Here is a 111,996-nt window from a genome sequence, read left to right on the forward strand (position 1 = left end):
GCCGATCTGCTGGCGCGTCCCGGGCTTGGCTGCTGGACCCCCGACGAGCTGAGCGTCGCCCTGGCCCAGGGCGAGACCCTGCGCCGGCGTGGCCAGGTCTCCCCGGACAACCTGGCCTACCTGATCTATACCTCCGGCTCCACCGGCAAACCCAAAGGCATCGGCATCCGCCAGGACAGCATCTGCCACTTCTTGCGCAGTGAGAATTCGCTGCTCGGCATCGAGGCCGGCGATCGGGTCTACCAGGGCTTCTCGGTAGCCTTCGACATGTCCTTCGAGGAGATCTGGATCAGCTACCTGGTGGGCGCCACCCTCTGGCTGGCGCCGCGGGAGATCACCGCCGACCCCGAGGCCCTGGCCCGCGCCCTGACCGCCAATCGCATCAGCGTGTTGCACGTGGTGCCGACCCTGCTGGCGCTGTTGCCGGAAGACGTCCCCAGCCTGAGGCTGATCAACCTCGGCGGCGAGATGTGCCCCGAGCCCCTGGTGGCGCGCTGGAGTCGGCCGCAGCGGCAACTATTCAATACCTATGGTCCGAGTGAGGCCACCGTCTCGGCCAGTCTGGCGCAGCTGCACGCGGGCGAACCCGTGACCATCGGCCGCCCGCTGCCCAACTACAGCCTGCTGGTGGTGCCGGCCGATGCCAGCCAGCCGCTGACCTTGCTGCCGCGCGACCAGGTGGGCGAACTCTGCATCACCGGTCCGGGTGTCGCCGATGGCTATCTGGGGCGTCCCGAACTGACCGCCGAGAAATTCCTGCCCAATCCCTGGAGCACCGGCAGTCACGACCTCAAGCTCTATCGCACCGGCGACCTGGCGCGGGTCGACGAACACGGCCAGGTGCATTGCCTGGGGCGGGTCGACGACCAGGTGAAGATCCGCGGCTATCGGGTCGAGCTGGGCGAGATCGAAGCCACCCTGGCGAGGCAGCCCGGCGTCGGGACCGTGGCAGTGGTGCTGCGCGAAGAGGCCGGCGTCGAGCAACTGGTGGCCTTCCTGGTCGGTGATGGCGGCCCGGTGCCGCGCAGCGACCTGTTGCGGACCGAGTTGGCCGGCTGCCTGCCGCTGTACATGGTGCCCAGCCGTTTCGAGTGGCTCGGCGAGATGCCGCGACTGAATTCCGGCAAGATCGACCGCAAGCAGTTGCGCACCCGGCCGCTGGCCATTGCCGTGGTGGCGCCGGTCGCTCCGGCCAGCGGCGCCCTGGGCGCCGTTCTCGCGGCCACCGCCGAACTGTTTCCCGGCCAAGCGCTGCACGCCGAGATGGATTTCTTCGATGACCTGGGCGGTCACTCGCTGTTTGCCGCCCGACTGGTTTCGCGCCTGCGTCAGGACTCGCGCTATGCCAGCGCCACGGTCAAGGCGGTCTATTCCGGTCGCACCCTGGGCGCCATTGCCGACGCCCTGGAGGCGGATGCCGCCGAGGCTGGCCAGGCCACGGCCACCGAGGCCTGGGCCCCACCCAGCCGCTGGCGCCGCTGGCGTTGCGGGCTGGCCCAGGCGGCGGCTCTGCCGCCACTCCTGACCCTGCGCCTGGGACGCTGGTTGGCACCTTTCCTGGCCTTCCCGCTGCTGATCCATTCCGGCACCACGCTGCCCCTGGCCATGCTGACCGCCCTGAGTCTGTTCGTTCTGGCCATCGGCCTGGAATTCGCCGTGGCCCTGGTAGGCAAGCGCCTGACCGGGCGCCTGCAGCCCGGTCGTTATCCGCTGTGGGGCCTGACCTACTTCCGCTGGTGGCTGGGCGAACGCTTTCTCGCCCTGGCGCCGGCCTACCTGCTCAGCGGCTCGCCATTGGCTCGTGGCTGGCTCCGGCTGCTGGGCGCCCAGGTCGGTGCCGAGGCCTTCGTCGGCACCCTGACCTTGCGCGTCCCCGAGCTGCTGACCCTGGGGCAGGGCGCCAGCCTGGGCAATGGCGTCAACTTCGAGAACGCCCGGGTGCTGCGCGGCGAGTTGCTGCTTGGCCCCGTGACCCTCGGCCAAGAGGCCCAGGTCGGCTCCTATGCCATCCTCGAAGGTGATACCGCCCTTGGTGACGGCGCTCGCCTGCAGGCCCAGTCTGCCTTGCGCAGCGGTCAGCGCGTCCCGGCCGGACGCAACTGGGGCGGCGCGCCGGCCCACGACCAGGGTGCCGCCGGTGCCCGCGTCCTGCCGCCAACCCCGGTGTCCTGCATTCAACGTACCTTGCTCAAAGGCCTCTATGCCCTCAGCGGCCTGGTGGTCTCGGTGCTGTTCTTCATGCCGCTGTTTCCCTTGGCGCTGCTGATCGACGAACTGGAAAACCTGGGCGGGTTGCCCTGGTGGCACACCTCTTCGCTGCTCCTCGACGCCCTGCAGTATGGGGTGCTGGCGCTGCCACTGGGCGTGGTCAGCGTCGCCCTGACCCTGCTCGGCTGCGCCCTGGCGCGCCGGCTGATCCTGCCGCGCCTGGACGAAGGCCAGTGGTCGGTCGACAGCCTCTTCTACTGGCGCAAGTGGCTGGCCAACCTGATCCAGGAGTCGGCGCTGCAAAGCCTGCAGGGCCTCTATGCCACCGTGTACTCGGCCCTCTGGTATCGCCTGCTGGGTGCCCGGGTCGGCCGTGATGCGGAGATATCCACCGCCCAGGGCCCGGTGTCCTCGTTGCTGGAACTGGGCGCCGAGACCTTTATCGCCGATGCCGTGATGCTCGGCGACGAACAGGTGGCCCAAGGCTGGATGACCCTCAGGCGCACCTCCATCGCCCGCCGCAGTTTCGTCGGCAACGGCGCCTATGTCGCCGACGGCTGCCATATCCCCGAGGATGCCCTTATTGGTGTCCTCGGTCGGCTCGACGAAGGCGTGCCCCTGCGCCAGGGCGAGACCTGGCTCGGCTCGCCGGCGGTGCGGTTGCCGGCGCGGGAAACCCTCACCGGCTACCCGGAAAGCCTGACGTTCCGCCCGGCACCCTGGCGCCGGATGGCGCGTGGTCTGATCGAGGCCCTGCGCATCGTGCTGCCCACCGGTTTCACCGTCGCCGCCGGCTGCGCCATCGCCGAAGCCCTGGTACCGCTGTGGCAGGCCGGAGCCTGGCTGCAACTGCTGGGCGAGACCCTGCTGGCCGGCAGCGCTTTCGCCCTGGCCAGTTTCCTGGTGGTGCTGGGCCTCAAGTGGCTGGTGGTCGGTCGCTATCGACCGCGCTCGGCGCCCATGTGGACCTTTTTCGTCTGGCGCAGCGAAGCTATCACCAGCCTCTACGAGACCCTGGCCGTGCCCAATCTGCTCGGCACCCTGCGCGGTACGCCCTGGCTGCCCCTGGCACTGCGCCTGCTCGGCGCCCGACTGGGCCGGGGCACCTACCTGGATACCACCGACCTCACCGAGTTCGACTGCGTGCGGCTGGGCGATCACGGCGAACTCAACGCCCTGGCCGGTCCCCAGACCCACCTGTTCGAAGACCGAGTGATGAAGGTCGGCGAGGTGGAGCTGGGTGCCGGCATCAACCTGGGGCCGCGCAGCGTGGTGCTCTATGGCGCCCGGGTCGGCGACAACGTGGAACTGGGGCCCCTGTCGCTGGTGATGAAGGGCGAAACCCTGCCAGATCGCTCGCGTTGGGAAGGTAACCCCGTTCAGCCCCGTCGTTAGGACTGTCATACAACCATAAAGACAGCCCTGGATACTCCGCCCCGTACAACGATGACGGGGCAAGGCGATGACGGCGTGGGTACGACGGATCAGGGTTGGGCGGAATGGTTGGCGGCTGGGCCTGGCCCTGCTGCTGGCGCTGGGGCTCACCCAGGGCCTGCGCAGCAGCCACCTGGACAGCCAGCTGCTGTTCTGGCTCGGCCAGCAGTGGCAGAGCGAACCCCGGACTTCCCTGGAGCTGGGGCGTTATCGCGTCGCGGTGGAAGCCAAGCCGGTGGCCGGCGTCACCGAGAATCTCTCCGATCTCAGCTACGACCCGGTGCGCGATCGACTCTGGGCTGTGGTCAACAATCCGCCGGAGCTCCTGGCCCTGAGTCGGGACGGTGACCTGCTGCAGCGGCATCGCCTGGAAGGCTTCGACGATGTAGAGGGCGTGACCTACCTGGGCAACGATCGCCTGCTGTTGGCGGAAGAGGGCGCCAATGCCCTGACCCTGGTAGATATTCCCGAGGGAGATGACGTCCTGCGCCGTAGCGACTACCGCAGTCTGACCCTGGATCTCTTCCCCCGCGCCAACCAGGGCTTCGAAGGCCTGGACTACGACGCCGTCCGCGATCGGTTGTTCGTGGTCAAGGAGCACTCACCGCGCAAGCTCTATGAAATCCGCAGCCTGCTCAAGAGCTTCGACGGCGACTTCGCCCTGCGCATCATCGACCGCCAGGCCTGGCTGGACCAGGCGCCGAGCACCGGCGATCTGTCCGCGGTCCATGTCGATCGCCGTACCGGTCACCTGCTGTTGCTCAGCGACGAGTCGCGGATGCTGATCGAACTCGACGACCAGGGGCGCACCCTGGACACCCGCTCCTTGGTGGCTCCCTTCGGCGGCCTGTCACGGCGCATCCGCCAGCCGGAAGGGGTCACCCTGGATGGGGCCGGCAACCTCTATGTGGTCAGCGAGCCCAATCTGTTCTATCGCTACCAGAAGCGCTGATCAGACGCCGCCAAGGCGCTCCAGTACGGCGGGGGTATCCTGGGCACCCATGGCGCGGGCCACGCTCAGCGCCGTGTTGCCGGCGGCGTCGCGCGCCCTGGGGTCGGCGCCGCGGGCGATGAGCAGCTCCACCATCTGCACGTGATTGAACATCGCCGCCATCATCAGCGCGGTCTTGCCGTCGGGCATGGCGCCTTCCACAGCGGCGCCCTGGTCCAGCAGCAGTTCGGCCATGGGCAGGTTGTTCTTGAAGGCGGCGCCGGCCAGGGGTGACTGGCCCATGTCGTTGGCCAGATTCGGGTCGGCCTGGTGCTCCAGCAGCACGCGGCTGGCCTCCAGGTGGCCGTGGTAGCTGGCCAGCATCAGCAGGCTGTCGCCCTTGTGGTTGCGCAGGTTGGGCGTCAGCCCCTTTTCCAGCACCAGAGCCAGCACCTCGGCATTGCCGGTGCGGGCGAGGTTGAACACCTCGGTGGCGAATTCCTGGGCTTCTTCATCGGTCATGCGCTGGGGACCGTCTTCGGTCATGGTTCTCTCCTGGCTACGGCGGGCGGGACCCCGAGGGTCCCGGGCGATAGGAGGGCAGACCCGAACGGCAAGGGGGAGTTCTCTCGCGGCGGCGAAAGAAGGCCGCCGCGAGCCGGCTAACCGAAGGTCGCGTGGGTCTCGGCAAAGGCCTGCAGCTCCGCCACGCTGTAGTTGCCGACCATCAGCACCGGACCGTGCGCTGTGCCTATATGCGCTGGCAGGGTATCGAGAAAGCCGCCGGTAGGTGTCACGCCTAGGTTGGTGTACTCGGCGGCCGGCAGGTGGAATTCGGCGACCAGTCGCACTGCCTCGGCCAGTCCGGCAGTGACGCTGACCGGATGCAGGGCGGCATCCACCGGCGTGACCTGGCCGCCGTTGTCGCCGCTGAACAGGTGGCCCACCTTGGCCGCCGCCTCGGCCAGGTCCTGCTGATCCGCCTGGGCGCCGATCAGGAACAGCGAGCCATAGTGCGGCAGGCTGCCACCGCCCTCGGCCTGGCTGACGAAGCTGGGCGCGAAGGGTTGCTCGCCACGGATGTCGGAACTGTAGTTGGCCACTGGATCGCCGAGGGTGACCACGTTGACGAAGTTGCCTCCCTGGCCCACCGCGTGCAGGTCACGCGGAATCCCCGAGGCTTCGAAGCTGATGCCGCCCAGACCGGTCTGCTGGGCAACGTATTCCGCCGAGATGCCACCCAGGGAGTGACCGGTGACGAAGATGTCCTGGGTGCCATAACCCTGTTTGGCCGCCGCCTCGATCACCTGGTGGGCGAAGTCCAGTGATTGGCGCTGGGCACTGGACACCTGCTGGCCGAGGATCTGCAGATCGCTCAGAAGGCCACCGGCGGTGGAGAGGGGATCGATCAGCAGGTTCTCGCCGCGGGTGGTGCCGGCATAGGTGATGAGTACCTGGTTCTCGGCGGTGATCCAGGTGTGGGCCGTCGCGCCGTTGAGCGAGTTGTGCAATGTCAGCTGATGGCCATCGACCAGGAAGGGCCGCATGCCGTCGGGCGTGCCACCCAGCACGTACTCGCTGATGGCGCCGTTGAGAAATTCGCTGACGGTGGGGGTGCTGGACGAGGCGGTCTGCTGCAGCGGCGCGACCTCGGCACTCTTCAGCGTGTGCACATAGGTGAAGTTGCCGAGGCTGACGATGTCGCTGTGGTCGAACAGGCCATCGCTGGCCCAGAGGGAGGTTTTCTTGGACATGACGGCACCTTTGTTGTTGTCGAAGGCGGTGGACGTGGTGGCCAGGGCGCTGCCGTCGGCGTCGTGGGCGGACGGTCGGGCAAGCACTCGATTTCCATCCTAGGATGGGCTCTGGCACGCGGCAAACCGGGAACCCGGGGGTCATTTCCAGACGGCCGAGGTCTGGGCCCAGCCGCCTGCGGTCATGGCTGGCGGCGCCTGCGGCAGCTCCTTGGGTCTGCCAGCACCCTGGTCGACCCGTCTTGGGTTCGGGCTACACTGGGGGTCGACTCGACCCAAGAGGCTTTCATGACCGCCATCCGCCTGCCATCCATCGACCGCCTGCTGCGCCATCCCGCTTCGCGTCCGCTGGAGGAGCGGCACGGTCGCGAGCAGGTGCTTGGCGGCTACCGGTCCCTGCTGGACGATCTGCGCGAGGCCTTGAGAGCGGGCACCCTGGCCGCCGTGGAGGTGGAGGAGGGCGTCCTGGCCGGACGCCTGGGCGAGCGCCTGGCGCTGAGCAGTCAGCCGCGGGTGCGGCGGGTGTTCAACCTCACCGGCACGGTGTTGCACACCAACCTGGGGCGGGCCCTGCTGGCGGAAGAGGCCATCGCCGCGGTGACCGAGGCCGCGCGTCAGCCGATGAATCTGGAATTCGACCTGGCCACCGGCAAGCGCGGCGATCGCGACGACCTGGTGGCCGACCTGGTACGCGAACTGACCGGCGCCGAGGCGGTGACCGTGGTCAACAATAACGCCGCGGCGGTCCTGCTGGCCTTGCATGCCATAGGCGCACGCAAGGAAGGGGTGCTGTCCCGTGGCGAGCTGATCGAGATCGGTGGCGCCTTCCGCATTCCCGACATCATGGCCCGCGCCGGGGTCAAGCTGGTGGAAGTGGGCACCACCAATCGCACCCATGCCCGCGACTACGAGGCGGCCATCGGGCCGCGTACCGCGCTGCTGATGCGCGTGCACACCAGCAACTACAGCGTCCAGGGGTTCACCGCCAGCGTCGCCACCCCCGAGCTGGCCGCCATCGCCCGCGCCCATGAGGTTCCGCTGCTGGAAGACCTGGGTAGCGGCACCCTGGTGGACCTGACCCGCTGGGGCCTGCCCGCCGAACCCACGGTGCAGCAGGCCCTGCGCGATGGCGCGGACCTGGTGACCTTCAGTGGCGACAAGCTGCTTGGCGGACCCCAGTGTGGCCTCATCGTCGGCCGGCGCGACCTCATCGAGCGCATCAAGAAGAATCCGCTCAAACGCGCCCTGCGGGTAGACAAGCTGACCCTGGCCGCCCTGGAGGCGACCCTGGCGCTCTATCGCGATCCGGATCGCTTGGCCGAGCGGCTGCCCAGCCTGCGTCTGCTATCTCGCCCGGCAGCTGACATCACCGCCCAGGCCGAGTGCCTGCTGCCAGCCTTCGCCGCCGTCCTGGGCGCGACCTATGCGGTAAGCGTGGAACCGGCATTGGGCATGATCGGCAGCGGCGCCCAGCCAGTGGCACGGCTACCCGGTGCGGCGCTGTGCTGCCGCCCTCAGGTCAGCAAGCGCTTGCGCGGCCGCGCCCTGCGGCAGCTGGAAGAAGCCTTGCGTCAACTGCCCATCCCGGTGGTGGGACGCATCGACGCCGATGCCCTCTGGCTGGACCTGCGCCAGCTCGACGACGAGGCCGCCTTCCTGGCCCAGTTGCCGGAGTTGCTGCTACCGGAAATCCGCTAGGGCTTGGCTCAGCGCACCACCCAGCGCTGCCTTGCCCAGTTGCTCAGCAGATCCACGCCCAGCACCAGCACCAGCATGCCGAGGATCACGGTGGCGGCCTGGGCCTGCTGGAACAGGCTCAGGCTGAAGTACAGCTGCTGCCCCAGGCCGCCAGCGCCGACGAAGCCAAGGATGCTGGCCATGCGGATGTTGTTTTCCCAGCGATAGAGCAGATAGGCCAGCAACTGCGGCCAGACCGCCGGCAGGGTGCCGTAGAGAAAGGCCGTCAGCGCGCCGCCGCCGGCTAGGCGGATGGCCTCGGCCGGTGCCTTGGGGGTGTTTTCCAGGGCTTCGGCGAACAATCGGCCAAGTACCCCGGCGGTGTGCAGGGCCAGAGCCAGGGTGCCGGCGTTGGGGCCGAGTCCGGCGGCCAGCACCATCAGTGCCGCCCAGACCAGTTCAGGAACAGCACGCAGAGCGTTGAGCAGCAGTCGCGCCAGCGCCAGGGCGGCCAAGCCGAAGCGGCCGGCCGCCGGCAAGGCCAGCAGCAGCCCCAGCAGTCCGGCGAGCAGGGTACCCAGGGCCGACATCGCCAGGGTTTCCACAGCGCCCCGGACCACGGCCGACAGCTGGACGACGGAGAAATCCGGCTTGAGGAAATCGGCCAGGAAGCTACCCATCTGACCCAGGGCGCGGGCGCTCAGCAATTCGCCGAAGGCCGTGCCCAGGTAGCTGATGGAAGCCAGCAGGGCGGTGCCCATCGCCACCACCGTCAACAGCCCGCGGCCGCCGGCCCGGCCGCGTTCCACCTGGCGCAGCAGCCGGCTCAGCACATCGGCCAGCAGCACCAGTACCAGGAAGGTCAGCAGCAGGCTGGCCACCTCGCCACCGGCAAACATGCGCAGCGACAGGTCCACCTGCTGGCCGAGGCCGCCAGCGCCGACGAAGCCCATCACCACCGAAGCGCGGATGGCGCACTCCCAGCGGTAGACACTGTAGGAAATCATCTCGCCCGCGGCATTGGGCAGCACGCCATAGACGAAGGCCTGCAGGCGACCGGCGCCCTGCAGCAGCAAGGCCCGCGCTGGGCGTGGATCGACCGATTCGAAGATCTCCGCATAGACCTTGCCCAACATGCCGCCGTAGGTGATGGCGATGGCCAGTACCCCCGCCGTGGGGCCTAGGCCAACGGCGCGGACGAATAGCAGCGCCCAGACGATCTCCGGCACGCTGCGCAGGACGATCAGTACCCCGCGGACCAGCCCGCGGAGCAGGCGCGGCAACCGACCGGGGCGACCGGCGCGGGGCAGGGCGGAGATCGACAGCGCGCGGGTGGCCAGCAGGGCGGCGGGCAGGGCGATCAGTGCCGCCAGGGCCATGCCCAGGGTGGCGATGGCCAGGGTTTCCAGGGTGGCGCGCCCCAGCACGGCGAGAAAGTCGGCGTCATGGGCCGGTGGCCAGAAGCCGGCGAGAAAGTTGCCCATGGTGCGGGCGTTGTCGCCGGTGAAGAGTCCGAAGAGATCGAATTCCGCCAGGCGCAGCGTCGGCCAGGCCAGCACCAGGGCCAGCAGGGTGAGCAGCAGGCGGGGCCGGGCAGCGGGGTCCCGACGAGGCGGATTCAGCATCGTGGCAGATCGAGCGGCGTCTCGGCCGGAGTCGGCGCGGCGGGCGATAGGGTGGTGCTCAGGCCGTCATTGGCATAGAGCGCCGCGAGATCGGCCTCGCTCACCGCGCTGGCGGGCTTGTCCCACAGCAGCCTGCCGGCGCGCAGGCCGAGGATGCGCGGAAAGCGCTGCAGCGCCAGCTCCACATTGTGCAGGCTGGTGACCAGGGTGGTGCCCTGGCGCCCGGCGGTGTCGCGCAGTACCTCCAGGGTGTGACCGGCCAACACCGGGTCCATGGCCGACACGGGTTCGTCGGCAAGCAGCAGCTGCGGCCGCTGGTAGAGCGCCCGGGCGATACCGATGCGCTGCAACTGGCCACCGGACAGCTGATCGCAGGAGGCGTAGAGACGGTCGGCCAGGTCCAGCGGCGCCAGGGCGGCGGCGGCGCCGTCGCGATCCAGGGGATGCACCAGGCTGATCAGGCTGCGCGCCAGCGACCACTGGCCGAGACGTCCGGCCAGCACCGCGGTGATGACTCTCTGGCGTGCGGGCAGCGGCGGGGCCTGGTGAATGAGGCCGATGCGGGCGCGCAGCTGGCGCCGTGCGCGGTTGCCCAGCGTCCAGGGATCTTCCCCGAGTAGCTCCAGCTGACCCGCCACCGGCCGCAGACCGGTGGCCAGCAGCCGCAGCAGGCTGGTCTTGCCGGCACCGGACGGGCCGATCAGGGCGACCTGTTCACCCTGTTCCAGGTGCAGGTCGAGATCGGCCAGGGCAGGCGAGCCGTCGGCGTGTACCAGCGTCACGCCCCTGAGGGCGAGACTCACTTGAGCAGGCCGGCTGCCAGGGCGGAAGCCTCGATGCTCTTGTAGTTGTCCGGCGAAGTCGGCACGAAGCGGCTGGCCGCCTGCAGGTCGAGGATCGCCTTGTCCGCCGGCTTGGCCGGGTCCAGGTCGAGGAAGGCCTGCTTGATCTTGGCCGCCAGTTGCGGATCCAGATTGCCCCGCACCGTCCAGTTGTAGTCGTAATAGGTCGGGGTGGTGGCGATCACCCGCACCTTGCTGGTGTCGACCTTGCCGGCGTCGACCAGCTTCTTCCACACCGAGGCGTTGAGCACCCCGGCATCGGCCTTGCCGGCCGCGACCCAGGCAACGGTGGCATCATGGGCGCCGGAATAGGCTACCCGCGAGAAGAACTGTTCAGGGACGATGCCGTCCTTCTGCATGAAGTAGCGTGGCATCAGGCTGCCCGAGGTGGAGGAGACCGAACCAAAGGCGAAGGTCTTGCCCTTGAGGTCCTGCAGGCTCTTCACGGCTGGGTCGGCGGTGATGAATTTGCTGGTGAACTGCTGATCTTCTTCGCGCTGCACCAGGGGATTCATCGGCGCCTTGCGCTGCGCCTGGACGAAGGTGAAGCCACCGAACCAGGCCATGTCCAGCCGATCCGACGCCATGGCTTCCACCACGCCGGCATAGTCGGATACCGGCACGAACTTGACGGGCATGCCCAGACGCTGCTGCAGGTATTCACCCAGCGGCTTGAACTTGCGGATCAGCTCGGTGGGGGCCTCGTCGGGAATGGCCGAGACGCGCAATTCGTCGGCGGCGTGGGAGAGCAGGGACGTCAGGGACAGGGCCAGGCCTGCTGCCAGGGCCAGCGAACGCTTGAGCATGGGTTTCTCCGGTTCAATAGCGGAAAAAAAGGGGCTGCAGTATAGGGGGTGGCGCTCGTTTGCGCAGCCGTCGCCTACCCCTGAACGGTGCCGGAAGCCATGGCGGGACGGCAGAAGAGCTCTGGAGAGCGGTTGTGCAGCGGACTCGCCAGGCGTTCGAGTCCGCTATGTTGATGGCCGGACTAGCCGGCGGGCGCTCAGGTCTCGTCGAAGAAGCGCTCGTTCCAGTCCACCAGGGGTTGCGGCGAATTGAGCTTCTGCCCGTAGATCACCGCATAGGCCAGCACGTTCTGCACATATTGCCGCGTCTCGTCGAAGGGAATGGTCTCCACCCAGACATCGAAGGCCAGGTGGCGGGCGCCGCTCAGCCAGCGCTTCACCCGGCCCGGCCCGGCGTTGTAGGCGGCCGAGGCCAATACGCGGTTGCCGTTGAACTGGGCATGGACCATGGAGAGATAGGCGGTGCCCAGCTGGATGTTCTTTTCCGGGGTCAGCGCCTGCTGCGGCGAGGCCAGGGGAATGGCGAACTTGCTGGCGGTATGGCTGGCGGTGGCCGGCATCAACTGCATCAATCCTATGGCGCCCACGCCGGAGCGCGCATCGGCCATGAAGCCGCTCTCCTGGCGGGTGATGGCGAACACCCAGCTGCTGTGCAGGCCGCGGGTCTGGGCCTCGCGCACGAAGCTTTCCCGATAGGCGATGGGGAAGCGGATGTCCAGGTCGTCCCAGTACTTGGCGAGGCTGATAGTGCGGATTGCCGGGAAGTACCACTGCATGTCGTAGGCCATGCGGGCCTGGGCGACCAGTTCGTCACGGTTGAAGTGCCGGCTGACATAGAACCACTCGCGGCGGGCATTGATCGGCTCGCCGCGGGCGATGAACTCCAGGGCACGCTGCACGCCAGGCGTGTTGCGCACCTTGCGCTTGAGCGCGTCGCTGAGCATCAGTGGCTTGTTGTTGAGCTGATAGGGCGCCTTGCTGCGGTCGGCGGCGAGGAAGCCGTAGTAGTCACGCTCACGGCTGACCTCGGCGTATTCGCGCAGCACCTGCGGACTCTGCGGTTGCATCAGCTCCAGGGTGCGGGCGCGCCAGTATTCCCAGCGATTGGCCTTGGCCAGGCTCGGTGGGAAGCGCTCGATCAGGGCATGGGCATCGCTCCAGCGGCCCAGGCGCAGGAGCAGTCGGGCGCGCCATTCGCTGACGTCGTCGTCACGCAGCTCGGGATCGTAGCGCTCCATCAGCGGCAGGGCGCGCGGATCGAAGTTCTTGGCCAGGGTCAGGCCGATCTGGCGGGCGATGGCCACCTTCTCGTCGCGGGTGAAGGGCATGCGCTGGCTGTAGACCTCGAGCAGGCCCATGGCCTGTTCCGGGTCCTGGCGGGCCAGTTTGCGCAGTCCCAGGCCGACCACGTCGGCGAGGCTTTCGCTGGCCGGGGCGAAGGCCTGGACATTGGCGATCTGTTGGGGCTTCTGGGCTACGTCGATCAGCCGCTGGGCCTGGCCGGACAGGGTCGGCAACTGGGCGGAGAGGGTGCGCACCAGGCCGTACTCGCCTTTGTCGGCGGCCAGTTTGGCGCGTTCCCAGACCCGCTCCTCGGTGAGCTGGCCGCGCGCCGCCCAGGCCTGGAACAGGCCATCGCAGCTGGTCGGTTGAGCCTTGCCCACCAGCCAGTACTTTTCCGCCAGCTTGAAGCCCTCGCTGGCATTGCCCTGGGCGATCAGGTACTGGCCGTGCAGGCAGTCCAGCTCGGTGAAGTTGTAGTCGGGCGAATAGTATTTCTCGAAGCGATTCCAGTCGCCGCGATCGGCCAGGCTGCGCAGCCAGCGCAGCCGCAGCCAGTTGGATTGCGGCAGATCGCCATGCTCGGCGAGAAAGGTCTCGATCTCGGCATCGCTGGCGCCAGGAACGCGCTTGATCAGCTCGTCGTAAGCCAGGTAAGGCTCCAGCGGATAGGTGCGCAAGTCGCCGCGATTGGCCAGGTAGACACTGGCGTCGCCCCGGTCCAGCGCCGCCTTGGCCTGGTCGTAGAGTTGCCGCTGCTGCTCCAGGGGAGCGGCTTGCGAAGTGGTGGAGCCGATCAGGGGAGCGAGGAGCAGGGGCAGGATGACGAACAGGCGACCGCGCATGGGAATTCCGTAAAAGCTGGATGCGGAGGGGGTGGCGCGCGCTACGCAGGGCAGGCGGCCGACCGTCACGGGGCAGTCTAGCTTACGTGCCGGCGCCAGGCGGCGAAAGCGTTGGCCATGGCCTGCCGTCGGGCGGTCCGGACGTTTCGCCGGCTCGCGTCGACCGGCGCCGGGGTAGGCGTCTCTGCTAGACTGGTTGGCCTTTTTCGCGGAGAAACCCATGGCGCTGCTCAAGTTCACCAACGTATCCCTGGCCTTTGGCGTCACCCCCTTGCTGGACGGGGTGTCCTGGCAGATCGAACGGGGCGAGCGGGTATGCATCATCGGCCGCAACGGTACCGGCAAATCCAGCCTGCTGCGCATCGTCAAGGGTGAGCAGCAGGCCGACGATGGCGAGGTCTGGCGCGCCCCGGCGCTGAAGATCGGCGAGCTGCCGCAGGAGTTGCCGCGCGCCGACGACCGCTCGGTGTTCGACGTGGTGGCCGCCGGCCTCGCGGGCGTCGGCGAGCTGCTCGCCGAGTATCACCACCTGACCCAGGACACCAGCGGTGAACTGGATATGGAGCGCCTCATGCACGTCCAGCAGGAGCTGGAGGCCCGTGATGGCTGGCGCCTGCAGCAACTGGTGGAAAGCACCCTGAGCCGGCTGCAGCTGCCGGCGGAAAAGACCCTCGCCGAACTCTCCGGTGGCTGGCGGCGGCGCGTGCTGCTGGCCCAGGCCCTGGTGGCCGAGCCCGATCTGCTGCTGCTCGACGAACCCACCAACCACCTGGACATCGGCGCTATCGCCTGGCTGGAAGACGCCCTGCGCGGCTATCCCGGCGCCGTGCTGTTCATCACCCACGACCGTGCCTTCCTCCAGGCCCTGGCCACCCGCATCCTCGAACTGGATCGTGGCAACCTGATCGACTGGCAGGGCGACTACGCCAGCTTCCTGGTGCACAAGGAGCAGCAGCTGGCGGCGGAAGAGACCGCCAATGCGCTGTTCGACAAGCGCCTGGCCCAGGAAGAGGTCTGGATCCGCCAGGGCATCAAGGCCCGACGTACCCGCAACGAAGGCCGCGTCCGAGCCCTCAAGGCCATGCGCAACGAGCGTAGCGAGAGACGCGAACGCCAGGGCAAGGCCAATCTCCTGCTGGAAACGGCCGACAAGTCAGGCAAGCAGGTCATCCTCGCCGAGCACATGAGCTATGCCCATCCTGGCGGCGAGCCATTGATCCGCGACCTGACCCTGATGATCCAGCGCGGCGATCGTATCGGTCTGCTCGGCCCCAACGGCTCGGGCAAGACCACCCTGCTCAAGCTGCTGCTGGGTGACCTGCAGCCCACCGCCGGCAAGATCCAGTACGGCACCAAGCTGGAGATCGCCTACTTCGACCAGCTGCGCCTGCAACTGGAGCCGGAAAAGACGGTGATCGACAACCTCGCCGAGGGTCGCGAGTTCATCACCATCAATGGCCAGGATCGCCACGTACTGAGCTACCTGGGGGACTTCCTGTTCAGTCCGCAGCGTGCCCGTACGCCGGTCAAGGCGCTGTCCGGTGGTGAGCGGGCCCGGCTGTTGCTGGCCAAGCTGTTCAGCAAGCCTGCCAACCTGCTGGTGCTGGACGAACCGACCAATGATCTCGACGTCGAGACCCTGGAACTGCTCGAAGAGGTGTTGCTGAGTTTCGAGGGCACCGTGCTGATGGTCAGCCACGACCGGGCCTTCCTCGATAACGTGGTGACCAGCACCCTGGTGTTCGAAGGGGCAGGGCGGGTACAGGAATACGTCGGCGGCTATCACGACTGGCTGCGCCAGGGCGGTTCGCCACGTCTGCTGGGTGTGCAGACCCGTGAAGACGGCAAGTCGGCACAACCGGCTAGCAAGGGTGAACCTGCGCCGGTCGCCACTCCCGTGGCTGCTACAGCCGCGCCAGCCAAGCGCAAGCTCAGTTACAAGGAGCAGCGCGAGCTGGACGCTCTTCCAGCTGCCATCGAGACCGCGGAGATCGAGCTGGAGGCCTTGCAGACGGCCATCGCCGATCCGGGTTTCTATCAGCTACCTGCCGAGGTCAGCCGCGGCAAGCTTGCCCGCATGGAGGCGTTGCAAGCGGAACTGGATCGCCTCATCGAGCGCTGGGCCGAGTTGGAGTGATCCAACCCGGCCGCGGGCTTGGAGTCCGTTCAAAGTCTCGCGAGCTAGAGACAAACAAGGCCTAGGCGGCCCCACGAAAATGGCTGAGGAAGCGGACCGGGCTCGCGCTCGAGTTTACGAGTGGTAAATGAGCATTCCGACCGGGCTGGCGACTCAGGCCATTTTCAACGCAGTTTGGCCGACGCGCAGCAGACTTTGAGCAGGCTTTTAGGCCTTGTCTTTGTTCAGGGCCACCGCAAGGGTATCGCAGGGCGCGCCGTGCAGCAGGTCGTTGGACGTTGAGCCCAGCAGCAGGGCCAGACCATGACGACCATGGCTGCCGACCACGATCAGGTCGCAGCCCTGCTCCTTGGCCATGCGGTGAATCTCCTGACGCGGTTGCCCGTAGGCCAGCACGCAGTTGCCGGCCAGCTCGGCATACTGGGTAGTGAAACCATCCAGCCGCTCGCGAGCTTGCTCGATCTGCTGCTGCTGCAGCGACGACAGATCCATGGGCACATCACCGCCAAAGGCCATGGCCATAGGCTCGACCACGTGCACCAGGGACACCTTGCTGCCACAGCACTGACCCAGGGCCACGGCGCGACGGATTACCGGCTGGCAATCATCGGTCAGGTCGACAGCAACCAATATGTGTTGGTAGGCCATACACATCTCTCCTTCATGATGGGGCGCCAGGCCATACCATGGCTGGCGCTCGATTCGCGGGCTTCAGGTTCTGGCCGAACAGAACCGGCTTTCGCTCGACAACTGTTCAGGCAGACGCTCGCCCACTTGTAGTTTCGACTCCAGGAGTCGGGGATAGCTCCACGGCTATCTTGCACAGAAGCGCGGCAAGCTCAAGCACCCGTCGTTCGAATACCCGCCGCTTTCCCTTGTGTCCCAATTGACAAGAGCGCGCTTTTGCCAGAAGGTTGTGCGAGCCGTTCAAACGGTTGTATGAATTTTCGCCCCGGCCCGGCCGGTGCCCTCCACAGAACAATATCGGGGCTGGCGACTTTCGGCTTCCATCCGAAGCTGCCGCCCGCCTTGCGACCAGGACTCAAGGGAGACCCGCTGATGATTTTCGAAGGCAAAGCCCTTTCGGTGCGCGACGTGGAGGACGGCATCGCCGAACTTCGCTTCGACCTCCAAGGCGAATCGGTCAACAAGTTCAGCGCCATCACCCTGCGTGAATTCCGCCAGGCCGTGGATGCCCTGAAAGCCCATGCCGGACTGCGCGGCGTCATCGTCACCAGTGGCAAGGACGTCTTCATCGTCGGCGCCGACATCACCGAATTCGTCGAGATGTTCGGCCGGCCGACCGAAGAGCTGCAGGCCGGCATCGCCGAGATCAATCGCATCTTCAACGACTTCGAGGACCTGCCGGTACCTACCGTGGCCGCCGTGGGCGGTATCGCCCTGGGTGGCGGCTGCGAGATGACCCTGGCCGCCGACTACCGGGTGCTGAGCACCGCCGCGCGCATCGGCCTGCCCGAAGTCAAGCTGGGCATCTATCCGGGCTGGGGCGGCACCGTCCGCCTGCCGCGCCTGATAGGCAGCGACAACGCCATCGAGTGGATCGCCTCCGGCAAGGAAAACGACGCCGCCACCGCGCTCAAGGTCGGTGTGGCCGATGCCGTGGTCGCGCCCGAGCACCTGTTCGACGCGGCGCTGGACCTGGTCCGCCGCGCCGCCGCCGGTGAGCTGGACTACCGCGCCAAGCGCAAGCCGAAGCTGGAGAAGCTGCAGCTCAATGCCATCGAAGCCATGATGGCCTTCGAGTCGGCCAAGGGTTTCGTCGCCAGCCAGGCCGGGCCGCACTATCCGGCGCCGCTGGAAGCCATCAAGGCGATCCAGAAGTCCGCCAACTACGGTCGCGACAAGGCCCTGGAAGTCGAAGGCGCCGGCTTCGCCAAGATGGCCCAGACTTCGGTCTCCGCCAGCCTGGTCGGGCTGTTCCTCAATGACCAGGCGCTCAAGCGCAAGGCCAAGGTGCTGGAAAAGCAGGCCGCTCCGGTCAAGCTGACCAGCGTCCTGGGCGCCGGCATCATGGGCGGTGGCATCGCCTACCAGTCCGCGCTCAAGGGCACGCCGATCCTGATGAAGGACATTCGCGACGAAGCCCTGGAGCTGGGCCTGAGCGAAGCCAGCAAGCTGCTCAACAAGCGTGTCGAGAAGGGCCGCCTGGAGCCGGTGAAGATGGCCGAGGCGCTCAATCGCATCCGGCCGACCCTGTCCTATGGCGACTTCAAGAGCGTCGACCTGGTGGTCGAGGCGGTGGTCGAGAATCCCAAGGTCAAGCAGGCCGTGCTGGCCGAAGTGGAAGGCCAGGTACGCGAGGACGCCATCCTCACCTCCAACACCTCCACCATTTCCATCAGCCTCCTGGCCCAGGCGCTCAAGCGTCCGGAAAACTTCTGCGGCATGCACTTCTTCAACCCGGTGCACATGATGCCCCTGGTCGAGGTGATCCGCGGCGAGAAGACCAGCGAAAGGGCCATCGCCACCACCGTGGCCTACGCCCGCCAGATGGGCAAGAACCCCATCGTGGTCAACGACTGCCCCGGCTTCCTGGTCAACCGCATCCTCTTCCCATACTTCGGCGGCTTCGCCGCGCTGCTGGCCCAGGGTGCCGATTTCCAGCGCGTCGACAAGTTGATGGAAAAATTCGGCTGGCCCATGGGTCCGGCCTACCTGATGGACGTGGTCGGCATGGACACCGCCCACCACGCCCGCGACGTCATGGCCGAGGGTTTCCCCGAGCGCATGAAGGAAAGTCGCAAGACTGCTGTGGACGCCCTCTACGAAGCCCAGCGCTTCGGCCAGAAGAACGGCAAGGGCTTCTATGTCTACGAGACCGACAAGAAGGGCAAGCCGAAGAAGGTCGCCGATCCGGCCGTGGCCGAGGTGCTGGCACCGGTCACCTACGAACAGCGTGAATTCACCGACGAGGAAATCGTCGAGCGGATGATGGTACCGCTGTGCCTGGAAGCCGTGCGCTGCCTGGAAGACGGCATCGTCGACAGCGCCGCCGAGGCCGACATGGGCCTGATCTACGGCATTGGCTTCCCACCCTTCCGTGGCGGTGCGCTGCGCTACATCGATAGCCTGGGCGTGGCCGAATTCGTCGCCATGGCCGACAAGTACGCCGACCTCGGGCCGCTGTACCACCCGACCCCCAAACTCCGCGAAATGGCCGCCGCTGGCCAACGCTTCTTCGGTTGAGCCTGGAGTAAAGAAATGAGTCTGAATCCGAGAGACGTCGTCATCGTCGACTTCGCCCGCACGCCCATGGGCCGTTCCAAGGGCGGCATGCACCGCAACACCCGCGCCGAGACCCTGTCCGCGCGGCTGATCGACGCAGTCCTTGACCGTAATCCCCAGGTCAACCCGGCCGAGGTGGAAGACGTGATCTGGGGGTGCGTCAACCAGACCCTGGAGCAGGGCTGGAACATCGCCCGCATGGCCTCGCTGCTGACCCGCATCCCCCATACCAGCGGCGCCCAGACGGTGAGCCGGCTGTGCGGCTCCTCCATGAGCGCCCTGCACACCGCCGCCCAGGCGATCCAGACTGGCAACGGCGACGTCTTCGTCGTCGGCGGCGTGGAACACATGGGCCATGTCGGCATGATGCACGGCGTCGATCCGAACCCCCAGCTGTCGCTGCACGCCGCCAAGGCCTCCGGCATGATGGGCCTGACCGCCGAGATGCTGGGCAAGATGCACGGCATCACCCGCGAGGCCCAGGACCAGTTCGGCTACCGCTCTCATCAGCTGGCGTGGAAGGCGACCCAGGAAGGCAAGTTCAAGGACGAGATCATTCCCCTAGAAGGTCACGACGAGAACGGCTTCCTCAAGGTCTTCAGCCATGACGAGACCATCCGTCCGGAAACCACCCTTGAAGGCCTGGCTGCCCTGAAGCCGGCGTTCAACCCCAAGGGTGGTACCGTGACCGCCGGCACCTCCTCGCAGATCACCGACGGCGCCTCCTGCATGCTGGTCATGTCGGCCCAGCGCGCCCAGGACCTGGGCCTGCAGCCGCTGGCCAAAATCCGCTCCATGGCCGTGGCCGGCGTGGATCCGGCGATCATGGGCTACGGTCCGGTCCCGGCTTCGCAGAAGGCCCTCAAGCGCGCTGGCCTGACCATCGCCGACATCGATTTCATCGAGCTCAACGAAGCCTTTGCGGCCCAGGCCCTGCCGGTGCTCAAGGACCTCAAGGTGCTCGACAAGATGGAGGAAAAGGTCAATCTGCACGGGGGCGCCATCGCCCTGGGTCACCCCTTCGGTTGCTCTGGCGCCAGAATTTCAGGCACGCTGTTAAATGTCATGAAACAGAATGACGGCACCTTCGGCCTGGCTACCATGTGTGTGGGTCTCGGCCAGGGCATCACCACGGTGTTCGAACGCCTGCGCTGATCCGCGGCGTGCGTCATCCGACCGGGGCGCCCCCAGGGCTGCCCCGGTTTTCTTTTTTCGAGGTGGAACATGGCATTGCAGACGGGACTCTACCGGCACTACAAGGGTCAGCAATATCGAGTACTGGGCGTGGCCCGGCATTCGGAGACCGAGGAAGAGCTGGTCATCTATCAGGCGCTGTACGGCGAATACGGTCTGTGGGCGCGGCCCTTGAGCATGTTTCGCGAGAGCGTCCAGGTGGATGGCGAGCAGGTGCCGCGCTTCGCGCTGATCAGCGTCGAAGCCGATCCCCTGGGTCTGGATACCACGCCCCAGCCTTGACCTTGCCGACATCGCCACTATATATAGCGGTGCCGCGTTGGCCGACCGCCCCCGGCGCACCAGACTGAAGTCGTTCTGGTCCTCCATCCGCCGTCCCGGCGCTCGCCTTTCGCTCGCTCACCGCTTTCAAGCAGGAATCTGACTCTCCCATGGGTAAATCGCTGGTCATCGTGGAATCCCCGGCCAAGGCCAAGACCATCAACAAGTATCTGGGTAACCAGTACGTGGTGAAGTCGAGCATCGGCCATATCCGCGACCTTCCCACCAGCGGCGCCGGCACCGCTAAGGAGCCCGCCGCCAAGACGCGCAAGACCGCCGCCGAGGCGCCCGCGCTGTCACCCAAGGAAAAGGCCCGGCGCCAGCTCTTCACCCGCATGGGCGTCGACCCCGAACACGGCTGGAAGGCGCACTACGAGATCCTGCCTGGCAAGGAAAAGGTGATCGAGGAACTGCGCCGTCTGGCCAAGGACGCCGACACCGTCTATCTCGCAACCGACTTGGACCGCGAAGGGGAGGCCATTGCCTGGCACCTGCGGGAAGCCATCGGTGGCGATGACTCGCGCTACAAGCGCGTGGTCTTCAACGAAATTACCAAGAAGGCCATCCAGGAGGCCTTCTCCCAGCCCGGCGAGCTGGATATCAACCGCGTCAACGCCCAGCAGGCCCGTCGCTTCCTGGACCGCGTGGTCGGTTACATGGTCTCGCCGCTGCTGTGGTCGAAGATCGCCCGTGGCCTGTCCGCTGGTCGGGTGCAATCCGTTGCGGTCAAGCTGGTCGTGGAGCGCGAACGTGAGATCCGCGCCTTCGTCCCCGAGGAATACTGGGAAATCCACGCCGACCTCGCCACCCCGAAAAAGGATCAGGTGCGCTTCGAGGTGGTGCGCGAGAAGGGTGAAGCTTTCAAGCCGTTGAACGAGGCCCAGGCCAAGGCCGCGCTGGCCAAGCTGGAGAAGGCCGGCTATCGCATCGCCAAGCGTGAAGACAAGCCGACCAGCAGCCGGCCCTCGGCGCCCTTCATCACCTCCACCCTGCAGCAGGCGGCGAGCAATCGCCTGGGCTTCGGGGTGAAGAAGACCATGATGATGGCCCAGCGTCTCTATGAGGCTGGCTACATCACCTATATGCGTACCGACTCGACCAACCTGTCCGGTGATGCCATCGCCATGGCTCGCGGCTATATCGAGAGCGAATTCGGCAAGCAGTACCTGCCGGAAAAGGCCAACGTCTACGGCAGCCGCGAAGGCGCCCAGGAAGCACACGAGGCCATCCGCCCGTCCGACGTCAACGTCAAGCCCAACAGCCTGTCGGGCATGGAGCGGGACGCCGAGCGCCTGTACGAGCTGATCTGGCGCCAGTTCCTGGCCTGCCAGATGCCCCCGGCCGAGTACCTGTCCACCACGGTGACCGCCGCGGCGGGAGACTTCGACCTGCGTGCCCGTGGCCGCATCCTCAAGTTCGACGGCTACACCCGTGTCCTGCCCCAGCAGGGCAAGCCGGGGGACGACGACGTCCTGCCCGAGATGAAGCAGGGCGAGGACCTCGGCCTGGTCAAGCTCGATCCCAGCCAGCACTTCACCAAGCCGCCGGCCCGCTTCTCCGAAGCCAGTCTGGTCAAGGAGCTGGAGAAGCGCGGTATCGGCCGGCCGTCGACCTATGCCGCCATCATTTCCACCATCCAGGATCGCGGCTACGTAACGGTGCACAATCGCCGGTTCTATGCCGAGAAGATGGGCGACATCGTCACCGACCGGTTGAACGAAAGCTTCGCCAACTTGATGGACTTCAGCTTCACCGCCAACATGGAAGGCAATCTGGACAACGTCGCCCAGGGCGAACGGGACTGGAAGAATCTGCTCGACGAATTCTATGGGGATTTCAAGCAGAAGCTGGAATACGCCGAAGCGGGCGAGAAGGGCATGCGAGCCAATCAGCCGACCCTGACGGACATTCCCTGCCAGCTCTGCGGCCGGCCGATGATGATCCGTACCGCCTCCACCGGCGTCTTCCTGGGCTGCTCCGGCTACGCCCTGCCGCCCAAGGAACGCTGCAAGGCCACCATCAACCTGGTGCCGGGCGACGAGATCGCCGACGACGACGAGGGCGAGTCCGAATCCCTGGTTCTGCGCGGCAAGCATCGCTGCCCCATCTGCAGCACCGCGATGGACGCCTATCTGATCGACGAGCATCGCAAGCTGCACGTCTGCGGCAACAATCCGGACTGCCCGGGCTACGAAATCGAAGAAGGCAGCTATCGCATCAAGGGCTACGAAGGTCCATCGCTCGAGTGCGACAAGTGCGGCAGCGAGATGCAGCTCAAGACGGGCCGCTTCGGCAAGTTCTTCGGCTGTACCAATCCAGCCTGCAAGAACACCCGCAAATTGCTCAAGAATGGCGAGCCCGCACCACCGAAAATGGACGCCGTGCCCATGCCGGAGCTGCGTTGCGAAAAGGTCGACGACACCTATGTGTTGCGTGACGGCGCTTCGGGGCTGTTCCTGGCTGCCAGCGGCTTTCCGAAGAATCGCGAAACCCGTGCGCCGTTGGTCAGCGAACTGCTGCCCCATCGCGACGAGATCGATCCCAAGTACCATTATCTGCTGAGTGCTCCGGTGAAGGATTCCGAAGGTCGCCCGGCGGTGATCCGCTTCAGCCGCAAGACCAAGGAGCAGTACGTGCAGACCGAGGTCGAGGGCAAGCCCACCGGCTGGAAGGCCTTCTACGACGGCAAGAAGTGGCAGGTGGAAGAAAAGCGCTAGAGCCCTGGGTTCTGGCAGGAGACAGGCGGCCGGCGTGAGCCGGCTCCAGGAGAAGGGCATGGCTAACGAGCGTTACACCCGCACCAACCAGAAGCTCTATTTTGCCGGTCTGGCCCTGGAAAGCTGGCGCTCAGCTCAGGCGGCGCCTTCCGCGCAAAGCCAGGGCCGCATCATGGCCGAACGCGAGGCCTGTCTGTTCCACCTGCATGGCGCCCTGCTGGGCCTCTGTCAGGAGGTAGCGGGCTTCTATCGCCACCCGACCATGGAGGCCACGTCGCTCGCCGTTCTGCTATCACCCGAAGCCCTGAACGAGGCGCCCAGTCCGGAAATGGGCGAGCTGGTCGAGTTGGCTGGCAATTCGGAAACCTGGCTGGCACGGCTGATCGCCGAATACCAGCGACTGCTGCAACCGCCCCAGGCGCCACGACGGCCCAAGCAGGACCCGACGCTGGCCCTGATCGAGGCGGTCAGTCTGGAACCGGCCGAGCCGGAACTGGGTCTTGAAGAAGTGGAAGCCTGGCGCGAAAGTCTCAAGCAGACGGCGCTCAGATTCCGCGGTGCCATGACCGAGTGGTAGGCCCGTTCCACCAGCAACTCATCCAAGGCTGCCAGGATGCTGGCCTTGCAGACCGTCGAAAAAGGCTCAGGCAAGTCAGCCTCTCAGACCCCACGCTGTTACACTATCCGCTTAGCTGTGGAGATACTGAATGACTACTGCCTACCTGGAAATCGTTGAACTCTCCGATGGTCGCATCGTGTTGCGCCGTGCGGACGACGAGGAAGCCCTCGTTACCCTGGAGTTTTCCAGCGATGCCAAGGATTTCCTGCATGGACAGCAGATAGAGGTGGCCAAGGCCATGTTCAACCTGGGTGTGCAGATGGCCGGTCGACTGGCCGAAGGCGATAGCCTCCAGCGCGATGATCAACCGCGCGTCCTGCACTGATTCTTTTCTCGATCCGGCATTCCGCCCTGGAATGCCGCCGCTACATCCCGTCCCGCCGCCTGCTCCCTACGCGAATCTGACGTTCAGACTCTGGCTGTGGCCCTGTGCCGCGGCGCGCGCCAATTGCTGCTTGCCCGCATCGCTCAGGTCGTGCAGCCAGCTGATCACCGTGTGGCTCTGCCCCTTGCGGAGCACTTCGCAGGCCAGTTGCAGCGTCTTGGCAGCACTCGGCGTCTGCAGCAGAAGCACCCGTTCCGGATTCAGATGAGTGCTGCGCAACCAGGCATTGCTGAGCAGCGATGGCGGGGTGACCAGGGTCAGCCAGCGGGCATCGTCCTTGTCGCTCAGTTGGCGCAGGATGGGGGCCAGCAGTTGCAGGCACTGTTCCTGGCTGCCATGCAGGGACATCTCGCTGAAGGTATCCGGCAGCGGAGCGGCTGGCAGCTCCCGTGCCGGCTTGCCGGACTTGGGCAGAAAGGCGGTGAGTTCCTGCAGCAGGAACTCAGGTGCCAGGTCCAGCTCTTGAACGGACGAGCGCGGTGCATCGAACATCAGGGGAAATTGCATGGCGACCTCCTAGAGGCGACTCGATCAAATCCACTTGAGGTCATGTACCACGGATACATGACGTCACTGTGCTCAGCCTGGTCTTGAGCGCTTTCCGGAGCGCGAACAGATACCCCCGATCAAGACTTCGGCGTAAGGCAAAAGGCGGTGACAAGAGGCTGGCCCGCAGGCCAGCCCTAGACGTTAGCGGCGGATGACGCCAACGCTTAACCCTTCGATGGCGAATTCCTGGCTGGAAAGATCGACTTCGATAGGGGCGAACTCGGGATTTTCCGCCAGCAGGGTGACCTGGTTGCCCGAGCGCTTGAATCTCTTCACGGTGACTTCATCGCCCACCCGAGCCACGACGATCTGACCGTTGTGCACCTCACGGGTCACATGGACCGCGAGGAGGTCGCCATCGAGGATACCGACGTCTCTCATGCTCATGCCCTTGACCTTCAGCAGGTAGTCGGCACGCGGCTGGAAGAAGGCCGGATTGATGGCACAGTTTTCCTCGACGTTCTGCTCGGCCAGAATGGGCGCGCCGGCAGCCACCCGACCGATGACCGGCAGGCTTTCATCGGCTTTGCGCGTCGTATCCAGACCCGGAATGCGGATGCCCCGGGAGGCACCCGGCGTCATCTCGATGGCGCCCTTACGGGCCAGGGCCTTGAGATGCTCCTCAGCCGCATTCGGCGATTTGAAACCAAGCTCCTGCGCGATCTCCGCGCGGGTAGGCGGAAAGCCATTGGCTTCGAGGCAACGCTTGATGAAGGCCAGAATCTCGGCTTGTCGCGGTGTCAGTTTCAGCATGATGCACGTCGCGTCGTCTAATGATGCTGTGATTATATACAGTAACTCCGGGTGCTAGGCAAGGCCGCTGCCCCTGGCTTCGGACGACAGGCCGAATTCGCTGCAAATAGCGTTCAAATGACGGAATGACGTGCCTTCCAGGGCTTCGCATGGCTGTTCGCAGACCAGCCCGCGATTGACTTCGGTAGCGTTTGAAACATATGTTTCAAACGGAAATTCATCTATCGAGGAAGGTCATGGCGCAGTCGGATACCGTTGAACGCATTCTGGATGCCGCCGAGCAGCTGTTCGCCGAGCGCGGCTTTGCCGAAACCTCGTTGCGACTCATCACCACGCGAGCCGGGGTCAACCTGGCAGCCGTCAACTATCACTTTGGCTCCAAGAAGGCCCTGATCCAGGCGGTGTTCTCGCGCTTTCTCGATCCCTTCTGCTTCAACCTGGAGCGGGATCTGGATCAGTGGCAGCCAAAGAACGGGGAGGAGGTGAGCCTGGAGGCGTTGCTCAATCTGCTGGTGGATCATTCCCTGGCCATCAAGCCTCGGCACGGCAACGACCTCTCGGTGTTCATGCGCCTGCTGGGCCTGGCGTTCAGTCAGAGCCAGGGCCATTTGCGCAAATACCTCGAGCAGACCTATGGCCGGGCCTTCCGCCGCTTCCTGCTACTGGTGAATAGAGCCGTGCCCGAGATTCCGCCGCTGGAGCTGTTCTGGCGTGCCCACTTCATGCTGGGCGCGGCGGTGTTCAGCATGTCCGGCATCAAGGCGCTGCGGGCAATTGGTGAAAACGACTTCGGCGTCGATACCCACACCGACCAGGTGCTGCGGCTGATGGTGCCCTTCCTGGCCACCGGCATGCGCGCACCCACGGCGATGCAGGAGCCCGAACTGGCCCAGGCGCAGTATCGGCCGCGACGTCCAGTCGCGGTGGAGACGGCCGAGACCTACTAGGCTGCGGCGCCAAGGGCGCCTGGGGTAAGCTTGCGTCCCTTTCACGGCGCCATGCGCCGGAGCATTCGGACGAGGTACCCATGCAAGGCTCCCTGATGGTCGATATCGCTGGCACCTGGCTTACCGCCGAGGATCGCCAGTTGCTGCGCCAACCGGAGGTGGGCGGACTGATCCTGTTCGCCCGCAACATCGAAACGCCCGGCCAGGTACGGGAGCTGTGCCGCGCCATTCGCGCGGTGCGGCCCGAGCTGCTGTTGGCCGTGGACCAGGAAGGTGGCCGTGTGCAGCGCCTGCGCCGCGACGTGGTGCGCCTGCCGGCCATGGGTCAGTTGAGCGGCCGAGCGGACAGCGTCGAATTGAGTCGGCTCTGTGGCTGGCTGATGGCGACCGAGGTCCTGGCAGTGGGCCTGGACTTCAGCTTCGCTCCGGTGCTGGATGTCGACTACCAACGCAGCCAGGTCATAGGCGCGCGGTCCTTTGGTAACGCGGAACAGGTGATCGAACTGGGCGGCGCCTTCATCGCCGGCATGGGTGAGGCCGGCATGGCCGCCACCGGCAAGCATTTTCCCGGACACGGCTGGGCGGAAGCCGATTCCCACGTCGCCATCCCCACCGACGAGCGTGACCTAGACACCCTGCAGCGCACCGACCTGCGGCCGTTCCGGGCCCTGCTGCCGAGGTTGGACGGCGTCATGCCCGCCCACGTCATCTATCCTGCGGTCGATGCCCAGCCGGCCGGTTTTTCCCGGCGCTGGCTGCAGGACATCCTGCGCGGTGAGCTGGGCTACCAGGGCGTCATCTTCAGCGACGACCTGTCGATGGCCGGTGCCCACGTCGCTGGCGATGCCGGACAGCGCGTCGCGGCAGCCCTGGAGGCCGGTTGCGACATGGGACTGGTCTGCAACGATCGCGCCGCGGCCGAACTGGCCCTGAGCCGCGTGCAGCAGCTGGGCGTCTCGCCCTCGCCACGCCTGGCCAGCATGAGAGCCCGTCGCCACGTGGATCTCGATTATCGGCAGCAGCCGCAGTGGAGCCACGTGCTGCGGCGGTTGCGCCAGGCTGAACTCATCTAGAGGACGTATCCATGACCACCTACGCCATCATCGGAGGCACCGGCCTCACCGCGCTCGCCGGCCTGGAGCTGGACGAGGCCCAGACGTTCGACACCCCCTGGGGCGAGCCCTCGGCACCCGTGCAGCGCGGCCGCTTTGCCGGGCGACCGGTGCTGTTCCTGGCCCGCCATGGCCATCCCCATCGTATTCCGCCGCATCAGGTCAACTACCGCGCCAACCTCTGGGCGCTCAAGGAGGCCGGTGCCGACGCCATCCTCGCGGTGAATGCCGTGGGCGGCATTCACGCCGCCATGGGCAGCGGCCATCTGTGCGTGCCCCATCAGCTGGTGGACTACACCTGGGGGCGTGGCCATACCTTCTTCGAAGGAGCGGACCTCGACCATGTCACCCACATCGACTTCAGCTTTCCCTACGACGAGCCCTTGCGTCAGCGCCTGCTGGGTGCACTGCGCAAGCTGCAACTGCCGCATAGCGACCACGGCGTCTATGCCGCGACCCAGGGGCCACGCCTGGAAACGGCAGGGGAGATCGTCCGGCTGGAACGCGACGGCTGCGACATCGTCGGTATGACCGGCATGCCGGAAGCGGCCCTGGCCCGCGAACTGGGCTTGCCCTATGCCTGCTTGGCGCTGGTGGTGAACCCGGCGGCCGGCAAGGTGCAGCGAGAGATCACCATGGCCGAGATCGAAGCCGTCTTGGCCAGCGGTATCGACGAGGTTCGCCAGGTGCTGGCCGAGGTGCTGGCGGGCTGATAGCTCCAGGCCGCTTCCGGGAGGTCCCGGAGGCGGCCTGTTGGTCAGCTGGCGGCCGGCGTCAGGCGATCGAAGAGCGCTTCGAGCACGTTGAAGCGTTCTTCGGCGCGTTCCATCGGTACCTGGAACTTGAACAGGGTCGCGCCCTCCAGCCGGTACTTCTTCGGCTGCGCCTGGATCATCTTCACCAGCACCAGCGGATCCACCTGGGTGTCGGCAGCGAACTCCAGGCGTCCGCCCTGGGGCCCCGCATCCACCTTGACGATGCCCAGGCCTTCCGCACGTAGCTTGAGCAGCGTCAGGCGCACCAGGTTCTTGGTCGGTTCCGGCAGGAGCCCGAAGCGGTCGATCATCTCCACCTGCAGTTCCTTGAGGGCGTCTTCGTCCGGCGCCGAGGCGATGCGCTTGTAGAGGATCAGCCGCGCATGGACGTCGGGCAGGTAGTCCTCCGGGATCAGGGCGGGGACCCGCATGTTGATGTCCGGACCGCCCCCCAGGGGTTTCTCGAGGTTGGGTTGCTCGCCCTTGCGAATGGCCTTGACCGCGCGCTCCAGCATTTCCATGTAGAGGGTGAAACCCACTGCCTGGATCTGGCCGCTCTGGCCTTCGCCGAGCAGTTCGCCGGCGCCGCGGATCTCCAGGTCGTGGGTCGCCAGGATGAAGCCGGCCCCCAGGTCCTGGGCGCCAGCGATGGCCTCCAGGCGCTTCTCGGCGTCCGGGGTCATGCCCTTGCGTGGCGGCGTGAGCAGGTAGGCGTAGGCCTGGTGGTGGCTGCGGCCGACCCGGCCACGCAACTGGTGCAGTTGGGCCAGGCCGAACTTGTCGGCGCGTTCGATGATGATGGTGTTGGCGTTGGGCACGTCGATGCCGGTCTCGATGATGGTCGAGGCCACCAGCACGTTGAATCTCTTGTGGTAGAAGTCGCTCATCACCTGTTCGAGATCGCGTTCGCGCATCTGCCCGTGGCCGATGCCCACGCGGGCCTCGGGCACCAGTTCGGCCAGTTCGCGGGCACGCTTCTCGATGGTCTTGACCTCGTTGTGCAGGAAGTACACCTGACCGCCACGCAGCAGTTCGCGCAGCAGGGCTTCCTTGATCACCGCGTTCTGCTCCTCCATGACGAAGGTGCGCACCGAGAGACGCCGCGCGGGCGGGGTGGCGATGATGGACAGGTCGCGCATGCCCGCCACGGCCATGTTCAGGGTGCGTGGAATGGGCGTGGCGGTGAGGGTGAGGATGTCCACTTCGCTGCGTAGCGACTTGAGCTGCTCCTTCTGTCGCACTCCGAAGCGGTGTTCTTCGTCGATGATGGCCAGGCCCAGGTCCTTGAACTTCACATCGCCCTGCAGGAGCTTGTGGGTACCGATGATGATGTCGATCTTGCCGTCGGCCAGCTCGCGCGCGGCGGCGGCGACCTCCTGGGTCGACTTGAAGCGGCTCATCACCTCGACCCGCACCGGCCAGTCGGCGAAGCGGTCGCGGAAGCTGTTGTAGTGCTGCTGGGCGAGCAGGGTGGTGGGGACCAGCACCGCCACCTGGCGCCCGCCATGCACGGCGATGAAGGCCGCCCGCATGGCCACTTCGGTCTTGCCGAAGCCCACATCGCCGCAGACCAGGCGATCCATGGGCGTGCCCGCCAGCATGTCCTTGTGCACCGCCTCGATGGCGGCCTGCTGGTCCGGGGTCTCCTCGAAGGGGAAGCCGGCGGAGAAGGTGGCGTAGTCGGCTGCCGGGTCCTTGAAGGCATAGCCCTTGCGCGCGGCGCGGCGGGCATAGATGTCGAGCAGCTCCGCGGCCACGTCCCGTACCTGTTCGGCGGCCTTGCGCTTGGCCTTCTGCCAGGTTTCGGAACCCAGCTTGTGCAAGGGCGCCAGGGCGTCGTCGGTGCCCGAGTAGCGCGCGATCAGGTGCAGGTTGGCCACCGGCACGTACAGCTTGGCGTCGTCGGCATATTCGAGCAGCAGGAATTCCTGGGGCTGATCGTCCAGCTCCAGGGTGATCAAACCCATGTAGCGCCCCACGCCGTGGTCAATGTGCACCACCGGCGCGCCTTCGCGCAGCTCGGTGAGGTTTTTAATGACATTCTCGCCGGCGTCACGACCCTTCTCGCGGCGGCGGCGCTGCATGATGCGCTGGCCGAACAGGGGGTTTTCCGGAATCAGGGCGACGCCGGCCTCATCCAGGACCAAGCCTTCGTCCAGCGGTGCCAGGGCGATGGCGATACGTTCGGCGCTGGCCTGAAAGGCCGCCCAGCCTTCGACCTGACCGGGGCGCAGGTTCAGCCGGGCCAGGAGGTCCAGCAACACCTCGCGGCGGCCGGCGCTTTCCGCGGTGAACAACACGCGACCGGGGAAGTCGGTGATGAAGTGCTCCAGCGCCGCCAGGGGCTGGCTGGCCTTGGCATCGATGGCCAGGTCCGGCAGCGCTCGCGCCGTGAAGCGCTCGCGGCCCACGCCGGATTCCAGGTCATCTGCGCCTATGACCACCCGCGGCCAGTTCTTCAGACGGGCGAAGCAGTCTTCCACCGGCAGGAAGACATCGGCCGGCGGCAGCAGCGGTCGCTCCGGATCGACCCGGCGGTCCTCGTAACGGGTGCGCACATCGGTCCAGAACTGTTCGGCGGCCTGCTCGATGCCCGGCAGGGAAAACACCTGGGTGTTGGCCGGCAGATAGTCGAAGAGGGTGGAAGTCTCGTCGAAGAACAGCGGCAGGTAGTACTCGATACCCGCCGGAGTGATGCCGCTGGCCAGATCCTGATAGATGGGGCAGCGGCGATAGTCGACGTCGAAGCGTTCGCGGAAGCGCGCGCGAAAGCCGGTCACGGCTTCCTTGTGCAGCGGGAACTCCCGTGCCGGCAGGAGGCGGATGCTGTCGACCTTGTCGATGGAGCGCTGCGTCTCCGGATCGAAGGTGCGCAGCGTCTCGATCTCGTCGTCGAACAGGTCGATCCGGTAGGGAAGCCTGCTGCCCATGGGAAAGAGATCGATCAGGGCGCCGCGCACGGCGAACTCGCCGTGTTCGTACACCGTATCCACATATCTATAGCCGGCCGCTTCCAGGCGCGCGCGGGTGACTTCCACGTCCAGCCGCTGGCCGACGTCGAGCACCAGGCTGCTGCCGAGCAGGAACCGCGTGGGTGCCAGGCGGTGTAGGGCAGTCGCCAGAGGGACTACCAAAATGCCGTGGGAGAGCTCCGGCAGCCGATAAAGGGTAGCGACGCGCTGGGAGATGATGTCCTGGTGCGGCGAGAAGACATCGTAGGGCAGCGTCTCCCAATCGGGGAAATTCAGCACCGGCAATTCGGGGGCGAAGAAGCGCAGTTCCTGCTCCAGGCGATCAGCGGTCTGGCTGTCCTGGGTGATCAGCAGGGTGAAGCGGCGTGTCGCGGCCTTGGCGGCTTCAGCGATGGCGAGGGCTAGCGCGGCGCCGGGCAGGTTGCCCCACTGCTGGCGACCGGCGGTTTCAGGAATTGACGGGGTACGCAAAACTGACACGCGGGCGGAACTCCGGTGGATTTTGGGAGGGTTGGGATTGTAACGACCGGGCTTTCGCGCTGTCAGTGCAGCGACGCGCGTCGATTGCCTGGGACAGGCAGCGCGGTCATAATGTAGTTCCTTTTTTCAGCTCCTACATAGGGAAGGATTTGTCGTGAGTCAGAAGCCTGAGCAGTGCCTTGAAGAATGGATCGATCGCGAAGCGCTCGCCGAGGCCATGATTCCCCTGATTGGTCAGCTGTACCGTAATAACAATGTTGTGACCTCCATTTACGGTCGCGGTTTGGTCAACCGTTCGGTGATCTCCATTCTCAAGGCCCATCGTTTCGCCCGCCAGATCGACAATGTCGAGCTGTCCGTGCAGGACACCTACCCGCTGGTGAAGGCCCTGAGCGAGCTGGAACTGGGCGCCGCGTCCATCGACCTGGCCCGCCTGAGCCTCAAGTTCAAGGCCGAGGGCGCTGGCCGCGACCTCAAGGACTTCCTGCGCAGCGAGCTGTCCGCCGTGGTCGGCAAGCAGGGCGTCGAGCAGCGCAAAGGCAAGGACGTGGTGCTCTACGGCTTCGGTCGTATCGGCCGCCTGCTGGCCCGCATCCTCATCGAGCACCAGGGTAGCGGCGACGGCCTGCGTCTGCGCGCCATCGTCGTGCGCAAGGGCGCCGACAACGACCTGGTCAAGCGCGCCAGCCTGCTGCGTCGCGATTCCGTGCACGGTTCCTTCGACGGCACCATCACCGTCGACGAGGCCAACAGCACCCTGTGTGCCAACGGCACCCTGATTAAGGTGATCTACTCCAACGATCCCACCACCGTCGACTACACCGCGTACGGCATCCAGGATGCCATCGTGGTCGACAACACCGGCAGATGGCGCGATGCCGAAGGCCTGGGCCAGCACCTCAAGTGCAAGGGCGTCTCCCGCGTGGTGCTGACCGCACCGGGCAAGGGCAGCCTGAAGAACATCGTGCATGGCATCAACCATGACACCATCACCGCCGAAGACACCATCGTCACCGCGGCATCCTGTACTACCAACGCCATCGTGCCGATCCTGAAGGCGGTCAACGACAAGTACGGCATCGTCAACGGTCACGTCGAGACCGTGCACTCGTACACCAACGACCAGAACCTGATCGACAACTTCCACAAGGGCGATCGCCGTGGCCGCAGCGCTGCGCTGAACATGGTGATCACCGAGACCGGCGCCGCCAAGGCCGTGGCCAAGGCACTGCCGGAACTGGCTGGCAAGCTGACTGGCAACGCCATCCGCGTGCCGACGCCCAACGTCTCCATGGCGATCCTCAACCTGAACCTGGAGAACGGCACCAGCAAGGACGAGATCAACGAGTACCTGCGTGAAATGGCGCTGCACTCGCCGCTGCACAAGCAGATCGACTTCGTGAACTCGCCGGAAGTGGTATCCAGCGACTTCGTTGGCTCCCGCCATGCGGGCGTGGTCGATGCCGGTGCCACCATCGTCAGCGACAACCGCGTCGTGCTCTATGTCTGGTACGACAACGAGTTCGGCTACAGCTGCCAGGTCGTGCGGGTGCTGGAAGAGATGGCGGGCGTCAATCCGCCGGCCTTCCCGGCCTGAGTCTTGCGTTCTAGGCAAGGCTGACTTGCAAGAAAAAACGGGAGCCCAGATGGCTCCCGTTTTCGTTTTGGTCGGGTTTTGCGCCACAATAGCGGCCCGTGACAAGAGGTCGCAGCCCCCTGGGGCGATCTCACGCCGGACGCGACCTCTCACGAGGCGGTCCGGCTCCAGCCGTCGCCTGCGGACGGCTAACCTTCTGAGGAGAAAGCATGGCGGTCTATAGCTACGACGTGGTGGTACTGGGTTCGGGACCGGCAGGCGAGGGCGCGGCGATGAACGCCGCCAAGAACAGCCGCCGCGTGGCGGTGGTGGACAATCGCCAGGTGGTCGGCGGCAACTGCACCCACCTGGGCACCATTCCCTCCAAGGCGCTGCGCCATTCGGTCAAGCAGATCATCCAGTTCAACACCAACGAGATGTTCCGCTCCATCGGCGAGCCGCGCTGGTTCTCCTTTCCCGATGTCCTGCGCAGTGCCGAGCGGGTGATTGCCCGCCAGGTGTCCTCCCGTACCGGCTACTACGCACGCAACCGGGTCGACCTGTTCTTCGGGACCGCCAGCTTCGCCGACGAGAACACCATCGAGATCGTCAACCAGCGCGGCGACCTCGAGCGCTTGGTGGCCAAGCAGGTCGTCATCGCCACCGGTTCGCGTCCCTACCGTCCGGTGGATGTCGACTTCAGCCATCCGCGCATCTACGACAGCGACACCATCCTGTCGCTGACCCACACCCCGCGCCGGCTGATCATCTACGGAGCTGGTGTCATCGGCAGCGAATACGCCTCCATCTTCAGCGGCCTCGGCGTGCTGGTGGACCTGATCGACAACCGTGATCAGTTGCTCAGCTTCCTCGATGACGAGATCTCCGACGCCCTGAGTTACCACCTGCAGAACAACAATGTGCTCATCCGTCACAACGAGGAATACGAGCGCATCGAGGGCCAGGAGAACGGCGTCATCCTGCACCTGAAGTCTGGCAAGAAGCTGCGCGCCGATGCCTTGCTGTGGTGCAATGGCCGGACCGGCAACACCGACCAGCTCGGGCTGCAGAACGTCGGCATCTCGGTGAACAGCCGTGGCCAGGTCACCGTGGACGAAAACTACCGGACCTCGGTCGCCAACATCTATGCCGCAGGCGATGTCATCGGCTGGCCGAGCCTGGCCAGTGCCGCTTACGACCAGGGCCGCTCGGCGTCGGACAACATCCTGCACGACAACAACGGGCGGGTGGTCAACGACATCCCCACCGGCATCTACACCATTCCCGAGATCAGCTCACTGGGTAAGACCGAGCGCGAACTGACCCAGGAAAAGGTGCCCTACGAGGTCGGCAAGGCCTTCTTCAAGAGCATGGCGCGGGCGCAGATCTCCGGCGAACCCGTGGGCATGCTGAAGATTCTCTTCCACCGCGAGACCCTGCAGGTGCTGGGTGTGCACTGCTTTGGCGACCAGGCGTCGGAGATCCTGCACATCGGCCAGGCGATCATGAACCAGGAAGGCGAGGCGAACAGCATCCGCTACTTCGTCAACACCACCTTCAACTACCCGACCATGGCCGAGGCCTACCGGGTGGCGGCGTTCGATGGCTTGAATCGGTTGTTCTGAGCGGGCCGGTTCTCTTCGCGATAACCCGCAGGTTGGGTTGAGCGTAGCGAAGCCCAGCAATGCCTAGGCTCAACTTGGGCTGTTGGGCTTCGACGATAGAGCTGTCTCAACCCAACCTACTACGCCAAGCAGCACCCGTAGGTTGGGCTAAGCGCAGCGAAGCCCAACAATGCTTAGGTTCAACCTGGGCTGTTGGGCTTCGACGATGAAGCTGTCTCAGCCCAACCTACGACGCTGAATCGGTTCGCATCGCGGCCATGGTGGTCCGCCGATGCGGCCGCTCCTACGGTGACGTCCGTGCCTGTAGGAGCGGCCCATGGCCGCGATGTCTTTTGGAGGACGGGCCTACTACCCCAAGGTGCGCCGCGCCAGGCTCGGGAAGTCGGTGATGACGCTGTCCGCGCCGAAATCGGCCAGGCGACGCAGCAGGCTGGCATCGTTCACCGTCCAGACCGAGACGTGCAGACCCTGGCGTTGGGCCTTGAGCAGCCGTTCCGGCGTACACAGCGTCCAGTTCAGCGCCAGCAGATGGCAGTCGTAGTGGGCCGCCACCTTCAGCGGATCCAGCCAGGCATATTCGGCGACCAGTCCACGCGCCAGGTGGGGCGTGTCGCGTTGCAGGGCGCGCAGGACCTCGCGCGAGGCACTGGTGACGGTGATCCTGTCCTGCAGGCCGAATTCCTCGACCAGCTGGGCGATGGCCTTGACGGTCTGCGCCGCTCGCACCCGCGAAGCGCTCTTCACTTCCAGTTGCCAGTGTTCGAAGCGGCACTTCTCGAACAGCTGCCGCAGGGTCGGAATGGGGCAGGGGCGTGGCCAGGCCGGTCCACCCTGGCGGGCATCCAGGGCGAGCAGATCGGCGACGGCCTTTTCGCTGACCTTGCCGCCGCGCCCGGTGGTGCGCTTCAGGGTCGGGTCGTGGATCACCACCAGCTCGCCATCACGGGAGAGGTGCAGGTCCAGCTCGCAGCGCTGGACGCCCAGCTCCAGGCACAGCTCGAAACCGGCCAGGGTGTTTTCCGGGGCTTCGCCGCGGGCGCCGCGGTGTCCGTAAATAAGAGTCATGAGGGCTCCTTGGCGCTAGGGTGAGGGAGTCGGGCGGCGGGGTTCGCGGACCGCATCCAGAACCCGATCGTTTTCAAAATAGACGCTGAAATCCCGATAGTCCCAGCGGCGGATGGCTGGGCGGCCGACAGGGGGATGCTCCTGATCGGGCAGGCCGAAGTGCTCCAGTACCTGGGTACGGCTGTCGCCCCGCTGGGGCAGCGGCGTGCTGGCATCGCCCTGCCGACCCAGCGGGATCTGCAAGGTATCGGCCCAGCCGGGGAGGGCGATGCCGAGCAGCAGGACGGCCAGCCAGGGGCGTTTCACGCCTCGTCTCCGCGATCAGCGCGGCGCACCCGGGCCTGCTGGCGCAGGACATGACGGGCCAGCAGCTGACGCTGGGCATCTTCGAGGTCGATGAAGCTGGTGCCGATCTCGTAACCGCCACTGACGGCCTGGCAACTGGTCACCTCGGCCAGCACCTGCAGGCCCAGGCCCTGGGGTGGCAGCGCCATGCGCAGGTCGAGTCGCGTGCCCAGGGCATAGGGCTCGGCGTCGACGAAGGCCAGGCCACCTTCGGAGAGCACCACGTCACGGGTGGCACCGCTGTCGTGCAGCAGATTCCAGGTGAAGGCCTGGCCGAGCAGGTCGAGGCGCTTGTTCACCAGGCGCAGGCAGGCGGTGACGGCGCGGTCGCGCTCGTCCAGATTGCGCAGCAGGTGACGGAATTCGAATTCCAGCTGATGCAGTTCGCTCAGGAGTGCGAACAGCGGCGCGGTCTCGCCTGGGGCCCCGTCTGCAGGGCTGATTTGCAGTGCGATACGGTCGGTGATGCGATAGTATTCCCGCCGTTCACGCGCGTCTGGGGTGGTCATGTTGGGCCGCTCCGTGGGTGATGGCCCCGAGTGTAGCCGGCGAGCCGGCACGGTGTCGCCGTCCAACCCGCAGGGCGCCTACGTCTTTCCGCCGTGCAAGCGAGCCTATGTTCAGACCCCTGCCGATCTACCTTGGCCTGCGCTATGTCCGCGCCAAGCGCCGCAATCATTTCGTCTCCTTCATCTCGCTCACCTCCATGATCGGCCTGGCCCTCGGCGTCGTCGTCATGATCGTGGTGCTGTCGGTCATGAACGGCTTCGACCGCGAGATGCGCGATCGCGTCCTCGGCATGATTCCCCATGCGACGGTGGAGTCCTATCAGCCGGTTACCGACTGGCGCAGCGTGCGCGAGCTGGCACTGCAAAACAGTCAGGTGGCGGCGGTGGCGCCCTTCACCCAGTTGCAGGGCATGCTGGCCCACGACAAGGCGGTGCAGACCGTTTTGCTCAACGCCATAGATCCGGCCGAGGAGTCCAAGGTCTCGATCATCGCCAGCTTCATGCGCGAGGGTAGGCTCGACGACCTCAGGCCAGGCGAGTTCGGCATCATCATCGGCTCCCTGGCCGCCGAGAAACTGGGCGTCAAGGTTGGCGACAAGCTCACCTATATCGCTCCGGAAGTGGCCGTGACCCCCGCCGGCATGTTTCCGCGCATGAAGAGATTCACCGTGGTGGGCATCTTCAGTGTCGGCGCTGGCGAGCTGGACGGCTCGGTGGGCCTGATCGACATCGAGGATGCCGCACGGCTGCAACGCTGGCCGGCGAATGCGGTTCAGGGTGTGCGGCTCAAGCTGCATGACCTGTTCCAGGCGCCGGACGTGTCCTGGAACATCGCCCGCCAGTTGCCCGGCAACGATTGGTACGCCCGCGACTGGACCCGCACCCATGGCAACCTCTACCAGGCCATCGGCATGGAAAAGACCATGATCGGCCTGTTGCTCCTGCTGATCGTGGCCGTGGCCGCCTTCAACATCGTTTCCACCCTGGTGATGGTGGTGACCGACAAGAAATCCGACATCGCCATCCTGCGTACCCTGGGCGCCACGCCCCGGCAGATCATGGCGGTGTTCATGGTCCAGGGAACCTTCATCGGCATCATCGGCACCGCCATCGGTTGCCTGCTGGGGGTGCTGGCCGCGCTCAACGTCAGTGCGGCGCTGGCCTGGGTGCAGCAGGTCACCGGCCATCAGTTCCTCAACGCCGAGGTGTATTTCATCGACTACCTGCCGGCCCAGCTCCAGCTGCACGACGTCCTGCTGATCTGCGGCGCGTCCTTTGCCCTGAGCTTCCTGGCCACGCTCTATCCCTCCTGGAGCGCCGCCCGTACCCAACCCGCCGAGGCCCTGCGTTATGAATGATCGAGCCGTTTTGCGTTGCCAGGACCTGGGCAAGCGCTACGAGGAAGGCCCCCAGACCGTCGAGGTGCTGAGCAACGTCCAGCTGACCCTGCAACCGGGCGAGCGCGTCTCCATCGTCGGCAGCTCGGGATCGGGCAAGACCACCCTGCTGAACCTGCTCGGTGGCCTCGATACCCCCAGCAGTGGCAGCGTCTGGCTCGACGGCGAAGAGCTGTCGGCGCTCAACGAGAAGGCCCGCGGTCTGCTACGCAATCGCGCCATGGGCTTCGTCTACCAGTTCCACCACCTGCTGCCCGAATTCAGTGCCCTGGAAAACGTCTGCATGCCCTTGCTGATCGGCAAGGCCTCCATTGACGAAGCCCGTGAGCGCGCGGCCAAGTTGCTGGAACGGGTCGGCCTCGGCCATCGCCTGGGGCACAAGCCGGCCGAGTTGTCCGGCGGCGAGCGCCAGCGCGTGGCCATCGCCCGGGCCCTGGTCAACCAGCCCAAGCTGGTCTTGCTCGACGAGCCCACCGGCAACCTCGACCAGCACACCGCCCACGGTATCCAGGACCTGATGCTGGAACTGTCCACCTCGCTGCGCACGGCCTTCCTGGTGGTGACCCACGACCAGGTGCTGGCCGGCCAGATGGACCGGATGCTGCGCCTGGACGAAGGCCATCTGGTCGACGCCACGCCGGCCCGGCAGGTCTGAGGTCGTTATGTTCAGACCGCTCTCCCTGTTCATCGGCCTGAGATACACCCGCGCCAAGCGGCGCAAGTCGTTCATCTCCTTCTTCTCGCTGGTCTCCATGTTCGGCCTGGCCCTGGGCGTGCTGGCCATGATCCTGGTGCTGTCGGTGATGAACGGCTTCCAGGAGGAAATGCGTGGCCGCATCCTCGGCATGGTGCCCCATGCCTTCATCAGCGGTGCCCAGCCGCTGGACGACTGGCGCCCGCTGGCGGCCAAGGCCGAGCAGCAACCCCATGTGCTGGCTGCGGTGCCCTACACCCAGTTGCAGGGCATGCTGTCGGTGCGCGGTCGCATGCAACCGCTGCTGGTGGACGGTATCGATCCCGCCCAGGAGAAACGCGTTTCCATCGTTGGCGAGCGCATGACCCAGGGCAGCCTCGACGCCCTCAAGCCGGGCGAATTCGGCATCGTCCTGGGCGAGATCGCCGCCCGGCGCTTCCAGCTGGAAGTGGGCAGCCAGGTCACGGTGATCATCCCCGAGGTCGGCGCTACCGGCAGCATCACCCCGCGCCTGCGTCGCTTCACCGTGGTCGGCACCTTCAAGGTCGGCGCCGAGCTGGACGCCTCCCTGGCGCTGATCAACGTGGCCGACGCCGCACCGCTCAAAGGCTGGAAGCCGGGCCAGGTGGAGAGCATCCGCCTGGCGCTGGACGATCTCTTCCAGGCGCCCCGTATCTCCCGTGACGTGGCCAAGGCCCTGGGCGAGGGCTACCAGGCGCGCGACTGGACGATTTCCCAGGGCAGCCTGTTCCAGGCCATGCAGATGGAAAAGACCATGATCGGCCTGCTGCTCCTGCTGATCGTGGCGGTGGCCGCCTTCAACATCATCGCCACCCTGATCATGGTGGTGGCCGACAAGAAGGCCGACATCGCCATCCTGCGTACCCTGGGCGCCACGCCCGGGCAGATCATGGCGGTGTTCATGGTCCAGGGCACGGTGATCGGTCTGGTCGGTACCCTGATCGGCGGCGTGCTGGGCGTCATCGCGGCGCTCAACGTCAGCAGCTGGATCGCCGCCCTGGAGCGTCTGGTCGGCCACAAGCTGTTCGGCGGCGACATGTACTTCATCAGCAACCTACCCTCGCGGCTGGAAGTGGAAGACGTGGTACTCATCGCCGTGGCGGCCCTGAGCATGAGTTTCCTGGCGACCCTCTATCCCGCCTGGCGCGCCTCGCGCACCTCGCCGGCCGAAGCCCTGCGCTACGACTGATCCCTGCCGGGCCAGGCGGACCTTACGCCCCTGGCCCTGGCACTTCTGCGTTCCAACTGCTCTAATCCGCGCATCTGAAGCCCTACTGGTTCTCCACGGATGGAGTCCTGATGCGTGCCGCTCTGCTTGCCTTCGCCTTGGGTGTGCTGCTCCTGCGCGCCTTTGCCGCGCTGCCGTCACTGCCCCTGCTGGCGGCTCTCGCCACGGTCGCCATCGTGCTGCTGGGGACCCGTTTCTTCGTGCTCGGCGCCTGCGGGCTCGGCCTGGCCTGGGCGCTGCTCGCTGCGCACGGGGCCCTGGTGGATCGCCTGGATCCGGCTCTGGAGCAGCGGGTATTGTGGATCGAGGGCCAGGTGAGCGGGCTGCCCGCGGTGGATGCCGACTCGGTGGGCTTCGTGCTCAGTGGCGCGACCAGTCGGCGCGACGTCAAACTGCCCGCGCACATCCGCCTGAACTGGCACGGCGGTCCTCGCCCCCTGACCGGCGAGCGCTGGCGCCTGGCGGCGGAGCTACGCGGACCGGCCGGTCTGGTCAACGCCCTGGGCCAGGACCGCGAGGCCTGGCTGCTGGCCCAGGGCATAGGGGCTACCGGTAGCGTGAAGGATGGCCAGCGGCTACAGTCCGCCAGTGGCCTGGCAACCTGGCGCGATGGTATCCGCCAATACCTGCAGACCCGGGATCCGGCCGGGCAGGGCGGATTGCTCGCCGCGTTGGTGGTGGGCGACGGCTCGGGAATCAGCGACCGCCAATGGCAGCTGTTCCAGGACACCGGCACGGTGCACCTCATGGTGATTTCCGGGCAGCACATCGGCCTGATCGCCTTGGGCGTCTATGCCGGGGTGGTCATCCTGGCGCGCCGTGGCTACTGGCCGAGTCGACTCCCCTGGCGGCTATCCGCCGCCGTGCTGACCGTGGCCATCGCGCTAGGTTACGGACTGCTGGCCGGTTTCGAGGTGCCGGTGCAGCGCGCCTGCGTCATGGTTACCCTGGGCTTGCTTTGGCAGCTGGGGCGCCAGCAGGTCCGGCTGGCTGATGCCGTACTGCTGGCCCTGGTGCTGGTCCTGGCGGCCAATCCCCTGGTCAGCCTGCTGCCTGGCTTCTGGTTGTCCTTTGGCGCCGTGCTGTTGCTGCTGTGGAGCTTCGCGGGTCGTCTGGGACAGCTGCCCTGTTGGGTGACCCTGGGGCGGGCCCAATGGTGCATGGCCCTGGGCCTGGCACCGCTGCTGCTGGCGCTGGGCCTGCCGCTGAGCCTGAGCGGTCCCCTGGCCAACGCCGTCGCCGTGCCGCTGATGGACATGGCGGTCGTGCCGCTGGCGCTGGTGGGGACGCTGCTATCCCTGCTGTGGTCGCCGCTGGGCGATCCCGCGCTCCTGCTGGCCGGTGGCTTGCTGCAGGGACTGCTCTGGCTATTGAGCGGATTGGCGCACCTTGCCGCGGCCTGGCAGCCTGTACTCGCGCCGGCCTGGGCGCTGTGGCTGGCGGGACTCGGGGCGTTGCTGGCCCTGCTGCCGGCGGGTGTGCCGCTGCGCGGCTTCGGCGCACTGCTGATGTTGCCCGGGCTGTTTCCTCTGGCGCCCGTACCAGCGGAGGGGCTGGCGCGGATCACCTTGCTGGACGTCGGTCAGGGCCTGGCCGTGCTGGTGCGTACCCGGCAGCATGCGCTGCTCTACGATGCCGGCCCGCGCCAGGGCCGCTATGACAGCGGCGCTCGGGTCGTCCTGCCCAACGTGACGGCTGCTGGCATCGGCGCCCTGGATATCATGTTGCTCAGCCATGCCGATGCCGATCACGCTGGCGGTGCGCCGGCCGTGGCCCGGGGCCTGCCAGCAGGCCGGGTGCTCAGCGGTGAGGCAGGTAGGCTGAAACCGGAATTGCATGCCCAGGACTGCGCAGACGGTGCCCATTGGCAATGGAACGAGGTCGCCTTCACCACCTGGTGGCATCCTGATGCGGATTCCAACGCTTCCTCCTGTGTACTCAGCGTCGAGGCCAGGGGCGAGCGCCTGCTGTTGACCGGCGACATCGATGCCCGCCGCGAAGGCGAGCTGGTAGCCAGTGGCGTGCCTTTGGCGGCGGAATGGCTCGTCGCCCCGCACCATGGCAGTCGTAGCGGTTCCAGCGCCGCCTTCATCGATGCCGTCCAGCCGCGCGGTGTGCTGATCTCCCGCGGGCTGAACAATCGCTATGGCCATCCGCATCCGCAGGTGATGCAGCGCTATCGCGAACGTGGCGTGATTCCCTATGACACGGCCGAGCTGGGTGCCCTGAGCTGGACGCTTGGGCGCTGGGAGGCGCCGCACGGTCAGCGCCTGGAGCGTCACTGGTGGCGGATCCCCCCGCCGACACCCTAAGGCGTTCGTGCTAGAGTGGCCGCATTTTGCGGCAGGGGTAACGGTCTCGTGTTCGAAATGGTCAAAGCTGGCGGCTGGATGATGCTGCCGATCATCCTCAGTTCCATCCTGGCCACGGCCATCATCGCCGAGCGGCTCTGGACCCTCAGGCGCAGCCGGGTCGCACCACCCACACTGCTCGCCCAGGTCTGGCGCTGGATCCAGGACAAGCAGCTCAACGCCGAACGGCTGCGCGAACTGCGCGCCGGATCGCCCCTGGGCGACATCCTCGCTGCGGGCCTGACCAATTCCCGCCATGGTCGCGACATCATGAAGGAAGCCATCGAGGAAGCTGGCAGTCGTGTGGTGCATGACCTCGAGCGCTATCTCAATACCCTCGGCAGCATCGCCGCGCTGGCGCCGCTGATGGGGCTGCTGGGCACGGTATTCGGCATGATCGACATCTTCAGTGCCTTCATGAACGACGGCATGGCCAATGCGCCCATTCTCGCCGGCGGTATCTCCAAGGCGCTGGTCACCACCGCCACCGGTCTGCTGGTGGCGATTCCCGCGGTGTTCTTCCATCGCTATCTGCTGCGTCGCGTCGACGAGCTGGTGGTGGGCATGGAACAGGAAGCGGTCAAGCTGGTGGACATCCTCCATGGCGATCGCGAGGTGGACGTGCGCGAAGGAGCCCCGGCGTGAAATTCCGTCGCCGCGCCGGAGGCGCCGCTCGCGAAGAGGTCTATATCAACCTGGCCTCCTTCATCGACGTCATCTTCGTCCTGCTGTTGTTCTTCGTGGTGACCGCGACCTTCAACAAGCCCAGCCAGCTGAAGATCGAACTGCCCGAGGCCGACAGCGCCGCGGCGGCCGCCAACCAGGGCAAGACCCTGGAAATCAGCATCACCGCCGAAGGCCAGATGGCACTGAATGGCCAGACCCTGGCCCGCAATGACCTGACCGGCCTGACCACCGCACTGCAGCGTGAATCCGGTGGCGACAACAGCCTGCCGCTGGTGATCACCGCCGATGGCCGCGCCACCCACCAGGCGGTGGTCATGGCCATGGATGCCGCCGGCAAGCTGGGCTTCAGCCAGCTGCGCATCACCACCCTCGAGGCCCAGGCGAAACGCCCGTGAGCCTGGGCGAACGTCTGGTTCGTGCCTGGTATGCAGGGCATCCGGCCCTGGGGCTGCTGACGCCGCTCGAAGCCCTCTATCGGCAAGTCGCCCAGCGCAAGCGCCAGCGCTTCCTGGCGGGGCAGGGTAGCATCCATCGGGCGCCCGTCCCGGTCATCGTGGTCGGCAATCTCACCGTTGGCGGGACCGGCAAGACGCCCATGATCCTCTGGCTGATCGACCATCTGCGCGCCCGCGGTCTGAGGGTCGGGGTGGTCAGCCGGGGCTATGGCGCCACGCCGCCGAGTCTGCCCTGGCGGGTACGGATCACCGACACCGCCGCCATCGCCGGCGACGAGCCACTGCTCATCGTGCAGCGCACCGGGGTGCCGCTGGTGACGGATCCCGACCGCGGTCGCGCGGTCGAGCGATTGCTCGCTGAGGAAGCGCTCGATGTCATCCTCAGCGACGACGGTCTGCAGCACTATCGCCTGGCCCGGGATCTGGAACTGGTCATGGTCGATGCGGCGCGGGGCTTCGGCAACGGGCGCTGCCTGCCGGCCGGCCCCTTGCGCGAACCCCTGGAGCGTCTGGCCGAGGTGGATGCCGTGATCCACAACGGCGCCGCGACCGATCCTGCCGCCGGCTTCGGCCTGACCCTGCAGCCCAGCGCCCTGGTCAATCTGCGTAGCGGCGAGACCCGGCCGCTGGACTTCTTTCCGCCAGGGCAGCGCCTGCATGCCCTGGCCGGCATCGGCAACCCCGGACGTTTCTTCGCTACCCTCGAAGGACTACACTGGCAGCCGTTGCCCCATGCCTTCGCCGATCACGCCAGCTACAGCGCTGCGGACCTGGCCTTCACGCCCGAGCTGCCGCTGGTGATGACCGAGAAGGACGCGGTCAAGTGTCGGCCCTTCGCCGCCGCCGACTGGTGGTACCTGGCGGTGGACGCCCAGCCCTCGGCCGCTTTCGTCGCCTGGCTGGATGGGCGTCTCGCTCGACTCCTGCCCGAACACTCTCACTGACGGAACAATCGCCCATGGATCTCAAGCTGCTGGACATCCTCGCCTGCCCCCTGACCAAGAGCCCGCTGATCTTGAGCGACGACAAGACCGAGCTCATCAGCAAGGCCGCGGGCCTGGCCTTCCCGATTCGCGACGGCATCCCGGTGATGCTGGAAAGCGAGGCACGCGTCATCACCACGGACGAGCGCCTGGATAAATGAGCACCGCCTTCACCGTCGTCATCCCGGCGCGCCTTGCCAGCACGCGGCTGCCCAACAAGCCGCTGCTCGACATCGCCGGCAAGCCGATGATCCAGCACGTCTGGGAACAGGCCCGGCGCAGTGGCGCCGAGCAGGTGGTGGTGGCGACCGACCACGACGACATCCTGCGCGCCTGCGAAGGCTTTGGTGCCCGGGTGCTGCTGACCCGGGCCGACCACGCCTCCGGTACCGATCGCCTGGCCGAGGTGGCCGAGCTGCTCGGCCTGGCCGACGATGCGCTGGTGGTCAATGTCCAGGGCGATGAGCCGCTGATTCCGCCCGCGGTGATCGATCAGGTGGCCACCAATCTCGCCGCCCATCCCGAGGCCGGCGTGGCTACCCTGGCCGAGCCGATCCAGGAGGTCGACAGCCTGTTCAATCCCAACGTGGTCAAGGTGGCCACCGACGTGAACGGCCTGGCGCTGACCTTTAGCCGGGCGCCGCTGCCCTGGGCCCGCAATGCCTTCGCCGGTGATCGTTCGCAGATGCCCCAGGGTTTTCCCTATCGCCGTCATATCGGCATCTATGCCTATCGCGCCGGCTTTCTCGCCGACTTCGTCAGCTGGGGTCCCTGCGCCCTGGAAGAGACCGAAGCCCTGGAGCAGCTGCGTGCCCTCTGGCACGGCGTGCGCATCCATGTCGCCGATGCCCTGGAAGCGCCCCAGGCGGGCGTGGATACCGCTGAAGACCTCGAGCGCGTAAGGCGCCTGCTGGGAGCCTAGATGACCCTGCGTATCCTGTTCGTCTGCATGGGCAACATCTGTCGCTCACCCACGGCTGAGGGCATCCTGAGGACCAAACTGGACGCCGCGGGCCTGGCCGAGGCGGTGACGCTGGACTCGGCCGGTACCGGTGACTGGCATGTCGGCAAGGCCCCGGATTCCCGCGCCATCCAGGCCGCTGCGGGGCGCGGCTATGACATCAGCGGCCTGCGCGCGCGCCAGGTAACCACGGACGATTTCCAGCGCTTCGACCTGATCCTGGCCATGGACCAGGACAATCTCGCCTGGCTGGAACAGCTGCGCCCCGACCAGGGTGCGGTACCCGAGCTGTTCCTGGCGCGTCAGGGATTGGCGGTGGATGAGGTGCCGGATCCCTACTACGGCGGCGCGGCCGGCTTCGAGCGCGTCCTGGACCTGCTGGAAAGTGCCTGCGATGGCCTGGTCGCCGAGGTGGCTGCCCGTCATGGTCGCTGAGGTGCAACAGCAGGTCCCCTTGCAGGGGCTCAACACCTTCGGCCTGGTGGCGGAAGCCGATCGCTATCTGGAAGCCGCGAGCGATGCCGAGGTCCACGAGGCCCTGGCCTTGGCGCAGCAGCTTGGCGCGCCGCTACGGGTGCTGGGCGGTGGCAGCAATCTGGTCCTGCCCGAACGGGTCGAGGGTCTGGTGCTGCGGCTGACGTCCCGCGGTATTCGCCTGCTGGCGGAGGAGGGCGATGCCCTGCTGGTGGAAGCCGAAGCCGGTGAGCCCTGGCATCCCTTCGTCATGGCCACCCTGGCCAACGGCTGGTACGGCCTGGAAAATCTCAGCCTGATCCCGGGTACCGTCGGTGCCTCACCGATCCAGAACATCGGCGCCTATGGCGTCGAGCTCAAGGACAGATGCGCCGGGGTGACGGCGCTCGATCGCCACAGTGGCGAACTTCACGACCTGACCGCGGACGACTGCGCCTTCGCCTATCGCGAAAGCCGCTTCAAGGCCGAGGCCGGCCGCTGGATCGTCCTGCGGGTGCGCTTCCATCTCAGTCGCCAGCTGCGGCTGGTGCTCGACTATGGTCCGGTGCGCCAGGCCCTGGCCGAGGCTGGCGTCACGCAGCCGACGCCTGAGACCGTGAGTGCAGCCATCTGCAGCATCCGCCAGAGCAAGTTGCCCGACCCCGCGGTGCTGGGCAATGCCGGCAGCTTTTTCAAGAATCCCGTGGTGACGGCCGCCGAAGCTGCCGCGCTGCAGCAACGCTATCCGTCCCTGCCGACCTATCCCCAGGCCGACGGCACGGTCAAGCTGGCCGCCGGCTGGCTGATCGACCAGGCTGGCTGGCGAGGGCATCGCGAGGGCCCAGTGGGGGTGCATGCCGCCCAGGCGCTGGTGCTGGTCAACTTCGGCGGCGCCCGCAGCCGTGATGTCCTGACCCTGGCGGAGCGCATTCGCGTCTCGGTGTGGGAGCGCTTCGGGGTGACGCTGGACATGGAGCCGGGAAGCCTGACGTGACCGATGACTCGCCCGATGCCCAACGCCGCCGTCTGCTGATCGCCACCACCTCTGCCGTGGGCGGCCTGGGACTGGTGGCGGGCAGTGTGCCCTTCGTCTGCGCCCTGCGGCCCAGTCGTTCGGCGGAGGTGGCGGCGGCGCCGGTCGAGGTGGATCTCAAAGCGTTGCGCGAAGGCGAACAGCTCACGCTGCAGTGGCGCGGCCAGCCGGTCTGCGTCCTGCGTCGCAGCGCCGCGGACCAGGCCCGGCTCCTGGCGGACCAGGCAGGGCTGGCCGACCCGGATTCCCGGGAATCCAGCCAGCCACCCTACGTCGATCCGCGCCTGAGATCGCGGCGGCCGGACATTTTCGTCGTCACCGCCATCTGCACCCACCTCGGCTGCATTCCCTCCCTGGCGCCGTCCGGGACGGACCGGGAGGGGGGGTATCTGTGCCCCTGCCATGGCTCCCACTTCGATCTCGCTGGCCGGGTCTTTCGTGACCAGCCCGCGCCCTTGAATCTCGCCGTGCCGCCCTATCATTTCCGGGGCGACAACCTGCTGGTGATCGGCAGCGATGGGGAGGGGGCGACATGAGCGACGACGAGCCCGGGTGGCTGGAGCGACGGCTGCCGATCGGAGCCTTCTGGCGACGCCATATCAGCGAATACCGGGTACCCCGCAACCTCAACGTCTTCTATCTGTTCGGTTCGCTGCTGGTCTTCATTCTGGCGCTGCAGGTGCTGACGGGGCTCTGGCTGCTGTTCGGCTACGAGCCGACGGTGAAGGGCGCCTTCGCCTCGGTCCAGCTGTTCATGCGCGAGGTGCCCTTCGGCTGGCTGATCCGCTATCTGCATGCGGTGGGTGCCTCGGCGCTGTTCGTCTGCCTCTATCTGCACATGCTGCGGGGCCTGCTCTATGGCTCCTATCGCGCGCCGCGCGAACTGGTCTGGACCTTTGGCGTGCTGCTCTATGTACTGCTGCTGGCCCAGGCCTTCTTCGGCTATCTGCTGCCCTGGGGGCAGCTCTCCTACTGGGGCGCCCAGGTGTCCCTCAGCGCGGTCGAGGCGCTGCCGGTGGTTGGCCCGCCCCTGGCCGATCTGCTGCGGGGCGGGGTGGTGCTGTCCGATGCCACCCTGCGCCGCTTCCAGGCCCTGCATGTGGTAGGGCTGCCGCTGCTGATTGTCATGCTGGTGACGCTGCACATCGTCGCCCTGCGCCAGACCGGATCGAACAATCCCGAGGGCGATAATCGCGACCTGCGTGACGCGGCAGGGGTGCCTTTCCACCCCTACCTGACCCTCAAGGACCTCTGCGGCCTGGCGGTCTTCCTGCTGGTGTTCCTGGGCGTGGTGCTCCTGGCGCCGGACCTGGGCGGGCTGGTGCTGGAGCCGGCCAATCAGCAACCCGCCGATCCGCTGGTGACGCCCGCGCACATCGCCCCGCCCTGGTACCTGGCCGCCTTCTATGCGCTGTTGCGGGCGGTACCGAGCAAAGCCGGCGGCCTTGGTCTGGCCGCCTTGGCCATCGCCCTGCTGTTCGTGCTGCCCTGGCTGGATCGCAGCGCGGTCCGCTCGGTACGCCACAAGGCCTGGCCGGCGCGGCTGGGGCTGTATGTGGCGTGCCTGGCCTTTGCCACTCTGGGGGTGCTGGGCGTGGCAGCTCTCACCGACGAGCGCCTGCTGCTGGCGCGTCTGGCTGCCGTGCTCTATTTCGCCAGTCTGCTGGGCATGCCCTGGTACAGCCGCCTGGGTCGTCCGCGAACGCCGCCGGAGTTCAGGTCATGATGCGTGGCCTGCTGCTGGGTCTGCTGCTGCTTTGCAGCGGTCTGGCCCTCGGCGCCGAAGGCGATCCCCGGGCGGGGGCCATCACCTTCGGTCGCTACTGCCTGGCCTGCCACGGCCAGGAGTACCAGCGCTTCGACCGCGTCGCCGCCGATCTCCACCTCGATCTCGCCAGCTGGGCGCCCGGGCGTACCGCCAGCGCGCCCATGCTCGGCCTGCTCAAGCCCGAGGACGCCCGCCGCGCCTTTGGCAGCGTGCCGCCGGATCTCACCCTCATCGCCGCCGTGCGTGGCGATGCCTGGTTGCGTGCCTTCCTGCAGGAATTCTATGTGGCGCCCGGACGTCCGCTCGGCGTCGATAACCTCACGGCGCCCGGCACCCGCATGCCGGACGTCCTGGCCGCCCTGCGCGGGCGTCAGCTGCGCGACTGCAGCGAAGGACGCTGCGTGCTGCGCCTCGAGCCGGGCAGCGGCGCCCAGACGCCCGAGCAGTTCGCCCGCACCGTCGAGGACCTGGTCGCCTACCTGAGCTATTCGGCGGCGCCCGAGCGCAGCCTGGCCTGGCGTCTCGCGCCCTGGGTGCTGGGTTATCTGCTGCTGTTCGCCGTCCTGGCCTTCTGGCTCAAGCGCGAATTCTGGCGGCGATTGCCCGACAGTGAGCGATGAGACTAGGTGGCAGGCGGCAAGGTGCGAGATAATCCCCCCTTTGCAGCTTCGCCCCTGACGGGGGAGGGACCCATGGGCGCCATAACCCGCCTGACCTGTTTCCATGATCCCGAGGATCACTACAGCCACCGGATCCGTCTGATCCTGGCGGAAAAGAACGTCGAGTGCGAGTTCATCGCCGTGCGTCGCGGCGAGTGTCCCCGGCAGCTGGCGGAGCACAATCCCTATGGCACGGTGCCGACGCTAATGGATCGCGACCTGGTGCTCTACGGTACCGAGGTGCTCATGGAGTACCTCGAAGAACGCTATCCGCATCCGCCGCTGCTGCCGGCCTATCCGGTCACCCGCGGTCAGTCGCGGCTGCTGATGCACCGCATCGGGCGCGACTGGTGCACCCTGGTGGACGCTATCCTGCAGGCTGCGCCGGGCGCCGATCTCGCTGTCGCGCGCAAGGAACTGCGGGAAAGCCTGACCGGCGTGGCGCCGATCTTCGCGGAAAAACCCTTTTTTCTGAGCGACGACTTTTCCCTGGTGGACTGTTGCCTGCTCCCCATCCTGTGGCGACTGCCGCGCCTGGGCATCGAATTGCCCCGAGCGGCAAAGCCGCTGCAGGACTACATGGATCGTATGTTCGCGCGCGACAGTTTCCGATCCAGTCTTTCGGTCACCGAGCGTGAGATGCGCTAGAGGAGAACCCCATGAATTCCAGTCGCCCCTACCTGGTCCGCGCGCTCTATGAGTGGATCGTGGACAACGACTGCACGCCTCACCTGCTGGTCAACGCCGACTACGCCGAGGTGCGCGTGCCGCCGGGCTATGCCAACGACGGCCAGATCGTGCTGAACGCTTCGCCCAGTGCCGTGCGTGACCTGCACATGGATAACGAAGCCGTGAGCTTCAACGGCCGCTTCGGCGGTGTGGCCTACAATCTTTACGTTCCGATCGGTGCCATTCTGGCCATCTACGCCCGGGAGAATGGCCAGGGCATGGTCTTCGACAGCGAGCCTAGCCCTCCGGATGACCAGGGTCCCGACAACGGCGGCAGCAAGCCCGAGGCGCCGAAGCCAGCTCCCGCGCGGCCGAGTCTGAAAGTGGTCAAGTAACCCTGGCCAGCCTGCCGCGGAGCCTCTCTGCGGCAGTCATGAAAAAGCCCCTGTCAGCATCGCCGACAGGGGCTTTTTCATGACCGGTACCTGCTCAGCGCTTGAGCGACGCCGGCAGGTGCGGCTGGATCTGGGTCAGCAGGCCACGGAAGCACTTGGGATTGCCGGCGACGATGTGACCCTTCTCAAGGAAGTCGTGGCCACCGTTGAAGTCGCCGATCAAGCCACCGGCTTCCTGCACCAGCAGGGCGCCCGCAGCCATGTCCCACTCCGACAGGCCCATTTCCCAGAACGCATCGAAACGACCGGCGGCGACATAGGCCAGGTCCAGCGCGGCGGAACCGGCGCGGCGGATGCCCGCGGTCTGGCCGATCAGGCTGCGGAACATGCCCAGGTAGTTGTCCAGGTGGTCGACGTCATTGGCACGGAAGGGAAAGCCGGTGCCCAGCAGGGCGCCTTCCAGGCTGCGGCGGTTGGTGACACGGATGCGACGACCGTTCAGGGCGGCACCGCGGCCACGGCTGGCGGTGAATTCTTCCTGGCGTACCGGATCGAGGACCACGGCGTGTTCCAGGCGGCCCTTGTACTTGCAGGCGATGCTCACCGAAAAGTGCGGGACGCCACGGATGAAGTTGGTGGTGCCATCCAGCGGGTCGACGATCCAGACGTAGTCGGCGCCTTCGCCTTCGCCTGCCAGGTAGCCGGATTCCTCACCGTAGAAGCCGTGGGTGGGGTAGGCCTTGCGCAGGATGGCGAGAATGGTCTGCTCGGCAGCGCGATCGACTTCGGAGACGAAGTCATTGGCGCCTTTTTCGTCGACGGCGATAACGTCCAGGCGCTCAATCGAACGGAAAATCAATTCACCGGCGCTGCGGGCCGCGCGCAGTGCGATGTTCAGCATGGGCTGCATGGATAAATCACCTGGGTTGTATAAGGAAAGCCGGCAATGATAGCAGACTTCGCGGCGCTGGAAGGGGTATTCGTGGCAAGCGGGCGCGTGTGGGCGTAGTATACGGCGCCGATTTCCCGCGTCCGCTCGAGGATAGCCACGTGCTGAATAACATCCGCGTCGTTCTGGTCAACACCAGCCATCCCGGCAATATCGGCGGTGCCGCCCGGGCTATGAAGAACATGGGCCTGTCGCGCCTCTATCTGGTCGATCCCGAGGATTTTCCCAGCGGCGAAGCCAATGCCCGTGCCTCCGGGGCCAACGACGTGCTCGACGCCGCCATCGTCGTCGACACCCTGGAAGAGGCCCTGACCGGCTGCAGCCTGGTGCTGGGCACCAGCGCCCGGGATCGTCGTATCCCCTGGCCGCTGCTGGATCCACGCGAATGCGCCACCACTTCCCTGGCCCAGGTGGAGCAGGGCGGCGAAGTGGCCCTGGTGTTCGGGCGTGAATACGCCGGCCTCACCAACGAAGAGCTGCAGCGCTGCCATTACCATGTGCACATCCCCTCGGACCCGGCCTTCGGCTCGCTCAACCTCGCCGCGGCGGTCCAGGTGCTGGTGTACGAAGTGCGCATGGCCTGGCTCGCCGCGCAGAACCAGCCGACCAAGATGAACAAGGTCGAAGCCACCGCCATGCTCAACACCCAGCCGGTGACGGTGGAGGAGTTGGAGCTCTACTACGAGCACCTGGAGCAGACCCTGGTGGAGATCGGTTTCCTCGATCCGGCCAAGCCTCGCCACCTGATGAGTCGCTTGCGGCGCCTCTATGGGCGGTCCGGCATCAGCAAGCTGGAGATGAACATCCTGCGCGGCATCCTGACCGAAACCCAGAAGGCCGCCCGTGGCGAATCCCACCCGCGGACTATCCCTCCGATAGATAATGCCTGAGTGATTTGGTTGGTTTTATAGTTGACCTTTTTTGTCGGGAATCCGATAATCGAGCTCATCCGATGCAACCCGCTCGAGTTCGTCATGAGACTGACTACCAAAGGCCGCTATGCCGTAACCGCCATGCTCGACCTGGCGCTGCACGCCCAGCGGGGCCCGGTGTCGCTGGCCGACATTTCCGAGCGGCAGGGCATCTCGCTGTCCTATCTGGAACAGCTGTTCGCACGTCTGCGTCGTGGTTCGCTGGTCAACAGCGTACGCGGTCCGGGCGGGGGTTATCAGCTGGCGCGCGACATGGGCGGTATCCATGTGGCGCAGGTGATCGATGCCGTCAATGAATCCGTGGATGCCACCCGTTGCCAGGGCGGCGGTGGCTGCCATCAGGGCGATACCTGCCTGACCCACCACCTCTGGTGCGATCTGAGCGATCAGATCCACACCTTTCTCAGTGGCATCACCCTGGCTGACCTGGTCGCCCGCAACGAGATCCAGCAGGTTGCCAAGCGTCAGGACAACAAGGTCTGTGCCAGCAAGCAATCGCCGTTAGCGGTCGAAAAAATCGAAGCGTCCACCATCGACTGAGCAGAGACGCCCGTCTGATTAGGAGTAACCGATGAAATTGCCGATCTACCTAGACTATTCCGCCACCACGCCCGTCGATCCGCGCGTCGCTCAGAAGATGAGCGAGTGCCTGCTGGTGGACGGCAACTTTGGCAACCCCGCATCGCGCTCCCACCTGTTCGGCTGGAAGGCCGAGGAGTCGGTGGAAAACGCCCGTCGTCAGGTGGCCGAACTGGTCAACGCCGACCCGCGCGAGATCGTCTGGACCTCCGGTGCCACCGAGTCCGACAACCTGGCCATCAAGGGCGCCGCGCACTTCTACCAGAACAAGGGCAAGCACCTGATCACCTCCAAGATCGAGCACAAGGCGGTGTTGGACACCACCCGTCAGCTCGAGCGTGAAGGCTTCGAGGTGACCTACCTCGAGCCGGGCGAAGATGGCCTGATCACCCCCGATATGGTCGAGGCGGCCCTGCGTGACGACACCACCCTGGTGTCCATCATGCACGTCAACAACGAGATCGGCACCGTCAACGACATCGCTGCCATCGGCGAACTGACCCGCTCCCGGGGTGTGCTCTTCCACGTCGATGCCGCTCAGTCCACCGGCAAGGTTGACATCGATCTGCAAAAGCTCAAGGTCGACATGATGTCCTTCTCGGCGCACAAGACCTATGGTCCCAAGGGCATTGGCGCGCTCTACGTCAGCCGCAAGCCGCGCGTTCGTATCGAGGCCCAGACCCACGGTGGCGGTCACGAGCGCGGTATGCGTTCCGGCACCCTGGCGACCCACCAGATCGTCGGCATGGGCGAAGCCTTCCGCATCGCCAAGGAAGAGATGGCGCAGGAAAACGTCCGTATCAAGGCCCTGAGCGATCGCTTCTACCGTCAGTTCGAAGGCCTGGAAGAGGTCTACCTGAACGGTAGCCTGATCCATCGTGTGCCGCACAACCTGAACCTGAGCTTCAACTACGTCGAAGGCGAGTCGCTGATCATGGCGCTCAAGGATCTGGCGGTGTCGTCCGGTTCGGCCTGTACCTCGGCGTCCCTGGAGCCGTCCTACGTCCTGCGTGCCCTGGGCCGCAATGACGAGCTGGCGCACAGCTCCATCCGTTTCACCTTCGGTCGCTTCACCACCGAAGAAGACGTTGACTATGCCGCGAGCAAGGTCACCGAAGCCGTCAACAAGTTGCGCGAATTGTCTCCGCTGTGGGACATGTTCAAAGAAGGCGTAGACCTGAGTCAGGTCGAGTGGCAAGCCCACTGACCCACCCTGATAAGCGAGGATTGAACCATGGCATACAGTGAAAAGGTCATCGACCACTACGAAAACCCGCGCAACGTCGGCAAGTTCGACGCGGCTGATCCCGATGTCGGTACCGGCATGGTCGGCGCTCCGGCCTGCGGCGACGTGATGCGTCTGCAGATCAAGGTCAACGAGCAGGGCATCATCGAAGATGCCAAGTTCAAGACCTACGGCTGTGGCTCCGCCATCGCTTCCAGCTCCCTGGCCACCGAGTGGATGAAGGGCAAGAGCATCGAGGAAGCGGCGTCGATCAAGAACAGCATGATCGCCGAAGAACTGGCCTTGCCGCCGGTGAAGATCCACTGCTCGGTGCTTGCCGAAGACGCCATCAAGGCGGCGGTAAGCGACTACAAGCAGAAGAAAGGCCTGCTCTAAGGAGGATCCATGGCGATCAGCATGACCGAGTCCGCCGCCCGTCACGTGCAGCGGTCCCTCGATGGGCGCGGCAAGGGTGAGGGCATCCGCCTGGGCGTTCGTACCACGGGTTGCTCGGGACTGGCCTACGTACTCGAGTTCGTTGACGAATTCGCGGCCGAGGATCAGGTGTTCGAAAGCCATGGCGTCAAGGTCATCATCGACCCCAAGAGCCTGGTCTACCTGGACGGCACCGAGCTGGATTTCGTGCGTGAAGGCCTCAACGAGGGCTTCAAGTTCAACAATCCCAACGTGCGTGGCGAGTGTGGCTGCGGCGAAAGCTTCAACATCTGAGGCCTTCCATGGGTAAGCCCTGTCACTTTGCGCTGTTCGAGCTCGTGCCTGCCTTCGAGATCGATCAAGCGGGTCTGGCCTCGCGTTATCGCGACCTGGCCCGCACGATCCATCCGGATCGTTTCGCCGATGCGCCCGAGCGCGAACGTCGCCAGGCGCTGGAGCGATCGGCGGAGCTCAACGAGGCCTATCACGTGCTGCGCGCGCCGTCGCGCCGTGCGCGTTATCTGCTGGAGCTCGAAGGGCATGAGATGCCGCTCGAAGCGACCATCCAGGATACCGATTTCCTCATGCAGCAATTGCAGTGGCGCGAGGAGTTGGAAGACCTGCAGGACGCCAGCGACAGCGCGAGCATTCCCGCCTTCCGCCAGCGTCTCAAGGACGCGCAGCGCGACATCGAGCAGGCCTTTGCCGCGATCTGGCAGGATCCCGCCCAGCGCGAGCCTGCCGAACGCCTGGTCCGTCGCATGCAGTTTCTCGACAAGCTGGCCAGCGAGATCCGCCAGCTCGAAGAGCGTCTGGACGATTAATCACAGGTGTCGCTCAGGCACCGACAACCATAAGCCGACTAGCCAATGGCTCTATTGCAGATAGCCGAACCCGGAATGGCGCCCAAGCCGCACCAGCGCAAGCTGGCGGTGGGCATCGATCTGGGCACCACCAATTCCCTCGTGGCCGCCGTCCGCAGTGGCGTGGCCGAGACCCTGCCCGATCTGCAGGGCGAGGTGATCCTGCCGTCCGCCGTGCGCTACGCCGTCGACGGTGTGGAAGTGGGGGCGGGCGCCAAGGCCGCTGCCGCCCAAGATCCCTTCAATACCATCCTTTCCGTCAAGCGCCTCATGGGGCGTGGTATCGCCGACGTCAAGCAGCTGGGTGAGCAGTTGCCCTATCGCTTCGTCGCTGGTGAATCGGAAATGCCGTTCATCGATACCGCCGCCGGGCGCAAGAGTCCGGTCGAGGTGTCCGCGGACATCCTGCGGGTGCTGCGCGAGCGGGCCGAAGCCAGCCTTGGCGGCGAACTGGTCGGCGCCGTCATCACCGTGCCGGCCTATTTCGACGATGCCCAGCGTCAGGCCACCAAGGACGCCGCCCGCTTCGCCGGGCTGAACGTGCTGCGCCTGCTCAACGAACCCACCGCCGCGGCCGTAGCCTATGGCCTGGATCGGGGCGAGGAGGGCGTGGTCGCCATCTATGACCTGGGTGGCGGTACCTTCGATATCTCCATTCTGCGCCTGACCCGTGGTGTCTTCGAAGTCATGGCCACCGGCGGCGACAGTGCCCTGGGTGGCGACGATTTCGATCATGCCATCGCCGGCTGGATCGTCCAGCAGGCCGGCCTGTCCAGCGATCTGGATCCGGGCACTCAGCGGCGTCTGCTGCAGAGCGCCTGCGCCGCCAAGGAAGCCCTGTCGGCCGCCGAGCGCGTCGAGGTCAGCCATGGCGACTGGTCGGGCGTGCTGGAGCGCAGCACCTTCCAGGAGCTCATCGCCCCGCTGGTCGCGCGCAGCCTCAAGGCCTGCCGCCGTGCCCTGCGTGATGCGGAAGTGGAGCCGGTGGAGATCTCCGCCGTGGTCATGGTCGGTGGTTCCACCCGCGTGCCCTATGTGCGCGAAGCCGTGGGCGAACTGTTCGAGTGCACCCCGCTCACCGATATCGATCCGGATCGCGTGGTCGCCATCGGCGCTGCCCTGCAAGCCGATTCCCTGGCCGGCAATCGTGCCGGCGAAGAACTGCTGTTGCTGGACGTCATCCCGCTGTCCCTGGGGCTCGAGACCATGGGCGGCCTGATGGAGAAGATCATTCCGCGCAACACTACCATCCCGGTGGCGCGGGGGCAGGACTTCACCACCTATCGCGACGGCCAGACCGCCATGCTGGTGCATGTGCTGCAAGGCGAGCGCGAACTGGTCAAGGACGCCCGCTCGCTGGCCCGCTTCGAGCTGCGCGGCTTCCCACCCATGGTCGCCGGTGCGGCCAAGATCCGCGTCACCTTCCAGGTCGACGCCGACGGCCTGCTCGGCGTCAGTGCGCGTGAGTTGTCCAGTGGGGTGGAAGCCAGTGTCCAGGTCAAGCCGTCCTACGGTCTGACCGATGGCGAGATCGCCAATATGCTGCAGGATTCCTTCCGTCACGCCGGCGACGACATGCAGGCCCGCGCGCTGCGTGAGCAGCAGGTCGAGGCGCGGCGGTTGATCGAGGCGGTCACCGCCGCGGTCGCCACCGATGGCGAGCGGTTGCTGGACGCCGAGGAGCGTCAGGTGATCGAGCTGGAAATTGGCCGGCTGGCCGAGCTGCTGGAAGCCACTGACGTCCAGGCGCTCGAAGAGCAGACCAAGCGTCTTTCTCAGGTGACCGATGCCTTCGCCGCCCGGCGGATGAACGCCTCGGTCAAGGCGGCCCTGGCGGGTCGCCGTCTCAACGATATCGAGGAGTAGTTCCATCATGCCGCAGATCACCCTGCTGCCCCACGCCGAGCACTGCCCCGAGGGCGCGGTCTTCGAAGCCAGCGAAGGCGAAACCATCATCGCCGCGGCCATGCGCAACGGCATCGACATCGAGCACGCCTGCGAGATGTCCTGTGCCTGCACCACCTGTCACGTGGTCGTCCAGGAAGGCTTCGACTCCCTCGAACCTTCCGATGAACTCGAGGACGACATGCTGGACAAGGCCTGGGGCCTGGAAATGCGTTCGCGCCTGTCCTGCCAGGCGGTAGTTGGCAGCGAAGACCTGGTGGTGGAGATTCCGCGCTACACCATCAACCAGGTTTCCGAAGGTCACTGAGGACAGCTGTCATGGCACTGAAATGGACCGATGTGCTGGATATCGCCATCGAACTCAACGACGCCCATCCCGACGTGGATCCGCGCTACGTGAACTTCGTCAAGCTGCGTAACTGGGTCGTGGACCTGCCGGAGTTCGACGACGATCCCCAGCGCGGTGGCGAGAAGGTGCTGGAGGCCATCCAGGCCGCCTGGATCGACGAGTCCGCCTGACGCATCGCCCGTACCGCGCTACGCTTTTCACCGGGACCCGCGTATAATCCGCGGGTTTCGTTTTTGCTCTATTCCCACATTCGGAGTTCACATGTCTGTTCAACGTACCCTGTCGATCATCAAGCCCGATGCCGTATCCAAGAATGTCGTCGGTGAGATCGTCACCCGCTTCGAGAAGGCTGGCCTGCGCGTCGTCGCTGCCAAGATGGTCCAGCTGTCCGAGCGCGAAGCCGGTGGCTTCTACGCCGAACACAAAGAGCGTCCCTTCTTCAAGGATCTGGTCTCCTTCATGACTTCCGGTCCGGTCGTGGTTCAGGTGCTGGAAGGCGACAACGCCATCGCCAAGAACCGTGAGCTGATGGGCGCTACCGATCCCAAGAAAGCCGACGCCGGTACCATCCGTGCCGACTTCGCCGTCTCCATCGACGAAAACGCCGTCCATGGTTCGGATTCCGAAGCGTCCGCCGCTCGCGAGATCTCCTACTTCTTCGCAGCTACCGAAGTCTGCGAGCGCATCCGCTAAGGATGAGCGCCGGCCAGGGAAGCGGCCAGCCCGCCTTCCTGGCACCGCCCGCGCCTCGCGCGGGCTTCAAACAGATTTCGTCGAGGTGATCCCATGACCACAGCCACCGATAAGGTCAATCTGCTGGGCCTGACCCAGCCGCAACTCGAGTCGTTCTTCGAGTCCATCGGGGAGAAGCGCTTTCGCGCCGGCCAGGTCATGAAGTGGATCCATCACTTCGGCATCGACGATTTCGACGCCATGAGCAACCTGGGCAAGGCGCTCAAGGAAAAGCTCAAGGCCGCTGCGGAGATCCGTGGGCCCGAGATCGTCAGCGAAGATATCTCCCGCGACGGCACCCGCAAGTGGGTGATCCGCGTCGCCTCCGGCAGCTGCGTCGAGACCGTCTACATTCCGCAGAACGGCCGTGGCACCCTGTGCGTGTCGTCCCAGGCCGGTTGCGCCCTGGACTGCAGCTTCTGCTCCACTGGCAAGCAGGGTTTCAACAGCAACCTCACCGCCGCTGAAGTGATCGGCCAGGTGTGGATCGCCAACAAGTCCTTTGGCAGCGTACCGGCCAAGATCGACCGCGCCATCACCAACGTGGTGATGATGGGCATGGGCGAGCCGTTGCTGAACTTCGACAACGTCGTCTCCGCCATGCGCATCATGATGGACGACCTCGGCTACGGCATCTCCAAGCGCAAGGTCACCCTGTCCACCTCGGGCGTGGTGCCGATGATCGAGGAGCTGGCCAAGCACATCGACGTCTCCCTGGCGCTGTCGCTGCACGCGCCCAACGACGAGCTGCGCAATGAGCTGGTGCCGATCAACCGCAAGTATCCGTTGGCCATGCTGCTCGATGCCTGCCAGAGATACATCGGGCAACTGGGCGAGAAGCGTGTCCTGACCATCGAGTACACCCTGCTCAAGGACGTCAACGACCTGCCCGAGCACGCGCTGCAGATGATCGAGCTGCTGCGCAACGTGCCCTGCAAGATCAACCTGATTCCCTTCAATCCCTTCCCGCACTCCGGATACGAGCGGCCGAGCAAGAACGCCACCCGTCGTTTCCAGGAGCTGCTGCAGCAGGCCGGTTTCAACGTTACGGTGCGTACCACCCGTGGCGACGATATCGACGCCGCCTGCGGTCAGCTGGTGGGGCAGGTCATGGACCGTACCCGCCGTAGCCAGCGTTACATTGCCGTCCGCCAGCTCGACGGTGCCGAAACCGTGACGCCACTCCAGGGCTGAGGGCGCGACCATGGCGATCACGCGCTTTGCGGCTGTCGCGCTCGCCCTGGTGGTCGGCGGCCTCGCCGGCTGCGTGACCGAGGGTGATCGCAATCCCATGGATACCCGCCAGGGGCGGATGCAGGCGCGTGATGCCTATATCCAGCTCGGCCTCGGCTATGTCCAGCAGGGCAATACCGAACAGGCCAAGGTGCCGCTGAAAAAGGCCCTGGAGCTGGATTCCTCCAGCGCCGACGCCCATGCCGCGCTGGGGCTGGTCTTCCAGGCCCAGGGCGAGACGGAACTGTCGGATCAGGAGTATCGCCTGGCTCTGCGCGAGCGGCCCCACGATGCACGCATCCTCAACAACTACGGCAGCTTCCTCTATGAGCAGGGGCGCTACAAGGATGCCTATGAGCGCTTCACCCAGGCCGCCGAGGACAGCCTGTATCCCGAGCGCGCCCGGGTGTTCGAGAATCTCGGCCTGACCGCCCTGCGACTCAATCAGGTCGACTTGGGCAAGGAAAATCTGGAAAAATCCCTGCGACTGGATCGCAATCAGCCCAGGGCTCTGTTCGAATTGGCTCAACTGGCCTACCAGACGCGCGACTATGTGCCGTCCCGGAACTATTACCAGGCCTTCAGCCAGCTCAGTCCCCAGGATGCCCGCAGCCTCTTGCTCGGGATCCGCCTCGCCGAAGTGTTCAACGACCGCAACACCGCCGCGAGTTATGCCCTGCAGCTGAAGCGCCTGTACCCGAACTCACCTGAATATCGTCAACTTCAGTCGGAGCAGAAATGACCGCAGTGCAATCCGAAGCGGTACACGCCGGACGGGGTAATCCCGGTGAGATCTTGCGTCAAAAGCGCCTGGCGCTTGGCTGGAGCCAGGCTCAAGTTGCCCAGAATCTCAATCTTAGCGAGCGCATCATCGAGCAGCTCGAAACCGGCAACTATCAGCAGATGCCGGGGCACACCTTCGCCCGCGGCTACACCAAGGCCTATGGCAAGTTGCTTGGCCTGGACCAGGTCGAACTGGTGCGTACCTTCGATGGCTATACCGGCACCGATGCCAAGGGCAGTACGGTCCACAGCCTGGGACGCCTCGACGAGCCGGTGCGGCTGTCGCGCAATGTCCTCAGGTTCGTCAGTTTCATCCTCGTGGTGCTGTTCATCGCCATGGGTCTGTTCTGGTGGCAGGAGCGCAGCCGTCAGGCCTCCAGCAGCAGTGCCGTGAGCATGGAGCATGTCGAGGTCGAGGGCGCCGATGGCAAGACCGAGATCCATCCCATCGACGAGCCGGAAGAGCAGCCCCCGGTCGCCACCCAGCCACCGGCGCCGGGCGTGCCGTCGCCGGTGGGTACGCCCACGCCCGACACCAACGCCATCGCCGCCATGACCACGCCGAGCGAGATGCCGGCACCGACGCCGACGACGGGGACGAGCGCGCCAGCCACCACTGCACCAGCCACCACGCCGTCGGCCAGCCCGACGACTGCGGCGGCTGCCTCGTCCACCACGGGTAGCGACAGCCTGAGCATCCGCTTCACGGCCAACTGCTGGACGCAGGTCAGCGACAGCACGGGCAAGATTCTCTTCAGCGGTGTGAAAAAGGGTGGCGAGAGCCTCGACTACGCCTCGATCAAACCGCCCGTGAACATCCGTCTCGGCTTCGCGCGCGGTGCCCAGATCACCTACAACGGTCAGGTCGTCGACCTTGCGCCCTTCACCAAGGGCGAGACCGCCCGCATCAAACTCGGTCAGGCCGGACAATGACGTCCGGCGACCTCATGGGAAACCAGCATGCATAGCGAATCGCCCATCAAACGTCGGCTGTCCCGCAAGATCTGGGTCGGCTCGGTGCCGGTCGGCGGCGATGCTCCCATCGCCGTGCAGAGCATGACCAACACCGAAACCTGCGACGTCGACGCCACCGTGGCCCAGATCCAGCGTCTGCAGGACGCCGGTGCCGACATCGTACGTGTCTCCGTCCCCGACATGGACGCCGCCGAAGCCTTTGGTCGCATCAAGCAGCGGGTCAGCCTGCCGCTGGTGGCCGACATCCACTTCGACTACAAGATCGCCCTGCGCGTGGCCGAGCTGGGTGTGGATTGCCTGCGCATCAACCCCGGTAACATCGGTCGCGAAGACCGGGTCAAGGCGGTGGTCGATGCGGCCCGCGAGCGCGGTATCCCGATCCGCATCGGCGTCAATGCCGGTTCGCTGGAAAAGGATCTGCAGAAGAAGTATGGCGAGCCCACTCCGGAAGCCCTGGTGGAGTCGGCCATGCGCCACGTCGACCATCTGGAGAAGCTGGACTATCCCGACTTCAAGGTCAGCGTGAAGGCCAGTGACGTCTTCATGGCCGTGGCGGCCTACCGCCAGCTGGCCACCCGTATCGAGCAGCCACTGCACCTGGGCATCACCGAAGCCGGCGGCCTGCGCTCGGGCACGGTGAAGTCCGCCGTAGGGTTGGGCATGCTGCTGGCCGAAGGCATCGGCGACACCATCCGCATCTCCCTGGCGGCCGATCCGGTCGAGGAGATCAAGGTCGGTTTCGACATCCTGAAATCCCTCCGCCTGCGTTCGCGGGGCATCAACTTCATCGCCTGCCCGAGCTGCTCGCGGCAGAACTTCGATGTGGTCAAGACCATGAACGAGCTGGAAGGGCGCCTGGAGGACCTGCTGGTCCCCCTGGACGTCGCGGTGATCGGTTGCGTGGTCAACGGTCCCGGCGAAGCCAAGGAAGCCCATGTCGGCCTGACCGGAGGTACGCCGAACAACCTGGTGTACATCGATGGCAAGCCGGCGTCCAAGCTGAACAACGACAATCTGGTGGACGAGCTGGAAGGGCTCATCCGCCGCAAGGCGGCCGAAAAGGCCGAAGCGGATGCCGCGCTCATCGCGCGCAGCTGAAAGATCAAGGAATAAGGCCCTTTCGTGAGCAAGTCCCTGCAAGCCATCCGTGGCATGAACGATATCCTGCCGGAGCAGACTCCGGCCTGGCGCTACCTGGAACGTACCTTCGCGACGCTGCTCGACGGCTATGGCTACCACGAGATCCGTCTGCCCATCATGGAGTTCACCGAACTCTTCGCCCGTGGCATTGGCGAGGGCACCGACGTGGTGGACAAGGAGATGTACACCTTCCTCGACCGCAACGAGGAGTCCCTGACCCTGCGTCCGGAAGGCACCGCGGGTTGCGTGCGGGCCGTGCTCGAACACGGCATGACCGGTGGTGGCCAGGTGCAGAAGCTCTGGTACGCCGGGCCCATGTTCCGCTATGAGAAGCCGCAAAAGGGTCGCTATCGCCAGTTCCACCAGATCGGCGTGGAGGTGTTCAACCTGCCCGGTCCGGACATCGATGCCGAACTGATCGTGCTCACCGCGCGCCTCTGGCAACGCCTGGGCCTGACCGACGCCGTGACCCTGCAGCTCAACAGCCTGGGTTCCAGCGCCGATCGCGCCCGCTATCGCGAAGCCCTGGTGGCCTATCTGCAGGAACGCTTCGAGCAGCTCGACGAAGACAGCCAGCGCCGCCTGACCACCAATCCGCTGCGCATCCTCGACAGCAAGAACGCCCAGACCCAGGCGCTGCTGCAGGACGCCCCGACCCTGGCCGACTACCTGGACGACGAGTCCCGCGCGCACTTCGACGGCCTCAAGGCCCGTCTGGACTCCGCCGGGATCCGCTACCAGATCAACCCCAAGCTGGTGCGTGGCCTGGACTACTACGGCCGTACGGTCTTCGAGTGGGTCACCGACAAGCTGGGCGCCCAGGGCACCGTCTGTGCCGGTGGCCGCTACGACGGCCTGATCACCCAGTTCGGCGGCAAGCCCACCCCAGGTGTCGGCTTCGCCATGGGGGTCGAGCGCCTGGTGCTGCTGCTGGAAACCCTGGAATGCCTGCCTGGCGATCTGCAGCGACCCGCCGATCTCTATCTGTGCGCCTTTGGCGAGGCGGCCGAGCTGGCCGGCCTGAAGTTGGCAGAACAGTTGCGCGATGCCCGTCCGGACCTGCGTCTGCTGGTCAATGCCGGGGCCGGCAGCTTCAAGAGCCAGTTCAAGAAGGCCGACAAGAGCGGCGCGCTCTGGGCCATGATCCTGGGTGAAGACGAACTGGCCGCGCAACAGGTGGCACTCAAGCCGCTGCGTGGCGATGCGCCCCAGGAAAAGGTCGATTTTGCGGCCCTGGCCGCCCGTCTGGACGAGATTTTGCCCCTGGCCGGTTCCGGTCGCGGGAATTGAGGAGAACGGATTTGAGTTCCATCGACGACGACAATCTGGTGGTCGCCAAGGCCTGGTGGCAGCGTAACGGCAAGCCGCTGGTGGCGGGTGGCGTCATCGCCCTGGTGGCGGTGCTCGGCTGGCAGGGCTGGCAGCGTTACCAGAACAGCCAGGCGCAAGGCGCTTCGGTGCTCTATCAGCAACTGGTGGAAGCCGCGCTGGCTCCCGGTGGCAAGGTTGACACCGCCCGGGTGACGGACACCTACGGCAAGCTCAAGCAGGATTATTCCGGTACTGCCTACGCCCAGTACGGTAGTCTCTTCGTCGCCAAGGTGGCGGTGGAGAACAATCGCCTGGACGACGCGGCCGCCGAGCTCAAGGCCGTGGTGGACAAGCCCCATGACGCCGAACTCGGCGAGCTGGCGCGCCAGCGCCTGGCTCGGGTGCTGGCTGCCCAGGGCAAGGCCGAAGAGGGTCTCAAGCTGCTGGATGGCGAGGCGCCCAAGGCCTATGTCGCCAATCGCGAAGAATTGCGCGGTGATCTCCTGGTGGCGCTGAAGAAGCCCGCCGAAGCGCGTGCCGCCTATGAAAAAGCCCGCGCCGCGTTGCCCAACGATGCAGCCGAAGGCGTGCTGCAGATGAAACTCGATGATCTCGCCAAAGGAGACGCCTGATGTTGCGCTGGAAGCCTATCGCGGTACTGGGTCTCGCCCTTGCGGTCGTCGGGTGCAGCAGCACCGGTAAAAAGGAACTGCCCCCGGCCGAGCTCAAGGACATCAAGGCGGAAGTCCGCCTGGATGAAGTCTGGAGTCGCTCGGTGGGCGACGGCCAGGGCAAGGAATACAACCGCCTGGTCCCTGCCGTCGACGGCCAAACCATCTTTGCCGCCGATGCCGATGGCCGGGTCATGGCGATGAATCGCGAGACCGGCCAGGTGTTGTGGAAGAAGGACCTGGACCTGCCTGTGTCCGGCGGTGTCGGCGTGGGCTCCGGTCTGGTGCTGGTCGGCACCCTGCGGGGCCAGGTGATCGCCCTTGACGCCAGCAGTGGCGACGAGAAGTGGCGTGCCCAGGCGTCCAGCGAAGTGTTATCGGCGCCGGTCGTCAACGACGACGTGGTGGTGGTGCAGTCCCAGGACGACAAGCTGCAAGCCTTCGAGCTTGGCAGTGGTACTCGTCGCTGGATCTACGAAGACACCCAGCCGGTGCTGAGTCTACGTGGCACCGGTGCCCCCCTGATCGCCAATCAGGTGGTCATGGCCGGTTTCGCCAGCGGCAAGGTCGTCGCCCTGGACGTGCAGCGCGGCCTGCCGCTGTGGGAACAGCAGATCGCCGTGCCCAAGGGCCGTTCCGAACTGGAGCGGATCGTCGACGTCGACGGTGGCCTGTCGCTGTCGGGCGATACCCTCTATGTGGTCAGCTACAACGGCCGCGTGGCCGCGCTCAATCCGGCCAACGGCCAGATCCTCTGGCAGCGCGATGCCTCCAGCTACGACGGCGTGGCCGAAGGCTTCGGCAACGTCTACCTGAGCCTGGACAACGGCACCGTCGAAGCGGTCGAGGAATCCTCGACTTCCGCCCTCTGGACCAACGCCGATCTGGCCCGTCGCCAGCTCACCGGCCCGGTGGTCTGGTCGAGCAATGTGGTGGTGGGCGACTATGCCGGCTACATCCATCTGCTGAGCCAGGTCGATGGTCGTTTCGTTGGCCGGACCAAGGTCGATGGTGACGGCGTCCGGGTACGGCCACTGGTCGTCGGCGACATGCTCTACGTTTACGGCAATGGCGGTAAACTCGTCGCCTATCGTCTGCGCTAGAAATTATTATCCTCAACCGATGGCCGCTACCGTGAAGTTCGGTAGCGGCCATCGTGTTTTCTGCTCTGGGAGAGCCGCATGGTTCCCGTAATTGCCCTGGTGGGGCGGCCGAACGTCGGCAAATCCACGCTTTTCAACCGCCTGACCAAGACTCGCGATGCCATCGTCGCCGACTTCGCCGGCCTGACCCGTGATCGCAAGTACGGCGAAGCCAAGTGGCAGGGGCGCACCTACATCGTGGTCGACACCGGCGGTATCTCCGGTGACGAGGAAGGCATCGACCTGAAAATGGCCGAGCAATCGCTGCAGGCCATCGAAGAATCCGATGCGGTGCTGTTCCTGGTGGACTCCCGCGAAGGGATGACCGTCGCCGATCAGATGATCGCCGAGCACCTGCGCAAGCGAAACAAGCGCACCTTCCTGGTGGCCAACAAGGTCGACACCGTCGACCCGGATATCGCCCGGGCGGAATTCAGCCCCCTGGCCATCGGCGATGCCTATCCCATCGCAGCAGCCCATGGCCGTGGCGTGAACAACCTGCTGGAAGCCGCCCTGGGTGTCTTTCCCAAGGACGAGGTCGAAGTCGAGGAGCTCTCCGAGGAGCAGGTCCGTGCCGCCGCGGAAGAGGGCGGTGACGTCTTCCGCCGCGTCCAGGGCATCGACGAGACCACCGGCATCAAGATTGCCGTCATCGGCCGTCCCAACGTGGGCAAGTCGACCCTGGTCAACCGCATGCTCGGCGAAGAGCGGGTGATCGTCTATGACCAGGCCGGCACCACCCGCGACAGTATCTACATCCCCTTCGAGCGCAACGAAGAACGCTACACCCTGATCGACACCGCTGGCGTGCGCCGCCGCGGCAAGGTCTTCGAGGCGGTCGAGAAGTTCTCGGTGGTCAAGACGCTGCAGGCGATCCAGGACGCCAACGTGGTGATCTTCGTCATGGACGCCCGCGAGGGGGTGGTCGAGCACGACCTCAACCTGCTCGGCTTCGTGCTGGAGACCGGCCGCGCGCTGGTGATCGCCCTGAACAAGTGGGACGGCATGGAGTCCGGCGAGCGCGACTACGTCAAGACCGAACTGGAGCGCCGCCTGCTGTTCGTCGACTTCGCCGACATCCACTTCATCTCGGCACTGCATGGCACCGGTGTGGGGCACCTGTACAAGTCCGTGCAGCAATCTTTCGCCTCGGCCACCACCCGCTGGCCCACCAGCCGCCTGACCCAGATCCTCGAGGATGCGGTGCAGGAGCACCAGCCGCCGATGGTCAGTGGCCGGCGTATCAAGCTGCGCTACGCCCACCTGGGTGGTGCCAACCCGCCGCTGATCGTCATCCACGGCAACCAGACCGATGCGGTGCCCAAGTCCTATACCCGCTACCTGGAAAAGACCTATCGCCGGGTGCTCAAGCTGGTGGGGACGCCGATTCGCATCGAATACCGCGGTGGCGAGAACCCCTTCGAGGGCAAGAAGAACACCCTCACCGAGCGCCAGGTCAACAAGAAGCGCCGGTTGATGAGCCACCACAAGAAGGCCGAGAAGAAGCGCAAGGACAAGCGGCGCTAGACCGTAGGACGCTGCGAAAGGAAGGGGGCTTGATAGCCCCCTTTTTCTTTTGGGAGCTCTGTCAGCATTCCCGTAGTGATGCTCCAGTGGAAAGGGCTGTGCAGTGACCCTCATCCAGACATCCCCTCTCCCAGAGGAAGAGGGGATGTCTGGATGAGGGCCTTTACCTGAGCCCATCTCGGTGGACATCCTCATCGCGGCTATGGCGGTGCGCTGATGCGACCGGATGCACTGAGCTACCCCCTCTTCCTGTGGGCGAGGGTTGGGGTGAGGGCGGCCCCGCGGCTTCACCCGTGGAAAAGGCTGCGCCGTTTTCCACGCTAGGTGATTTGCCCTATTTAGGGTATGGCGGTCCGGCTCCTACGGAACCCGAGGTTCTGTTGATCGCGGCCATGGGCCGCTCCTACAGGATTCGAGCTTCTGTAGGAGCGGCCCATGGCCGCGATGAGCGTTGGTCGAGCGTCTAGCTGGGCGCGCGAACCGAACCGCTCCCTTTCCAAGCTGCCTCTCTTGCCCTCGCCGGGAAAAAATCGCAGGCTGCTGGTCTTTTCAACCAGACCCGTGCCCGCGCGATGATCCAGAGCAAGCTTCCCGACCTCGCCGTCACCATCTTTACCCGCATGTCCCAGCTCGCCGCCCAGACCGGTGCGCTGAATCTGTCCCAGGGCTTTCCCGACTTCGACGGACCCGCCGAACTGCTGGCCGCGGTCGGTCGCCATGTGGCGGCCGGGCACAACCAGTACGCACCCATGACCGGGTTGCCGGCGCTACGCCAGCAGGTGGCCGCCAAGGTCGCCCACTTCTATGGCCGTGAGGTGGATGCCGACGCCGAGGTCACCATCGTGCCGGGGGCCACCCAGGGGCTGTTCTGCGCCTTGCAGACGCTGGTGCGGCCAGGTGACGAGGTCATCGTCTTCGATCCCTGCTATGACAGCTACGAGCCTTCGGTGCAGCTGGCGGGTGGGCGCTGTGTGCACGTGCCCCTGGCGCTGCCAGGCTTCGGCATCGATTGGGCGGCGCTGGAGGCGGCCCTGAGCCCCCGCACCCGCGCCATCGTGCTCAATACCCCGCACAATCCCAGCGGGGCCCTGGTCAGCGCGGCGGAACTGGACCGCCTGGCCGACCTGATTCGCGGTCGTGATCTCTATCTGGTCAGCGACGAGGTCTACGAGCATCTGGTCTATGACGGCGAGCGCCATGCCAGCGTCATCGCCCATGACGAGCTCTATGCCCGCGCCTTCGTGGTGAGTTCCTTTGGCAAGACCTATCACGTCACCGGCTGGAAGACCGGCTATGTGGTGGCGCCGCCAGCACTGTCGGCCGAGTTGCGCAAGGTCCACCAGTACGTGAGCTTCTGTGGGGTTACGCCGATCCAGGGTGCCCTGGCCGACTTCATGGCCGCTCATCCCGAGCACCTGAGCGAACTGCCGGGTTTCTACCAGGCCAAGCGGGATCTCTTCTGCGACCTCCTAGGCAACTCGCGCTTCAGCTTCCAGCGCGCCGCCGGCACCTATTTCCAGGTGGTCGACTATTCCGCCATTCGCCCGGATCTGGACGATGTGGCCATGGCCGAATGGCTGACCCGCGAGCACGGCGTCGCCGCCATTCCGCTGTCGGTGTTCTACCAGGCGCCGCCCGCGGACCTGCGCCTGGTGCGCTTCTGCTTCGCCAAGCGCGAAGACACCCTGCGGCAGGCAGCGGAGCGGCTATGCGCGATCTGACCCCCGGCCAGGACTTGCGCCTGGCGCTGCTGCAGACTGAACTGGTCTGGCACGATCCTACCGCCAACCGTGCTCACTTCGAGCAACTGCTGGCACGGGTAGGAGAGACCGACCTGGTCATCCTGCCGGAGATGTTCACCACCGGCTTTTCCATGGAGTCGGCGGCCCTCGCTGAACCCGCCGATGGGCCGACCGCCGTCTGGCTACGCGAACAGGCCCGGCGGATCGGCGCCGTGGTGACGGGCAGCCTGATCGTGCAGGATGAAGATGGACGGCATCGCAACCGGCTGCTGTGGGCGACGCCCGAAGGCGAGCTACTGCACTACGACAAGCGTCATCTCTTTCGCATGGCCGGTGAGCACGAGCATTACGCGCCTGGCGAGCAGCGCCTGGTGCTGACGCTCAAGGGGTGGCGGATCCGGCCGCTGATCTGCTACGACCTGAGATTCCCGGTCTGGAGTCGCGCTCAGGACGATACCGACCTGCTGCTCTACGTGGCCAACTGGCCAGCGCCTCGGCGTGGGCATTGGAATCGGCTGCTGCCGGCGCGGGCCATCGAGAATCTCTGCTATGTCGCGGCGGTGAACCGCATCGGCAGTGACGGCAATGGCCATCCCTATGCCGGTGACAGCCAGGTGCTGGACTTCCAAGGTGAACCCCTGGCGGAAGCCGGCGCAGTAGCCGGCATCTTCCACACGACGCTCTCGGCTACCGCCCTCACAGCCTATCGCGAGCGCTTTCCGGCGCAGCGCGATGCCGACGTCTTCCACCTGGCCTGATCAGGCCCAGAAGGGCGCTGGCTGGGCGGCGTGCTGGTGGATCAGGGCGACGGCCTGGTCCACGTCCGCCTCGCTGCTGTAGCGGCCCAGGCTGAATCTGTAGCTGCGCGCAGCCTGCTCGGCGCTCAGGCCCAGGCCCAGCAATACATGGGAGGGCGCCGCCTTGGCCGAACTACAGGCCGACGTAGTGGAAAAGGCTAGCTGACGCTGCAGCGCCGCGGTGTCGAGCGGCGTAGCGAAGGTCAGATTGAGGGTATGGGGGATGCGCTGCCGGGCGCAGCCGTTCAGCTGCATGCCGGGCAAGGTCTGGACGCCGGCCAGGAACCGCTCGCGCAACTGGCCGAGACGCTCGTTCTCCCGCGCCATGGCCTGGCCGGCGAGGGCGAAGGCGGTCCCCATGCCGACGATCTGGTGAGTGGCCAGGGTCCCTGAGCGCAACCCGCGCTCATGGCCGCCCCCATGGATCTGCGCCTGCAAGGCGCCTTCGGCACGCGGACCGACATAGAGAGCGCCGATGCCCTTGGGGCCATAGGTCTTGTGTGCGGAAAAGGACATCAGATCGACCTCCAGGCTGGCCAGATCGATGGCGACCTTGCCGGTGGCCTGGGCGGCGTCCACGTGGAAGAGGGCACCCCGGGCACGGACCTGCTGGCCGATATGGTTGATGTCGGTCAGGGTGCCGAGCTCGTTGTTCACCAACATCAGCGAAACCAGGCAGGTGTCCTCCCTCCAAGCCTGTGCGACGGCGTCGGGGGTGATGAGACCTGCTGCGTCCGGGGTCAGGTAGGTGACGGCGAACCCCTCGGCTTCCAGTTGAGCTGCGGTGTCCAGGACCGCCCGGTGTTCCAGGCAACTGGTGATGAGATGGCCATGGCCTCGGCGGCGGGCCACGCCAAGCAGGGCGAGATTGTTGGATTCGGTGGCGCCGGAGGTCCAGATCAACTGCTCGGGACGGGCGCCGACCAGTTCGGCTACCTGCAGGCGGGCATTGTCCACGGCGCGCTGGGCGTCGCTGCCAAAGGCGTGACCACGCGAGGCAGGATTGCCGAAGACGCCTTCGCGACCCATGCAGCCGAGCATGGCTTCGATGACGGTCTCGTCGACCGGGGTGGTGGCGGCGTAATCGAAATACAGGGGGTAAGCGTCCATGGCGGCCTCGGGCGTTTGAATGTGTCTAGGCTAACGCCACGAGCCTCGAAGAAATTTGCTTTCTGGCTGCTTGTTGGTTGTCGGGTGCGAATATAATTTCAGGAGAAGGCCGCTTTAGAGAAAAATATTCCATGGATCGCTTCGATCGCGCCATTCTTGAGGTGTTACAGCAAGACAGCACCCGGCCAGTGGCCGATATCGCCGAACGTATCGGCCTGGGTACCACCGCTTGCTGGCGGCGTATCCAGAAGCTGGAGGAGCAGGGCGTCATTCGTGCCCGGGTGGCGCTGCTCGATCCACGGCAGCTCAATGTGGGGGTGACCGTATTCGTCTCGGTGCGCACCAACCAGCACGCCATGGACTGGCTGCAGCGCTTCCATGCGGCGGTGGCGGCCATTCCGGAGGTGGTGGAGCTCTATCGCATGGCCGGCGATACCGACTACCTGATGCGCATCGTGGTGCCGGACATCGCCGCCTACGACGGTGTCTACAAGCGCCTGATTCAGGTACCCGGCCTGCTGGACGTCAGCTCCAGCTTCGCCATGGAGCAGATCAAGTACAGCACGGCGTTGCCGTTGGATTATGTGCGGTAGCGGATCGCGATGCCCTCACCCCAGCCCTCTCCCGGAGGGAGAGGGGGGTGTTATCCGAGCAGGCGTTTGGCTTCGGCAGCTTCTAGCTGATACGTAGCGTGGAAAACGGCGTAGCGTTTTACACTGGCACTGGCTGAGAGATGTTGCCCTCACCCCAACCCTCTCCCGGAGGGAGAGGGGGTTATCCAAGCTAGCGTTTGGCTTCGGCAGCCTCCAGCTGATACGTAGCGTGGAAAACGGCGCAGTCTTTTCCACTGGCGCTGGCTGAGAGATGTTGCGCTCACCCCAGCCTTCTCCCGGAGGAAGAGGGGTTATCCGAGCAGGCGTTTGGCTTCGGCAGCCTCCACCTGATACGTAGCGTGGAAAACGGCGTAGCCTTTTCCACTGGCGCTGGGTGAGAGATGTTGCCCTCACCCCAGCCCTCTCCCGCAGGGAGAGGGGGTTATCTGGGCAGGCGCTCCTATCCGTGAGCTCGCAAGGTCAAGACTGACGTCTTGACTTCATATCTCCGGTTGCAGTCATCGGGGCCATGGGCCGCTCCTACATGGAACTTGAATGGTAGGAGCGGCCGTTATGGCGCACCGGCATGGCCGCGATAGGAGTCTGCAGCGGGGCCTGGGCGCATCATTCGCGATAGGCGCTGACCTGATCCAGCAGGGTGATGTCATCGGCGGGCAGCTGCAGCCGAGTGGCGGCGATCAAGTCGTCGAGCTGGGCCTGGGAGGTGGCGCTGGCGATGGGGGCGGTGATGCTCGGACGGGCGATCAGCCAGGCCAGGGCGACCTGGGCGGGAGTGGCGTCGTGCTTTTCGGCGATCTCGTCGAGACCGGCGAGAATGGCCATGCCGCGTTCGTCCAGATAGCCTTTGACCATCTCTGCTCGTGCACCCTGGAGATCATCCTTGGTGCGGTACTTGCCGGTAAGGAAGCCGCTGGCCAGGGAGAAGTAGCTGATCACGCCCAGGCCGAGCTCCTGGACCACCGGCTCCAGATCGGTCTCGTAGTCCTTGCGCGCGTGCAGATTGTAGTGCGGCTGCAGGCTCTGGTAGGCCGGCACGCCCAGGCGCTCGGCGACCTGGGCCGCTTCGCGCAGGCGCTGGCCACCATGGTTGGAGGCGCCGATCACCCGCACCTTGCCCTGTTCCACCAGACGGGCGAAGGCCCCCAGGGTCTCTTCCAGGGGCGTGTCCTGATCATCGCAATGCGCCTGGTAGAGGTCGATGCGATCGGTCTGCAGGCGCTTGAGTGAGGCTTCCACCGCTTCCTGCACATAGCTCGCCTTGAGGCCCTTGCGACCTTCGCCCATGTCCATGCCCAGCTTGGTGGCCAGGATCACCTGATCGCGCTTGCCGCTCCGGGCGAACCACTTGCCGAGCAGGGTCTCGGACTCGCCGCCACGGTTGCCTGGCGCCCAGCGCGAATAGACGTCGGCGGTGTCGATGAAATCCAGGCCGGCGTCGAGCAGCGTGTCCAGCATACGAAAGGACTGGGCTTCGTCCAGCGTCCAGCCAAAGACGTTGCCACCGAAGCAGAGGGGCGGGACCTGCAGGTCGGAGTGGCCGAGGGTACGTTTTTGCATGGGATCCTCATCTGGATAGGGAAGACATGCAGGTTACGACCGATGGCCGCGGCTCAAGGTTCGAGACGCGGCGGCCCTGACCACTCCAGCAGGGGGATGGGTTTGCCGAGCGCATAGCCCTGGGCGTAGTCGACGCCGATGGTACCGAGCAGCTCGAAGGTGGCCCGGGATTCGACGAACTCGGCGATGGTCTCGGCCCCCAGGTGATGGGCGACCTGGTTGATGGACTCGACGATGGCGCGATCCAGGGGGTCCTGATCGAGATTGCGGATGAAGCTGCCGTCGATCTTCACGTAGTCGACCCGGAAGTGCTTCAGGTAGGTGAAGGAACTGAGCCCCGCGCCAAAGTCGTCCAGGGCGATGCGGCAGCCGCGTTCGCGTACCTGGCTGATGAGTGCGGAGGCCACCGACAGCTTGTTGATGACCGCTGTCTCGGTCAGCTCGAACAGCAGGCGCTGTGGATCCAGCGGCGAGGCGGCGATCAGCTCCAGCAGTTCGGGCAGGAAGCCCGGGTCGCTCAGGCTGTTGCCCGAGAGATTGATGCCCACGTGCAGCTGGGGACGCGCCTGCAGCCAGGGCACCAGCTCGATCAATACCTGGCGCACCACCCAGCGGTCGATGTTGCTCATCAGGCCGAAGCGTTCTGCGGCCGGGATGAAGGTGGCCGGGGAAATCAGCTGGCCCTGGACGTCGCGCAGGCGCAGCAGCAGTTCGACATGCTGCTCGTCGCGGCCACTGTCGCGCGTGGCGACGATAGGCTGCGCGTGCAGTTCGAAGCGATGCTGTTCCAGGGCCTCGCGCAGACCGCTGGCCATGAGAATCTCGCGGTGCTGGCGTTCCACATCTTCGCTGCCGGCCCGATAGAGCGCGGCGCGATTGCGCCCGGCGTGCTTGGCGGTGTAGCAGGCCACATCGGCCTGACTCATCAGCTCGGCGGGGCTGCGGGTCTCGGCGGTGATGGCGACGATGCCGGCGCTGGCGCCGACGTCGTAGACCCGGTTCTGCCAGTTGAAGCGCACGGCGCCGATGCTGGCGATGAGCTTTTCAGCAACGGCCTCGGCCTGCACCAGATCGCAGTCACGCAGCAAGAGGGCGAATTCGTCGCCGCCGATGCGCGCCACGGCATCGGAGCCGCGCAGGGAGTCGCGCAGCAGGGTACCCAGCTCGCGCAGCAGCAGGTCGCCGGCGGCATGGCCAGCGGAGTCGTTGACCACCTTGAAGCGATCCAGGTCGATGAAGCACAGCGCGTGCTGGGTGGTGCCGGCCTGGGCCTGTTGCCAGGCGGCGTCCAGTTCCTGCTCGAACTTCAGGCGGTTGAAGAGGCCGGTGAGGGTGTCGTGGGATGCGTTGTAGCTCAGTTCGCGCTGCAGGTTGCGCGCATGGGTGACGTTCTGGAATACCAGCACCGCGCCGATGATGCGGCCATCCACCGTGCGCACCGGCGCTGCGGAATCCTGTACCTCGTGTCGCTCACCGTGCCGGCTGAGCAGCACGGCGCCTTCGTCCAGCGAGGTGATGGTCTGGTCGCGCAGGCAGCGGGCCACCGGGCTGGGCAGGATCGCATCGCTCTGGCTGTCGTGGATGAGAAACACCTCTTCGTGGGGCCGCCCCTGGGCGTCCGCCAGCGACCAGCCGGTCAGCTGCTCGGCGACCGGATTGAGAAAGAGGACGCGACCGTCCACGTCGGTGGTCAGGACGGCGTCGGCGATGGAGGCGAGGGTGACCTGCAGTCGTTCCTTTTCTTCGTAGAGTGCCGTGGTCAACCGGTGGTGCTCGGTGACGTCGCGGTTGCTGCCGACCATGCGGCAGTGGCCCTCGCTGCTTTCGATGGCGATCACTTCGGAGAGGATCCGGCGCTCGACACCGTCCGGACGGACGATGCGGAATTCGTGCTCGTAGGAGGAAAGGTTACGGATCGACTCGCGGAAGAGGGTCATGGAGGCCTCGCGATCCTCCGGATGCAAGGCCCCGATCCAGGTCGTCAGTTCGTGATAGCCATCGATCAGCGGCAATCCGTAGAGCTGATGGACCTTGGTGTCGGCGATGAACTGACGACTGCGGCTGTCCCACTCCCAGATGCCGACGTTGCTGGCGCGAATCGCCAGTTGCAAGCGCTCGCGCAGGTGCGCATTGATCTCATCGGCGCGCCGCTCGGCATCGATATCACGAACCTGCAGCAGATAACCCGTCAGCAGATCCTGGTCGTCGTGGTCGGGCGAACAGGCCATCATCACCCATAGGGCGTGGCCGTCATGGTGGCGGAGTTGCAACGTCTGCTCGTGCTCGCCAAGGTCGGGTTCGACATGGGGCTCGGCCAGCAGGTCGCCCAGTGGCTGGCCTTCGAGGGCATGGCGTGAGTAACCCAGCATGCTTTCCAGAGCCGGATTGACGTCCGATAACAGGCCCTGGGTGGACACCAGCGCCATCCCATAGGGCGCCGTCTGCATGGCGTGCCGATAGCGTGCCTGATTGCGCAGCAGTCGTTGATGCTGATGGCGACTCTGTTGCACCGCGGACGCCAGCAGCAGCGGGGGGATCTGCATCAGCGCCACCGGGATATAGGTGAGCGCCTGGGTAACCAGGGATGCGCCCGTCAGATCGATGACATGGTCGTAGGCAATGAGATTGCCCAGCAGGAAGATGTTGAGCCCACCGATGAGCGCCGTACCCTCTACCGTGAGGCGCATGGTCAGCATCAACAGCAGCATTGCCAGATAGACGAAGGGATAGGGCAGGTAACTCAGGATACAGATGGCCAGCAACGGACTCAGCACGAGGAGCGCGACAAACTCCCCGAGGCCGTGCCGGGTGAAGACCGTCAAGGTCAACGGCCACTGTAGAAAGGCCAATGGTAGTACTACTAGCAGGCCCAGCGCGTCACCGATGTACCAGTGGACGGCCACGGTCAGCCACTCGTTCTCCCCTGTCAGATGCATGACCAGGGTGCCCAGGGCCGCGCCCAGGAGGGGCGGCAGGAGAACGCCATGGATAAGCAGGCGGCCCATGGCGGCGATGTTGCGATCGAACGCCAGACGTTGCCGCTGTAACAGCATGGCGCCCAGCAGGATCTCGGCCAGGCTGCTCAGGCCGTACCCCAGGCCATGCAGTGTCGTTCCACCACTCAGCAGATCCGCCAGTACGGCGGCGGCTACCACCGCAATGGACAGTAGCGGCCACTCTCGCGGCTGACGGCGCAGCAGCCATGCCAGGGCCAGACCGTTGGGTAACCACAGGGTGGGCACCGAACTGGCATCTTGACGGGCAAGCGTTATGCACAGCAGAGAAGCGATCAGGAACACGCCGCAGAGTGCCAAGGCGCTACCCAGGGCGGGGTGAACCCGAAGCGAAGATACGTTCATCGACCGTCCGTAACGGACCGCTTTCGGCGTGGCGCTGCACGGCGGGAGCGGAAATTCCTCGAAGCGGCCAGTATCGATGCAGAGGCGCCATAAAAAAAGGGAACGCCGACGGGCATTCCCTTAAGTTTGACGAATGTCAGTATTAGGCCGCCTTGGCCTGCGCCTGGGTAACCGCGCGATTCAGGGCGCTGAGCAGGGCACGGAAGCTGGCCGTGGTGATGTTCTCGTCGATACCGATGCCATGCAGGGGACGCTGGCCTTCCAGGCGGACCTCGATGTAGGAGGCGGCCTTGGCGTTGGCGCCGGCGCCAATGGAGTGCTCGTGGTAGTCCATGATCTCCACTGCCTGGGGCAGGCTGGCGACCAGGGCTTCCAGCGGGCCCTTGGCGGTGCCGTGCCAGTGTTCGGTACGACCGTCGACGGCGACCTTGATGTCGACGGTGGAGGTGCCGTCTTCCTCGCGCAGCTTGTGGCTGACCAGCGCATAGGGGCTCTTGGCCTGCAGGTATTCCTGTTCGAGCAGGCCATGGATCTGGGCCGCGGTCATCTCAAGGCCCAGGCGATCGGTCTCGCGCTGCACCACCTGGCTGAATTCGATCTGCATGCGGCGCGGCAGGCTGATGCCGTATTCCTGTTCCAGCAGGAAGGCGATGCCGCCCTTGCCCGACTGGCTGTTGACGCGGATGACCGCCTCGTAGTCGCGACCGATGTCGGCCGGGTCGATGGGCAGGTAGGGCACCTCCCAGAGCGCATCCGGCTTCTGCTGGGCGAAGCCCTTGCGGATGGCGTCCTGGTGGGAACCGGAGAAGGCGGTGTGGACCAGATCGCCGACATAGGGATGGCGCGGGTGCACCGGCAGCTGGTTGCACTCCTCGACGGTCTTGCGCACGGCGTCGATGTCGGAGAAGTCCAGCTCGGGGTTGACGCCCTGGGTGTAGAGGTTGAGCGCCAGGGTCACCAGGCAGACGTTGCCGGTGCGTTCGCCGTTGCCGAACAGGCAGCCTTCGACCCGATCGGCGCCGGCCATCACCGCCAGTTCCGAGGCGGCGACGCCGGTGCCGCGGTCGTTGTGGGTGTGGACGCTGATCAGCACGCTGTCGCGGCGGTCGATGTGGCGGCCGAACCACTCGATCTGGTCGGCGTAGTTGTTGGGCGTGGCGCACTCGATGGTGGCTGGCAGGTTGAGAATCAGCTTGTTGGCCGGGGTCGGTGCGAACACCGCGATCACCGCGTTGCACACCTCGACGGCGAAGTCGGTCTCGGTGGAGCTGAACACCTCGGGGGAATACTCGAAGCCCCACTGGGTTTCCGGACGCTCGGCGGCCAGGCGCACGATGGTCTGGCCAGCGGCCACGGCGATGGCCTTGACGCCCGCCTGGTCCTGGTTGAAGACGATGCGGCGGAAGCTCGGTGCACAGGCGTTGTAGTAGTGGACGATGGCGCGCTTGGCCCCCTTGAGCGACTCGAAGGTACGCTCGATGAGGTCGTCACGGGCCTGGGTCAGTACCTGGATGGTGACGTCGTCGGGGATGTGTCCACCCTCGATCAGCTCACGGACGAAATCGAAGTCGGTCTGGGAGGCGGAGGGGAAACCCACCTCGATCTCCTTCAGGCCCACGGCGATCAGGCACTTGAAGAAGGCCATCTTCTTCTCGGCGTCCATCGGCTCGATCAGCGACTGGTTGCCGTCGCGCAGGTCGGTGGACAGCCAGATCGGCGCCTTGTCGATGACCTTGTCCGGCCAGGTACGGTCGGGCAGGGCGATGGGCGTGAAGGGACGGTACTTCTGCGAGGGATCTTGGAGCATGGTCATGGCGATTCTTTCCTTGGGCGTGGTCGGGACTTACGAAGCGAGCGCGGTCGAGCTTCGCAGTCGTGGACTGACCAGTCGCAGGCAGCGGTGCTGCCGGAGGAGGATGAGGGTATGGGCGTTGTGCATGGGGCTAACGTTAGTCCGCCCGGGGTAGTGCTCGCAATGTTCTTTTTAAAATTGGCAGGAATGGTCGTATAGACTCTAGAGTCGACCATTTATTGCTATGTAGGGCTCCCTATTGGTGATTTATGAACAACGAAACTTGCGGTTTTTGTGTAACCCGAAATCGCCAGGGCGATCCCTGACGCCGGACCGAGGTCAATGCTGGACGACTCTTGGCAACCGAACGGAAGGAAAGCGTCCATGAAGACCCTTGCGCTGGTAGGCCTGGCGACCACCCTGATCGCCAGTCTGGTCTCGACGGCCCAGGCGTCCGACAACCCCCTGGAGGCGGAACGCTGGCAGACCCGACCGCTGATCCTGGTCGCGCCGACGGCCAATGATGCCCAGGTGGTGAAGCTCCGCGAGGAACTGGCGCAGCCAGCGAATCGCGAAGCCTTCGTCGAACGGGACATGGTGCTCTATACCGTGGTGGCCGGCGCCGGCAGCCGCAACGACCAGCCGCTGCGCCCGGAACAGAGCCAGGCGCTGCTCCAGGCGCTGGACGCGCGCGCTGGGCAGCCGGCGACGCTCTATCTGGTGGGCAAGGATGGTGGTGTCAAGGTGAGCGAAGAGCAGGGGTGGTCGCTCAAGGCCTTGTTCGGCACGGTCGATCGGATGCCGATGCGGCAGTGAGGGATGGGACCCTCACCCCAACCCTCGCCCAGGGGGAGAGGGGGCCTGGCGAGGCAGCCGGATGCAGCGTAGGTTGGGTTGAGCGTCAGCAAAGCCCAACACCCAAGGCACCTTGCGCCTGTTGGGCTTCGGCGATGGAGCCGCCTCAGCCCAACCTACGGGTGCGGGCATCGGCGTCTGAGCCTCAGGCGTAGACGTGGTAAGGACGTCGGGACGTCAGTGGAAAACGCTGGCGCGGTTTTTCACACTATGGGGGCTTCCCTCACCCCAGCCCTCTCCCAGGGGGAGAGGGGGACCTATCGATGCAGCCGGATGCGGCGTAGGTTGGGTTGAGCGTCAGCGAAGCCCAACACCATGGCACCCTGCGCCTGTTGGGCTTCGGCGATGGAGCCGCTTCAGCCCAACCTACGGGGTTCGAGCCTCAGGCGTAGACGTAGGGCCCACCCTGCTCCAGCGCGCGCTGATAGGCCGGGCGGGCGTGGATGCGCTTGAGAAAGTCCACCAGTTTGGGGCGTTTGCCGTTGTCCAGGCCGGCGCGGCTGGCGGCGGCTTCCAGGGGGAAGCTGAGCTGGATGTCGGCCGCGGTGAAGCTGTCGCCGACGAACCAGCCGCTGGCGCCCAGTTGGCTTTCCAAGTAGTCCAGGTGCAGGTCCAGCTGGGGCTGGATGAAGCTCGCGGTGGCCTTGGCAGCGATGCCCTTGGCGATGGGCCTGGCGAAGAATGGCATGGGCGAGGTGGCGATACGGTCGAACACCAGCTTGAGCAGCAGCGGTGTCATGGCCGAGCCCTCGGCGTAGTGCAACCAGTAGGTGTAGCGCACGAACTCGGGACTGTCCTGGGCCGGCAGCAGTTGCGGCCCGTAGCGCCGTGCCAGGTAGTCGACGATGGCGCCGGATTCGGCCAGGGTCAGGTCGCCGTCGACGATTATCGGCGACTTGCCCAGGGGATGCACCTTGCGCAATTCCGGCGGCGCGAACAGCCCGCCGGCGGCGCGTTCGTAGCGCTGTACCCGATAATCGATGCCAAGCTCTTCGAGCAGCCAGAGCACCCGCTGGGAGCGGGAGTTGTTCAGGTGGTGGACGATGATCATGGTCTTTCCTTAGGCCGGGGGCGGGCGATCAGGGCACCGGAGTGCCCGGTTCGCCGAGGGAGGTCATGGCCTCGCGCGGTTCCAGGCGCCCGCGGAAGTCGCGTCCGCTCGGGTGCTGGAACACATGCAGGCCAAATTCCGGGAGGATGGAGAGCAGGTGGTCGAAGATGTCCCCCTGGATGCCCTCATATTGCGCCCACACCGTGGTGTTGGTGAAGCAGTAGATCTCCACCGGCAGACCCTCGCCGGAGAGCGGCATCTGGCGTACCAGCAGGGTCATGCCCTGGTGTACCCCGGGATGGGCGCGCAGGTAGCGTTCCACATAGGCGCGAAAGGTGCCCAGGTTGGTCACCCGGCGGGTGTTGACCGGCTCCTGGCCGCGCTTTTCCAGCTTGCGGTTCCAGTCCGCCAGTTCCTGTTCCTTGGCGGTGAGGTAGTCATCCAGCAGGTTGAAGCGGTGCAGGTGCTCTCGCTCGGTGTCGCTGAGGAAGTGCACGCTGTTCTGGTCGATGTTGAGCGCCCGCTTGATGCGCCGGCCACCGGCCTCCTGCATGCCGCGGTAGTTGCGGAAGGAATCGGTGATGAATCTCTTGGTGGGGATGGTGGTGATGGTCTTGTCGAAGTTCTGCACCTTGACCGTATGCAGGGCGATGTCGATGACGTCGCCGTCGGCATTGAGCTGGGGCATTTCGATCCAGTCGCCGACGCGGATGATGTCGTTGCTGGAGATCTGCACGCTGGCCACCAGGGAGAGCAGGGTGTCCTGGAAGATCAACAGCAGCACCGCGGCCATGGCACCAAGGCCGGAGAGCAGGATCAGCGGCGAGCGGTCGATCAGGGTGGCGATCATCAGGATGACCGCGATGGCGTAGATGACGATCTTGCTGACCTGGACGTAGCCCTTGATTGGCTTGAGCCGCGCCGAAGGGCGCCGCGAATAGAGCACGTTGACCATGTTCAGGGCGCTGCCCAGGGCCAGGGCGATGGTCAGCACGATGAAGGCGCTGCAGACGTTCTGCACCACGGTGACCAGGGCGTCGGGGCGACCCGGCACCAGCTCGATGCCGATCGAGAGCACCAGGGCCGGGACGATGTTGGCCAGCCGGCCGATGACCCTGTGGTGATTGAGTTCGTGATCCTGGCCGAAGGAGGTGCTGCGCAGCAGGCGATAGAAGCCGCGCACCAGGATGCGCTTGACGATCCAGTTGAGGACCCAGGCGGCCAGCAGGAGGCCGAGGCAGGCTACCAGGGTGAGCAGCTGGGGGTGTTTTTCGAGGTCGTCGATCAGTCGGGTCAGGCCCGTGGGCATAGGGGGTCTCTTGACGGGATACTACGGACGCCACGTTAGCAAAGCTGGGCCCTGCTTGCCGTATTCGTCATCTGCGGTCGGTCATAGGTTCAGCCCTTTCAGGAAGATATCCATGCGTCCCTTAGCTGCTGTTCTTACTGTCGCCGCGACACTGCTGCTCGCCGGGTGCGCCGGGCGTCCCTTCGGTCCGCCGACCCTGGATGATCGCCTGGCCGACCTGGGCTATCGGCAGGGCGCTGCCCTGGACACCATCCTGGGGTTCGATCTCTCCGGCTGGCATTACCTGGATGCCGGGCATCTGGCGCTGGGTACCGGGCTTGGCCGTGCTTACTTGGTGGACTTCGCCGTACCCTGTCGTAATCTTGCCGCTGGCAATCGGCTGGGCTATCGCTCGCGGGCCGCTGGCCTGCGTCCGGGCGACTTCCTGGTGTCCACCGATGCCCGGGGCAGTCGGATGGAGTGCCCCATTGGCGGCCTGTATCGCCTCGATCCCTTACGCTGAAACGCGATGATCCTGACCCTCGGACATTCCAATCACCCACTGGCGCGCTATATCGAACTGCTGCAGGCGCAGGAGGTGACGGCCGTGGCCGATGTGCGCTCGCAGCCCTATAGCCGACACGTGCCCCAGTATCGCCGAGAGGCCTTGCGCGAAGGGCTGGCGGCCGCCGGGATCGCTTATGTGTTCCTGGGCCAGGAGCTGGGCGCACGCAGCCCGGATCCGGCGCACTATGAGGATGGGCAGGTGCGCTATGACCGCCTGGCCGCCAGTGCGCTGTTTCAGCGGGGGCTGCTGCGCCTGGAGCAGGGCCAGGCACGCTGGCGGATCGCCCTGCTGTGCGCGGAGCGCGATCCCCTGACCTGTCACCGTGGATTGCTGGTAGCGCCCTGTCTGAGGCAGCGGGGCCTGGCGGTCACTCATATCCATCCGGACGGTCGGCTGGAAAGCCAGGCCGAGCTGGAGGACCGGCTATTGGCCACGAGCGGCCTGGCGGACGGCGATCTGTTCAATTCGCGAGAGGAACGGCTCCAGCGGGCCTATGCCCGCCACGGCTGGGGCTAGGAACCTAGGGCTCCACTAGCTCGCGCTTTTTCCACCAGCCGGCGAAGAGGCCGACCGGATAGATCGTCACCATGACGGCGAAGACCAGCCAGGTGCGCCAGGACCAGGCCGACAGCACGAAGCCCTGGGAGAAGCCCACCAGCAGGTAGCAGGCCGCGGTGACCAGCAGGATGCTGCCGAGGGCGCTGCCGAAGCGGGGTCTTGGGGTCATGGCGGCGGTTCCAGGTCGAGGCGGAGAAGGGCGTCCCTTTTAAGCCAGCGCCGGACGCCTGGCAATGCCCCCGACTGCAACCAATTGTTTGCTTACGGTCAGGGCTTGAAGGCGCCAATGAAGATGCTCGGGTCGACCCGCACGTCATTGAGACTGACGTTCCAGTGCAGGTGCGGACCCGTGGCGCGGCCGGTGCTGCCGACGCGACCGACCACGCCGCCACGCGGGACCTCCTGACCGACCTGCACATCGATGCGCGAGAGGTGGCAGAACATGCTGATCAGGCCCTGCCCGTGATCGACGAACACCGTCTTGCCGTTGAAGAAGTAGTCACCCACCAGTACCACCTTGCCGGCGGCCGGGGCCTTGACCGGGGTGCCGGCAGGCACGGCGAAGTCCAGGCCCGAGTGCGGGTTACGCTCCTGGCCGTTGAAGAAGCGGCGCAGGCCGAAGGGACTGGAGAGCGGACCGTCCACGGGCTTGTCCAACAGCAGGTTGCTGGGCTGGTTGGACGAGAACAATCGGTAGGCGGCCTGCTGTTCGGCCAGTTCGCGCTCGAAACGCTTCAGGTCTTCGGGATTGGGCGTGACCTGGCGCTGGTTCTTCAGGGTGATGCGCTGCTCGGCGTAGTGCCGGCTACCAACCGTGAACGCCAGGGGCGTGGCGCCGACGACTTCCAATGGCTGGCGGCCTGCTGCGGTGCCCAGGGGGATGCCGACGATGGCCACCCAGCCGTTGCCATCCTTGACCACCAGCACCGGCTTGCCCTGGTAGCGCACCCGCGGCGCCGCGTCACCCGGAATGGGGACCACGGCGACGCCGCCCGGCACGGGCTTGTCCAGCAGGCGTTGCAGGTAGGTACCGGCATGGGCGGGCAGGGCGAGGAACAGGCAGCAGAGCAGCGGCAGCAGGCGGGACATGGGAATTTCCAGCGACGAAAACACCCATGCTGGGGCAGGCAAGGGCCGCGGGCAAGGCGCCCGCGGCATTCTTCATCAGTTGGGGACGATCTTGTAGAGCACGGTTTCCAGCGCCGGCTTCTGTTTTGGATCAAAGAAATTCATCTCGGGGATGCGCGAATCCGTGACATAGACGGTGCCATCCGGGCCGCGGCCAAAGGTGTCCGGCCAGATCAGCTGCTTGTCCTGTACCAGGGTAGTGAGCTGACCGTTCTCGCGGACCTTCACCGCATGCTCTTCCACCGCGCTGACATAGAGACGCCCTTGCGGATCCATCAGCAGGCCATCGGCCGGGCCGTTCTCGCCGACCTTTTCCACCTTGGCTGGCAGGCTGGCGAGCTCATCGCCCTGCAGACTGGCGGTGGCGATGCGATAGAGGGTGTTGCCCTTGACCGCCTGCCAGTAGAGATAGTCACCGGCCGGGGAAAGGGCGATACCATCGGCGGAGAATTCCACGCCACGGCCATCCGGACGCATCAGCGGCTTGCCGTCGGCCTTGACCTTGACGCCCTTCTCGGCCTGGGTGCTGGGATCGCCATCCAGGGTGCGGCGCGCCTTGCCGCTGTCCAGGTCCAGCACCACCAGGGCCCCGCGTGCGCCGGAATCGGTGATGTAGGCATGGCGGCCATCCGGACTGAGACGGACGTCGTTGAGGTAGCTGCCCTGGGGCGCCACGCTCTCGTCCAGCGCGTAGACCTTGCTCACCTGGTTGCTGGCCAAGTCGATCTTCACCAGCTTGGGTGCCCCTGGCACCACCAGAGCCTGGGCTGGGGCGCCCGGGTCGATGACCCAGAGATTGCCACGGCCGTCGGCCACCACGGATTGCACGCACACCCAGTGATTGCCTGGCGTCAGCTCATCGCGCTTGGCATTGCGCCAGCCGTTCCAGGCCGGATCCGGATAGGGCACCAAACTACCGTCGGGTTTGAGTTCAGCTACCGAGACTTCGCTGTCCTCGGTCCAGCGCGGGAAGTTGACGAAGATCCGACCGTTCTCGCTGACGGTAACGCCAGTGACCTGATGGTCGAAGCTGGCGACCTTTTCCAGCTTGGCGCTGGACTCGGCGGCAAAGGCGGCAGGTGCCAGGGGCAGGGCGGTCAATAGCGTGGCCAAGGCGAGGCGGCTGAGGGTGGGTCTGGACATGGTGGGATCCTGGTGGGCGACCGGAGGGACCGGTCCTGCAGGTACGACTGCACCGCCCGCCTGGAAGATCGCCAGGGCCGACAGCCGGCTGGCCGTTGGCCCGCGCGGGAACGTCCGTGGAAATCCCGGGGTCCTCCCTGAAACCCCAGAGGAGAAGACCATGTTCCGTCCCATCGCCAGCAGCCTGGCCCTGCTTACCCTGAGTGCGGTACTCGCCGGTTGCGACAAATCGCCGGAGACCCCGCCGCCCCAGCGCAGCGAAGTGGTACAGAAAAGCGCGCCCGGCAGCGATCCGGCCACTCAGTCGCCCGAGCGCACCGTGGAGCATGGCAATCCGGGGACCAAGGCGCCCTGAGGCGCCAGCGTCAGTCCAGCAACGACAGGGTGACCGGTGCCTGGTGATTGTCCAGCACCCGTACCTCCAGTTCGCCTTCGGCCAGGCGGGCATGGAGCCTCTGACCGGGCTGTACCTGGCCGGCCGCACGCACGGCCTGGCCGCGTTCGTCGAGGAGGATGCTGTAGCCGCGGCCCAGGGTGGCCAGCGGGCTGACGATCTGCAGGGTCTGGACCGCGCCAGCCAGGCGTTGCTGACGTTCCTTCAGCTGTCGTTGCATGACCCGGGGCAGTTGTTCGGCGAGCTGCTCCAGGCGCTGGCGCAGCAAGGCCAGTTGGCGCCCGGGATGCTGGCCGGCCAGGCGGGTATCCAGGTGGGCCAGGCGATCGCGTCGACGATTCTGGGCGATGACATAGGCGCGCCGCAGACGCAGATCCAGATCATCCAGGCGTTGGGCCTGCTGACGCAGGCGCTCGCCAGGATGACGCAGGCGCCGGCTGCAGGCGTCCAGGCGCAGTCGCTCGCGGGCCAGGCGCTCGCGCATGCGCAGGAGCAACTGGCGGTGCAGACCGTCCAGGCGCTGGCGCAGGTCGGCGCTATGGGGGGCGAGCAATTCCGCCGCGGCCGAAGGGGTGGGTGCGCGGACATCGGCGACGAAGTCGGCGATGGAGACATCGGTCTCGTGGCCCACGGCGCTCACCACCGGGGTCTGGCAGGCCGCCAGAGCGCGGGCTACGGGTTCTTCGTTGAAGCACCAGAGGTCTTCCAGCGAACCGCCGCCGCGGGCCAGGATCAGGGCGTCGAAGCCCTGGCGGTCGGCCAGTTGCAAGGCGCGGACGATCTGGGCAGTGGCCTCGCGGCCCTGCACCGCGGTAGGAATCAGCGTCAGTTCGACCTGAGGTGCCCGCCGTTTGAAGACGCTGACGATGTCGCGGATTACCGCGCCAGTAGGCGAGGAAACGATGCCGATGCGCTGGGGATGGGCGGGCAGCGTTCGCTTGCGTTCGGTGGCGAAGAGGCCTTCGGCGGCCAAACGTTCCTTGAGGGCCTCGAAGGCCAGGCGCAGGGCGCCGTCGCCGGCCGGCTCGACGCTGTCGAGGATCAGCTGGTAGTCGCCGCGGCCTTCGAACAGCGAGACCTTGCCGCGTACCTTGACCGCCAGGCCGTCGCGCAGGGCTTGCCGTACCCGGCTGGCGTGCTGGCGGAACAGCGCGCAGCGCACCTGGGCCTGGCCGTCCTTGAGGGTGAAGTACAGGTGGCCCGAGGCCGGCTTGGCCAGGTTGGAGATCTCGCCCTCGACCCAGACCTGGGCGAAGACGTCTTCCAGCAGCACCCGGGCGCGGCTGTTGAGCTGGCTGACGCTGAGCACCTCGCGGTCGAGACCGAGGCGGGCGAAGGGATCCTTGAACATGGGGCGCTATCTGTGGCTTTCGTCGGCCCCACCTTAGCAGCTCTGGGCGCGGGGCGAGCAGCCCATTAAGCTGCGCGCCCCTTCCTTCGAGACCCGCGTTCCATGACCCTGCGCCAGACCATCCTCGCTCCCCGCATTTCCAGCCATCCGCAGGTGGAGCGCACCGCCGTGGAGATTCTCGGCTGGCTCGCCGCCAGCGGCGTGGTCAGGGCCGAGGCCTCGCCCTGTCTGCCCAGTCGCGGCCGGCGTGGCCATGCGCCGGGTCCGCGACTGACCGAGGTGCTGCGCCTGGCGCCAGGCATGGACGATCCGCGCGACTTCGCCGACGGCGGCCTGGAAATCGTCACCGAACGCTGCATCTTCACTCCGCTGGACGGCTTCGAAGGTCGGGCGCGCTGCCCCACCTGCCGCCGCGAGATCGGCGAGGCGCTGTTCGAACACCTGGAAGTCTGGATGCCGGCGGAAAGCGATAACTTCGCCTGCCCGGAATGCGACCACGAAGACGACATCAACGGCTTCGACTTCCCCCAGCCGTGCGCCTTTTCTGACCTGGGCTTCATCTTCAACCACTGGCCGGCCCGGGCCTTCGCCCCGGCCTTCCTGGAAGAATTCCGGAGGCGGCTGGGTCAGCCGTTGGCGGTGGTGGAGGTTTAGGGGCGGGTGGGTCTATCGCGGCCATGGGCCGCTCCTACAGGGCTGATGGTGCTGTAGGAGTGGTTACATCGGCGGACCGCATGGCTGCGATGGAGCGATAGAACCGTAGCGTGGAAAACTGCGCAGCGTTTTCCACTGGGCCTAGGTGCCTGACGGTGGACAAGGCTGCGCCGTTGTCCACGCTACAAGCTGGAAGGGCGTGGTGTTGGGCTTCGTGTTGCCCAACCCAACCTACGGGAGGTTGTAGGTTGGGTTGAGACGGCTCTTTCGTCGAAGCCCAACAGGGGCGCACATAGGGCAGCCGGGGTGTTGGGCTTCGCTGTGCTCAGCCCAACCTACGGCTTTCAAGCCTTCAGCTTGCGCAGCCACTCCAGTCCGGCCGAGGTGTCGCCGCGGGGGCGATACTCGCAGCCGATCCAGCCGTCGTAGCCGAGGGCGTCGAAGCGCTCGAACAGGTAGGGATAGTGCAACTCGCCCAGGTCTGGTTCGTGGCGATCGGGCACTCCGGCGATCTGCACATGGCCGATGCCGGCGAAGTCTCGTTCGAAGGTCTTGCTGACGTCACCCTCGACGATCTGGCAGTGGTAGCAGTCGAACTGCACCTTGAGATTGTTGGCGCCTATGGCCTGGCGGATGGCCTGGGCGTCGTCCTGGCGATTGAGGAAGTAGCCGGGCATGTCGCGCCCGTTGATGGGCTCGATGAGGATCGTCACCCCGGCCTTGGCCGCCTGTTCGGCGGCATAGGTCAGGTTGCCCAGGTAGGTGTCGCGGGCGCGGGCCCGGTCGACCTCGGCGGGCAGCAGCCCGGCCATGACGTGTACCAGGCGATTGCCCAGCACGGCGGCGTATTCCAGCGCGCGGTCGATACCGGCGCGGCATTCGGCTTCGCGGCCGGGCAGGGCAGCCAGGCCGCGTTCGCCGGCCGCCCAGTCACCGGGCGGGGCGTTGAACAGCACCTGGGTCAGGCCGGCGGCGTCCAGGCGCGCCTTGATCTCGGCGGCGCTGTGCTCGTAGGGGAAGAGGTATTCCACGGCCTGGAAGCCGTCCGCGGCGGCGGCGGCGAAGCGGTCGAGAAAGGCATGCTCGGGGTAGAGCATGCTGAGGTTGGCGGCAAAACGAGGCATGAGGGTCTCCCAGGTCAGACGAAGGGCCAGAGCAGCAGGGTGATGGTGAAACCCAGGCACCCCAGCAGGGTGGTCAGGACGGTCCAGGTGCGCAAGCCGTCGGCGACGCTCAGGCCGACCAGCTTGGTGAAGATCCAGTAGCCGGCGTCGTTGATGTGCGACACGGCCAGACCACCGGCGCCCATGGCCAGGCAGAGCAGGGCCATGTGGTTGGCCGAGAGGTCCAGGGTGGCAATTAGCGGGCCGAGGATGCCGGCGGTGGTGACCAGGGCCACGGTGGTGGAACCCTGGACCGCGCGCAGCAGCAGGGTCAGCACGAAGCCCAGCGCCAGCACCGGCAGGCCGGTGGCGCGCAGCAGCTCCGAGACCACCGCGCCGATACCGGTGTCCACCAAGACCTTGCCGAAGACGCCGCCGGCACCGGCGATGAGGATGACCATGGCCACGCCGGGCAGCGCCGAGCCGATGACGTCCGAGACCTGCTCGCGCGACCAGCCGCGGCGGAAACCCAGCACATAGGCGCACAGCAGGGTGTCGATCAGCAGCGCCACCAGGGGCGCGCCAATCACGGTGAAGATGTCGCGCAGCAGGTTGCCGGCCGGTAGCCAGCTGGTGGCCAGGGTGCCCAGCAGGATCAGCACGATGGGCAGCAGGATCAGGGTCACCACCAGGCCGAAGCCGGGGGCCGGGGCGGGCGGCAGGCCGGCGGCGAGGCCGGCCGGGGTCTCGTCGACCTTGACCGCGGCGGCGCCGAGGCTGGGCAGGCCGGGGGCCATGTCCTGGCCGCGGCCCCACTGCTGCAGATGGGTGTCGGTGATCTGCGGACCATAGACGTCGCTGCGGATGTCGTCGGTCATGGGGTAGTGACGACGGGTCATGCGCCCGGCCACCCACCAGCCGATCAGGGCCAGCACGGCGGTGAGCGGCAGGCCGAACAGCAGCACCCGACCCAGGTCGGCGCCCAATTGGCCGGCGGCGGCAACGGCGCCCGGATGGGGCGGCAGCATGGCGTGCACGGTGAGCATGGTGGCGCACATTGGCAGGGCAAAGACGATCAGCGGTTTGCGCGCGGTGCGGGCGATGCCATAGGCCAGCGGCATCAGCACGATCACCCCGACTTCGAAGAACACCGGGATGCCGACCAGGAAGCCGGCCAGGGTCAGGGCCAGTGGCGTGCGTCTGTTGCCGAAGCGCTCAATCAGCGTCTTGGCCAGGGCCTCGGCGCCGCCGGAGAGTTCGATGATGCGGCCGATCATGGCGCCCAGGGCGATGATGATGGCGATGTGGCCAAGGATCTTGCCCATGCCGCCTTCGATGGTGGCCACCAGCTTGGACGGTTCCACCCCGGCCGCCAGGGCCACCAGGATGCTCACCAGCATCAGCGCCACGAAGGGCTGGAACTTGTACTTGAGGACCAGGAACAGCAGCAGGGCGATGCCCGCCGCGGCGATGAGGACCAGGAGCAATGGACTCATGAACGGGACTCCAGGCGGGTAGGGCTGACGACGTAAGACATGGCACTTTCCTCGCTATTGTTGTTTTTCCAGGGCAAGCCGATCCCGCGACGGCCGGCAAGGGCCATCGTGGGGGTATTGCGGTAGCGCGGGCTTCAGGTCACCAGACGGCGCCGAAGGTCTCCGCCAGTTCGGCCAGGGCGGCAGCATCGAGCGGCGCCGGTCGCGGCTCGGTCAGCAGCCACAGCCGCGCGGTTTCTTCCAGCTCCTCCAGGGCGAAGCTGGCCTTGCTCACGCTGCTCTCCCAGACCACCGGGCCGAGGCGTTCGAGCATCACGCCCCTTACCCGGTTGGCCAGTTGCGCCACCTGCTCGGCGACGCTGGCGGCGCCGGGACGGGCATAGGGGATCAGCGGGATATGGCCGACCTTCATCACTTGGTAGGGGGTGATCGGCGGCAGGATGTCGTCGGGGCGCCAGACGCCGGCCAGGGTCAGGGCCACCAGGTGGGTGGAGTGGGTGTGCACCACGCCGCCCACGCCTGGGTTGCGATCATAGACCTGACGATGCAGGGCCAGGGTCTTGGACGGCTTGTCGCCGGAGACCCAGTCGCCATTCAGGCCGACCTTGGCGATGGCGGCCGGATCCAGGCGACCCAGGCAGGCGTCGGTGGGGGTGATCAGCCAGCCGTCTTCCAGGCGGGCGCTGATGTTGCCGGCGCTGCCCACGGTGTAGCCGCGGGCATAGAGGCTGGCGCCGACGGTGCAGATCTCTTCGCGGAGACGGGCTTCGACGCTCATGCCTGCTCTCCTGCCAGCTGGCGCAACGCCTTGGCGAAGAAGTCGCGGCTGCCGAAGTTGCCGGACTTGAGCGCCAGGGCCAGGGGTTCGCCCTGCACCTGGCCGAGGGTGGCCGGCACGCCCGGATCGATCTGGGCACCGATGCGCAGGCTTTGCACGCCCAGGGCCTGGACCACGGCGCCGGAGGTTTCGCCGCCAGCCACTACCAGGCGGCGCACGCCCTGATCGAACAGGCCGCGGGCGATCAATCCCAAGGCACGTTCCACCAGTTCACCGGCGCGTGCCACGCCCAGTTCGCGCTGGATGGCCTTGACCTCGTCGGCGGGACTGGTGGCATAGATCAGCACGGCCTGGCCTTGCTCCCGCGCCCAGGCGAGGGCGGCGTCGATGGAGTCGTCCCCCCGGGCCAGGGCCAGCGGGTCCAGGCGTAGCGCGGGACGACCGGCTTCCAGCCAGGCGGCGACCTGGCCATTGGTGGCCTGGGAGGCGCTGCCGGCCAGCACCGCCTCGCCACCGGCGGGCAGGTCGAGGGCGGCGGCATCATGGGCCTGGAGCAGGCCGGCGCGGCGGAAGTTCTCCGGCAGGCCCTGGGCGATGCCCGAGCCGCCGGTGACCAGGGGCAGCTCGGCACAGGCCGCGCCCAGTGTATGCAGGTCGGCGTCGGACAGGGCATCGGCGATGGCCAGGCGATGACCCGAGCGACGCAACTCGTCGATAGCTGCGCGCACGGCCTCCGGGCCTTTGGCGACCTGGTCATAGCGCAGCAGTCCGACGGTGCCGCGGCTCTGCGCCTGCAGCACCCGCACCAGATTGGCGTCGCCCATGGGCGTCAGCGGGTGATGCTGCATGCCGGATTCGCTGAGTAGCTGGTCCTGCACGAACAGGTGGCCGCGGAACAGGGTGCGCCCGGTTTCCGGGAAGGCCGGGCAGGCCAGGGTGAAGTCGCAGTCCAGCGCCTCCTGCAGCGCCTCGGCCACCGGGCCGATATTGCCTTCGGCGGTGGAATCGAAGGTCGAGCAGTACTTGAAGAAGAACTGCCGGCAGCCGCGCTGGCGCAGCCAGGCGAGGGCGGCCAGGGATTCGCTCACCGCCTCGGCGGTCGGCGTGGTGCGGGATTTCAACGCGACCACCACGGCATCGGCCGCTTCGAGTTCGGCGTCGGCCGCGGGCACGCCGATCACCTGCACGGTGCGCATGCCGCCGCGCACCAGCATGTTGGCGAGGTCGGTGGCGCCGGTGAAGTCGTCGGCGATGCAGCCCAGCAGCGGGCGGGTCTCGGTCTGGCTCATTGGGATCACTCCGCGGCCTTGGGCAGCTCGATGCCCGGGAAGATCTTGATCACTGCCGAGTCGTCTTCACGACCATGGCCGGCGGTGGAGGCCTGCATGAACATCTGGTGGGCGGTGGCCGACAGCGGCAGCGGGAATTTCGAGGTGCGGGCGGTATCCAGCACCAGGCCCAGGTCCTTGACGAAGATGTCCACGGCGGACAGCGGGGTGTAGTCAGCCTTGAGGATGTGCGGCACGCGATTCTCGAACATCCAGGAATTGCCGGCGCTGTGGGTGATGACCTCGTAGAGGGCGTCTGGATCGACGCCTTCGCGCAGGCCCAGGGCCATGGCCTCGGCAGAGGCGGCGATATGCACCCCGGCCAGCAGCTGGTTGATGATCTTGACCTTGGAACCCTGGCCAGGCGCATCGCCCAGGCGATAGACCTTGCCGGCCATGGCGGCCAGGACCGCATCGCCCTTGGCATAGGCTTCCGCGGTGCCGGAGGTCATCATGGTCATCTCGCCACTGGCGGCCTTGGCGGCGCCCCCGGAGAGCGGGGCGTCCAAGAGCAGGATGCCGCGCTCTGCCAGGCGCTCGCCCAGCTCCACGGCGTAGGCCGGGGCCACGGTGGCGCAGGCGATCACCAGGCTGCCCGGCCGCAGGGCCGCCACCGCGCCGCCTTCACCGAACAGCACGGCTTCGGTCTGCTCGGCGTTGACCACCACGGTGATCAGGATGTCGCAGCTGTCGGCCAGGGCCGCGGGAGAGGTGCAGGCGACGCCACCTTCGCTGGCGAAGCTTTCCAGCACGCTGGCACGCACATCGCAGGCGTGCACGGCGAAACCCGCGCGCAGCAGCGAACGGGCGACGCCCAGACCCATGGCCCCGAGGCCGATGACACCAACGTTGTCTTGCATCTTGTTGTTCTCCAGAAAGGTGGTCAGGCGAAGCCGGCCTGCCGCAGGCGGCGGGCGGCGTTGTAGATGTGCTGGCGGGCGGCGTTGGCGGCGGCCAGGGGGTCACCGAGGCGGATGGCGGCAACGATGGCCTGGTGTTCTTCGTGCACCTGGCGGGAAAAGTCCTCGCGCCGCGCCTCGTTGGTACGGGTGATGCGCGTGGCCGTCTCCAGGTACTGGCTGACGAATTCCAGGGTCTTGATGAAGTAGGGGTTGCCGGCGGCCTGAGCGATGGTGCGGTGGAAGGCGACGTCGGCGCGTACCCCGTCATGGCCGTCGGCGACGTCTTCGTCGATGGCGACCAAGGCCTCGTCGATGGCCACCAGATCGGCCTCGCTGCGGTTGATGGCGGCCTCGGAGGCGATCTCTGCCTCGACGGCGCGGCGCAGGGCCAGCAGGTGGAAGACGCTACCTGGCAGGCTGGCTTCGTCGGCGTCGATACGCAGTGGGCGGATGCTGGCGTGGGTGGTAACGAAGATGCCGCGCCCCTGCTGGGGCTGCAGCACGCCTTCGTTCTTCAGCCGCGAAATGGCTTCGCGTACCACGGTACGGCTGACGCCGAAGGCTTCGGAGAGCAGGGCTTCGCTGGGGATCTTGCTACCGGGGGCGAAGACACCGGCTTCGATCTTGTCCAGCAGCTGTTGAGCGACGCTGTCGCTCAACACATTGGCGGGGACCTTGGCGAACATGGAGACCTGCTGTTGTGGTTGTAAGGTTGTCATACAGGTTGTGGCGCTACTCTCTCATAGCCTTTTGTCTTTGTGTAGTGGTTTGGCAAAGGCACTACGAGATTTTTGTGACGGCTTCGCTAGGTACAAGACCCAGGCTAGAGCACTTGTGAAGTGTTATAATATAACATCTTTATCGAGGAGCGCTGTCGTATGACCCCTGAAGAACTCTTGGCCCAGCCCGAGTCGGCCTACATGAACGAGGCCCAACGCGACTTCTTTCGCCGGCTGCTGCTCGACCAGCGTGGCGATCTGCAGCGGCTGATCGACGAGCAGGTGGAAGACCTGCGTGGCATGGACGCCCACGGCGATCCGGCCGATGTCGGTAACGCCGAGCAGCAGCGGCAATGGCAACTGCGCCAGCTGGAGCGGGAGAAGAAGCTGCTGGACAAGATCGACGAGGCCCTGGAGCGCCTGGCCCGTGATGAGTATGGGTGGTGCCAGGATACCGGCGAACCCATCGGCCTGGCACGACTGCTGCTGAGACCCACCGCCACCCTTGGCGTCGAAGCCAAGGAACGCCAGGAGCAGCGCGAGCGGCATATGCAGTCATCGTGAGGGTGCGGTGACTGGGCTTCCCTCACCCCAGCCCTCTCCCGAGGGGAGAGGGGGCGGTATGGCGCAGGAAGGGTCGCCCGTAGGTTGGGCTGAGACGGCTCCATCGTCGAAGCCCAACAGAGCAAGGTCGAGCCTGGCACCGTTGGGCTTCGCTGACGCTCAGCCCAACCTACGCACGACATTGCGCCTCGAACCACTGGCCGTAGGTTGGGTTGAGACGGCTCCATCGTCGAAGCCCAACAGAGCGCTGCAAACGTGGCACCGTTGGGCTTCGCTAACGCTCAACCCAACCTACGCACGACATTGCGCCTCGAACCACTGGCCGTAGGTTGGGTTGAGACGGCTCCGTCGTCGAAGCCCAACAGGCAGGCTCGAACGTGACGCCCTTGGGCTTCGCTAACGCTCAACCCAACCTACGAAAGCCGTTGCGCCTCGAACAGCTCGCTTGGACGCACGATCTGGTCGCGGGCGGCGATCAGGGGCAGGTCGCGGCTGCCGGGAGCGGTGCGGGCGACCAGGGCGTAGAGGGCGCTGACCGCGTGGGAGGCTGCCACGGGCGTCGATTGGCCGTTCAGCAACTGGCCGAGCAGCACCGCCGAGAAGACGTCACCCATGCCGTTGGGCAGTGGTTGCAGGTCCAGGTAGGGCGTCTGTACCAGCCAGGCATCCGCGGCCTCCACCACCAGGGTGCTGAGGACGTCGGCGGGCAGGTCCGGGGTGCGCAGGCTGGTGATGACGATGGTCGCCGGACCCGGTTGGCCCGGGCGCCCCAGCAGCAGGCGGGCGGCGCCCACGGCGTCGGCGGTATCCGCCAGCGGCTGGCCGTGCAGCAGCTCGAATTCGTAGTGGTTGGGGGTGATCAGGCTGGCCTGTTCGATGGCGCGACGGCGCAGGAAATCGGGGATGCCGGGACGCACGAAGATGCCGCGGCCGACGTCGCCCATCACTGGATCGCAGAGATAGTGCAGATCGCTGCGCTGGCGGCGGATCTCCTGGACCACCCCGAGGATCACCTCGCCGATGGCGGCGTCGCCCAGGTAGCCGGAGAGCACCGCCACGCAGCGTTCCAGGACGCCACGGGCGCGCAGGCCGTCGAGTACGTCGTGGATGTGTTCGGGCGGAAAGACCTGACCCTTGAATTCGCCGTAGCCGGTGTGATTGGAGAACTGCACCGTGTTGACCACCACTGGCTGCAGGCCGAGCAGTTGCAGCGGCAGGGTGGCGGCGGCGTTGCCGACGTGGCCATAGGCGACATGGGACTGGATGGACAGCACCAGCGGCGGCTGGGCGGGCAAGGCGGCGGGCATGGCGGTCACCTGGGCAGCGGGCTCGCGATCCGAGCCGAAAACGAAGAGTCTCTGCAGCTTACCCCAGCCCTTCGAGCGAACCCTAACCCGGATATGGCGGTCTGCATCGGCAGTGCGGATCGCTCCCTGCGCGGGGCGCCTCGGCTAGTGTGGTGTTTCAGCGGTTCGCGCAGGAATTGGCGAGTGATTTTGCATTGGCGAGGCGCCCCGACGAGTCATGGCAGGGCTATGGCGAGGAGTGGCAACGCCGCCAGGACGGTCCGCCGCTGCGGCCGAAAAGGCGCCGCCAAAAAAGTGTGCAGTTAACCTCTGGAACACCACACTGGCTACACTGGAGCGACTGTCATCCATCTCTGGCCCCAAGGAGAAACGGGGAATGTCCGAGCTTAGCTTCGCACGTCTGGTGTTGGGTCTGCAGGCCCTGGTCTGGTTTGGACTCGCCCTGGCGCACTGGTTCTATCCCTACGAGATGGCCAATGCCCGCGGCATGGTGCTGATGGATTCGGCGTCGGTGGCCGAGGCGCGGGTCTGGTATGGCGGCATGCAGTTCGCCCTGGCGCTGTTCGCCGTGCTGGCCTTTCGCCGGGCGGAGTGGCTGTCGGCCGGCCTGCTACTGGTGGCCTTCGTGCAGCTGACGCTGTTCGTGGTACGCCTGATCAGCGGCGTGCTGGGCGAGTCGGCCACCGCCGAGCTGGACCTCTATTCCCAGGGCTATCGCCTGGTCATCGGCATCCTCGCCCTGCTGGCGCTGCGCGCCCACCGCCGCCACGAGCAGCGGGAGCTGGAGAATCGCCGGATCTACCAGGGCCAGTAACTAGCGCCCTGGCCGGGGCCGCGCGGTGTCGATCTGATCGCTGCGGCTCAGGCCCAGGGTCAGCTGCCGGCAGAGGTCGAGGAATTCGACCATGGCCCCGGTCTGGTACTTCTGCTTGTGCCAGATGAAACAGAATTGCCGGCGCAGATCCAGCGTCGGGGTCTCGATGGGTACCAGGGTGCCGCGGGCGAAGGCGTCGCGCAGCGCCAGCCCTGACAGGCAACCGATACCCAGCCCCGATTCCACCGCCCGCAAGATGGCCTCGGTGTGCTCCAGCTCCAGGCGTACGTCCAGTGGCTGGGCATGATGGCGCATGGCCTGGTCGAAGGTCAGCCGGGTACCGGAGCCCTGTTCGCGCAGGATCCAGGCCTGGGCTTCCAACTCGGCCTGCGCGGCCTGGGTACCCGCCAGGGTGTGTCCGGGCGCGCAGAACACCACCAGTTCATCCTCGATCCAGGGCTGCACCTCCAGGTCCGGGTGCTGGCAATCGCCCTCGATCAGGCCGAGGTCGATGTCATGGTTGGCGATCCGCTGCACCACGCTGGCGGTGTTGTGCACATGCAGGCGGACCCGGCAATCGGGATGCCGCTGCATGAAGTCGCCCAGCAGCAGGGTGGCCAGGTAGTTGCCGATGGTGAGGGTGGCGCCGACCTCCAGGGAGCCGAAGCCGGTCTTGCCGCGCAGCAGATTCTCCACCTCGGCGCTGCGGTCCAGCAGGGCCACCGCCTTGGGCAGCAGCTGACGACCCAGGGCGTTGAGTGTCAAACGCTTGCCGGCGCGGTCGAACACCCGGCAGTCGAATTGCCGTTCCAGTTCGCCCAGGGCGGTACTGGTGGCCGACTGCGACAGACTGAGCGCCTCGGCCGCCCGGGAAACGCTTTCCTGGCGGGCCACGGCGACGAAGACCTCGAGTTGACGCAACGTGAATCTCATATCTGCCTTTTGGATAACCTATATTCGAATTATTCATTTCACGGATATTTTCCCTCTCTATAAACTGTCGCGCAATTTCTATCCAGCCCCGGGCTGTACCGATTTTTCCTGGAGTCATCGATGAGCAACCTGTACACCGAGCGCGTCCTGAGCGTTCATCACTGGAACGACACCCTGTTCAGCTTCAAGACCACCCGCAATGCGGGCCTGCGTTTCGAGAACGGTCAGTTCGTGATGATCGGCCTGGAGACCGAAGGTGGTCGTCCGCTGATGCGTGCCTACAGCATCGCCAGCCCCAATTACGAAGAGCACCTGGAGTTCTTCAGCATCAAGGTGCCGGACGGCCCCCTGACCTCGCGCCTGCAGCACCTCAAGGAAGGCGACAACCTGATGGTCAGCCGCAAGCCCACCGGCACTCTGATCCTCAGTGACCTCAAGCCCGCCAAGCACCTCTATCTGCTGAGCACCGGCACCGGCATGGCGCCCTTCCTGAGCACCATCCAGGATCCGGAAACCTACGAGCGCTTCGAAAAGGTGATCCTGGTCCACGGCGTGCGCTACGTGAACGAACTGGCCTATGCCGACTTCATCACCAAGACCCTGCCGGAGCACGAGTTCATCGGCGACCTGGTCCGCGAGCAGCTGATCTACTACCCCCTGGTCACCCGCGAAGAGTTCCGCAACCAGGGTCGTCAGACCGACCTGATGCGCAGCGGCAAGCTGTTCGCGGACATCGGCCTGCCGCCGATCAATCCGCAGGACGACCGCGCCATGATCTGCGGCAGCCCGAGCATGCTGGACGAGACCAGCGCCGTGCTGAACGAATTCGGCCTGACCATCTCGCCGCGCATGGGCGATCCGGGCGACTACCTGATCGAGCGCGCCTTCGTCGAGAAGTAACGCCGCACGCTCCACGAAAACCCGCCCTCCGGCGGGTTTTTCATGTGCGCAGCCAGCTGGGCTGAACTCCCCCGGCGCCGGGTCGGTCGGTTTCTGCAGGACGTGTCATGGCGACACGCCATTGCCGGGAGCCCCCATGAAGCCCTATGTGATCTGCCATATGATGTCGTCGGTCGATGGTCACGCCCTCACCGACGGCTGGGACCGTACCCTCAAGAAACAGGCCGATACGACCTACGAGCGCCTGGCCGAGCGCTTCGACTTCGATGCCTGGGCCTGCGGCCGGGTGACCATGGAAGAGATCGCCCACGGCGAGAGTTATCCCACGGGCGTCGCCCAGGCGCCCATCCCGCGCACCCACCACTTTGCCAAGCGCGATGCCAGCAAGTACGCCATCGCCATCGATCCCCAGGGCAAGGTGGCCTGGAAAAAGAACGAGGCGCTGGATTCCCACGTGGTGGCGGTGCTCTCCGAAGCGGTGAGCGACGATTACCTGGCGCATCTGCAGAGCATCGGTGCCTCCTATGTCTTCGGCGGCCAGCAGGAGCTGGACCTGGCGGCGGTGCTGGAACTGCTCAACACCGAGCTGGGCATCGAGCGGCTGGTGGTGGAGGGCGGTCCCCACGTCAGCGGCTCCTTTGTCGCCGCCGGCCTGGTGGACGAGATCAGCGTGCTGATCATCCCGCTGGTGGATGGTCGCGGCGCGCACCCGGCGTCCTTTGAAATCGCCGAGCAGGTCTGGCAGCAGCCGCTGTACCTGAGTCTGGATTCCGCCGAGGCCCAGGACGATGGCAGCGTCTGGCTGCGTTATCGTCGCGCCTAGCCGAGCGCCTTTGCCAGGGCCAGGGCGTCCGCTCCGGCCTCGGCAGCGGCCTCTAGCGGACAGATCCCGCTGGCATAGCGCGCGATCACCTCGGGTACCTGGGCCAAGGGTACCGGCCGGCTGATGTGATAGCCCTGGATGAAATCGCAGCCCAGGGCGCACAGCAGGCGCAGTTGCTCCAGGTGTTCGACACCCTCGGCGGTGACCTTGAGCTTGAGTGGCCGAGCCATGCCGATGATGGCCTGGACGATCTGGTGGTCGGCATTGCCCTCGACCAGCCCGGTGATGAAGGAACGGTCGATCTTCACGGTGTCGATGGGCAGGCGCTTGAGATAGGCCAACGACGAATAACCGGTGCCGAAATCGTCGATGGATACCGTCACGCCCAGGTCGCGGATGCGTTGCAGCAACTCGGCGGTGGGCTGGACATTCTTCACCAGGGCGTTCTCGGTCACCTCCAGCTCCAGTCGCCGTGGTGACAACCGGTGATCGTCCAGGCGCCAGGCGATCTGGCCGGGCAGGGCGTCGTTGCTCAGGCTCAGGGCCGAGCAGTTGACCGCGATGCGCAGGTCGGTGAGACCCGCGGCGGTCAGGTCGGCAAGGTCCCGGCAGGCACGCTTGAGTACCCAGGCATCCAGCTCCTCGATGAAGCCATTGGCCTCGGCGACGCCAAGAAAGAAGTTGGGCGCCAGTAGGCCAAGGCGGGGATGATCCCAGCGAATCAGGGCTTCGGCCTTGTCCAGGTGGCCGCTGGCGACGTCGAGGATCGGCTGGTAGTAGAGCTGCAGACCGCGCTCCTCGACCAGTGCCTCACGCAGTTCGGCCTCCAGCTCCAGTTGCAGCGAGATCTTCTCGCGCAGGGTCTCGTCAAAGAAGCTGTAGGTGTTGCGCCCGTTACCCTTGGACAGATAGAGCGCCAGGTCCGCGCTCTTGAGCAGCTCTTCGCAACAGCCACCATCGCGGGGATAGAGGCTGATGCCGATGCTGGTGGTCATCACCAGCGGGCGGCTACCGATGGTGATCGGATTGCGCAGTCGCTCCAGGATGCGCTGGGCGAGATGGCGTGCCTCGTCCGGCCCGGCGAGGCTGGCCAGGATGCAGAATTCGTCACCACCGAAGCGGGCTACCAGATCACCGTCGCGGACCGCGTCGCGGATGATCTTGGCCATGGCCACCAGCAACTGGTCGCCAGCGTCGTGACCGAGGCTGTCATTGATGCGCTTGAAGTGATCGATGTCGAGAAACATCACCGCCAGGCTGCGATTCTGCTGGGCATGGCGGTCGAGAATCTCGGCGAAGGCCTGGTTGAAGGAGCGCCGATTGTGCAGGTCGGTGAGAGGGTCGTAGTGCGCGGCCTGCTGCAGTGAGGCCCGGGCTTCGTCGAGCTGGCCGACCAGGGAGTTGACCCGCTCCAGGTCGTTTTCCTTGCGCTGCAGCTGGCGATCCGCCCAGGCTGCGCCCAGGCCACCTATCACCAGCAGCAGGGCGATGATGGCGATGCCCACGCCGAGCTGCCAGGAATTGCTGGCCCCTTGTAGCGGCCCCTCGGCCTGGGCGGGCGCGATCAGCACCATGGACCACATGCCGGTGAAGTGCATGGCGGCGATGGCCAGGCCCATCACCAGGGCGGTGGCCATGCGCAGCCAGCGGTAGATGCCGGTGTAGTGGCGACGAAAGATCTGGATCAGTTGCAGGGCGGCGAAGCTGGCGCCCACGGCGATGGCGATCGACAGCAAGAAGGGCGCCGGACGATAGAGCACCACCGCTTCGGTATGGGCGGCGGCCATGCCGGTGTAGTGCATGAACACGATGCCCACGCTCAGCACCAGACCGGCCTTGAGCCGCTGGCCGAGGGTAAGGTCGGGCTGGCTGAGGGCAGGCATGGCCATGAGGCCGGCCAGCACCACGATCAGCAGCGAGGCCAGGGTGACGAAGAGGTCGTAATGCACCCGGGTAGGCACGGTGAAGGCCAGCATGGCGATGAAGTGCATGCCCCAGACGCCGAAGCCGAAACTCAGGGCGCCCATCAGGCTCCAGGCACGTCGCCGGGCCATGGTACGGGTCTGGCCGATGCGCTCGGCGAACACCAGGGTGACATAGCAGGCGCTGACCGCGACCAGATAGGCGAGCGCCACCAACCAGGCGTCATGCTGGCCGTGCAGATGTACCTGGTCTTGGGTGAGAGGGGCGACGAGAAAGTCGAGTCCCAACCAGTTGTTCATTCCGTTGCCTCGGCAGGAAATCCAGCGCGACTGAACGAAGGCTGCCCGACCGGAGCTCGTCGATCCGGGCAGTCTTCACCACGGCAGTCGCCGCTTTGGGTTTAGCTTGCCTTGCCCTATCGGCGCGGTGAAGAGGGGCTTTAACGCACACCCAGGCAGTTAGCGCGCGAGGTTTTTTTCCAAGCAGGCAGGGGCGTTGGAAACGCGCCGGTCGAGCAAGGCGGAGCGCTCTAGATAGCTAGCTAGCGACTTTGTGATGGCACTTGGCCGGCAAAGCGACCGTTCGTCGAGCGGGGTGATGACGAACGGTCGAGTGCGGGAAAAACCGGCCGAAAAGACCGGCGTGAAAGGATTCAGCTGACCACGCGGTAGCAGGGCTCGTAGGCCGCGCCGCCCGGTAGCTTCATGCGGTGCTGCTCGACGAAGGCCTGCAGCAGCCGGTCCAGCGGGCGCATGATGTCGGGATCGCCATGGATCTCGTAAGGCCCGCGTTCCTCGATCAACTGGATGCCCTTGGCCTTGACGTTGCCCGCGACGATGCCGGAAAAGGCGCGCCGCAGGTTGGCCGCCAGTTCGTGGGGCGGTACGGCATGGGTCAGTTGCAGAGCCGCCATGTTCTCGTGAGTGGGATCGAAAGGACGCTGGAAGCCTTCCTCGATGCGCAGCAACCAGTTGAAGTGGAAGGCATCGTGACGCTCGCGGCGGAACTGCTTGACCGCCTTGAGGCCCTGGGCCATCTGCCGGGCCACCTCGACCGGATCGTTGACCACGATCTGGTAGTGGCGCTGGGCGGCTTCGCCCAGGGTGGCGCCGATGAAGGCGTGCAGCTGCTCCAGGTAGGGCGCGGCGCTCTGCGGCCCGGTGAGCACCACCGGGAAGGGGATGTCCTTGTTGTCCGGGTGCATGAGGATACCCAGCAGGTAGAGGAACTCCTCCGCCGTGCCGGCGCCGCCCGGGAAGATGATGATGCCATGGCCCGCGCGGACGAAGGCCTCCAGGCGTTTCTCGATGTCCGGCAGGATCACCAGTTCGTTGACGATGGGGTTGGGCGCCTCGGCGGCGATGATGCCCGGCTCGGTAAGGCCCAGGTAGCGACCACCTTGGATGCGCTGCTTGGCGTGGGCGATGGTGGCGCCCTTCATCGGCCCCTTCATCACGCCCGGGCCGCAGCCGGTGCAGATGTCCAGGCTGCGCAGGCCGAGTTCGTGACCGACCTTCTTGGTGTACTTGTATTCTTCGGTGCTGATGGAGTGACCACCCCAACAGACGACCATCTTGGGTTCGACCCCGGCACGCAGGGTGCGGGCGTTGCGCAGCAGGTGGAAGACGTAGTCGGTGATGCCCTCGGAACTCTCCAGGTCGATGCGCAGACTGCTCTGCTCGCTCTCGGTGTAGACGATGTCACGCAGGGCGCTGAACAGCATCTCGCGGGTGCTGGCGATCATCTCGCCGTCGACGAAGGCATCGGCCGGGGCGTTGACCAGTTCCAAGCGGACGCCGCGGTCCTGCTGATGGATGCGGATCTCGAAATCCTGGTAGGCCTCGAGGATGGTCTTGGCGTTGTCGCTGTGGGCGCCGGTGTTGAGGATGGCCAGGGCGCACTGGCGAAAGAGCTGGTAAAGCGTGCCCGAGCCGGCGGCGCTGAGCTGCTGGACCTCGCGCTGGGAAAGGGTCTCCAGGCTGCCCTTGGGGCTGACCTGAGCGTTGATGACCTGTCTGCTTGGAGCCATAGATGCTTCCCTATCGGTGATACGGCCGAACGGCGACCGTAGCCGGATGCGGACCGCTTCATGCGATCCGGCACTGTCATTGTTGGGGGCGCGGGCGCCGGAATGCAAACCGGGGCCGTGTCAGACCGCGGCGGTGACGTCTAGCACCTGGATGGAGGTCGCGGTTGGATAGTGCCAGTGCACCTCCACATCCCACAGCCGTACCCCGTAGCGCCGCTCGGGCGTCGGCGTCTGGTAGGCCGGTCGCGGATCCTGGGCCAGGCACTGCTCGATCAGCTCGGCCAGGGGTTCGCCCAGGCGCTGGCCATGGGCCTCGGCCTGGGCGCGCGCGGCCGCCGCCCAGCTGACCGCCAGTGCGGGCGGTGGCGCCTCGGCGATGGCGTTGTGGGCGCCCGGAGGGCTGTCGGCATAGGGCACATAGGGCTTGATATCCAGCACCGGGGTGCCATCGAGCAGATCGAGGCCCGAGAGCAGCAGCCGTCCTGGTTCGAGGCCGTCGAGGCGCACTACCGACTGGCCGATGCCGTTGGGTCTGTGGGTGGCGCGGGTAGCGAAGACGCCCAGGTAGCGATTGCCCCCCAGGCGCGGCGGTCGCACCCGCAGGCGCGGCTGGATTTCCAGGGCCTGATGGAAGAGGAACAGCAGCCAGACGTGGCTGACGCCTTCCAGGCCCTCCACCGCCTCGGGACGGTCGAAAGGCGGCAGCAGTTCCAGCACGCCGCGGGCGGCTGGCGCCAGGGCCGGCTGCCGGGGAATGGCGAACTTCTCCTTGAAGCAGGAACGGACGTGGCCGATGGGGGTGACGCTGTGCTGCATGGGACTGGGCCGTCTGATGCGGGGTCGACCATTATGCCCTGCTCGAGCCCTCCGGTAGCGTGGCGGCCTGGGCATCGTGCGCGTTGCGCCGCACGCCGCGCAGGTTCATCGCCGCCAGGCCCAGCTGGAGCATGATCAGCGCATAGGCTTCGGCCTGCAGGCCCCAGGCGATCCACAGGCTGTTGCTCAGGAGAAACACCCAGAAGCCCAGGTTGCGCCGGCCCTGGCGCTGGGAGGCCACCAGCCAGGCGGCGAGCAGGGTGATGGCCATGGCCGGCCATTGCAGCAGATCGAGCATTTCCATGGATGACCTTCAAAAGAGTGACTAATGAAGGTGAGCCTCTGGAGCCGTCCCGAGTTCCGGGCAGGGGGATCAGGGCGCCGGATGGCGCGCCTGGGCGTAGGCGATGAAACCCTCGATGTCGGGGCTGCACAGCCGTTCGCCAGCGGCGAGGATGTCCGCCTCCGGCCAGTCCCACCAGGCGATGTCGAGCAAGGCCTGACAGGTGGCCTCGGGAAAGCGCCACTTGATGAAGCGTGCCGGATTGCCGCCCACCACGGCATAGGGCGGCACGTCGCGGGTGACCACGGCGCCGGCGGCGACCACCGCGCCATGGCCGATGGTGACCCCGGACAGGATAAGGGCATCGGTACAGATCCAGCAGTCGCTGCCGATCACCACGTCACCGCGGGTACCGCCGTAGTCGGTGATATGGGCCAGGCCATCGACGAAGGCGGGGAAGGGGTAGGTGGTCACCCAGTCCAGCCGATGCAGACCGCCGAGCAGGATGCGTACCCCCTCGGCGATGGAGGTATAGCTTCCCAGACGCAGGGTGGCGCCTTCCTTGAGATCGAACACCTTGGGCGCGCCATAGGTGCCGGCGCCGATCTCGTAATCGGGCAGCTCGCGGCGCAGACGCGCCGTGCGCTGGTGCAGTCGGGGCAGGGCGGCCAGCGCCTGACGTTCACGTTTCTTGCGCAGCTTGTCGAGAAAACCCATGGCGATGCCCTGGCGAAGAGTATCCGGCAGGATACAGAAGCGTTCGGGCGTCGCTCAATCGCTGGGTTCAGCGCTGACTGCTGTCCTGGTCGGGGACCATGCCGGTCGCTGGCAATCCCAGCTGGTCGGCCAAGTCCTGCAGATCGCTCGCGTCGATATCCCAGCCACCGGCCGAGACCTCGCCGCCGGCCGAACCCTTTTCACGCGGGCGCTGGATGAAGGCGGTGGCCAGGCCCAGCTCCTTGGCTGCCTGCAGATCGCCGTTGTGGGCGGCGCAGAGCATCACCTGCTCGGGTTGCAGATCGAGCAGTGCGCAGGCGCCCAGGTACACCTCCGCGGCTGGCTTGTAGCGCCGGAACAGATCGGCGCCGAACAGCATGTCCCAGGGCAGCCCGGCATGCCGCGCCATGTCCAGCAGGAGGCTGACGTTGCCATTGGACAGGGCGCAGACGGGGTAGCCCTGGCGCAGCCGCTGCAGGCCCGGCACGGCATCGGGCCAGGGATCGAGGCGATGCCAGAGGCGATTGACCCAGGCCACCTCGGCATCGGTCAGGCCGACCAGGCCGTGGCGTGGCAGCAGTTCGTCCAGTGCCAGGCGATGAACGTCGTCGAGGGGCAGCCAGGGCAGGCTGCGTGCCTCGATCTGCGGCAGGATGGCCTCGTAGGCTTCGGCGCGCCAGGCATCGGCCAGCCGCTCCCAGTCGCCCTGGACGCCATGCTTGGCGGACAGCCCCTGCAGGCCGTTGACCAAGCTGCCGCGCCAGTCCACCACGGTGCCGAAGACATCGAAAAGTAGCGCCCGAACGGTCGTCGTCATGGGTAGACTCCTGCAGAAGGTTGTCTCCACCAGACGGAACACCCGTGACCAGGGTTCCCCCCGAGTGCCCGAAGGTCACCCCTGCCAAAGGATCTCCGCATGAAGCTGCGTCACCTCAGCCACTGGGTGTTCGACCTGGACGGCACCCTCACCCTGGCGGTACACGACTTCGCCGCCATTCGCCGCCACCTGGGCATTCCCGAGCAGGCCGACATCCTGCATCACCTGGCCGACCTGCCGGCCACCGAGCGCGAGGCCAAGCACGCCTGGCTGTTCGAGCACGAGCGGGAACTGGCCGTCGCCGCGCGCCCGGCGCCGGGCGCCGTGGACCTGGTGCGCGCGCTGCATGAGCGCGGTTGCCACCTGGGCATCCTGACCCGCAACGCGCGCGACCTGGCGTTGCTGACCCTGGCGGCCATCGGCCTGGAAGACTGCTTCGAGCCTGCCGCCGTGCTCGGCCGCGACGAAGCGCCACCCAAGCCCCATCCGGGTGGCCTGCTGCATCTCGCCGAGCGCTGGCAGGTGGCGCCCACCAGCCTGGTGATGATTGGCGATCACCGCTATGACCTGGAGTGCGGGCGAGCGGCGGGCTGCCGCACCCTGCAAGTCAACCAGCCTGGCGATCCCTGGCCGGCATCGCGCGACCAGCGTTTCGAGGACTGCACGGAAATCCTGGCGGCGCTTTGACGCTGTTAAAACGTCCACTAGGCGCAAATAGTCTGTCGGTTGCCTGGGGGATGGCTAAGATGCTGACTTTGGATTCATGCCAGGCCAGTCGTATGAGCCTTCAGCGATCTTCCAGCGATCAGCAGCCTGCCAGTGACCTGCGCCAGTACGAGCGCCAGACCCTGGAAAGCCTTGCCACCGGGCTGCCGTTGGCCAACGTGCTGCATGCCTTGATGCAACGGGTGGAGCATCTGGCGCAGGTGCGCCTGCATGCCTGCATCCTGCTGCTCAGCGATGACGGTCGTTTCTTGCAGGACGGGATCGCGCCGAGCCTGCCGGACGCCTACAGCCGCGATCTCGGTCGGCTGGAGATAGGTCCGCAGGCGGGTTCCTGCGGCACCGCCGCCTACCGGCGCGAAGCCGTCTATGTCGAGGACATTGCCCGCGATCCGCTGTGGGCCGGCGCTCGGGACCTGGCACTACGTTACGGCCTGCGCGCCTGTTGGTCGATGCCGCTGCTGGCCCTGGATGGCCGGCTGCTGGGCACCTTCGCCAACTATTTCCTGGAGCCGCGGCGCCCTCTGGCCGCCGAGCGCGACGCCTTTCGCCTGGTTACCGAGACCGCGGCCCTGGCCATCGAGCGTCATCAGGCGGATCTGCAGTTGCGCGAGAGCGAAGACCACTATCGGCACCTGGTGGAGCTCAATCCGCAATACACCTGGACCTGTGACCCCAGCGGCCGGCTCATGGTCTTCTCGCCACGCTGGCAGCAGCTGACCGGCCAGGGTGACTTGCAGGCCGAGGGCTTCTGGACGCTGCTGCATCCGGATGACCGCCTGGTGACCCGGCGAGCCTGGGACGCGGCGTGCCGCGCCGGCCAGGCCTACGATCAGGAGCATCGGGTGCGGCTGGCGGATGGCAGCCATTGCTGGATGCGCACCCGCGCCTATCCGCGCCGCGACGAGGCCGGGCGGGTGATCCGCTGGTACGGTACCAGCGAGGACATCGACGACCGTCGCGAGGCCGAGGAAGCGCTGCGCCGCGAGCGCGCCACCCTGGAGGTCCAGGTGCAGGCGCGTACCGCCGAGCTGGAGGAGCGCAACCGCCAGTTGCACGAGGAGATGCACAGTCGCGCCCAGGCCGAGGAGCTGCTGCGCCAGGCGCAGAAGATGGAGGCCGTGGGCCAGCTCACTGGCGGCATCGCCCATGATTTCAACAATCTCCTGGCCGGCATCCAGGCCAGCCTGGATCTGTTGCGCCGCCGGTTGCCGGCGGAGGCCCTGGCCGGTGTCGGCGGGCTGCTCGATACCGCGACCCAATCGGTGGGGCGAGGCGCCAGTCTCACCCATCGCCTGCTGGCCTTTTCCCGTCGGCAGACGCTCAATCCCCAGGCGGTCGACGTGGCCCGACTGATCGGCGACTTCCAGGAGTTGCTGCTGCACAGCCTGGGGCCGCAGATTCGCTGCCAGCTCGATCTGGATGCCAGGCTCTGGCAGGTCGATGCCGATCCCCACCAGCTGGAAAATGCCCTGCTCAACCTGGCCATCAACAGCCGCGATGCCATGCCCGCAGGGGGCACCCTGACCATCAGCGCGCGCAACTGGGTGCAGCGCGACGCCGACCCGGCGCTGCCAGCGGGTGACTACCTGCTGATCGAGGTCGCTGACGACGGCGTGGGCATGCCTCCGGAGGTGCTGGAGCGGGTGTTCGAACCCTTCTTTACCACCAAGCCCGTGGGCCAGGGGTCCGGGCTGGGGCTGTCCATGATCTATGGCTTCGTGCGGCAGTCCCGTGGCCAGGTGAACGTGACCAGTAGGCCGGGGCAGGGCTGTCGGGTGAGTCTGCTGCTGCCGCGTCATCCGGCCCCGCCGATCCGTGTGCCCCTGGCCGCCTCCAGCGCTAGGGTGGCCCGCGCGCTGCCTAGCGTCCGGGTGCTGCTGGTGGAGGACGATGCGGTCATTCGCGAGTTGCTGGTGCAGCTGTTCGTCGACCAGGGCTGGCGTTATCGCGATGCGGTCGATGCCGAAGCGGCCCTGGAGGCACTGCGCGAAGGCGAGGGCTTCGACCTGCTGATCACCGACGTTGGGCTGCCAGGGCTGAACGGCCGGCTGCTGGCCAACGCGGCCCGTACCCTGCGCCCGCACCTGCCGGTCCTCTTCATCACGGGGTATGCGGCGGGCAGCGAGCCGCCCGTGCCCCTGGTCGGTGAGCGGATGGTCGTATTGGCCAAGCCCTTCACCCTGGATGCCTTCGTCGCCAGGGTGCAGGACATCCTCAGTACCACTGAACGACTGGGTTTAGAGGGCTAGCCGCCAACGCCGAACAGCGCCCGGCGGCCTTGGGCGGAGGTGAAGATGGCATCGCCGTTGTGACCGACGCCGGGCACCTCCACCAGTTGCTGGCGCAGCCCCGGATGACGGTCTTGCAGGTAACGGTAGTAATTCAGCCCGCGTGCCAGACGATAGGGGCCCTGCGCTTCGGCGGCGCAGCTCTTGTCCAACGCCGGATGCTGCGGGTTGGTATCACGCGCGCCAAGCAGGTAGGTGATGTCCAGGCCCACATAGTGCTGCTCCAGACTCGCCACAGAGCGCCCTTCGGCATAGGTCGGCAAGCCCTGCATCCCATATTTCCAGGTGTCGAAATCCGCGCAGGCGGCAGCATTGGCGAAGGGCACAAGCCGGCCCTGGGCATCGGGTCGCTGGCCATCGAAATAGGCATAGGACGACGGATTGGCCACCACGAATCTCAGGCGGATGCCGCTGCTGGCCAATTGGCGCTCACCCTGGCCCAGGACGGCGTAGCGCTGCACCACCTGGCCACCGCCGGAATGGCCGGCGATCACCACCTCCTGCAGATTGGGCAGGTGCTGGCGGTCCGCCAGGCGAGCGAGGAGGGCGTCGAACACCGCGAAACTGCTCAAGGGTCGCGGGCCCAGGGCGGGCTCGCCGCCCATCCAGGCATTCCCTTGCCAGCGCAGCAGGTCGTCAGGCAATCGATGACGCTGGATATCCGTTTCGTTGAGAAACTGCGGGGCGATCACCAGGGTATCCTCGCCTGCTCCCGCTGCCGCCGTGGCCGTCTCGCCGGAGCGGAAATAGGTCGCGGCATTGCGCAGGCGGCCATGGACGATCACCAGGGCGCGGCGAATTTCCGGGTGCGGCTGATTCCAGTCGGTGGATAGCTGCAATGCGGCCTGCGCCTGACCGATCGGCAGGCGGTCGTCGACGATACGGGCGACGCCTTCGTGAGGCGCCGCCAGGACGGAGCCCCAGGCCAGCGCCAGGCACAGCGCGAGCAGCCGATGCATCGAGGATCTCCCGGGGGATCAGAGCGCCTTGGCGGCGAAGGTGTCGCAGCTCTCCACCTTGCCACTGTCGAAGCCCGCGCGGAACCACTTGACCCGCTGCGCCGAGCTGCCATGGGTAAAGGAGTCCGGCACCACGCGACCTTGGGACTGGCGTTGCAGGCGGTCGTCGCCAATGGCGTTGGCGGCGTTCAGGGCCTTTTCCAGGTCACCCGGCTCCAGCCAGTTCAAGCGTTTCTGGGCATCGTTGGCCCAGACCCCGGCATAGCAGTCGGCCTGCAGTTCCAGCCGCACCGACAACCCGGTGGCACCTTCGGTGGGGATGCCACGGCGACGAGCCGCTTCCATCTTGCTGGTGGTGCCGGTGAGGTTCTGCACGTGGTGCCCGACCTCGTGGGCGATGACATAGGCACGGGCGAAGTCGCCATCGGCGCCGAAGCGCTGCTGCAGTTCCTGGAAGAAGGTGAGGTCTAGGTAGACCTTGCTGTCCGCCGGGCAATAGAAGGGGCCGCTGGCCGCCGTGGCGCCACCGCAACCGGATTGCACCTGGCCGTTGAACAGCACCAGCTTGGGCGGCTGATACTGCTCGCCATGGGCCTGGAAGATGCGCGTCCAGGTATTTTCGGTCTCGCCCAGCACCACACGGACGAAGTCCACCTGGCGATTGTCGGCCGGGGCGGTGGTTTCCTGTTGGCTCGGCGCGCTCTGGCCGCTGAGGCTGATCAGGTTGCCCAGGATCTGCGTCGGGCTCTGGCCGCTGAGCAGGCCGAACACCACCACCAGGGCCACGCCGCCCAGGCCCAGGCCGCCGCCGATCTTCATGCCGCGTCCACCGCTGGCCTGTTCTACATTGTCGCTACGTTGTCCCTTGTCCCACTGCATGGCGGCCGCCTCGTTATTGTCGTCATCGCTAGGACCGCAGGGCGCGCCAAAAATGCGTTACCGGAAATGACAACGCCCGCGACGGGCGCGGGCGTTGTCGGCGGAACGGAGCGCGGGATCAGGCCGCGGTCTGGCCCTGCTTGAGGCTTTGCATGTCGATCACGAAGCGATACTTCACATCGCTCTTGAGCATGCGCTCATAGGCTTCGTTGATGTCCTGGATGGCGATCTGCTCGATGTCCGAGATGATGCCGTGCTTGGCGCAGAAATCCAGCATCTCCTGGGTCTCGCGGATGCCGCCGATGAGCGAACCGGCCAGCTGGCGGCGCTTCATCACCAGGTTGAACACGCTGGGCGCCGGGTGCGGCTCGGCGGGTACGCCGACCAGGGTCATGGTGCCGTCCCACTTGAGCAGGGTGAGGAAGGCGTCCAGGTTGTGCGGCGCGGCCACGGTGTTGAGGATGAAGTCGAAGCTGTTGGCATGAGCGGCCATCTCGTCTTCGTTCTTCGAGACCACCACTTCGTCGGCGCCCAGACGCAGGGCGTCGTCCTTCTTGTTGGCGCTGGTGGTGAAGAGCACGACATGGGCCCCCATGGCGTGGGCGATCTTCACGCCCATGTGGCCCAGGCCACCCAGACCGACGATGCCGACCTTCTTGCCCGGGCCGACCTTCCAGTGGGCCAGCGGCGAGTAGGTGGTGATGCCGGCGCACAGCAGCGGTGCCACGGCGGCCAGGTTTTCGGTGTGGCTCACCTTGAGCACGAACTTCTCGTTGACCACGATGTGGTCGGAGTAGCCGCCCTGGGTGTTTTCGCTGCCACCGTAGAGGTTGCCGTTGTAGGTACCGGTGAAGCCATTCTCGCAATAGGATTCTTCGCCGGCATCACAGGGGGCGCAGTGCTGGCAGCTGTCGACCATGCAGCCGACGCCGACGCTGTCGCCGACCTTGAAGTTCTTCACGTGGGCACCGACCGCGGTAACGGTGCCGACGATCTCGTGGCCGGGCACGGACGGGAAGAGGGTGTTGTTCCACTCGTTGCGTGCGGTGTGCAGGTCGGAATGGCAGACGCCGCAGAAGAGGATGTCGATCTGCACGTCGTGGGCGCCCGGCACGCGGCGCTCGAAGGAGTAGGGCGCCAGGGGCTGGTCGGCGGACTGGGCAGCGTAGCCTTGGGCTTGGCTCATGAGATACCTCATCTAGATGGTGGAACGGGGGCGGCCAGGCGGGCCTGGCCAGCTAGCAAACCATCGATCCTGCGCAGCCAGGCACGGCGGCGCCAATCGATCGTCTCGATAATCGTCATGCTGCCCATCGATGGAACTCGGGTCAGGCAGGGTTACGACGTTTTACGACCGGGGTGTCTGGGACGATGTTCCCGTGGCGCACGGCCTGGTGCGACGCAGCCGTCGACCGGTCGTGCCTAGCGGGACATCCGCGGCGCCACGGTAGGCAACAGGCGCGTGGCCAGGTGGTCGAGCAGCAGCCGGACCCGGGGTAGGGTCTCGCGACTGCGCGGCCATACCAGGTTGATCGGCGAGCCGTCGACGGCATGCTCGGGCAGCACATCGACCAGGGCGCCAGTGGCCAGGTGCTCGGCGATCAGCCAGGTCGGCAGCTGGGCGATGCCATGGCCAGCCAGCGCCGCCAGCACCTCGCCTTCGCCATCGCCCACTACCAGCCGCGGCTGGAACACCCAGCGTTCGCTATCGCCCGG

General features: G+C 66.0%; 105 protein-coding genes and 1 pseudogene (2 of these 106 only partly in view). 63 read left to right on the forward strand and 43 right to left on the reverse strand.

Going from position 1 to position 111,996, the window contains the following annotated elements:
- Positions 1-3,603, forward strand: the 3' portion of a protein-coding gene (locus ACUCV0_RS05765; RefSeq protein ID WP_482212282.1) for a Pls/PosA family non-ribosomal peptide synthetase. It extends 393 nt beyond the left edge of the window; the window shows 3,603 of its 3,996 coding nt (coding positions 394-3,996); its start codon lies beyond the left edge, outside the window; the stop codon is at positions 3,601-3,603.
- A 67-nt stretch (positions 3,604-3,670) separates the two neighbouring features.
- A complete protein-coding gene (locus tag ACUCV0_RS05770) occupies positions 3,671-4,594 on the forward strand; it encodes an SdiA-regulated domain-containing protein (RefSeq protein ID WP_482212283.1) in 924 nt (307 codons plus the stop codon).
- Here ACUCV0_RS05770 and ACUCV0_RS05775 read toward each other — a convergent pair whose 3' ends face one another.
- Positions 4,595-5,119, reverse strand: a complete 525-nt coding sequence (locus ACUCV0_RS05775; RefSeq protein WP_323150081.1) for an ankyrin repeat domain-containing protein — start codon at positions 5,117-5,119, stop codon at positions 4,595-4,597.
- 116 nt (positions 5,120-5,235) lie between these two features.
- The gene (locus tag ACUCV0_RS05780) at positions 5,236-6,414 is read right to left on the reverse strand and encodes a hypothetical protein (protein ID WP_482212284.1); all 1,179 of its coding nucleotides are present in this window, start codon (positions 6,412-6,414) and stop codon (positions 5,236-5,238) included.
- A 201-nt stretch (positions 6,415-6,615) separates the two neighbouring features.
- Between ACUCV0_RS05780 and selA the strand changes: the two genes are divergently transcribed.
- Positions 6,616-8,025 carry an L-seryl-tRNA(Sec) selenium transferase gene (gene selA, locus ACUCV0_RS05785; protein WP_482212285.1) on the forward strand — a complete coding sequence of 470 codons (1,410 nt, stop codon included), beginning with the start codon at positions 6,616-6,618 and terminating at the stop codon, positions 8,023-8,025.
- Between the two features lie 8 nt (positions 8,026-8,033).
- On the opposite strand, the gene phnE is transcribed toward selA, so the two are convergent.
- From phnE to ACUCV0_RS05810, 5 genes and pseudogenes are all read right to left on the reverse strand, one after another.
- A complete protein-coding gene (gene phnE / locus ACUCV0_RS05790; protein ID WP_237140621.1) occupies positions 8,034-8,765 on the reverse strand; it encodes a phosphonate ABC transporter, permease protein PhnE in 732 nt (243 codons plus the stop codon).
- Positions 8,766-8,816: 51 nt separating this feature from the next.
- Positions 8,817-9,629 (reverse strand): annotated as a pseudogene (locus ACUCV0_RS05795) (PhnE/PtxC family ABC transporter permease); the annotation flags it as partial.
- Positions 9,623-10,432, reverse strand: coding sequence for a phosphonate ABC transporter ATP-binding protein (locus tag ACUCV0_RS05800; protein WP_271655707.1), 810 nt, complete (start codon positions 10,430-10,432; stop codon positions 9,623-9,625). The gene ACUCV0_RS05800 and the pseudogene ACUCV0_RS05795, both read right to left, overlap by 7 nt.
- Positions 10,429-11,277, reverse strand: coding sequence for a putative selenate ABC transporter substrate-binding protein (locus ACUCV0_RS05805; RefSeq protein ID WP_059315869.1), 849 nt, complete (start codon positions 11,275-11,277; stop codon positions 10,429-10,431). Before ACUCV0_RS05805 ends, ACUCV0_RS05800 begins: the two co-directional genes overlap by 4 nt.
- A gap of 197 nt (positions 11,278-11,474) precedes the next feature.
- Positions 11,475-13,403, reverse strand: coding sequence for a transglycosylase SLT domain-containing protein (locus tag ACUCV0_RS05810; RefSeq protein WP_059315868.1), 1,929 nt, complete (start codon positions 13,401-13,403; stop codon positions 11,475-11,477).
- Positions 13,404-13,623: 220 nt separating this feature from the next.
- On the opposite strand from ACUCV0_RS05810, the gene ACUCV0_RS05815 reads away from it, so the two are divergent.
- Positions 13,624-15,540 carry an ATP-binding cassette domain-containing protein gene (locus ACUCV0_RS05815; protein ID WP_482212286.1) on the forward strand — a complete coding sequence of 639 codons (1,917 nt, stop codon included), beginning with the start codon at positions 13,624-13,626 and terminating at the stop codon, positions 15,538-15,540.
- Positions 15,541-15,747: 207 nt separating this feature from the next.
- Here ACUCV0_RS05815 and ACUCV0_RS05820 read toward each other — a convergent pair whose 3' ends face one another.
- Entirely contained in the window at positions 15,748-16,188 is a 441-nt protein-coding gene (locus ACUCV0_RS05820) for a universal stress protein (RefSeq protein WP_059315866.1), read from the reverse strand.
- A 411-nt stretch (positions 16,189-16,599) separates the two neighbouring features.
- Here ACUCV0_RS05820 and fadB point away from each other — a divergent pair, with 411 nt between their 5' ends.
- From fadB to ACUCV0_RS05850, 6 genes are all read left to right on the forward strand, one after another.
- Entirely contained in the window at positions 16,600-18,747 is a 2,148-nt protein-coding gene (fadB, locus tag ACUCV0_RS05825) for a fatty acid oxidation complex subunit alpha FadB (protein ID WP_059315865.1), read from the forward strand.
- A gap of 15 nt (positions 18,748-18,762) precedes the next feature.
- Positions 18,763-19,941: an acetyl-CoA C-acyltransferase FadA gene (fadA, locus tag ACUCV0_RS05830; RefSeq protein ID WP_059315864.1), complete on the forward strand. Its 1,179-nt coding sequence runs from the start codon at positions 18,763-18,765 to the stop codon at positions 19,939-19,941.
- Positions 19,942-20,010: 69 nt separating this feature from the next.
- Positions 20,011-20,262: a DUF1653 domain-containing protein gene (locus ACUCV0_RS05835; RefSeq protein WP_059315863.1), complete on the forward strand. Its 252-nt coding sequence runs from the start codon at positions 20,011-20,013 to the stop codon at positions 20,260-20,262.
- 149 nt (positions 20,263-20,411) lie between these two features.
- Positions 20,412-23,018 (forward strand): type I DNA topoisomerase, encoded by a 2,607-nt coding sequence (gene topA / locus ACUCV0_RS05840; protein WP_482212287.1) that lies wholly within the window; start codon positions 20,412-20,414, stop codon positions 23,016-23,018.
- Between the two features lie 58 nt (positions 23,019-23,076).
- Entirely contained in the window at positions 23,077-23,595 is a 519-nt protein-coding gene (locus ACUCV0_RS05845) for a DUF6586 family protein (protein WP_313648520.1), read from the forward strand.
- A gap of 130 nt (positions 23,596-23,725) precedes the next feature.
- Positions 23,726-23,962, forward strand: a complete 237-nt coding sequence (locus ACUCV0_RS05850) for a hypothetical protein (protein ID WP_007162387.1) — start codon at positions 23,726-23,728, stop codon at positions 23,960-23,962.
- Positions 23,963-24,028: 66 nt separating this feature from the next.
- Here ACUCV0_RS05850 and sulA read toward each other — a convergent pair whose 3' ends face one another.
- Together sulA and lexA are read right to left on the reverse strand one after the other, a co-directional pair.
- Positions 24,029-24,529 carry an SOS-induced cell division inhibitor SulA gene (gene sulA, locus ACUCV0_RS05855; protein WP_059315860.1) on the reverse strand — a complete coding sequence of 167 codons (501 nt, stop codon included), beginning with the start codon at positions 24,527-24,529 and terminating at the stop codon, positions 24,029-24,031.
- Between the two features lie 183 nt (positions 24,530-24,712).
- Positions 24,713-25,324, reverse strand: coding sequence for a transcriptional repressor LexA (gene lexA / locus ACUCV0_RS05860; RefSeq protein WP_059315859.1), 612 nt, complete (start codon positions 25,322-25,324; stop codon positions 24,713-24,715).
- A gap of 236 nt (positions 25,325-25,560) precedes the next feature.
- Between lexA and ACUCV0_RS05865 the strand changes: the two genes are divergently transcribed.
- The 3 genes from ACUCV0_RS05865 to ACUCV0_RS05875 all read left to right on the forward strand — a co-directional run bounded on the left by ACUCV0_RS05865 (position 25,561) and on the right by ACUCV0_RS05875 (position 28,096).
- Positions 25,561-26,271, forward strand: a complete 711-nt coding sequence (locus ACUCV0_RS05865) for a TetR/AcrR family transcriptional regulator (RefSeq protein ID WP_313648521.1) — start codon at positions 25,561-25,563, stop codon at positions 26,269-26,271.
- A gap of 80 nt (positions 26,272-26,351) precedes the next feature.
- Entirely contained in the window at positions 26,352-27,344 is a 993-nt protein-coding gene (gene nagZ / locus ACUCV0_RS05870; protein ID WP_271655701.1) for a beta-N-acetylhexosaminidase, read from the forward strand.
- 11 nt (positions 27,345-27,355) lie between these two features.
- Positions 27,356-28,096, forward strand: a complete 741-nt coding sequence (locus ACUCV0_RS05875; RefSeq protein WP_323149006.1) for an S-methyl-5'-thioinosine phosphorylase — start codon at positions 27,356-27,358, stop codon at positions 28,094-28,096.
- A 44-nt stretch (positions 28,097-28,140) separates the two neighbouring features.
- On the opposite strand, the gene mfd is transcribed toward ACUCV0_RS05875, so the two are convergent.
- Complete coding sequence (gene mfd, locus ACUCV0_RS05880) at positions 28,141-31,590, reverse strand: transcription-repair coupling factor (protein WP_323149007.1); 3,450 nt, start codon at positions 31,588-31,590, stop codon at positions 28,141-28,143.
- 154 nt (positions 31,591-31,744) lie between these two features.
- Between mfd and ACUCV0_RS05885 the strand changes: the two genes are divergently transcribed.
- A complete protein-coding gene (locus ACUCV0_RS05885; protein WP_017639775.1) occupies positions 31,745-33,187 on the forward strand; it encodes a glyceraldehyde-3-phosphate dehydrogenase in 1,443 nt (480 codons plus the stop codon).
- A 209-nt stretch (positions 33,188-33,396) separates the two neighbouring features.
- Complete coding sequence (gene sthA, locus ACUCV0_RS05890) at positions 33,397-34,791, forward strand: Si-specific NAD(P)(+) transhydrogenase (protein ID WP_482212288.1); 1,395 nt, start codon at positions 33,397-33,399, stop codon at positions 34,789-34,791.
- Positions 34,792-35,139: 348 nt separating this feature from the next.
- On the opposite strand, the gene ACUCV0_RS05895 is transcribed toward sthA, so the two are convergent.
- The 3 genes from ACUCV0_RS05895 to ACUCV0_RS05905 are packed head-to-tail and all read right to left on the reverse strand — an operon-like array spanning position 35,140 to position 36,710.
- Positions 35,140-35,856, reverse strand: coding sequence for a glycerophosphodiester phosphodiesterase (locus tag ACUCV0_RS05895; protein ID WP_482212289.1), 717 nt, complete (start codon positions 35,854-35,856; stop codon positions 35,140-35,142).
- Positions 35,857-35,871: 15 nt separating this feature from the next.
- On the reverse strand, positions 35,872-36,162 hold the full coding sequence (locus ACUCV0_RS05900) for a phosphodiesterase (protein WP_454253521.1): 291 nt from the start codon (positions 36,160-36,162) through the stop codon (positions 35,872-35,874).
- Positions 36,159-36,710, reverse strand: a complete 552-nt coding sequence (locus ACUCV0_RS05905) for a PilZ domain-containing protein (protein WP_482212290.1) — start codon at positions 36,708-36,710, stop codon at positions 36,159-36,161. The genes ACUCV0_RS05900 and ACUCV0_RS05905 overlap by 4 nt, the downstream gene beginning before the upstream one ends.
- A 107-nt stretch (positions 36,711-36,817) precedes the next feature.
- Here ACUCV0_RS05905 and ACUCV0_RS05910 point away from each other — a divergent pair, with 107 nt between their 5' ends.
- The 16 genes from ACUCV0_RS05910 (at position 36,818) to ACUCV0_RS05985 (ending at position 50,464) form a co-directional block, all read left to right on the forward strand.
- A complete protein-coding gene (locus ACUCV0_RS05910) occupies positions 36,818-38,068 on the forward strand; it encodes a lipoprotein-releasing ABC transporter permease subunit (RefSeq protein WP_271655698.1) in 1,251 nt (416 codons plus the stop codon).
- Complete coding sequence (gene lolD, locus ACUCV0_RS05915; protein ID WP_482212291.1) at positions 38,061-38,762, forward strand: lipoprotein-releasing ABC transporter ATP-binding protein LolD; 702 nt, start codon at positions 38,061-38,063, stop codon at positions 38,760-38,762. The genes ACUCV0_RS05910 and lolD overlap by 8 nt, the downstream gene beginning before the upstream one ends.
- A 7-nt stretch (positions 38,763-38,769) precedes the next feature.
- Complete coding sequence (locus ACUCV0_RS05920) at positions 38,770-40,011, forward strand: lipoprotein-releasing ABC transporter permease subunit (protein WP_482212292.1); 1,242 nt, start codon at positions 38,770-38,772, stop codon at positions 40,009-40,011.
- A 110-nt stretch (positions 40,012-40,121) separates the two neighbouring features.
- Positions 40,122-42,362: a DNA internalization-related competence protein ComEC/Rec2 gene (locus ACUCV0_RS05925; protein WP_482212293.1), complete on the forward strand. Its 2,241-nt coding sequence runs from the start codon at positions 40,122-40,124 to the stop codon at positions 42,360-42,362.
- 48 nt (positions 42,363-42,410) lie between these two features.
- Positions 42,411-43,046, forward strand: coding sequence for a MotA/TolQ/ExbB proton channel family protein (locus ACUCV0_RS05930; RefSeq protein WP_059315847.1), 636 nt, complete (start codon positions 42,411-42,413; stop codon positions 43,044-43,046).
- A complete protein-coding gene (locus ACUCV0_RS05935) occupies positions 43,043-43,483 on the forward strand; it encodes an ExbD/TolR family protein (RefSeq protein WP_059315846.1) in 441 nt (146 codons plus the stop codon). The genes ACUCV0_RS05930 and ACUCV0_RS05935 overlap by 4 nt, the downstream gene beginning before the upstream one ends.
- Entirely contained in the window at positions 43,480-44,487 is a 1,008-nt protein-coding gene (gene lpxK, locus ACUCV0_RS05940; RefSeq protein WP_482212294.1) for a tetraacyldisaccharide 4'-kinase, read from the forward strand. The genes ACUCV0_RS05935 and lpxK overlap by 4 nt, the downstream gene beginning before the upstream one ends.
- A 14-nt stretch (positions 44,488-44,501) precedes the next feature.
- Positions 44,502-44,687 carry a Trm112 family protein gene (locus ACUCV0_RS05945; protein ID WP_059232294.1) on the forward strand — a complete coding sequence of 62 codons (186 nt, stop codon included), beginning with the start codon at positions 44,502-44,504 and terminating at the stop codon, positions 44,685-44,687.
- The gene (gene kdsB / locus ACUCV0_RS05950) at positions 44,684-45,448 is read left to right on the forward strand and encodes a 3-deoxy-manno-octulosonate cytidylyltransferase (protein WP_059315844.1); all 765 of its coding nucleotides are present in this window, start codon (positions 44,684-44,686) and stop codon (positions 45,446-45,448) included. Before ACUCV0_RS05945 ends, kdsB begins: the two co-directional genes overlap by 4 nt.
- Positions 45,449-45,454: 6 nt before the next feature.
- Positions 45,455-45,922, forward strand: a complete 468-nt coding sequence (locus ACUCV0_RS05955; RefSeq protein WP_174523171.1) for a low molecular weight protein-tyrosine-phosphatase — start codon at positions 45,455-45,457, stop codon at positions 45,920-45,922.
- Entirely contained in the window at positions 45,912-46,934 is a 1,023-nt protein-coding gene (murB, locus tag ACUCV0_RS05960) for a UDP-N-acetylmuramate dehydrogenase (protein WP_482212295.1), read from the forward strand. Before ACUCV0_RS05955 ends, murB begins: the two co-directional genes overlap by 11 nt.
- On the forward strand, positions 46,931-47,509 hold the full coding sequence (gene petA / locus ACUCV0_RS05965) for a ubiquinol-cytochrome c reductase iron-sulfur subunit (RefSeq protein ID WP_482212296.1): 579 nt from the start codon (positions 46,931-46,933) through the stop codon (positions 47,507-47,509). Before murB ends, petA begins: the two co-directional genes overlap by 4 nt.
- Positions 47,506-48,699 (forward strand): cytochrome b, encoded by a 1,194-nt coding sequence (locus ACUCV0_RS05970; protein WP_482212297.1) that lies wholly within the window; start codon positions 47,506-47,508, stop codon positions 48,697-48,699. Before petA ends, ACUCV0_RS05970 begins: the two co-directional genes overlap by 4 nt.
- Complete coding sequence (locus ACUCV0_RS05975) at positions 48,696-49,361, forward strand: cytochrome c1 (protein WP_482212298.1); 666 nt, start codon at positions 48,696-48,698, stop codon at positions 49,359-49,361. Before ACUCV0_RS05970 ends, ACUCV0_RS05975 begins: the two co-directional genes overlap by 4 nt.
- Before the next feature lie 72 nt (positions 49,362-49,433).
- Positions 49,434-50,048 carry a glutathione S-transferase N-terminal domain-containing protein gene (locus ACUCV0_RS05980; protein WP_059315838.1) on the forward strand — a complete coding sequence of 205 codons (615 nt, stop codon included), beginning with the start codon at positions 49,434-49,436 and terminating at the stop codon, positions 50,046-50,048.
- Positions 50,049-50,059: 11 nt separating this feature from the next.
- Positions 50,060-50,464, forward strand: coding sequence for a ClpXP protease specificity-enhancing factor (locus ACUCV0_RS05985; RefSeq protein ID WP_158892868.1), 405 nt, complete (start codon positions 50,060-50,062; stop codon positions 50,462-50,464).
- Positions 50,465-50,558: 94 nt separating this feature from the next.
- Here the strand turns inward: ACUCV0_RS05985 and suhB are convergent, their stop codons facing one another.
- Positions 50,559-51,374 carry a type III secretion system regulator SuhB gene (gene suhB / locus ACUCV0_RS05990; protein ID WP_059315836.1) on the reverse strand — a complete coding sequence of 272 codons (816 nt, stop codon included), beginning with the start codon at positions 51,372-51,374 and terminating at the stop codon, positions 50,559-50,561.
- A gap of 140 nt (positions 51,375-51,514) precedes the next feature.
- On the opposite strand from suhB, the gene trmJ reads away from it, so the two are divergent.
- The 20 genes from trmJ to ACUCV0_RS06090 all read left to right on the forward strand — a co-directional run bounded on the left by trmJ (position 51,515) and on the right by ACUCV0_RS06090 (position 69,715).
- Positions 51,515-52,303: a tRNA (cytosine(32)/uridine(32)-2'-O)-methyltransferase TrmJ gene (gene trmJ / locus ACUCV0_RS05995; protein ID WP_059315835.1), complete on the forward strand. Its 789-nt coding sequence runs from the start codon at positions 51,515-51,517 to the stop codon at positions 52,301-52,303.
- 84 nt (positions 52,304-52,387) lie between these two features.
- Positions 52,388-52,885: a Fe-S cluster assembly transcriptional regulator IscR gene (iscR, locus tag ACUCV0_RS06000; protein ID WP_059315834.1), complete on the forward strand. Its 498-nt coding sequence runs from the start codon at positions 52,388-52,390 to the stop codon at positions 52,883-52,885.
- A 31-nt stretch (positions 52,886-52,916) separates the two neighbouring features.
- Complete coding sequence (locus ACUCV0_RS06005) at positions 52,917-54,131, forward strand: IscS subfamily cysteine desulfurase (protein ID WP_059315833.1); 1,215 nt, start codon at positions 52,917-52,919, stop codon at positions 54,129-54,131.
- Positions 54,132-54,158: 27 nt separating this feature from the next.
- Positions 54,159-54,545, forward strand: a complete 387-nt coding sequence (gene iscU, locus ACUCV0_RS06010) for a Fe-S cluster assembly scaffold IscU (protein WP_007162419.1) — start codon at positions 54,159-54,161, stop codon at positions 54,543-54,545.
- Between the two features lie 9 nt (positions 54,546-54,554).
- The gene (gene iscA / locus ACUCV0_RS06015; protein WP_007162420.1) at positions 54,555-54,878 is read left to right on the forward strand and encodes an iron-sulfur cluster assembly protein IscA; all 324 of its coding nucleotides are present in this window, start codon (positions 54,555-54,557) and stop codon (positions 54,876-54,878) included.
- 8 nt (positions 54,879-54,886) lie between these two features.
- Entirely contained in the window at positions 54,887-55,408 is a 522-nt protein-coding gene (hscB, locus tag ACUCV0_RS06020; RefSeq protein ID WP_323149151.1) for a co-chaperone HscB, read from the forward strand.
- Positions 55,409-55,453: 45 nt separating this feature from the next.
- The gene (hscA, locus tag ACUCV0_RS06025; protein WP_059315831.1) at positions 55,454-57,313 is read left to right on the forward strand and encodes a Fe-S protein assembly chaperone HscA; all 1,860 of its coding nucleotides are present in this window, start codon (positions 55,454-55,456) and stop codon (positions 57,311-57,313) included.
- 7 nt (positions 57,314-57,320) lie between these two features.
- The gene (fdx, locus tag ACUCV0_RS06030) at positions 57,321-57,659 is read left to right on the forward strand and encodes an ISC system 2Fe-2S type ferredoxin (RefSeq protein WP_017639751.1); all 339 of its coding nucleotides are present in this window, start codon (positions 57,321-57,323) and stop codon (positions 57,657-57,659) included.
- An 11-nt stretch (positions 57,660-57,670) separates the two neighbouring features.
- Positions 57,671-57,871, forward strand: a complete 201-nt coding sequence (gene iscX / locus ACUCV0_RS06035; RefSeq protein ID WP_017639750.1) for a Fe-S cluster assembly protein IscX — start codon at positions 57,671-57,673, stop codon at positions 57,869-57,871.
- 91 nt (positions 57,872-57,962) lie between these two features.
- Positions 57,963-58,394, forward strand: a complete 432-nt coding sequence (gene ndk / locus ACUCV0_RS06040) for a nucleoside-diphosphate kinase (protein WP_007162425.1) — start codon at positions 57,963-57,965, stop codon at positions 58,392-58,394.
- Between the two features lie 93 nt (positions 58,395-58,487).
- Positions 58,488-59,627: a dual-specificity RNA methyltransferase RlmN gene (gene rlmN / locus ACUCV0_RS06045; RefSeq protein ID WP_059315830.1), complete on the forward strand. Its 1,140-nt coding sequence runs from the start codon at positions 58,488-58,490 to the stop codon at positions 59,625-59,627.
- Positions 59,628-59,637: 10 nt separating this feature from the next.
- Entirely contained in the window at positions 59,638-60,408 is a 771-nt protein-coding gene (pilW, locus tag ACUCV0_RS06050; RefSeq protein ID WP_059315829.1) for a type IV pilus biogenesis/stability protein PilW, read from the forward strand.
- Entirely contained in the window at positions 60,405-61,382 is a 978-nt protein-coding gene (locus tag ACUCV0_RS06055) for a RodZ domain-containing protein (RefSeq protein WP_434774818.1), read from the forward strand. The genes pilW and ACUCV0_RS06055 overlap by 4 nt, the downstream gene beginning before the upstream one ends.
- Before the next feature lie 27 nt (positions 61,383-61,409).
- The gene (gene ispG / locus ACUCV0_RS06060) at positions 61,410-62,522 is read left to right on the forward strand and encodes a flavodoxin-dependent (E)-4-hydroxy-3-methylbut-2-enyl-diphosphate synthase (RefSeq protein WP_058759998.1); all 1,113 of its coding nucleotides are present in this window, start codon (positions 61,410-61,412) and stop codon (positions 62,520-62,522) included.
- Positions 62,523-62,546: 24 nt separating this feature from the next.
- A complete protein-coding gene (gene hisS / locus ACUCV0_RS06065) occupies positions 62,547-63,854 on the forward strand; it encodes a histidine--tRNA ligase (protein ID WP_313648860.1) in 1,308 nt (435 codons plus the stop codon).
- Between the two features lie 11 nt (positions 63,855-63,865).
- Complete coding sequence (locus tag ACUCV0_RS06070; protein ID WP_271655687.1) at positions 63,866-64,507, forward strand: tetratricopeptide repeat protein; 642 nt, start codon at positions 63,866-63,868, stop codon at positions 64,505-64,507.
- Complete coding sequence (gene bamB, locus ACUCV0_RS06075; RefSeq protein ID WP_059315826.1) at positions 64,507-65,649, forward strand: outer membrane protein assembly factor BamB; 1,143 nt, start codon at positions 64,507-64,509, stop codon at positions 65,647-65,649. The genes ACUCV0_RS06070 and bamB overlap by 1 nt, the downstream gene beginning before the upstream one ends.
- Positions 65,650-65,727: 78 nt before the next feature.
- Positions 65,728-67,215 carry a ribosome biogenesis GTPase Der gene (der, locus tag ACUCV0_RS06080; protein ID WP_059315825.1) on the forward strand — a complete coding sequence of 496 codons (1,488 nt, stop codon included), beginning with the start codon at positions 65,728-65,730 and terminating at the stop codon, positions 67,213-67,215.
- A gap of 572 nt (positions 67,216-67,787) precedes the next feature.
- Positions 67,788-68,936 (forward strand): pyridoxal phosphate-dependent aminotransferase, encoded by a 1,149-nt coding sequence (locus ACUCV0_RS06085; protein ID WP_323149146.1) that lies wholly within the window; start codon positions 67,788-67,790, stop codon positions 68,934-68,936.
- The gene (locus tag ACUCV0_RS06090) at positions 68,924-69,715 is read left to right on the forward strand and encodes an amidohydrolase (RefSeq protein WP_313648869.1); all 792 of its coding nucleotides are present in this window, start codon (positions 68,924-68,926) and stop codon (positions 69,713-69,715) included. The genes ACUCV0_RS06085 and ACUCV0_RS06090 overlap by 13 nt, the downstream gene beginning before the upstream one ends.
- Here the strand turns inward: ACUCV0_RS06090 and ACUCV0_RS06095 are convergent, their stop codons facing one another.
- Entirely contained in the window at positions 69,716-70,864 is a 1,149-nt protein-coding gene (locus ACUCV0_RS06095; RefSeq protein WP_313648871.1) for an aminotransferase class V-fold PLP-dependent enzyme, read from the reverse strand.
- A gap of 131 nt (positions 70,865-70,995) precedes the next feature.
- Here ACUCV0_RS06095 and ACUCV0_RS06100 point away from each other — a divergent pair, with 131 nt between their 5' ends.
- The gene (locus tag ACUCV0_RS06100) at positions 70,996-71,457 is read left to right on the forward strand and encodes an Lrp/AsnC family transcriptional regulator (RefSeq protein WP_059315821.1); all 462 of its coding nucleotides are present in this window, start codon (positions 70,996-70,998) and stop codon (positions 71,455-71,457) included.
- Between the two features lie 624 nt (positions 71,458-72,081).
- Here the strand turns inward: ACUCV0_RS06100 and ACUCV0_RS06105 are convergent.
- The 3 genes from ACUCV0_RS06105 to leuA all read right to left on the reverse strand — a co-directional run bounded on the left by ACUCV0_RS06105 (position 72,082) and on the right by leuA (position 78,207).
- Positions 72,082-73,035 carry an aldo/keto reductase gene (locus tag ACUCV0_RS06105; protein WP_482212299.1) on the reverse strand — a complete coding sequence of 318 codons (954 nt, stop codon included), beginning with the start codon at positions 73,033-73,035 and terminating at the stop codon, positions 72,082-72,084.
- A gap of 53 nt (positions 73,036-73,088) precedes the next feature.
- Entirely contained in the window at positions 73,089-76,394 is a 3,306-nt protein-coding gene (locus ACUCV0_RS06110) for an EAL domain-containing protein (protein WP_454253489.1), read from the reverse strand.
- A gap of 142 nt (positions 76,395-76,536) precedes the next feature.
- Positions 76,537-78,207 (reverse strand): 2-isopropylmalate synthase, encoded by a 1,671-nt coding sequence (gene leuA, locus ACUCV0_RS06115; RefSeq protein WP_271655679.1) that lies wholly within the window; start codon positions 78,205-78,207, stop codon positions 76,537-76,539.
- Between the two features lie 363 nt (positions 78,208-78,570).
- Here leuA and ACUCV0_RS06120 point away from each other — a divergent pair, with 363 nt between their 5' ends.
- Positions 78,571-79,002: a DUF4174 domain-containing protein gene (locus tag ACUCV0_RS06120; protein ID WP_482212300.1), complete on the forward strand. Its 432-nt coding sequence runs from the start codon at positions 78,571-78,573 to the stop codon at positions 79,000-79,002.
- 421 nt (positions 79,003-79,423) lie between these two features.
- Here ACUCV0_RS06120 and ACUCV0_RS06125 read toward each other — a convergent pair whose 3' ends face one another.
- Together ACUCV0_RS06125 and ACUCV0_RS06130 are read right to left on the reverse strand one after the other, a co-directional pair.
- The gene (locus ACUCV0_RS06125; RefSeq protein WP_323149586.1) at positions 79,424-80,092 is read right to left on the reverse strand and encodes a glutathione S-transferase family protein; all 669 of its coding nucleotides are present in this window, start codon (positions 80,090-80,092) and stop codon (positions 79,424-79,426) included.
- A gap of 28 nt (positions 80,093-80,120) precedes the next feature.
- Positions 80,121-81,401 (reverse strand): mechanosensitive ion channel family protein, encoded by a 1,281-nt coding sequence (locus ACUCV0_RS06130; RefSeq protein WP_482212301.1) that lies wholly within the window; start codon positions 81,399-81,401, stop codon positions 80,121-80,123.
- 112 nt (positions 81,402-81,513) lie between these two features.
- Here ACUCV0_RS06130 and ACUCV0_RS06135 point away from each other — a divergent pair, with 112 nt between their 5' ends.
- Together ACUCV0_RS06135 and ACUCV0_RS06140 are read left to right on the forward strand one after the other, a co-directional pair.
- Positions 81,514-81,903: a DUF6491 family protein gene (locus ACUCV0_RS06135; protein WP_059315814.1), complete on the forward strand. Its 390-nt coding sequence runs from the start codon at positions 81,514-81,516 to the stop codon at positions 81,901-81,903.
- A 6-nt stretch (positions 81,904-81,909) separates the two neighbouring features.
- Complete coding sequence (locus tag ACUCV0_RS06140; RefSeq protein ID WP_313649739.1) at positions 81,910-82,464, forward strand: DUF488 domain-containing protein; 555 nt, start codon at positions 81,910-81,912, stop codon at positions 82,462-82,464.
- Between the two features lie 4 nt (positions 82,465-82,468).
- On the opposite strand, the gene ACUCV0_RS06145 is transcribed toward ACUCV0_RS06140, so the two are convergent.
- From ACUCV0_RS06145 to ACUCV0_RS06155, 3 genes are all read right to left on the reverse strand, one after another.
- Positions 82,469-82,675, reverse strand: a complete 207-nt coding sequence (locus ACUCV0_RS06145) for a hypothetical protein (protein ID WP_313649738.1) — start codon at positions 82,673-82,675, stop codon at positions 82,469-82,471.
- 98 nt (positions 82,676-82,773) lie between these two features.
- The gene (locus tag ACUCV0_RS06150; protein ID WP_313649737.1) at positions 82,774-83,595 is read right to left on the reverse strand and encodes a peptidoglycan DD-metalloendopeptidase family protein; all 822 of its coding nucleotides are present in this window, start codon (positions 83,593-83,595) and stop codon (positions 82,774-82,776) included.
- Between the two features lie 75 nt (positions 83,596-83,670).
- A complete protein-coding gene (locus ACUCV0_RS06155; protein WP_482212302.1) occupies positions 83,671-84,777 on the reverse strand; it encodes an L-dopachrome tautomerase-related protein in 1,107 nt (368 codons plus the stop codon).
- Positions 84,778-84,937: 160 nt separating this feature from the next.
- Between ACUCV0_RS06155 and ACUCV0_RS06160 the strand changes: the two genes are divergently transcribed.
- Complete coding sequence (locus tag ACUCV0_RS06160; protein WP_271655673.1) at positions 84,938-85,132, forward strand: hypothetical protein; 195 nt, start codon at positions 84,938-84,940, stop codon at positions 85,130-85,132.
- A 10-nt stretch (positions 85,133-85,142) separates the two neighbouring features.
- Here the strand turns inward: ACUCV0_RS06160 and xseA are convergent, their stop codons facing one another.
- On the reverse strand, positions 85,143-86,522 hold the full coding sequence (gene xseA, locus ACUCV0_RS06165; protein WP_482212303.1) for an exodeoxyribonuclease VII large subunit: 1,380 nt from the start codon (positions 86,520-86,522) through the stop codon (positions 85,143-85,145).
- Positions 86,523-86,624: 102 nt separating this feature from the next.
- On the opposite strand from xseA, the gene ACUCV0_RS06170 reads away from it, so the two are divergent.
- Positions 86,625-87,176: a sugar ABC transporter ATPase gene (locus tag ACUCV0_RS06170; RefSeq protein WP_482212304.1), complete on the forward strand. Its 552-nt coding sequence runs from the start codon at positions 86,625-86,627 to the stop codon at positions 87,174-87,176.
- 344 nt (positions 87,177-87,520) lie between these two features.
- On the opposite strand, the gene otnI is transcribed toward ACUCV0_RS06170, so the two are convergent.
- The 6 genes from otnI to ACUCV0_RS06200 all read right to left on the reverse strand — a co-directional run bounded on the left by otnI (position 87,521) and on the right by ACUCV0_RS06200 (position 93,469).
- The gene (otnI, locus tag ACUCV0_RS06175; RefSeq protein ID WP_059315806.1) at positions 87,521-88,300 is read right to left on the reverse strand and encodes a 2-oxo-tetronate isomerase; all 780 of its coding nucleotides are present in this window, start codon (positions 88,298-88,300) and stop codon (positions 87,521-87,523) included.
- 14 nt (positions 88,301-88,314) lie between these two features.
- Positions 88,315-89,775: a GntT/GntP/DsdX family permease gene (locus ACUCV0_RS06180; RefSeq protein WP_059315805.1), complete on the reverse strand. Its 1,461-nt coding sequence runs from the start codon at positions 89,773-89,775 to the stop codon at positions 88,315-88,317.
- 139 nt (positions 89,776-89,914) lie between these two features.
- Entirely contained in the window at positions 89,915-90,553 is a 639-nt protein-coding gene (gene otnC, locus ACUCV0_RS06185; RefSeq protein ID WP_042138545.1) for a 3-oxo-tetronate 4-phosphate decarboxylase, read from the reverse strand.
- Positions 90,550-91,842 carry a 3-oxo-tetronate kinase gene (gene otnK / locus ACUCV0_RS06190; protein ID WP_059315804.1) on the reverse strand — a complete coding sequence of 431 codons (1,293 nt, stop codon included), beginning with the start codon at positions 91,840-91,842 and terminating at the stop codon, positions 90,550-90,552. Before otnK ends, otnC begins: the two co-directional genes overlap by 4 nt.
- 5 nt (positions 91,843-91,847) lie before the next feature.
- Positions 91,848-92,741, reverse strand: coding sequence for an L-threonate dehydrogenase (ltnD, locus tag ACUCV0_RS06195; RefSeq protein ID WP_059315803.1), 894 nt, complete (start codon positions 92,739-92,741; stop codon positions 91,848-91,850).
- A 23-nt stretch (positions 92,742-92,764) separates the two neighbouring features.
- Positions 92,765-93,469 (reverse strand): FadR/GntR family transcriptional regulator, encoded by a 705-nt coding sequence (locus ACUCV0_RS06200; RefSeq protein WP_482212305.1) that lies wholly within the window; start codon positions 93,467-93,469, stop codon positions 92,765-92,767.
- 192 nt (positions 93,470-93,661) lie between these two features.
- On the opposite strand from ACUCV0_RS06200, the gene dksA reads away from it, so the two are divergent.
- Complete coding sequence (gene dksA / locus ACUCV0_RS06205) at positions 93,662-94,066, forward strand: RNA polymerase-binding protein DksA (RefSeq protein ID WP_059315802.1); 405 nt, start codon at positions 93,662-93,664, stop codon at positions 94,064-94,066.
- Between the two features lie 413 nt (positions 94,067-94,479).
- Here dksA and pdxY read toward each other — a convergent pair whose 3' ends face one another.
- Positions 94,480-95,373 carry a pyridoxal kinase PdxY gene (gene pdxY / locus ACUCV0_RS06210; protein WP_482212306.1) on the reverse strand — a complete coding sequence of 298 codons (894 nt, stop codon included), beginning with the start codon at positions 95,371-95,373 and terminating at the stop codon, positions 94,480-94,482.
- Between the two features lie 376 nt (positions 95,374-95,749).
- Here pdxY and ACUCV0_RS06215 point away from each other — a divergent pair, with 376 nt between their 5' ends.
- Positions 95,750-96,187, forward strand: coding sequence for a DUF4345 family protein (locus tag ACUCV0_RS06215; protein WP_059315800.1), 438 nt, complete (start codon positions 95,750-95,752; stop codon positions 96,185-96,187).
- Here ACUCV0_RS06215 and ACUCV0_RS06220 read toward each other — a convergent pair whose 3' ends face one another.
- Complete coding sequence (locus ACUCV0_RS06220) at positions 96,188-97,120, reverse strand: LysR family transcriptional regulator (protein ID WP_482212307.1); 933 nt, start codon at positions 97,118-97,120, stop codon at positions 96,188-96,190.
- Between the two features lie 120 nt (positions 97,121-97,240).
- Here ACUCV0_RS06220 and fpr point away from each other — a divergent pair, with 120 nt between their 5' ends.
- Both fpr and ACUCV0_RS06230 read left to right on the forward strand, forming a co-directional pair.
- Positions 97,241-98,020 (forward strand): ferredoxin-NADP reductase, encoded by a 780-nt coding sequence (gene fpr / locus ACUCV0_RS06225; RefSeq protein ID WP_313649469.1) that lies wholly within the window; start codon positions 97,241-97,243, stop codon positions 98,018-98,020.
- 136 nt (positions 98,021-98,156) lie between these two features.
- On the forward strand, positions 98,157-98,843 hold the full coding sequence (locus ACUCV0_RS06230) for a dihydrofolate reductase family protein (RefSeq protein WP_482212308.1): 687 nt from the start codon (positions 98,157-98,159) through the stop codon (positions 98,841-98,843).
- On the opposite strand, the gene ACUCV0_RS06235 is transcribed toward ACUCV0_RS06230, so the two are convergent.
- The 6 genes from ACUCV0_RS06235 to ACUCV0_RS06260 all read right to left on the reverse strand — a co-directional run bounded on the left by ACUCV0_RS06235 (position 98,840) and on the right by ACUCV0_RS06260 (position 105,428).
- Positions 98,840-101,065, reverse strand: a complete 2,226-nt coding sequence (locus ACUCV0_RS06235) for a putative bifunctional diguanylate cyclase/phosphodiesterase (protein ID WP_482212309.1) — start codon at positions 101,063-101,065, stop codon at positions 98,840-98,842. The two genes, ACUCV0_RS06230 and ACUCV0_RS06235, sit on opposite strands and share 4 nt — an antisense overlap.
- A gap of 353 nt (positions 101,066-101,418) precedes the next feature.
- Positions 101,419-102,795, reverse strand: a complete 1,377-nt coding sequence (gene ppnN, locus ACUCV0_RS06240) for a nucleotide 5'-monophosphate nucleosidase PpnN (protein WP_059315796.1) — start codon at positions 102,793-102,795, stop codon at positions 101,419-101,421.
- Between the two features lie 120 nt (positions 102,796-102,915).
- Positions 102,916-103,611, reverse strand: coding sequence for a tRNA (N6-threonylcarbamoyladenosine(37)-N6)-methyltransferase TrmO (gene tsaA / locus ACUCV0_RS06245; protein WP_482212310.1), 696 nt, complete (start codon positions 103,609-103,611; stop codon positions 102,916-102,918).
- A gap of 31 nt (positions 103,612-103,642) precedes the next feature.
- Complete coding sequence (locus tag ACUCV0_RS06250) at positions 103,643-103,915, reverse strand: hypothetical protein (RefSeq protein WP_313649473.1); 273 nt, start codon at positions 103,913-103,915, stop codon at positions 103,643-103,645.
- 69 nt (positions 103,916-103,984) lie between these two features.
- Positions 103,985-104,611, reverse strand: coding sequence for a CatB-related O-acetyltransferase (locus tag ACUCV0_RS06255; protein WP_313649474.1), 627 nt, complete (start codon positions 104,609-104,611; stop codon positions 103,985-103,987).
- 67 nt (positions 104,612-104,678) lie between these two features.
- Positions 104,679-105,428: a haloacid dehalogenase type II gene (locus ACUCV0_RS06260; RefSeq protein WP_482212311.1), complete on the reverse strand. Its 750-nt coding sequence runs from the start codon at positions 105,426-105,428 to the stop codon at positions 104,679-104,681.
- A 99-nt stretch (positions 105,429-105,527) separates the two neighbouring features.
- Between ACUCV0_RS06260 and ACUCV0_RS06265 the strand changes: the two genes are divergently transcribed.
- Together ACUCV0_RS06265 and ACUCV0_RS06270 are read left to right on the forward strand one after the other, a co-directional pair.
- Entirely contained in the window at positions 105,528-106,115 is a 588-nt protein-coding gene (locus tag ACUCV0_RS06265; RefSeq protein WP_454253473.1) for an HAD family hydrolase, read from the forward strand.
- Between the two features lie 92 nt (positions 106,116-106,207).
- A complete protein-coding gene (locus tag ACUCV0_RS06270; protein WP_482212312.1) occupies positions 106,208-108,403 on the forward strand; it encodes a hybrid sensor histidine kinase/response regulator in 2,196 nt (731 codons plus the stop codon).
- Here the strand turns inward: ACUCV0_RS06270 and ACUCV0_RS06275 are convergent.
- The 4 genes from ACUCV0_RS06275 to ACUCV0_RS06290 all read right to left on the reverse strand — a co-directional run.
- Positions 108,400-109,401 (reverse strand): alpha/beta hydrolase, encoded by a 1,002-nt coding sequence (locus tag ACUCV0_RS06275; RefSeq protein ID WP_482212313.1) that lies wholly within the window; start codon positions 109,399-109,401, stop codon positions 108,400-108,402. The two genes, ACUCV0_RS06270 and ACUCV0_RS06275, sit on opposite strands and share 4 nt — an antisense overlap.
- A gap of 18 nt (positions 109,402-109,419) precedes the next feature.
- Positions 109,420-110,280, reverse strand: a complete 861-nt coding sequence (gene ypfJ / locus ACUCV0_RS06280) for a KPN_02809 family neutral zinc metallopeptidase (RefSeq protein WP_482212314.1) — start codon at positions 110,278-110,280, stop codon at positions 109,420-109,422.
- Positions 110,281-110,398: 118 nt separating this feature from the next.
- Positions 110,399-111,466, reverse strand: coding sequence for an NAD(P)-dependent alcohol dehydrogenase (locus ACUCV0_RS06285; protein ID WP_482212315.1), 1,068 nt, complete (start codon positions 111,464-111,466; stop codon positions 110,399-110,401).
- 236 nt (positions 111,467-111,702) lie between these two features.
- Positions 111,703-111,996 carry the 3' portion of a LysR family transcriptional regulator gene (locus tag ACUCV0_RS06290; protein ID WP_313650087.1) on the reverse strand. The gene runs 639 nt beyond the window's last position, so 294 of the gene's 933 nt are visible here — the last part of the coding sequence; its start codon lies off the right edge, out of view; the stop codon is at positions 111,703-111,705.

The sequence above is a fragment of the Pseudomonas sp. VMV1 genome, from assembly GCF_056790235.1.

What these genes read in the sequence shown, in the direction of transcription:
- kdsB (WP_059315844.1), top strand. Translation starts at nt 44,684, where the DNA reads ATGAGCACCGCCTTCACCGTCGTCATCCCGGCGCGCCTTGCCAGCACG.
- ACUCV0_RS05845 (WP_313648520.1), top strand. Translation starts at nt 23,077, where the DNA reads ATGGCTAACGAGCGTTACACCCGCACCAACCAGAAGCTCTATTTTGCC.
- ACUCV0_RS05770 (WP_482212283.1), top strand. Translation starts at nt 3,671, where the DNA reads ATGACGGCGTGGGTACGACGGATCAGGGTTGGGCGGAATGGTTGGCGG.
- iscR (WP_059315834.1), top strand. Translation starts at nt 52,388, where the DNA reads ATGAGACTGACTACCAAAGGCCGCTATGCCGTAACCGCCATGCTCGAC.
- suhB (WP_059315836.1), bottom strand. Translation starts at nt 51,374, where the DNA reads ATGCAGCCCATGCTGAACATCGCACTGCGCGCGGCCCGCAGCGCCGGT.
- ACUCV0_RS06005 (WP_059315833.1), top strand. Translation starts at nt 52,917, where the DNA reads ATGAAATTGCCGATCTACCTAGACTATTCCGCCACCACGCCCGTCGAT.
- ACUCV0_RS05815 (WP_482212286.1), top strand. Translation starts at nt 13,624, where the DNA reads ATGGCGCTGCTCAAGTTCACCAACGTATCCCTGGCCTTTGGCGTCACC.
- lolD (WP_482212291.1), top strand. Translation starts at nt 38,061, where the DNA reads ATGAATGATCGAGCCGTTTTGCGTTGCCAGGACCTGGGCAAGCGCTAC.
- ACUCV0_RS05985 (WP_158892868.1), top strand. Translation starts at nt 50,060, where the DNA reads ATGAATTCCAGTCGCCCCTACCTGGTCCGCGCGCTCTATGAGTGGATC.
- fdx (WP_017639751.1), top strand. Translation starts at nt 57,321, where the DNA reads ATGCCGCAGATCACCCTGCTGCCCCACGCCGAGCACTGCCCCGAGGGC.
- ACUCV0_RS05820 (WP_059315866.1), bottom strand. Translation starts at nt 16,188, where the DNA reads ATGGCCTACCAACACATATTGGTTGCTGTCGACCTGACCGATGATTGC.
- ACUCV0_RS06215 (WP_059315800.1), top strand. Translation starts at nt 95,750, where the DNA reads ATGTCCGAGCTTAGCTTCGCACGTCTGGTGTTGGGTCTGCAGGCCCTG.
- bamB (WP_059315826.1), top strand. Translation starts at nt 64,507, where the DNA reads ATGTTGCGCTGGAAGCCTATCGCGGTACTGGGTCTCGCCCTTGCGGTC.
- ACUCV0_RS05920 (WP_482212292.1), top strand. Translation starts at nt 38,770, where the DNA reads ATGTTCAGACCGCTCTCCCTGTTCATCGGCCTGAGATACACCCGCGCC.
- ACUCV0_RS06110 (WP_454253489.1), bottom strand. Translation starts at nt 76,394, where the DNA reads ATGAACGTATCTTCGCTTCGGGTTCACCCCGCCCTGGGTAGCGCCTTG.
- ACUCV0_RS06200 (WP_482212305.1), bottom strand. Translation starts at nt 93,469, where the DNA reads ATGTTCGCCAAGGTCCCCGCCAATGTGTTGAGCGACAGCGTCGCTCAA.
- pilW (WP_059315829.1), top strand. Translation starts at nt 59,638, where the DNA reads ATGGCGATCACGCGCTTTGCGGCTGTCGCGCTCGCCCTGGTGGTCGGC.
- ispG (WP_058759998.1), top strand. Translation starts at nt 61,410, where the DNA reads ATGCATAGCGAATCGCCCATCAAACGTCGGCTGTCCCGCAAGATCTGG.
- dksA (WP_059315802.1), top strand. Translation starts at nt 93,662, where the DNA reads ATGACCCCTGAAGAACTCTTGGCCCAGCCCGAGTCGGCCTACATGAAC.
- iscA (WP_007162420.1), top strand. Translation starts at nt 54,555, where the DNA reads ATGGCGATCAGCATGACCGAGTCCGCCGCCCGTCACGTGCAGCGGTCC.
- phnE (WP_237140621.1), bottom strand. Translation starts at nt 8,765, where the DNA reads ATGGGCACCGCCCTGCTGGCTTCCATCAGCTACCTGGGCACGGCCTTC.
- leuA (WP_271655679.1), bottom strand. Translation starts at nt 78,207, where the DNA reads ATGACCATGCTCCAAGATCCCTCGCAGAAGTACCGTCCCTTCACGCCC.
- ACUCV0_RS06145 (WP_313649738.1), bottom strand. Translation starts at nt 82,675, where the DNA reads ATGACCCCAAGACCCCGCTTCGGCAGCGCCCTCGGCAGCATCCTGCTG.
- otnI (WP_059315806.1), bottom strand. Translation starts at nt 88,300, where the DNA reads ATGCCTCGTTTTGCCGCCAACCTCAGCATGCTCTACCCCGAGCATGCC.
- nagZ (WP_271655701.1), top strand. Translation starts at nt 26,352, where the DNA reads ATGCAAGGCTCCCTGATGGTCGATATCGCTGGCACCTGGCTTACCGCC.
- ACUCV0_RS06285 (WP_482212315.1), bottom strand. Translation starts at nt 111,466, where the DNA reads ATGAGCCAAGCCCAAGGCTACGCTGCCCAGTCCGCCGACCAGCCCCTG.
- ACUCV0_RS06255 (WP_313649474.1), bottom strand. Translation starts at nt 104,611, where the DNA reads ATGGGTTTTCTCGACAAGCTGCGCAAGAAACGTGAACGTCAGGCGCTG.
- ACUCV0_RS06125 (WP_323149586.1), bottom strand. Translation starts at nt 80,092, where the DNA reads ATGATCATCGTCCACCACCTGAACAACTCCCGCTCCCAGCGGGTGCTC.
- ACUCV0_RS06155 (WP_482212302.1), bottom strand. Translation starts at nt 84,777, where the DNA reads ATGTCCAGACCCACCCTCAGCCGCCTCGCCTTGGCCACGCTATTGACC.
- ACUCV0_RS05925 (WP_482212293.1), top strand. Translation starts at nt 40,122, where the DNA reads ATGCGTGCCGCTCTGCTTGCCTTCGCCTTGGGTGTGCTGCTCCTGCGC.
- ACUCV0_RS06100 (WP_059315821.1), top strand. Translation starts at nt 70,996, where the DNA reads ATGGATCGCTTCGATCGCGCCATTCTTGAGGTGTTACAGCAAGACAGC.
- ACUCV0_RS05875 (WP_323149006.1), top strand. Translation starts at nt 27,356, where the DNA reads ATGACCACCTACGCCATCATCGGAGGCACCGGCCTCACCGCGCTCGCC.
- ltnD (WP_059315803.1), bottom strand. Translation starts at nt 92,741, where the DNA reads ATGCAAGACAACGTTGGTGTCATCGGCCTCGGGGCCATGGGTCTGGGC.
- ndk (WP_007162425.1), top strand. Translation starts at nt 57,963, where the DNA reads ATGTCTGTTCAACGTACCCTGTCGATCATCAAGCCCGATGCCGTATCC.
- hscB (WP_323149151.1), top strand. Translation starts at nt 54,887, where the DNA reads ATGGGTAAGCCCTGTCACTTTGCGCTGTTCGAGCTCGTGCCTGCCTTC.
- otnC (WP_042138545.1), bottom strand. Translation starts at nt 90,553, where the DNA reads ATGAGCGTCGAAGCCCGTCTCCGCGAAGAGATCTGCACCGTCGGCGCC.
- otnK (WP_059315804.1), bottom strand. Translation starts at nt 91,842, where the DNA reads ATGAGCCAGACCGAGACCCGCCCGCTGCTGGGCTGCATCGCCGACGAC.
- lexA (WP_059315859.1), bottom strand. Translation starts at nt 25,324, where the DNA reads ATGCTGAAACTGACACCGCGACAAGCCGAGATTCTGGCCTTCATCAAG.
- ACUCV0_RS06055 (WP_434774818.1), top strand. Translation starts at nt 60,405, where the DNA reads ATGACCGCAGTGCAATCCGAAGCGGTACACGCCGGACGGGGTAATCCC.
- fadA (WP_059315864.1), top strand. Translation starts at nt 18,763, where the DNA reads ATGAGTCTGAATCCGAGAGACGTCGTCATCGTCGACTTCGCCCGCACG.
- sthA (WP_482212288.1), top strand. Translation starts at nt 33,397, where the DNA reads ATGGCGGTCTATAGCTACGACGTGGTGGTACTGGGTTCGGGACCGGCA.
- ACUCV0_RS06265 (WP_454253473.1), top strand. Translation starts at nt 105,528, where the DNA reads ATGAAGCTGCGTCACCTCAGCCACTGGGTGTTCGACCTGGACGGCACC.
- ACUCV0_RS06140 (WP_313649739.1), top strand. Translation starts at nt 81,910, where the DNA reads ATGATCCTGACCCTCGGACATTCCAATCACCCACTGGCGCGCTATATC.
- iscX (WP_017639750.1), top strand. Translation starts at nt 57,671, where the DNA reads ATGGCACTGAAATGGACCGATGTGCTGGATATCGCCATCGAACTCAAC.
- ACUCV0_RS05970 (WP_482212297.1), top strand. Translation starts at nt 47,506, where the DNA reads ATGAGCGACGACGAGCCCGGGTGGCTGGAGCGACGGCTGCCGATCGGA.
- xseA (WP_482212303.1), bottom strand. Translation starts at nt 86,522, where the DNA reads ATGTTCAAGGATCCCTTCGCCCGCCTCGGTCTCGACCGCGAGGTGCTC.
- ACUCV0_RS05810 (WP_059315868.1), bottom strand. Translation starts at nt 13,403, where the DNA reads ATGCGCGGTCGCCTGTTCGTCATCCTGCCCCTGCTCCTCGCTCCCCTG.
- selA (WP_482212285.1), top strand. Translation starts at nt 6,616, where the DNA reads ATGACCGCCATCCGCCTGCCATCCATCGACCGCCTGCTGCGCCATCCC.
- sulA (WP_059315860.1), bottom strand. Translation starts at nt 24,529, where the DNA reads ATGCAATTTCCCCTGATGTTCGATGCACCGCGCTCGTCCGTTCAAGAG.
- der (WP_059315825.1), top strand. Translation starts at nt 65,728, where the DNA reads ATGGTTCCCGTAATTGCCCTGGTGGGGCGGCCGAACGTCGGCAAATCC.
- ACUCV0_RS06235 (WP_482212309.1), bottom strand. Translation starts at nt 101,065, where the DNA reads ATGAACAACTGGTTGGGACTCGACTTTCTCGTCGCCCCTCTCACCCAA.
- tsaA (WP_482212310.1), bottom strand. Translation starts at nt 103,611, where the DNA reads ATGCAGCACAGCGTCACCCCCATCGGCCACGTCCGTTCCTGCTTCAAG.
- hscA (WP_059315831.1), top strand. Translation starts at nt 55,454, where the DNA reads ATGGCTCTATTGCAGATAGCCGAACCCGGAATGGCGCCCAAGCCGCAC.
- ACUCV0_RS06150 (WP_313649737.1), bottom strand. Translation starts at nt 83,595, where the DNA reads ATGTCCCGCCTGCTGCCGCTGCTCTGCTGCCTGTTCCTCGCCCTGCCC.
- ACUCV0_RS05945 (WP_059232294.1), top strand. Translation starts at nt 44,502, where the DNA reads ATGGATCTCAAGCTGCTGGACATCCTCGCCTGCCCCCTGACCAAGAGC.
- ACUCV0_RS06095 (WP_313648871.1), bottom strand. Translation starts at nt 70,864, where the DNA reads ATGGACGCTTACCCCCTGTATTTCGATTACGCCGCCACCACCCCGGTC.
- ACUCV0_RS06180 (WP_059315805.1), bottom strand. Translation starts at nt 89,775, where the DNA reads ATGAGTCCATTGCTCCTGGTCCTCATCGCCGCGGCGGGCATCGCCCTG.
- ACUCV0_RS05895 (WP_482212289.1), bottom strand. Translation starts at nt 35,856, where the DNA reads ATGACTCTTATTTACGGACACCGCGGCGCCCGCGGCGAAGCCCCGGAA.
- ACUCV0_RS06135 (WP_059315814.1), top strand. Translation starts at nt 81,514, where the DNA reads ATGCGTCCCTTAGCTGCTGTTCTTACTGTCGCCGCGACACTGCTGCTC.
- ACUCV0_RS06160 (WP_271655673.1), top strand. Translation starts at nt 84,938, where the DNA reads ATGTTCCGTCCCATCGCCAGCAGCCTGGCCCTGCTTACCCTGAGTGCG.
- ACUCV0_RS05775 (WP_323150081.1), bottom strand. Translation starts at nt 5,119, where the DNA reads ATGACCGAAGACGGTCCCCAGCGCATGACCGATGAAGAAGCCCAGGAA.
- ACUCV0_RS06130 (WP_482212301.1), bottom strand. Translation starts at nt 81,401, where the DNA reads ATGCCCACGGGCCTGACCCGACTGATCGACGACCTCGAAAAACACCCC.
- murB (WP_482212295.1), top strand. Translation starts at nt 45,912, where the DNA reads ATGGTCGCTGAGGTGCAACAGCAGGTCCCCTTGCAGGGGCTCAACACC.
- fpr (WP_313649469.1), top strand. Translation starts at nt 97,241, where the DNA reads ATGAGCAACCTGTACACCGAGCGCGTCCTGAGCGTTCATCACTGGAAC.
- ACUCV0_RS06275 (WP_482212313.1), bottom strand. Translation starts at nt 109,401, where the DNA reads ATGCATCGGCTGCTCGCGCTGTGCCTGGCGCTGGCCTGGGGCTCCGTC.
- ACUCV0_RS05910 (WP_271655698.1), top strand. Translation starts at nt 36,818, where the DNA reads ATGTTCAGACCCCTGCCGATCTACCTTGGCCTGCGCTATGTCCGCGCC.
- ypfJ (WP_482212314.1), bottom strand. Translation starts at nt 110,280, where the DNA reads ATGCAGTGGGACAAGGGACAACGTAGCGACAATGTAGAACAGGCCAGC.
- ACUCV0_RS05805 (WP_059315869.1), bottom strand. Translation starts at nt 11,277, where the DNA reads ATGCTCAAGCGTTCGCTGGCCCTGGCAGCAGGCCTGGCCCTGTCCCTG.
- fadB (WP_059315865.1), top strand. Translation starts at nt 16,600, where the DNA reads ATGATTTTCGAAGGCAAAGCCCTTTCGGTGCGCGACGTGGAGGACGGC.
- iscU (WP_007162419.1), top strand. Translation starts at nt 54,159, where the DNA reads ATGGCATACAGTGAAAAGGTCATCGACCACTACGAAAACCCGCGCAAC.
- ACUCV0_RS05850 (WP_007162387.1), top strand. Translation starts at nt 23,726, where the DNA reads ATGACTACTGCCTACCTGGAAATCGTTGAACTCTCCGATGGTCGCATC.
- ACUCV0_RS06170 (WP_482212304.1), top strand. Translation starts at nt 86,625, where the DNA reads ATGACCCTGCGCCAGACCATCCTCGCTCCCCGCATTTCCAGCCATCCG.
- topA (WP_482212287.1), top strand. Translation starts at nt 20,412, where the DNA reads ATGGGTAAATCGCTGGTCATCGTGGAATCCCCGGCCAAGGCCAAGACC.
- ACUCV0_RS05980 (WP_059315838.1), top strand. Translation starts at nt 49,434, where the DNA reads ATGGGCGCCATAACCCGCCTGACCTGTTTCCATGATCCCGAGGATCAC.
- ppnN (WP_059315796.1), bottom strand. Translation starts at nt 102,795, where the DNA reads ATGGCTCCAAGCAGACAGGTCATCAACGCTCAGGTCAGCCCCAAGGGC.
- ACUCV0_RS06220 (WP_482212307.1), bottom strand. Translation starts at nt 97,120, where the DNA reads ATGAGATTCACGTTGCGTCAACTCGAGGTCTTCGTCGCCGTGGCCCGC.
- ACUCV0_RS05905 (WP_482212290.1), bottom strand. Translation starts at nt 36,710, where the DNA reads ATGACCACCCCAGACGCGCGTGAACGGCGGGAATACTATCGCATCACC.
- ACUCV0_RS05865 (WP_313648521.1), top strand. Translation starts at nt 25,561, where the DNA reads ATGGCGCAGTCGGATACCGTTGAACGCATTCTGGATGCCGCCGAGCAG.
- ACUCV0_RS06260 (WP_482212311.1), bottom strand. Translation starts at nt 105,428, where the DNA reads ATGACGACGACCGTTCGGGCGCTACTTTTCGATGTCTTCGGCACCGTG.
- ACUCV0_RS05975 (WP_482212298.1), top strand. Translation starts at nt 48,696, where the DNA reads ATGATGCGTGGCCTGCTGCTGGGTCTGCTGCTGCTTTGCAGCGGTCTG.
- ACUCV0_RS05835 (WP_059315863.1), top strand. Translation starts at nt 20,011, where the DNA reads ATGGCATTGCAGACGGGACTCTACCGGCACTACAAGGGTCAGCAATAT.
- pdxY (WP_482212306.1), bottom strand. Translation starts at nt 95,373, where the DNA reads ATGCCCGCCGCCTTGCCCGCCCAGCCGCCGCTGGTGCTGTCCATCCAG.
- rlmN (WP_059315830.1), top strand. Translation starts at nt 58,488, where the DNA reads ATGACCACAGCCACCGATAAGGTCAATCTGCTGGGCCTGACCCAGCCG.
- ACUCV0_RS06230 (WP_482212308.1), top strand. Translation starts at nt 98,157, where the DNA reads ATGAAGCCCTATGTGATCTGCCATATGATGTCGTCGGTCGATGGTCAC.
- ACUCV0_RS06085 (WP_323149146.1), top strand. Translation starts at nt 67,788, where the DNA reads ATGATCCAGAGCAAGCTTCCCGACCTCGCCGTCACCATCTTTACCCGC.
- ACUCV0_RS06250 (WP_313649473.1), bottom strand. Translation starts at nt 103,915, where the DNA reads ATGGAAATGCTCGATCTGCTGCAATGGCCGGCCATGGCCATCACCCTG.
- ACUCV0_RS06105 (WP_482212299.1), bottom strand. Translation starts at nt 73,035, where the DNA reads ATGCAAAAACGTACCCTCGGCCACTCCGACCTGCAGGTCCCGCCCCTC.
- ACUCV0_RS06120 (WP_482212300.1), top strand. Translation starts at nt 78,571, where the DNA reads ATGAAGACCCTTGCGCTGGTAGGCCTGGCGACCACCCTGATCGCCAGT.
- ACUCV0_RS06090 (WP_313648869.1), top strand. Translation starts at nt 68,924, where the DNA reads ATGCGCGATCTGACCCCCGGCCAGGACTTGCGCCTGGCGCTGCTGCAG.
- ACUCV0_RS06270 (WP_482212312.1), top strand. Translation starts at nt 106,208, where the DNA reads ATGAGCCTTCAGCGATCTTCCAGCGATCAGCAGCCTGCCAGTGACCTG.